Source organism: Halogranum gelatinilyticum (assembly GCF_900103715.1).
GTDB lineage: Archaea > Halobacteriota > Halobacteria > Halobacteriales > Haloferacaceae > Halogranum > Halogranum gelatinilyticum.
Genome location: NZ_FNHL01000002.1, coordinates 662,733 through 773,328 on the forward strand (window position 1 = coordinate 662,733; position 110,596 = coordinate 773,328).

The 110,596-nt window shown below is 66.2% G+C and carries 114 protein-coding genes and 1 tRNA gene (2 of these 115 only partly in view); 59 read left to right on the plus strand and 56 right to left on the minus strand.

Going from position 1 to position 110,596, the window contains the following annotated elements; translation table 11 throughout:
• From BLR57_RS09905 to BLR57_RS09915, 4 genes are all read left to right on the plus strand, one after another.
• Positions 1-1,202 carry the 3' portion of a M20 family metallopeptidase gene (locus BLR57_RS09905; protein ID WP_089697358.1) on the plus strand. It extends 40 nt beyond the left edge of the window, so 1,202 of the gene's 1,242 nt are visible here — the last part of the coding sequence; the start codon falls outside the window, past its left edge; the stop codon is at positions 1,200-1,202.
• 317 nt (positions 1,203-1,519) lie between these two features.
• The gene (locus BLR57_RS09910; protein WP_089697359.1) at positions 1,520-2,590 is read left to right on the plus strand and encodes an archaeosine biosynthesis radical SAM protein RaSEA; all 1,071 of its coding nucleotides are present in this window, start codon (positions 1,520-1,522) and stop codon (positions 2,588-2,590) included.
• A 210-nt stretch (positions 2,591-2,800) separates the two neighbouring features.
• Complete coding sequence (locus BLR57_RS19860) at positions 2,801-2,923, plus strand: hypothetical protein (protein WP_280140448.1); 123 nt, start codon at positions 2,801-2,803, stop codon at positions 2,921-2,923.
• Positions 2,924-3,086: 163 nt separating this feature from the next.
• The gene (locus BLR57_RS09915; protein WP_139173324.1) at positions 3,087-6,806 is read left to right on the plus strand and encodes a tetratricopeptide repeat protein; all 3,720 of its coding nucleotides are present in this window, start codon (positions 3,087-3,089) and stop codon (positions 6,804-6,806) included.
• A 38-nt stretch (positions 6,807-6,844) separates the two neighbouring features.
• On the opposite strand, the gene purQ is transcribed toward BLR57_RS09915, so the two are convergent.
• Together purQ and purS are read right to left on the minus strand one after the other, a co-directional pair.
• Positions 6,845-7,519 carry a phosphoribosylformylglycinamidine synthase I gene (gene purQ / locus BLR57_RS09920; RefSeq protein ID WP_089697652.1) on the minus strand — a complete coding sequence of 225 codons (675 nt, stop codon included), beginning with the start codon at positions 7,517-7,519 and terminating at the stop codon, positions 6,845-6,847.
• A 55-nt stretch (positions 7,520-7,574) separates the two neighbouring features.
• Complete coding sequence (gene purS / locus BLR57_RS09925) at positions 7,575-7,829, minus strand: phosphoribosylformylglycinamidine synthase subunit PurS (protein WP_089697361.1); 255 nt, start codon at positions 7,827-7,829, stop codon at positions 7,575-7,577.
• Between the two features lie 293 nt (positions 7,830-8,122).
• On the opposite strand from purS, the gene BLR57_RS09930 reads away from it, so the two are divergent.
• Both BLR57_RS09930 and BLR57_RS19385 read left to right on the plus strand, forming a co-directional pair.
• Positions 8,123-9,115 (plus strand): formyltetrahydrofolate deformylase, encoded by a 993-nt coding sequence (locus tag BLR57_RS09930; RefSeq protein ID WP_089697362.1) that lies wholly within the window; start codon positions 8,123-8,125, stop codon positions 9,113-9,115.
• Positions 9,116-9,293: 178 nt separating this feature from the next.
• Positions 9,294-9,455: a hypothetical protein gene (locus tag BLR57_RS19385; protein ID WP_170830604.1), complete on the plus strand. Its 162-nt coding sequence runs from the start codon at positions 9,294-9,296 to the stop codon at positions 9,453-9,455.
• A gap of 156 nt (positions 9,456-9,611) precedes the next feature.
• On the opposite strand, the gene BLR57_RS09935 is transcribed toward BLR57_RS19385, so the two are convergent.
• The 3 genes from BLR57_RS09935 to BLR57_RS09945 form a co-directional block, all read right to left on the minus strand.
• Positions 9,612-10,844: an outer membrane protein assembly factor BamB family protein gene (locus tag BLR57_RS09935; protein ID WP_089697363.1), complete on the minus strand. Its 1,233-nt coding sequence runs from the start codon at positions 10,842-10,844 to the stop codon at positions 9,612-9,614.
• A 38-nt stretch (positions 10,845-10,882) separates the two neighbouring features.
• Complete coding sequence (locus tag BLR57_RS09940) at positions 10,883-11,902, minus strand: phosphoribosylaminoimidazolesuccinocarboxamide synthase (RefSeq protein WP_089697364.1); 1,020 nt, start codon at positions 11,900-11,902, stop codon at positions 10,883-10,885.
• 136 nt (positions 11,903-12,038) lie between these two features.
• A complete protein-coding gene (locus tag BLR57_RS09945; protein ID WP_089697365.1) occupies positions 12,039-14,018 on the minus strand; it encodes a bacterio-opsin activator domain-containing protein in 1,980 nt (659 codons plus the stop codon).
• Positions 14,019-14,363: 345 nt separating this feature from the next.
• Here BLR57_RS09945 and BLR57_RS09950 point away from each other — a divergent pair, with 345 nt between their 5' ends.
• The 4 genes from BLR57_RS09950 (at position 14,364) to BLR57_RS09965 (ending at position 18,041) form a co-directional block, all read left to right on the plus strand.
• Positions 14,364-14,633 (plus strand): hypothetical protein, encoded by a 270-nt coding sequence (locus tag BLR57_RS09950; protein WP_089697366.1) that lies wholly within the window; start codon positions 14,364-14,366, stop codon positions 14,631-14,633.
• Positions 14,634-14,730: 97 nt separating this feature from the next.
• On the plus strand, positions 14,731-15,714 hold the full coding sequence (locus BLR57_RS09955; protein ID WP_089697367.1) for an LLM class flavin-dependent oxidoreductase: 984 nt from the start codon (positions 14,731-14,733) through the stop codon (positions 15,712-15,714).
• Positions 15,715-15,797: 83 nt separating this feature from the next.
• A complete protein-coding gene (locus BLR57_RS09960; protein ID WP_089697368.1) occupies positions 15,798-16,526 on the plus strand; it encodes a nucleoside phosphorylase in 729 nt (242 codons plus the stop codon).
• Positions 16,527-18,041 (plus strand): universal stress protein, encoded by a 1,515-nt coding sequence (locus tag BLR57_RS09965; RefSeq protein ID WP_089697369.1) that lies wholly within the window; start codon positions 16,527-16,529, stop codon positions 18,039-18,041. It begins immediately after the preceding gene.
• Here BLR57_RS09965 and BLR57_RS18940 read toward each other — a convergent pair whose 3' ends face one another.
• Together BLR57_RS18940 and BLR57_RS18945 are read right to left on the minus strand one after the other, a co-directional pair.
• The gene (locus BLR57_RS18940; protein WP_139173325.1) at positions 18,042-18,638 is read right to left on the minus strand and encodes a hypothetical protein; all 597 of its coding nucleotides are present in this window, start codon (positions 18,636-18,638) and stop codon (positions 18,042-18,044) included. It abuts the gene before it with no gap.
• A 201-nt stretch (positions 18,639-18,839) separates the two neighbouring features.
• A complete protein-coding gene (locus BLR57_RS18945) occupies positions 18,840-19,292 on the minus strand; it encodes a hypothetical protein (protein WP_139173326.1) in 453 nt (150 codons plus the stop codon).
• Positions 19,293-19,350: 58 nt separating this feature from the next.
• On the opposite strand from BLR57_RS18945, the gene BLR57_RS09970 reads away from it, so the two are divergent.
• On the plus strand, positions 19,351-20,028 hold the full coding sequence (locus BLR57_RS09970; protein ID WP_089697370.1) for an IS6 family transposase: 678 nt from the start codon (positions 19,351-19,353) through the stop codon (positions 20,026-20,028).
• Here BLR57_RS09970 and BLR57_RS18950 read toward each other — a convergent pair.
• Positions 20,021-20,671, minus strand: a complete 651-nt coding sequence (locus BLR57_RS18950; protein ID WP_139173327.1) for a hypothetical protein — start codon at positions 20,669-20,671, stop codon at positions 20,021-20,023. The two genes, BLR57_RS09970 and BLR57_RS18950, sit on opposite strands and share 8 nt — an antisense overlap.
• A gap of 94 nt (positions 20,672-20,765) precedes the next feature.
• On the opposite strand from BLR57_RS18950, the gene BLR57_RS09975 reads away from it, so the two are divergent.
• The gene (locus BLR57_RS09975; protein ID WP_089697371.1) at positions 20,766-21,185 is read left to right on the plus strand and encodes a restriction endonuclease subunit S domain-containing protein; all 420 of its coding nucleotides are present in this window, start codon (positions 20,766-20,768) and stop codon (positions 21,183-21,185) included.
• 98 nt (positions 21,186-21,283) lie between these two features.
• On the opposite strand, the gene BLR57_RS09980 is transcribed toward BLR57_RS09975, so the two are convergent.
• Positions 21,284-22,459 (minus strand): NAD-binding protein, encoded by a 1,176-nt coding sequence (locus BLR57_RS09980; protein ID WP_394327572.1) that lies wholly within the window; start codon positions 22,457-22,459, stop codon positions 21,284-21,286.
• Between the two features lie 139 nt (positions 22,460-22,598).
• Between BLR57_RS09980 and BLR57_RS09985 the strand changes: the two genes are divergently transcribed.
• Genes BLR57_RS09985 through BLR57_RS09995 form a run of 3 tightly spaced genes read left to right on the plus strand, consistent with a single transcriptional unit; the run spans position 22,599 to position 25,277 of the window.
• Positions 22,599-23,819: a potassium channel family protein gene (locus tag BLR57_RS09985; RefSeq protein WP_089697372.1), complete on the plus strand. Its 1,221-nt coding sequence runs from the start codon at positions 22,599-22,601 to the stop codon at positions 23,817-23,819.
• Positions 23,816-24,997, plus strand: a complete 1,182-nt coding sequence (locus BLR57_RS09990; protein ID WP_089697373.1) for a cation:proton antiporter regulatory subunit — start codon at positions 23,816-23,818, stop codon at positions 24,995-24,997. Before BLR57_RS09985 ends, BLR57_RS09990 begins: the two co-directional genes overlap by 4 nt.
• Positions 24,998-25,001: 4 nt before the next feature.
• Complete coding sequence (locus tag BLR57_RS09995) at positions 25,002-25,277, plus strand: ubiquitin-like small modifier protein 1 (protein ID WP_089697374.1); 276 nt, start codon at positions 25,002-25,004, stop codon at positions 25,275-25,277.
• Positions 25,278-25,386: 109 nt separating this feature from the next.
• Here BLR57_RS09995 and BLR57_RS18955 read toward each other — a convergent pair whose 3' ends face one another.
• The 3 genes from BLR57_RS18955 to BLR57_RS10005 are packed head-to-tail and all read right to left on the minus strand — an operon-like array spanning position 25,387 to position 27,124.
• Entirely contained in the window at positions 25,387-25,875 is a 489-nt protein-coding gene (locus BLR57_RS18955; RefSeq protein ID WP_170830605.1) for a hypothetical protein, read from the minus strand.
• Positions 25,876-25,918: 43 nt separating this feature from the next.
• On the minus strand, positions 25,919-26,221 hold the full coding sequence (locus BLR57_RS10000; protein ID WP_089697375.1) for a DUF8113 family protein: 303 nt from the start codon (positions 26,219-26,221) through the stop codon (positions 25,919-25,921).
• Positions 26,222-26,272: 51 nt separating this feature from the next.
• The gene (locus BLR57_RS10005; protein ID WP_089697376.1) at positions 26,273-27,124 is read right to left on the minus strand and encodes a cytochrome B; all 852 of its coding nucleotides are present in this window, start codon (positions 27,122-27,124) and stop codon (positions 26,273-26,275) included.
• A 522-nt stretch (positions 27,125-27,646) separates the two neighbouring features.
• Here BLR57_RS10005 and ppc point away from each other — a divergent pair.
• Complete coding sequence (gene ppc / locus BLR57_RS10010; RefSeq protein ID WP_089697377.1) at positions 27,647-30,340, plus strand: phosphoenolpyruvate carboxylase; 2,694 nt, start codon at positions 27,647-27,649, stop codon at positions 30,338-30,340.
• 62 nt (positions 30,341-30,402) lie between these two features.
• On the opposite strand, the gene BLR57_RS10015 is transcribed toward ppc, so the two are convergent.
• The 3 genes from BLR57_RS10015 to BLR57_RS10025 form a co-directional block, all read right to left on the minus strand.
• Complete coding sequence (locus BLR57_RS10015) at positions 30,403-30,675, minus strand: hypothetical protein (RefSeq protein ID WP_089697378.1); 273 nt, start codon at positions 30,673-30,675, stop codon at positions 30,403-30,405.
• A gap of 368 nt (positions 30,676-31,043) precedes the next feature.
• Positions 31,044-31,793 carry a DUF502 domain-containing protein gene (locus BLR57_RS10020; protein WP_211603212.1) on the minus strand — a complete coding sequence of 250 codons (750 nt, stop codon included), beginning with the start codon at positions 31,791-31,793 and terminating at the stop codon, positions 31,044-31,046.
• Positions 31,794-31,850: 57 nt separating this feature from the next.
• Positions 31,851-32,666 carry an aldo/keto reductase gene (locus BLR57_RS10025; RefSeq protein WP_089697379.1) on the minus strand — a complete coding sequence of 272 codons (816 nt, stop codon included), beginning with the start codon at positions 32,664-32,666 and terminating at the stop codon, positions 31,851-31,853.
• A gap of 123 nt (positions 32,667-32,789) precedes the next feature.
• On the opposite strand from BLR57_RS10025, the gene BLR57_RS10030 reads away from it, so the two are divergent.
• Positions 32,790-33,827 (plus strand): saccharopine dehydrogenase family protein, encoded by a 1,038-nt coding sequence (locus BLR57_RS10030; RefSeq protein WP_089697380.1) that lies wholly within the window; start codon positions 32,790-32,792, stop codon positions 33,825-33,827.
• An 18-nt stretch (positions 33,828-33,845) separates the two neighbouring features.
• Here the strand turns inward: BLR57_RS10030 and BLR57_RS10035 are convergent, their stop codons facing one another.
• Positions 33,846-34,745 carry a PHP domain-containing protein gene (locus tag BLR57_RS10035; RefSeq protein ID WP_342026202.1) on the minus strand — a complete coding sequence of 300 codons (900 nt, stop codon included), beginning with the start codon at positions 34,743-34,745 and terminating at the stop codon, positions 33,846-33,848.
• 99 nt (positions 34,746-34,844) lie between these two features.
• On the opposite strand from BLR57_RS10035, the gene BLR57_RS10040 reads away from it, so the two are divergent.
• The 10 genes from BLR57_RS10040 (at position 34,845) to BLR57_RS10085 (ending at position 42,637) form a co-directional block, all read left to right on the plus strand.
• Positions 34,845-36,491, plus strand: coding sequence for a CTP synthase (locus BLR57_RS10040; RefSeq protein WP_089697381.1), 1,647 nt, complete (start codon positions 34,845-34,847; stop codon positions 36,489-36,491).
• Positions 36,491-37,408, plus strand: a complete 918-nt coding sequence (gene guaA, locus BLR57_RS10045) for a glutamine-hydrolyzing GMP synthase (protein ID WP_089697382.1) — start codon at positions 36,491-36,493, stop codon at positions 37,406-37,408. Before BLR57_RS10040 ends, guaA begins: the two co-directional genes overlap by 1 nt.
• Positions 37,405-37,728: a DUF7126 family protein gene (locus tag BLR57_RS10050; protein ID WP_089697655.1), complete on the plus strand. Its 324-nt coding sequence runs from the start codon at positions 37,405-37,407 to the stop codon at positions 37,726-37,728. Before guaA ends, BLR57_RS10050 begins: the two co-directional genes overlap by 4 nt.
• Positions 37,729-37,782: 54 nt before the next feature.
• Complete coding sequence (locus BLR57_RS10055; protein WP_089697383.1) at positions 37,783-38,100, plus strand: cupin domain-containing protein; 318 nt, start codon at positions 37,783-37,785, stop codon at positions 38,098-38,100.
• A 153-nt stretch (positions 38,101-38,253) separates the two neighbouring features.
• Complete coding sequence (locus BLR57_RS10060; protein WP_089697384.1) at positions 38,254-39,213, plus strand: beta-ribofuranosylaminobenzene 5'-phosphate synthase family protein; 960 nt, start codon at positions 38,254-38,256, stop codon at positions 39,211-39,213.
• A gap of 334 nt (positions 39,214-39,547) precedes the next feature.
• The gene (locus BLR57_RS10065; RefSeq protein WP_089697385.1) at positions 39,548-40,384 is read left to right on the plus strand and encodes an RAD55 family ATPase; all 837 of its coding nucleotides are present in this window, start codon (positions 39,548-39,550) and stop codon (positions 40,382-40,384) included.
• A 72-nt stretch (positions 40,385-40,456) separates the two neighbouring features.
• Positions 40,457-41,326, plus strand: coding sequence for a hypothetical protein (locus tag BLR57_RS10070; protein WP_089697386.1), 870 nt, complete (start codon positions 40,457-40,459; stop codon positions 41,324-41,326).
• Positions 41,319-41,945 carry a DUF8135 domain-containing protein gene (locus tag BLR57_RS10075; RefSeq protein WP_089697387.1) on the plus strand — a complete coding sequence of 209 codons (627 nt, stop codon included), beginning with the start codon at positions 41,319-41,321 and terminating at the stop codon, positions 41,943-41,945. Before BLR57_RS10070 ends, BLR57_RS10075 begins: the two co-directional genes overlap by 8 nt.
• A gap of 49 nt (positions 41,946-41,994) precedes the next feature.
• A complete protein-coding gene (locus tag BLR57_RS10080; protein WP_089697388.1) occupies positions 41,995-42,324 on the plus strand; it encodes a transcription factor S in 330 nt (109 codons plus the stop codon).
• Between the two features lie 118 nt (positions 42,325-42,442).
• Positions 42,443-42,637, plus strand: a complete 195-nt coding sequence (locus tag BLR57_RS10085; RefSeq protein ID WP_089697389.1) for a cold-shock protein — start codon at positions 42,443-42,445, stop codon at positions 42,635-42,637.
• Between the two features lie 87 nt (positions 42,638-42,724).
• Here BLR57_RS10085 and BLR57_RS10090 read toward each other — a convergent pair whose 3' ends face one another.
• Positions 42,725-43,339: an alpha/beta hydrolase gene (locus BLR57_RS10090; protein WP_089697390.1), complete on the minus strand. Its 615-nt coding sequence runs from the start codon at positions 43,337-43,339 to the stop codon at positions 42,725-42,727.
• A 53-nt stretch (positions 43,340-43,392) separates the two neighbouring features.
• Between BLR57_RS10090 and BLR57_RS10095 the strand changes: the two genes are divergently transcribed.
• Positions 43,393-44,235 carry a PspA/IM30 family protein gene (locus BLR57_RS10095; RefSeq protein ID WP_089697391.1) on the plus strand — a complete coding sequence of 281 codons (843 nt, stop codon included), beginning with the start codon at positions 43,393-43,395 and terminating at the stop codon, positions 44,233-44,235.
• A gap of 18 nt (positions 44,236-44,253) precedes the next feature.
• Here the strand turns inward: BLR57_RS10095 and BLR57_RS10100 are convergent, their stop codons facing one another.
• The 7 genes from BLR57_RS10100 to BLR57_RS10130 form a co-directional block, all read right to left on the minus strand.
• Positions 44,254-45,288 carry a dipeptide epimerase gene (locus BLR57_RS10100; protein WP_089697392.1) on the minus strand — a complete coding sequence of 345 codons (1,035 nt, stop codon included), beginning with the start codon at positions 45,286-45,288 and terminating at the stop codon, positions 44,254-44,256.
• A complete protein-coding gene (locus tag BLR57_RS10105) occupies positions 45,288-46,310 on the minus strand; it encodes an N-acetyltransferase DgcN family protein (RefSeq protein WP_089697393.1) in 1,023 nt (340 codons plus the stop codon). The genes BLR57_RS10100 and BLR57_RS10105 overlap by 1 nt, the downstream gene beginning before the upstream one ends.
• 84 nt (positions 46,311-46,394) lie before the next feature.
• A complete protein-coding gene (locus tag BLR57_RS10110) occupies positions 46,395-48,236 on the minus strand; it encodes a PAS domain-containing protein (RefSeq protein ID WP_089697394.1) in 1,842 nt (613 codons plus the stop codon).
• A 15-nt stretch (positions 48,237-48,251) separates the two neighbouring features.
• On the minus strand, positions 48,252-49,718 hold the full coding sequence (locus BLR57_RS10115) for an ATPase domain-containing protein (protein ID WP_089697395.1): 1,467 nt from the start codon (positions 49,716-49,718) through the stop codon (positions 48,252-48,254).
• 87 nt (positions 49,719-49,805) lie between these two features.
• Complete coding sequence (locus BLR57_RS10120; protein WP_089697396.1) at positions 49,806-50,693, minus strand: Vms1/Ankzf1 family peptidyl-tRNA hydrolase; 888 nt, start codon at positions 50,691-50,693, stop codon at positions 49,806-49,808.
• A gap of 61 nt (positions 50,694-50,754) precedes the next feature.
• Entirely contained in the window at positions 50,755-51,111 is a 357-nt protein-coding gene (locus BLR57_RS10125; RefSeq protein WP_089697397.1) for a DUF5802 family protein, read from the minus strand.
• A 120-nt stretch (positions 51,112-51,231) separates the two neighbouring features.
• A complete protein-coding gene (locus BLR57_RS10130) occupies positions 51,232-51,765 on the minus strand; it encodes a peptidylprolyl isomerase (RefSeq protein ID WP_089697398.1) in 534 nt (177 codons plus the stop codon).
• Positions 51,766-51,904: 139 nt separating this feature from the next.
• On the opposite strand from BLR57_RS10130, the gene BLR57_RS10135 reads away from it, so the two are divergent.
• Positions 51,905-52,870, plus strand: a complete 966-nt coding sequence (locus BLR57_RS10135) for a succinylglutamate desuccinylase/aspartoacylase family protein (protein ID WP_089697399.1) — start codon at positions 51,905-51,907, stop codon at positions 52,868-52,870.
• 44 nt (positions 52,871-52,914) lie between these two features.
• On the opposite strand, the gene BLR57_RS10140 is transcribed toward BLR57_RS10135, so the two are convergent.
• Together BLR57_RS10140 and BLR57_RS10145 are read right to left on the minus strand one after the other, a co-directional pair.
• On the minus strand, positions 52,915-53,676 hold the full coding sequence (locus BLR57_RS10140; RefSeq protein WP_089697400.1) for a nucleoside phosphorylase: 762 nt from the start codon (positions 53,674-53,676) through the stop codon (positions 52,915-52,917).
• A gap of 143 nt (positions 53,677-53,819) precedes the next feature.
• Complete coding sequence (locus BLR57_RS10145; protein WP_089697401.1) at positions 53,820-54,887, minus strand: anthranilate phosphoribosyltransferase; 1,068 nt, start codon at positions 54,885-54,887, stop codon at positions 53,820-53,822.
• A 172-nt stretch (positions 54,888-55,059) separates the two neighbouring features.
• Between BLR57_RS10145 and ahbB the strand changes: the two genes are divergently transcribed.
• The 3 genes from ahbB (at position 55,060) to BLR57_RS10160 (ending at position 56,627) form a co-directional block, all read left to right on the plus strand.
• The gene (gene ahbB / locus BLR57_RS10150; RefSeq protein ID WP_089697402.1) at positions 55,060-56,103 is read left to right on the plus strand and encodes a siroheme decarboxylase subunit beta; all 1,044 of its coding nucleotides are present in this window, start codon (positions 55,060-55,062) and stop codon (positions 56,101-56,103) included.
• A 50-nt stretch (positions 56,104-56,153) separates the two neighbouring features.
• Positions 56,154-56,492: a ferredoxin gene (locus BLR57_RS10155; RefSeq protein ID WP_089697403.1), complete on the plus strand. Its 339-nt coding sequence runs from the start codon at positions 56,154-56,156 to the stop codon at positions 56,490-56,492.
• A 50-nt stretch (positions 56,493-56,542) separates the two neighbouring features.
• Positions 56,543-56,627, plus strand: a tRNA-Leu gene (locus BLR57_RS10160).
• A gap of 1,116 nt (positions 56,628-57,743) precedes the next feature.
• On the opposite strand, the gene BLR57_RS10170 is transcribed toward BLR57_RS10160, so the two are convergent.
• Positions 57,744-58,028: a winged helix-turn-helix transcriptional regulator gene (locus tag BLR57_RS10170; RefSeq protein ID WP_089697405.1), complete on the minus strand. Its 285-nt coding sequence runs from the start codon at positions 58,026-58,028 to the stop codon at positions 57,744-57,746.
• A 133-nt stretch (positions 58,029-58,161) separates the two neighbouring features.
• On the opposite strand from BLR57_RS10170, the gene BLR57_RS10175 reads away from it, so the two are divergent.
• Positions 58,162-58,662: a DUF5813 family protein gene (locus BLR57_RS10175; RefSeq protein ID WP_089697406.1), complete on the plus strand. Its 501-nt coding sequence runs from the start codon at positions 58,162-58,164 to the stop codon at positions 58,660-58,662.
• 70 nt (positions 58,663-58,732) lie between these two features.
• Here BLR57_RS10175 and BLR57_RS10180 read toward each other — a convergent pair whose 3' ends face one another.
• Complete coding sequence (locus BLR57_RS10180; protein WP_089697407.1) at positions 58,733-58,963, minus strand: Lrp/AsnC family transcriptional regulator; 231 nt, start codon at positions 58,961-58,963, stop codon at positions 58,733-58,735.
• A complete protein-coding gene (locus BLR57_RS10185) occupies positions 58,963-59,652 on the minus strand; it encodes a potassium channel family protein (protein WP_089697408.1) in 690 nt (229 codons plus the stop codon). The genes BLR57_RS10180 and BLR57_RS10185 overlap by 1 nt, the downstream gene beginning before the upstream one ends.
• Positions 59,653-59,759: 107 nt before the next feature.
• Here BLR57_RS10185 and BLR57_RS10190 point away from each other — a divergent pair, with 107 nt between their 5' ends.
• On the plus strand, positions 59,760-59,993 hold the full coding sequence (locus BLR57_RS10190; RefSeq protein ID WP_089697409.1) for an Lrp/AsnC ligand binding domain-containing protein: 234 nt from the start codon (positions 59,760-59,762) through the stop codon (positions 59,991-59,993).
• A gap of 52 nt (positions 59,994-60,045) precedes the next feature.
• Entirely contained in the window at positions 60,046-60,471 is a 426-nt protein-coding gene (locus BLR57_RS10195) for a hypothetical protein (RefSeq protein WP_089697410.1), read from the plus strand.
• A 48-nt stretch (positions 60,472-60,519) separates the two neighbouring features.
• Here BLR57_RS10195 and pdhA read toward each other — a convergent pair whose 3' ends face one another.
• Positions 60,520-61,569 carry a pyruvate dehydrogenase (acetyl-transferring) E1 component subunit alpha gene (gene pdhA, locus BLR57_RS10200; protein ID WP_089697411.1) on the minus strand — a complete coding sequence of 350 codons (1,050 nt, stop codon included), beginning with the start codon at positions 61,567-61,569 and terminating at the stop codon, positions 60,520-60,522.
• Between the two features lie 144 nt (positions 61,570-61,713).
• Here pdhA and BLR57_RS10205 point away from each other — a divergent pair, with 144 nt between their 5' ends.
• The gene (locus BLR57_RS10205) at positions 61,714-62,031 is read left to right on the plus strand and encodes a DUF7991 family protein (RefSeq protein ID WP_089697412.1); all 318 of its coding nucleotides are present in this window, start codon (positions 61,714-61,716) and stop codon (positions 62,029-62,031) included.
• Positions 62,032-62,048: 17 nt separating this feature from the next.
• Here the strand turns inward: BLR57_RS10205 and BLR57_RS10210 are convergent, their stop codons facing one another.
• The 3 genes from BLR57_RS10210 to tmk form a co-directional block, all read right to left on the minus strand.
• Positions 62,049-63,755: a glycoside hydrolase family 13 protein gene (locus BLR57_RS10210; protein WP_089697413.1), complete on the minus strand. Its 1,707-nt coding sequence runs from the start codon at positions 63,753-63,755 to the stop codon at positions 62,049-62,051.
• 68 nt (positions 63,756-63,823) lie between these two features.
• Positions 63,824-65,041 (minus strand): Cdc6/Cdc18 family protein, encoded by a 1,218-nt coding sequence (locus BLR57_RS10215; protein WP_089697414.1) that lies wholly within the window; start codon positions 65,039-65,041, stop codon positions 63,824-63,826.
• Positions 65,042-66,221: 1,180 nt separating this feature from the next.
• Positions 66,222-66,806, minus strand: coding sequence for a dTMP kinase (tmk, locus tag BLR57_RS10220; RefSeq protein WP_089697415.1), 585 nt, complete (start codon positions 66,804-66,806; stop codon positions 66,222-66,224).
• 216 nt (positions 66,807-67,022) lie between these two features.
• On the opposite strand from tmk, the gene BLR57_RS10225 reads away from it, so the two are divergent.
• The 4 genes from BLR57_RS10225 (at position 67,023) to cofC (ending at position 70,918) form a co-directional block, all read left to right on the plus strand.
• Positions 67,023-67,904: a complex I NDUFA9 subunit family protein gene (locus BLR57_RS10225; protein WP_089697416.1), complete on the plus strand. Its 882-nt coding sequence runs from the start codon at positions 67,023-67,025 to the stop codon at positions 67,902-67,904.
• A gap of 381 nt (positions 67,905-68,285) precedes the next feature.
• The gene (locus BLR57_RS10230; RefSeq protein WP_170830606.1) at positions 68,286-69,467 is read left to right on the plus strand and encodes a tubulin/FtsZ family protein; all 1,182 of its coding nucleotides are present in this window, start codon (positions 68,286-68,288) and stop codon (positions 69,465-69,467) included.
• A 55-nt stretch (positions 69,468-69,522) separates the two neighbouring features.
• The gene (locus BLR57_RS10235; protein ID WP_170830621.1) at positions 69,523-70,230 is read left to right on the plus strand and encodes a hypothetical protein; all 708 of its coding nucleotides are present in this window, start codon (positions 69,523-69,525) and stop codon (positions 70,228-70,230) included.
• Between the two features lie 40 nt (positions 70,231-70,270).
• Positions 70,271-70,918, plus strand: a complete 648-nt coding sequence (gene cofC / locus BLR57_RS10240) for a 2-phospho-L-lactate guanylyltransferase (protein ID WP_089697418.1) — start codon at positions 70,271-70,273, stop codon at positions 70,916-70,918.
• Between the two features lie 21 nt (positions 70,919-70,939).
• Here the strand turns inward: cofC and BLR57_RS10245 are convergent, their stop codons facing one another.
• Entirely contained in the window at positions 70,940-71,260 is a 321-nt protein-coding gene (locus tag BLR57_RS10245) for an EthD family reductase (protein WP_170830607.1), read from the minus strand.
• 127 nt (positions 71,261-71,387) lie between these two features.
• On the opposite strand from BLR57_RS10245, the gene cofG reads away from it, so the two are divergent.
• The gene (gene cofG / locus BLR57_RS10250; protein WP_089697657.1) at positions 71,388-72,497 is read left to right on the plus strand and encodes a 7,8-didemethyl-8-hydroxy-5-deazariboflavin synthase subunit CofG; all 1,110 of its coding nucleotides are present in this window, start codon (positions 71,388-71,390) and stop codon (positions 72,495-72,497) included.
• A gap of 94 nt (positions 72,498-72,591) precedes the next feature.
• Complete coding sequence (locus tag BLR57_RS10255; RefSeq protein WP_089697420.1) at positions 72,592-73,491, plus strand: mechanosensitive ion channel family protein; 900 nt, start codon at positions 72,592-72,594, stop codon at positions 73,489-73,491.
• Positions 73,492-73,553: 62 nt separating this feature from the next.
• On the opposite strand, the gene BLR57_RS10260 is transcribed toward BLR57_RS10255, so the two are convergent.
• The 7 genes from BLR57_RS10260 to BLR57_RS10290 form a co-directional block, all read right to left on the minus strand.
• On the minus strand, positions 73,554-73,961 hold the full coding sequence (locus BLR57_RS10260) for a DUF2391 family protein (protein ID WP_089697421.1): 408 nt from the start codon (positions 73,959-73,961) through the stop codon (positions 73,554-73,556).
• Positions 73,962-74,049: 88 nt separating this feature from the next.
• Positions 74,050-74,598, minus strand: a complete 549-nt coding sequence (locus BLR57_RS10265; RefSeq protein WP_089697422.1) for a hypothetical protein — start codon at positions 74,596-74,598, stop codon at positions 74,050-74,052.
• Positions 74,599-74,647: 49 nt separating this feature from the next.
• A complete protein-coding gene (gene cofH / locus BLR57_RS10270) occupies positions 74,648-76,063 on the minus strand; it encodes a 7,8-didemethyl-8-hydroxy-5-deazariboflavin synthase subunit CofH (RefSeq protein ID WP_089697423.1) in 1,416 nt (471 codons plus the stop codon).
• Between the two features lie 57 nt (positions 76,064-76,120).
• On the minus strand, positions 76,121-77,284 hold the full coding sequence (locus BLR57_RS10275; protein WP_089697424.1) for a PAS domain-containing response regulator: 1,164 nt from the start codon (positions 77,282-77,284) through the stop codon (positions 76,121-76,123).
• 70 nt (positions 77,285-77,354) lie between these two features.
• Positions 77,355-77,876, minus strand: coding sequence for a hypothetical protein (locus BLR57_RS10280; protein WP_089697425.1), 522 nt, complete (start codon positions 77,874-77,876; stop codon positions 77,355-77,357).
• Between the two features lie 174 nt (positions 77,877-78,050).
• Positions 78,051-78,959, minus strand: a complete 909-nt coding sequence (locus BLR57_RS10285; protein ID WP_089697426.1) for an ATP-dependent ribose-1-phosphate kinase — start codon at positions 78,957-78,959, stop codon at positions 78,051-78,053.
• Between the two features lie 94 nt (positions 78,960-79,053).
• Positions 79,054-79,866, minus strand: a complete 813-nt coding sequence (locus BLR57_RS10290) for a DUF63 family protein (protein ID WP_089697427.1) — start codon at positions 79,864-79,866, stop codon at positions 79,054-79,056.
• Between the two features lie 291 nt (positions 79,867-80,157).
• Here BLR57_RS10290 and deoC point away from each other — a divergent pair, with 291 nt between their 5' ends.
• Complete coding sequence (gene deoC, locus BLR57_RS10295) at positions 80,158-80,796, plus strand: deoxyribose-phosphate aldolase (protein WP_089697428.1); 639 nt, start codon at positions 80,158-80,160, stop codon at positions 80,794-80,796.
• A 16-nt stretch (positions 80,797-80,812) separates the two neighbouring features.
• On the opposite strand, the gene BLR57_RS10300 is transcribed toward deoC, so the two are convergent.
• The gene (locus BLR57_RS10300) at positions 80,813-81,988 is read right to left on the minus strand and encodes an outer membrane protein assembly factor BamB family protein (protein WP_089697429.1); all 1,176 of its coding nucleotides are present in this window, start codon (positions 81,986-81,988) and stop codon (positions 80,813-80,815) included.
• Positions 81,989-82,038: 50 nt separating this feature from the next.
• Complete coding sequence (locus BLR57_RS10305) at positions 82,039-83,247, minus strand: outer membrane protein assembly factor BamB family protein (RefSeq protein WP_089697430.1); 1,209 nt, start codon at positions 83,245-83,247, stop codon at positions 82,039-82,041.
• Positions 83,248-83,370: 123 nt separating this feature from the next.
• On the opposite strand from BLR57_RS10305, the gene BLR57_RS10310 reads away from it, so the two are divergent.
• Both BLR57_RS10310 and BLR57_RS10315 read left to right on the plus strand, forming a co-directional pair.
• Positions 83,371-84,621: a tRNA (N(6)-L-threonylcarbamoyladenosine(37)-C(2))-methylthiotransferase gene (locus BLR57_RS10310; RefSeq protein WP_089697431.1), complete on the plus strand. Its 1,251-nt coding sequence runs from the start codon at positions 83,371-83,373 to the stop codon at positions 84,619-84,621.
• Positions 84,622-84,712: 91 nt separating this feature from the next.
• Positions 84,713-85,111: a CBS domain-containing protein gene (locus BLR57_RS10315; RefSeq protein ID WP_089697432.1), complete on the plus strand. Its 399-nt coding sequence runs from the start codon at positions 84,713-84,715 to the stop codon at positions 85,109-85,111.
• Positions 85,112-85,226: 115 nt separating this feature from the next.
• Here BLR57_RS10315 and BLR57_RS10320 read toward each other — a convergent pair whose 3' ends face one another.
• Together BLR57_RS10320 and BLR57_RS10325 are read right to left on the minus strand one after the other, a co-directional pair.
• Positions 85,227-86,189 carry a cation diffusion facilitator family transporter gene (locus tag BLR57_RS10320; RefSeq protein WP_089697433.1) on the minus strand — a complete coding sequence of 321 codons (963 nt, stop codon included), beginning with the start codon at positions 86,187-86,189 and terminating at the stop codon, positions 85,227-85,229.
• Between the two features lie 87 nt (positions 86,190-86,276).
• Positions 86,277-86,825 (minus strand): HIT family protein, encoded by a 549-nt coding sequence (locus BLR57_RS10325; RefSeq protein WP_089697434.1) that lies wholly within the window; start codon positions 86,823-86,825, stop codon positions 86,277-86,279.
• Positions 86,826-87,050: 225 nt separating this feature from the next.
• Here BLR57_RS10325 and BLR57_RS10330 point away from each other — a divergent pair, with 225 nt between their 5' ends.
• A complete protein-coding gene (locus BLR57_RS10330) occupies positions 87,051-87,251 on the plus strand; it encodes a DUF7835 family putative zinc beta-ribbon protein (protein ID WP_089697435.1) in 201 nt (66 codons plus the stop codon).
• A gap of 165 nt (positions 87,252-87,416) precedes the next feature.
• Here the strand turns inward: BLR57_RS10330 and map are convergent, their stop codons facing one another.
• Entirely contained in the window at positions 87,417-88,310 is an 894-nt protein-coding gene (gene map, locus BLR57_RS10335; protein WP_089697436.1) for a type II methionyl aminopeptidase, read from the minus strand.
• 189 nt (positions 88,311-88,499) lie between these two features.
• Between map and BLR57_RS10340 the strand changes: the two genes are divergently transcribed.
• The 4 genes from BLR57_RS10340 to BLR57_RS10355 all read left to right on the plus strand — a co-directional run bounded on the left by BLR57_RS10340 (position 88,500) and on the right by BLR57_RS10355 (position 92,521).
• Positions 88,500-89,207, plus strand: a complete 708-nt coding sequence (locus BLR57_RS10340) for a metallophosphoesterase family protein (RefSeq protein ID WP_089697437.1) — start codon at positions 88,500-88,502, stop codon at positions 89,205-89,207.
• A 20-nt stretch (positions 89,208-89,227) separates the two neighbouring features.
• Positions 89,228-91,528, plus strand: coding sequence for a polyphosphate kinase 1 (ppk1, locus tag BLR57_RS10345; RefSeq protein WP_244509978.1), 2,301 nt, complete (start codon positions 89,228-89,230; stop codon positions 91,526-91,528).
• Between the two features lie 81 nt (positions 91,529-91,609).
• Positions 91,610-92,023 carry a DUF7522 family protein gene (locus BLR57_RS10350; protein WP_089697438.1) on the plus strand — a complete coding sequence of 138 codons (414 nt, stop codon included), beginning with the start codon at positions 91,610-91,612 and terminating at the stop codon, positions 92,021-92,023.
• Between the two features lie 84 nt (positions 92,024-92,107).
• Positions 92,108-92,521, plus strand: coding sequence for a DUF7522 family protein (locus tag BLR57_RS10355; RefSeq protein WP_089697439.1), 414 nt, complete (start codon positions 92,108-92,110; stop codon positions 92,519-92,521).
• Between the two features lie 9 nt (positions 92,522-92,530).
• Here BLR57_RS10355 and BLR57_RS10360 read toward each other — a convergent pair whose 3' ends face one another.
• Entirely contained in the window at positions 92,531-93,454 is a 924-nt protein-coding gene (locus BLR57_RS10360) for an isoaspartyl peptidase/L-asparaginase (RefSeq protein ID WP_089697659.1), read from the minus strand.
• A 138-nt stretch (positions 93,455-93,592) separates the two neighbouring features.
• Between BLR57_RS10360 and icd the strand changes: the two genes are divergently transcribed.
• Entirely contained in the window at positions 93,593-94,852 is a 1,260-nt protein-coding gene (gene icd / locus BLR57_RS10365) for an isocitrate dehydrogenase (NADP(+)) (protein WP_089697440.1), read from the plus strand.
• A gap of 106 nt (positions 94,853-94,958) precedes the next feature.
• On the opposite strand, the gene BLR57_RS10370 is transcribed toward icd, so the two are convergent.
• Both BLR57_RS10370 and BLR57_RS10375 read right to left on the minus strand, forming a co-directional pair.
• Positions 94,959-95,300, minus strand: coding sequence for a cupin domain-containing protein (locus BLR57_RS10370; protein WP_089697441.1), 342 nt, complete (start codon positions 95,298-95,300; stop codon positions 94,959-94,961).
• A gap of 90 nt (positions 95,301-95,390) precedes the next feature.
• Positions 95,391-96,410, minus strand: a complete 1,020-nt coding sequence (locus BLR57_RS10375) for a phosphoribosyltransferase (RefSeq protein WP_089697442.1) — start codon at positions 96,408-96,410, stop codon at positions 95,391-95,393.
• A gap of 247 nt (positions 96,411-96,657) precedes the next feature.
• Here BLR57_RS10375 and BLR57_RS10380 point away from each other — a divergent pair, with 247 nt between their 5' ends.
• On the plus strand, positions 96,658-97,182 hold the full coding sequence (locus BLR57_RS10380) for a DUF5817 family protein (RefSeq protein WP_089697443.1): 525 nt from the start codon (positions 96,658-96,660) through the stop codon (positions 97,180-97,182).
• A 7-nt stretch (positions 97,183-97,189) separates the two neighbouring features.
• On the opposite strand, the gene BLR57_RS19865 is transcribed toward BLR57_RS10380, so the two are convergent.
• From BLR57_RS19865 to BLR57_RS10390, 3 genes are all read right to left on the minus strand, one after another.
• On the minus strand, positions 97,190-97,321 hold the full coding sequence (locus tag BLR57_RS19865) for a hypothetical protein (RefSeq protein WP_280140449.1): 132 nt from the start codon (positions 97,319-97,321) through the stop codon (positions 97,190-97,192).
• A 113-nt stretch (positions 97,322-97,434) separates the two neighbouring features.
• A complete protein-coding gene (hmgA, locus tag BLR57_RS10385; RefSeq protein WP_089697444.1) occupies positions 97,435-98,646 on the minus strand; it encodes a hydroxymethylglutaryl-CoA reductase (NADPH) in 1,212 nt (403 codons plus the stop codon).
• Between the two features lie 125 nt (positions 98,647-98,771).
• A complete protein-coding gene (locus tag BLR57_RS10390) occupies positions 98,772-99,977 on the minus strand; it encodes a DUF7282 domain-containing protein (RefSeq protein WP_139173330.1) in 1,206 nt (401 codons plus the stop codon).
• A 143-nt stretch (positions 99,978-100,120) separates the two neighbouring features.
• Between BLR57_RS10390 and BLR57_RS10395 the strand changes: the two genes are divergently transcribed.
• The 4 genes from BLR57_RS10395 (at position 100,121) to nadC (ending at position 105,364) form a co-directional block, all read left to right on the plus strand.
• Positions 100,121-101,686: an amidohydrolase gene (locus BLR57_RS10395; RefSeq protein WP_089697446.1), complete on the plus strand. Its 1,566-nt coding sequence runs from the start codon at positions 100,121-100,123 to the stop codon at positions 101,684-101,686.
• 210 nt (positions 101,687-101,896) lie between these two features.
• Positions 101,897-103,027, plus strand: coding sequence for a quinolinate synthase NadA (nadA, locus tag BLR57_RS10400; RefSeq protein ID WP_089697447.1), 1,131 nt, complete (start codon positions 101,897-101,899; stop codon positions 103,025-103,027).
• Positions 103,024-104,559 carry an L-aspartate oxidase gene (locus tag BLR57_RS10405; protein WP_089697448.1) on the plus strand — a complete coding sequence of 512 codons (1,536 nt, stop codon included), beginning with the start codon at positions 103,024-103,026 and terminating at the stop codon, positions 104,557-104,559. The genes nadA and BLR57_RS10405 overlap by 4 nt, the downstream gene beginning before the upstream one ends.
• On the plus strand, positions 104,546-105,364 hold the full coding sequence (nadC, locus tag BLR57_RS10410; protein WP_089697449.1) for a carboxylating nicotinate-nucleotide diphosphorylase: 819 nt from the start codon (positions 104,546-104,548) through the stop codon (positions 105,362-105,364). Before BLR57_RS10405 ends, nadC begins: the two co-directional genes overlap by 14 nt.
• Positions 105,365-105,421: 57 nt before the next feature.
• On the opposite strand, the gene BLR57_RS10415 is transcribed toward nadC, so the two are convergent.
• Together BLR57_RS10415 and BLR57_RS10420 are read right to left on the minus strand one after the other, a co-directional pair.
• Positions 105,422-106,318 (minus strand): winged helix-turn-helix domain-containing protein, encoded by an 897-nt coding sequence (locus tag BLR57_RS10415; RefSeq protein WP_089697450.1) that lies wholly within the window; start codon positions 106,316-106,318, stop codon positions 105,422-105,424.
• Positions 106,319-106,468: 150 nt separating this feature from the next.
• Positions 106,469-108,106, minus strand: a complete 1,638-nt coding sequence (locus BLR57_RS10420) for a PAS domain-containing sensor histidine kinase (RefSeq protein WP_139173331.1) — start codon at positions 108,104-108,106, stop codon at positions 106,469-106,471.
• A 201-nt stretch (positions 108,107-108,307) separates the two neighbouring features.
• Between BLR57_RS10420 and pyrF the strand changes: the two genes are divergently transcribed.
• Entirely contained in the window at positions 108,308-109,105 is a 798-nt protein-coding gene (pyrF, locus tag BLR57_RS10425; RefSeq protein WP_089697452.1) for an orotidine-5'-phosphate decarboxylase, read from the plus strand.
• A 103-nt stretch (positions 109,106-109,208) separates the two neighbouring features.
• Here pyrF and BLR57_RS19390 read toward each other — a convergent pair whose 3' ends face one another.
• Both BLR57_RS19390 and BLR57_RS10430 read right to left on the minus strand, forming a co-directional pair.
• Complete coding sequence (locus tag BLR57_RS19390) at positions 109,209-109,349, minus strand: hypothetical protein (protein WP_170830608.1); 141 nt, start codon at positions 109,347-109,349, stop codon at positions 109,209-109,211.
• A gap of 70 nt (positions 109,350-109,419) precedes the next feature.
• The gene (locus BLR57_RS10430) at positions 109,420-109,623 is read right to left on the minus strand and encodes a hypothetical protein (RefSeq protein ID WP_089697453.1); all 204 of its coding nucleotides are present in this window, start codon (positions 109,621-109,623) and stop codon (positions 109,420-109,422) included.
• Between the two features lie 73 nt (positions 109,624-109,696).
• Between BLR57_RS10430 and BLR57_RS10435 the strand changes: the two genes are divergently transcribed.
• Positions 109,697-110,218, plus strand: a complete 522-nt coding sequence (locus tag BLR57_RS10435) for a J domain-containing protein (RefSeq protein ID WP_089697454.1) — start codon at positions 109,697-109,699, stop codon at positions 110,216-110,218.
• A gap of 153 nt (positions 110,219-110,371) precedes the next feature.
• Positions 110,372-110,596, plus strand: partial view of a GTPBP1 family GTP-binding protein gene (locus BLR57_RS10440; RefSeq protein ID WP_089697455.1) — the start only. 1,410 nt of this gene lie beyond the right edge of the window; the window shows 225 of its 1,635 coding nt (coding positions 1-225); its start codon is at positions 110,372-110,374; its stop codon lies off the right edge, out of view.

Sequence of the window (110,596 nt, forward strand, 5' to 3'; positions counted from 1 at the left end):
CGACCGTCGACGCGCCCACGGTCGACGCCGACGAGACGGTCGACCTCTTGCAGGAGATGGTCCGGATTCCGAGTCCGTACTTCGAGGAGGCAGAGGTCATCGAGTACGTCTACGACTGGCTCGACGAGCGCGGCCACGATCCCGAGTACCACCACGTCTCCGAACCCGACATCACGGGCTACGAGGGCGACAACGTCGTCGCCCGCATCGAAGGGTCGGACCCCGACGCGCCGACGCTCCTCCTCAACGGCCACGTCGACACGGTCCAGCTCGTCGAGGACTGGGAGGAGGACCCCTGCTCGGGCCGCATCGAGGACGGCAAGCTCTACGGCCAGGGTGCCTGCGACATGAAGGGCGGCGTCGCCTCGATCATGACCGCCTTCGACGCGCTCGCCGAGTTGGACCTCGCGGGCGACGTGCTCCTCACGGTCGTCGTCGACGAGGAGGGTCCGTACGGGCTCGGCACCGACCGCCTCATCCGCGACGGCGTCGTCGACGACTGCGACGCCGCGGTCGTCACGGAACCCGGGCCGATTCTCGCCCAGGAGGACCTCGACAACCCCGCGCTCCTGCTCGGCGCGCGCGGGCGGTTCCTCTACGACATCGAGATCGAGGGCCGCGCGGCCCACGGCTCACAGCCGGAGACGGGCGTCAACGCCGTCGTCGAGGCCGGGCGGCTGGCCGAGGCACTCGACGGGATGGAGACCGGCGACCACCCCAAACTCGGCAGCGGTTCGGTCTGCCCGCTCTCCATCGAGGGCGGCGGCCAGACGCTCTCGGTCCCCGAACGCGCGAACCTGATGGTCGACCGCCACGTCGTCGTCGGCGAGAGCCAGACCGACGTGCGCGAACAGGCCGAAGCCCTCGTCGACGACCTCGGCTTGGAGAGCGACGTCGATATCGACTTCCGCGAAGCCCCCTCGGACGACATCCTCTACGGACCCTACGTCACCGACGAGGACCATCCGCTCGTGACGTCGCTCGCCGACGCGACGCGCGCCGTCAGCGGCGTCGACCCCGAATACGGCTACTTCTCCAGCGTCGGCGACTTCAACTATCTCGGCGACCGCGCGGACCTCCCGACGGTCATCGTCGGTCCCGACGGCGAGAACATCCACGGTGCGGGCGAGTTCGTCTACACCGACGAGGTGGTCGAGGTGGCCGACATTATCGCCGACGCGGCGGTTCGGTTCCTTCGCTGACGCTCCCCTTCTCGGTTCCTCCACACACAGTCCGGCGCGTTTTTCTCGGTTCGACGGGGAGGAGTAGATGGCCGATGACGATGGCACCGCTCCGAGCCGGACTCGGCACCCGGTCGTGACGAGCCCTATGAGTGCCGAGGCCAGCTTTCTGTGACGAGTACGATACCGCAGTCAGCTCCACAACTGGCTGGCAACGGCACACGTCGCCGTTCCACGTTGGCGACGCGAACCCCCGAGTGAGAGCCGGCCGAGAGACGCATTGCCATCCGAGGAGACAGACGAAGCTGCTTTACCCGCCGACCCGATATCCACGAGCAATGAGCAAACCGAGTCCCGAAGTCTACGAACAGGGGCGCGGGATGGACGCGCACAACAAGGTGATGCGCGACATCCGAGCGAAGAAGAACAAGACGTACGACGCACACGAGCCGACCCGCGTCTGGCTGGACGAGGACAACACGCCGGACGGCGTCTACCAGTCGTTGACCATCATCCTCAACACCGGCGGCTGCCGGTGGGCGCGTGCGGGTGGCTGTACGATGTGCGGCTACGTTTCTGAGTCTGTTGAGGGTGGCAGCGTCACCCACGAGCAGCTGATGGACCAGATTCAGGTCTGTCTCGACCACGAGGCGGAGAACGCCGACGAGAAATCTCCGCTCATCAAGATCTACACCTCGGGGAGCTTCCTCGACGAGCGTGAGGTTTCCGCCGAGTCGCGACGGGCCATCGCCGAGACCTTCGGCGACCGAAAGCGCATCGTCGTCGAGTCGCTGCCGGACTTCGTGGCCGAGGAGAAGCTGGAGGACTTCACGTCCCAGGGCCTCGAAACCGACGTCGCCATCGGCCTGGAGACCGCGACCGACCGCGTCCGGAAGGACTGCGTGAACAAGTATTTCGCCTTCGACGACTTCATCGCCGCGAGCGAGGAGGCCGACGCGGCCGGTGCGGGCATCAAGGCGTATCTCCTGATGAAGCCGCCGTTCCTCTCGGAAGCCGAGGCCGTCGAGGACATGAAGCGGTCGGTTCGGCGGTGTGCCGAGTACGCCCACACGGTCTCGATGAACCCGTGTAACGTCCAGCGGTACACGATGGTCGACGAGCTGTTCTTCCGTGGTGGCTACCGGCCGCCGTGGCTCTGGTCGGTCGCCGAGGTGCTCGAAGACACCGCCGACGTCGACGCAATCGTCGTCTCGGACCCCGTCGGCCACGGCTCCGAGCGCGGCCCGCACAACTGCGGCGAGTGCGACGACCTCGTCCAGAAGGCGATCAAGGACTTCGACCTCCGACAGGACCCCTCTGTCTTCGAGCAGGTCTCCTGCGAGTGCGAGGCGACGTGGAAGTACGTCGTCACCGAGGAGACCAGTTTCGGCGCGCCGCTGACGCGGTAGCCTCGGTTACGCGTCGACTACCACCGCCAACCGCCCTCCGTCACTGGTTCTGGCCGCTCGATACCGAGTGAGTACGCTGTCCGTACCGGATGCGTCCCGCTGGGAAGCACGTCGCGCACGGACGATAGGCGGTGCGTACCTACGGTCCATGCGGCCGTCCGAGGAAGTGGACGCACGTGACGACAGCCGTCGGCCGTGCCCGAGAGAATCATGACGCAGACGACAACCCGGTGTACGGCGATCTACTGCTCGGACGGCTGGCTCGAACTCCGCGAGGAGACGAATCCTGACGGGTGGATGGCGACCGACACGCCGGTAGACATCGACGAGTAGCCAGCACACCCGCGCGGTGGCCGAAACGGCGCGCAGCCGTCAGGCTCCGTGGACGGGGTCCCCGCCGTGCCAGCAACGGCTCCGGCCGGCCGAAATTTTCCGGACAGTGGTACATTCATATAGACCGACATCATTGTGCGTCGGTAGCAAGAGGTGCCACTACGTGCCAACCCCCGAAGCGGACGCGATGGAGACGGCTAAGCTGGTCGCTCGTCGCGCCGACTTCTTACAGTCGCTATCGACGTCGCCACGGGAGAAACGCGACCTCGTCGACGAACTCGACTACTCCCGGTCGACCGTCGACCGAGCGGTCCGCGATCTGGAGATGCACGGTCTCGTCGAGCGGACCAACGCGGGCTACGTGACAACCGTCTCCGGGCGGGTCAGCGTCGAACAGTACCGGCAGTTCGTCGAGACGACGCTCGACACGCTCGAACTGCAGGAGCTCGTCGACCAGTTTCCGCCGGACGTCGAACTCGACGGCCGCATCCTCCGGAACGCGTCGGTCGACCGCGCGGACGACACAGCACCCTACACACCAGCCGAGCGACTCATCGACACCGCCGAGAAGGCAGACCGCCTGCGCGTCCTCGCGGTGTCGCTGCCGGATCCGCGGTTCTTCGACGTCGTGGCCGAGCGGAGCCGAGCGGGCGAACTGTCCGTCGACGCCGTCGTGGCCGAGCCGCTCTGGAAGACGCTCCACGACCAACACGGCGAGATGCTGACAACCATCACGGAGACCGGAATGGAACTCAGCGTCGGCGACGTTCCGGCGTTCGACCTGCTGCTGTTCGACCGCGGCGAGGAGACCACCGTCTGCATCGTCGTCTTCAGCGACGCCGGCTCTATCCTCGGCGTCCTCACCAACGACACCCCCGCGGCGGTCGAGTGGGCCGAGCAACGCTTCGAGCACCACCGCGCCGACGCGGAGTCGGTCGTGGGCGAACTGATGCGTGGGGGCACGTCGGCGGCCCTCGCCGACAGCGACGGCGAGAGTGCAGTCGAAGGCGACACCGACACCACCGCAGCGACGGAGTCGTCGGCGACTGCCACCGCGGACCGCGAGGACGCGCCGACTGCGACCGGGGAGACGGCGGCCTCGGGAGAGACGGCGACCTCGAGAGAGACGACGACGTCCGCAGCGACGACGGACCCGAAAGACCTGACGCTCGAACGCGAGGGGTTCGTGCGGTTGAGCGAGACCTACTTCGACCGACGCGCCGTCGACCCCGTCACCTGCTGGCAAGTCGGGATGGAGCTTACCGAAATCCGGGCGGGATACGCCATCGACCGCGAGTACGTCCGCGACGGCGAACGCCGGTCGCTGACCGACGACCTGCTCGCCGGACTCCGGGCGGGCGCCGACCACGCCCTCCTCGGACCGCCGGGGACGGGCAAGAGCACCGTCTGCAAGCGCGTCGCCTGCCGGTGGTTCGAGAACGGTGACGGGCCCGTCTTCTACCGCGAGAGCGGCGTCGGTGCGAGTTTCCGGAGCGTCACGCATCTGGCCGACCGTCTGCGCCGCACCGACGGCCACGCGCTCGTCGTCGTCGAGGACGTCCCGCGGGCGGAGGCCAACGCGGCCGTCCGACTCCTCCAGGAGTTCGCCGACGCCGACGGCGTGACCTTCCTGTTCGACGCCCGGACGAACGAGTGGGAAGACCCCCCGGCCGCCCTCAGCGCGCGGCTCGACGCCCTCCGTCACGAGGTCGTGACGACGGTGACGGTGCCGCCGCTGGACGAGCGGGAGTGCGACCGGCTGGTCGAGCGGTTCGCTAGCCTCGCAGACCGTGAGGTGGACCTGACGGGCGAGGACCTGCTGTCGGGCATCCGTGGCGACGAGACCGACCCCGAGGAGGCGACGTCGGGTGAACTGCTGTTGGTTCTGCACCGCCTGACACAGACCGCACAGCGCGCTGACTCCGAGAGCGCGACGACAACGACGCTCCTCGAAGACGTTCGCGACACCTACGAGACGCTCCGCGCGGCCGGTGACGACGTCCTCGACGTCGGGGTCCTCGTCAACCTGCTGAACGCGACGGGGGTCGGCGTCCGGCCGGAACTCGTCCACGCGCTGGCCGATGACGGTCGGCGGCCGACCGGCGGGACGAACGGGGCGGGAGACGGAGGCCACCGCGCCGTCGACGACGCGCTCGCCGAGTTGGAGGGGAGCGTGCTGTTCGAGCGCAAACGCGGCGAGGGGTCGCCCTACCGGACGGTCCACGAACTGTGGTCGACGCACTTCCTCGAACATCTCCTCGACGCGGAGGGGACGCGCGACGCCCAGCGACGCGTCGGCCGCGTCGTGACGGCCTTCCTCTCGTTGGCCGACGACGCCGAGGCCCGCGAGCGCATCGACTGGGAGTTTGCGGGCGAGGCACCCGGTCTCCTGCCCGTCGAGCGCGACCCGACCGACTGGGCCGACAGTGCCGTCGAGCGGCTGTTCCAACTCGGGCAGGACCGCCCGACGCTGGCACCGCTGTACGGGTCGAGTGCGTACTCCCGCATCGACCTCCCCGAGGCCTGTTCGACGGCGACACGGCTTCGCGTCGCCGAGTGGCGCGGCCGGATGCTCCACCAGGCGGGCGAGTACGACGACGCCCGCCGGGAGTTCGAACTGCTCGCCGAGCGCGCCGAGACCGCCGACCTCCCGGCGACGCGACGCACCGAGTTCCGCGCGCTGGCGCACAAACACCTCGGGACGGCCGAGAACGACGCCGGGAACTACGAGGCTGCAGCCGACCACTACGAGGAGGGTCTCGCGCACTACCGCGACCTCGGCCAGCCGAAGGGGCAGGCACAGTGTCTCAACAACCTCGGCACCGTCGCCTACGTCCGCGGCGACCGCGCGGGAGCCGAGGACTACTTCGAGCGGAGTCTGGAACAGTACCGCGAACTCGACGCCAAGACGGACGTGGCGAACACGCTGAACAACCTCGGGGTGTTGGCACGGAGTCGGGGTAGTCTCGCGGAGGGCCAGGAGTACCACGAGCGGAGCCTCGCGCTCTACGAGCAGGTCGGGACCCAACAGGACGTCGCCGACGCGCTCGGCAATCTCGGGACCGTCGCGTTGGACCGCGGCGACGTCGACGCGGCCGAACGCTACGCACGCCGCCAGCTGGACGTCGTCCGCGACGTGGGCTATCCGCGCGGGCGGGCGATGGCACTGGAGAACCTCGGGAGTGCTGCCCGCCTGCGTGGCGACCTCGACGACGCGGTCGCGTCGCTGGAGAAGGCACTCGACATCCTCCGTGAGGTCGGCGACCAGTGGACCGAGGGCACCGTCCTCGACGGTCTCGGGCGGGCCTACCGCGACCGTGGCGACCTCGACGACGCGGCCGCCACGTTCCGGCGTCTCAGGGAACTCGCACGCGACATCGAGAGCCCCGAGCGGCTGGGGAGCGCGCTGGTCGGACTCGCGAGCGTCGCCCTCGACCGCGGCGACCTCGACGCTGCGCGGGGCTACGCCGAGTGGTGTCTCGACCGCGGTCTCGGCGAGGAGCACGTCGCGGCGACGGCGGCGGCCCACCGGCTGCTCGCGGCCGTCGCACGGCGGCGCGGGGAGTTCGCGACCGCAGAGGAGCGGCTGACGGCCGCCGCCGACCTGCTTGAAGCGAGCGACGTCGGCCACGAACGGGCTCGCGTCGCGCGCGAACGCGCTGAGGTCTCCGCCGCCCGCGGCGACACCGCCGCTGCACGCGAGCGGTTCCAGGCGGCCGCCGACCGCTTCCGCGAGGCCGGGGCAACGGCTGACGCCGAAGCGACGGCAGCGCGGTTGGGGGAACTTACTGAGCGGACGGCGACGGACGACGGGAACGAGACCTCGACGGACGCGCCGGGGGAATCAGCGGAGTCGGCGGAGCCGAGGGCGGAAGACGACTGAGAAGAAGAAAAGAGAGCGGAGACGCGCGCTGCGGTCGTTTACTCGAAGCCCCGGAGGACGCCCTGGCCGTCGGTGCCGCCGACGTCGGGGAGCGTCGCGCGCTCGGGATGGGGCATCAGAACGGCGACGGTGTCGCGCGCGCCGAGGATACCGGCGACGTTGCCGGTCGAGCCGTTCGGGTTGGCGTCGTCGGTGACGTTGCCATCCGAATCGCAGTAGCGGAAGAGCACGCGGTCCTCGTCGACAAGCCTGTCGTACTTCTCGTCGGTGATCTCGAAGCGGCCCTCGCCGTGGGCGATGGGCACCTCGATGACGTCGCCCTCGTCGTAGGCGCGGGTCCACGGCGTGTCGGCGTTCTCGATGCGGAGGAAGACGTGTTCACACTGGAAGCGGGCGCTCCGGTTCGTGGTGAAGGCACCGTCGGTGAGACCGGACTCGCAGCCGACCTGCGCGCCGTTGCAGACGCCGAGGACCGGGACGCCCTCGTCGGCGGCCTCGCGGACCTCGTTCATGATCGGCGAGCGGGCGGCCATCGCACCGGCGCGGAGATAGTCACCGTAGGAGAAGCCGCCGGGGAGCATGATGCCCGAGACGTCCTCCGGAAGCCCGTCCTCGTGCCAGACGCGCTCGGCGTCGATGCCGAGATGGGCGAGCGCGCGGACGGCGTCGCGGTCGCAGTTCGAGCCACCGAATTGCACAACTGCAACCGTCACGCGAGCCACCCCCGGTGGCGAGTGTGAGCAGCGAACGACGGTGTCGTGAGTGAGGTCATTCTGCTTCCTCGACCTCGACCTCGTAATCGTGGATGGTCGGGTTCGCGAGCAGGCGGTCGGCCATCTCCGCGGCGCGTTCCTCGGCCGCGTCGGCGTCGGCCGCGTCGAGGTCGATCTCGTAGCGGTCGGTCGAGCGCAGGCCGCCGAGTTCGAAGCCGAGCCGTTCGAGCGCGCGCTTCGTCGTCTCCGCCTCGGGGTCGAGGACACCGTGCTTCAGCCGCACGGTCACCGTCGCGGTGTAGGCAGTCATCGGTCGATGGTGCGTAGTCGTGTATTATAGGAGTTGCGGATGTGCGACGTTATGCACGTTCGTGGTGTTTCTCTCCCCACCCGTCGCGTCCAGCGCGTCCGGCGCGTCCGTCGCGTCCGTCGTGCCCGTCACGTCCGGCGCGGGACGCTCCGCTCGCAACGGGTGGGGTTGTCGGCGGCGGCGAGCGGGGGGCGTCACTCGGGGACGCGAATCATGCGAGGAGCGACAGCGGTTTATCCCTCCCTCGTCTCTCACAGAGATATGTCCAGGCTCGAACAGCCGGAGGTGATGGCATGACACGCGAACTAACCGAGATTACGGTCATCGGAGGGGACAAGACCGGAATCGTCGCGGAGGTCACCCGTCGGTTGTTCGAACGCGGGGTCAACATCGAGGACATCGACCAGGCGGTCCGTGAAGGCATCTTCCGGATGACGATGCACGTCGACACCGCCGAGATGGTCTGTACCCAAGAGACCCTGCGCGACGCCCTCTCGAACGTCGCCGACGACCTCGGCGTCGACATCCAGGTCCGGTTCCCCGCCGACCGCGAGACGAAGCAGATTGCGGTGCTCGTGACGAAGGAGTCCCACTGTCTCGAAGCGCTGTTCGAGGCATGGGCCGACGGCGAACTCGGCGCAGACATCGGCGTCGTCATCGGCAACCACGACCATCTCGAACCGCTCGCGGAGCACTACGACGTCCCGTTCCACGACATCGGTGACGAGAAGGGCAGCCCCGACGAGGACCAGCTGCTCGAACTGCTCAGCGAGTACGACGCCGACCTCATCGTCCTCGCGCGCTACATCCGCATCCTCGGCCCGAACGTCGTCTTCCGGTACGAGGACCGCATCATCAACGTCCACCCCTCCCTGCTCCCGTCGTTCCCCGGCGCGGCCGCCTACCGGCAGGCCATCGAGGAGGGCGTCCGCGTCACGGGCGTCACCGCCCACTACGTGACGACCGACCTCGACCAGGGACCGGTCATCACCCAGCGCGCGCTCGACGTGCCCGACGGCATCGAGCGCGACGAGCTGAAACGTCGCGGCCAACCGCTCGAAGCCGAGGCCTTACTCGAAGCCGTCAAGCTCCATCTCAACGACGACGTGACGGTCCACCACGGCCGGACCAGCCTGCGCGACGGCGCGGAAGCAGGCAGATACCAGCTCGGCCTGAGCAAGGAGGCAGAGAAGGCCCAACCGGACCGCCCCATCGACGGCGTTGGCGACGTGATGCAGCGGCTGAAACAGCAGCGCGAGGCGTCGGCGACGGCCGAAGACGACTGAGTCGGCGGCGTTGCGTGCTGCTGAGGCTGCCAAGACAGTCGAGGTGGTCGACTCGATAACTACGACCAAGGCGGCCGACGGGGTGGGCGCGAACGCCACCGACGCCCCGCGGCGAATCAGCCGAAAAACGACGTGTCCACGTGTGAGAGTTTATCTCGTTGCAGAACGTCTTACTGGTATGAATCCGGCAGCGAAGCGTGCTGCCCGGGCAAAACGACTCAACGATGTCGCACTCGCCTTCGTCCTTCTCGTGGGCTTCCTGCTCTTCAGTTGGCTCGTCCTCGGGTATCTCGTCCATCTGGCAACGATGTTCGAGAGCCTTCAGTGGTTTGGGACGTAGTCCGAGAGCCACGCCAGACTCACAGACGCCGTGAGCGGTCGCTGTGAACGACGCCAACGATACCTACGTTTTTATCCAGCACACCGAGATTACTCGAGGTCCCGCCGTCGACGGCGGCACTGCCAACGAGACTGGCGAGACTAACGACACCGGAGGTCACGAGTAGCGGACCACGGAGGCAGTGCTCCCGTCGGTCTCACCGCCCACATAGAGCGCGTCGTCACCCGGAACGGGACCGGTCGTCGGCTGAAACCCGAGCGTGTACGACCACCGAACCTCGCCGGTCGTCGCGTCCAGCGCGACGAGTCTCCCGTTGCCGGCGTTCGCCGTGACGAACACGGTGTCGCCGACGACTGCAGGGGTGTAGTCGACCGTCGGGTCGAGCGACTGTCGCCAGCGCGTCTCGCCGGTGGCCGTGTCGAGCGCGAACAGCGCGTCGCGGTTGTCGCTCGTCAGGTACGCCGTGTCGTCGGTGACGGCGGGTGGGGTGTGCAGCTGCTCGCCGAACGCCCGGTGCCACCGTTCCGTGCCGTCCGCAAGCGAGACGGCACTGAGTCGGCCGCTGGTCTGGGCGGCGTAGGCCGTCTCCCCGCGGACGACCGGCGGCGTGTAGCACTCGCCGACGGCAGGGGCCTCCCACCGGAGCGACCCGTCTGCGGGGTCGAAGGCGTACAGGCCGCCCTCGCCGCCGCTCCCGCTCGTCGCACAGACCACGTCCTCGGTCGCGGCGGTCCCAAAGGTTCCGGCGAGTTCGCGCTCGCTCTCCCACAGCGTCTCGCCGGTCACGGCGTCGAGAGCGACGACGGAGCCGCCCGAGGCGTAGAGTCGGTCGCCGACGACCGTCGGTGACACCTCCGGATAGCCGTAGCCGACGTTCGTGCGCCAGTGGAGGTCGCCGGTCGTCCGGTCGAGTGCTCGCGTCTCGCCGGCACTGGTGGTGAAGACCGTCTCGCCGACGACCGTCGGCGTCGCCATCCCCTGTCGCTCGGCGACGCGCCAGCGTTCGTCGCCCGTCTCGGCGTCGTGGGCGACGAAGCCCGAGAAGGACTCCTCGCGTTCGTCACGTTCGCCGCGGCGGTCGACGCCGAAGTAGACCGTGTCGTCGACGACGGTCGGTGGCATCCGGAAGAACAGGCCCGCCGGTGCCACCCTCTCGACCCGGCCGTCGGCGTCGACGGAGAGTTGGCCGGAACGAACCCCCGACCGTCGGGCGTCGAAGCCGAGTGTCGGCCACGGGTCGCCGTAGCCACCCGAGAGGTCCGCGTCGCTCCGGCGGACGTGCGACTGGAACTGTTCGAGTGCCCGGTCGAGCGTCGTACAGCCGGCGAGCCCGGCGAGACCAACGGCACCAGAGGTCGCGAGAAACGAGCGGCGGGTTGGAGGGGCCATAGTCAACCTCCCAGCGGCGGAGACAAATCCGTTCTGGCTTACAGGTCGCGCACGGCGTCGACGGCGGCGTCGATGTCCGGGGCCTCAAACCACTCGTCGCCGGTGTAGGCGTTCGTGCCCGCGGCGTAGAAGTTCGCGACCGTCTGGAGCACGTGGTCGGGCAGCGGCTTCGGCTCGACCTCGCAGAGTTCGCGCCAGTCGGCGATGTCGCGCTCCGCGACCTCGGCCTTGGCCGCGCTCACGGCGTCGACCCACTCGGGATGTTCGCGCTTGTAGTACTGCCGGACGACCTCTTTCGAGAGCTGTTGGCCGTCGTAGCTGAAGCGGTTCTCGTCGAACGTCCCGAGCACGTCGGCGACCTTGATGGCCCCGTCGTGGTAGAGACACTCGATCTTGCCGTCCTCGTGCGTGAACCCGGCCTGCTCGGCGCGGTCGGTGACGATGTGGTTGACCGCGAGCGCGAGTTCTTCGAGGCGGTCGATAGAGGCCGGTCCCGCGATGGCGTCGGCCTCCGCGCGGGAGAGATAGCGGTCCTGCTCCTCGTACTTCGTGGAGAACTCGACGACCGGCTCCGGCAGGTCGACCGGTTCGTCGGGCCACTCCTCGCGGTCGAGGCCGTAGTCGCTCGGCGTCCCGCGCTTCCGGAGGCTGGAGCCGACGGGGACGGTGTTGCGGAAGACGACTTCGAGGGGAATCAGATAGTTGTTCCCGATATCCTCGTAGTAGGCGTCGTAGTCGTAGTCGCCGTCGACGTAGGGCAGGTCGGGCACCTGCACGAGGTCGATAGCCATCTCGCTGGGAGCCGTCTCGCACTCGCCGAGGTCCTTGACCTCGCCGTCTTCGACAACACCACGATAATGTGTCGGGATGTGGTTGACGTCGAGCAACTCGAAGTTGAACGCGCCCATCGTACAGAGCGACGCGCCCTTGCCCGGAATCTGGTCGGGCATCTGCCCCCAGTCGAACACCGAGTAGTCGTCGGTGAAGACGAAACTGCCGCGGCCGAGGGAGTCTGCGGTCGGTTCCTCCTCGACGCGGAACTCCTTCACGCTGGTCATGGTTCGACTGCCGTAGCGGGGGCCCAAGAACCTTTCACTTCCGTGCGTACACGGGAGTTGATTCGGAGAGAAATATGCAAATCTGTGTGTACCGAGCAGCCCGTCGAGACCGCGAGACTGCGAGACAGCGAGACCGTCAGGTACTCTCGCCATCGAGATAGGCGTCGATGAGTTCGCGTTGTGCCCGCCGGAGATGGTAGTGCAGCGTCGCCGACGTGATGTCCATCGCGGCGGCGACCTCTTCGGCCGTGCTGCCGCGTGGCCAGTCGAAGTAGCCCGCGAGATGGGCGGTCCGCAGTGCCGTCTGTTGTCGCTTCGTCAGCCGCTGTTCGAGTTCGTGGCGGAACGTCTGTGCCGTCCGCGCGGGTCGGTCGTGTTCGCGCTTGCTCACGAGTTTCGCGTCGGGATACACCCGTCTGAACGCCTTGACGACGCCCCGGATGTCCTCGCCCTTGGCGACCTCTGCACGGATGGTCGCGACGCCGTGCTCGGCGACGCCGCTCTGGACGTACGCGCCCGCCTCGACCAGGGCTTGCACCCCGGAGGCGGTGTTGACGACTTCGAGGAGACATTCGTCGCCGTCGCCGGAGACGAGTCGGACCTCTTCGAGCGTCTCGTGCTCGCTCGCGAGCTCGTACACCTGTTCGTGCGGGAGACCGGTGACGCGGACGTACTGAAGCGTCCGCTCGTTCTCCGTGAGCACCTGCCCTTCGAGGAGACACCGGCAGTCGTATTCGCGCGTCACCCCCGAGAAGAAGGCCTCGCGGTCGGCCGTCTGGAACTCGAGTTCGACGATGGCGTCCGAAAAGAGGAGATGCCGGTTTCGGAGTGCGTTGATGGCGAAGCCCAGGACGACTCCGAGCACCTGGAAGGCGGACTGTTCGCGGTCGTCGAAGGCGTCCAGACACGGGCTGTTGACGACGAGTGTCCCGTACAGCGTCTCGCCGAACGCCAGCGGGACGACGATGGACGACCCGACGTCGTATGCCGCCGCGACCTGTCGAACCCCCTCGGGGACGTCTTCGTGACTCGGCAGTCCCGAGAGCGCGACCGGCTCGCCAGCACGGATCATGTCGAGCATCGTCTCGCTGTATCCGAACTCGTGGACCGCGTCCGTGAGCGCGTCGAGCACCCCGTCGTCCCCGGCCGAACAGCGGACGGACAACACGGGCTCGTCGTCCTCGACGTCGCCGATCCACGCCGACTGGTAGAGTTCCGACGCCGCGAGCGCGTCACAGACGGACTGCTCCATCGTCTCCTGGCTCGACTCCGTGACGATGCTCCGCACGGTGGTCTGGATGAGGCGGTTGAGGCGGTCCAACGCGTTCAGCTCGTCGCGCTGTCGCGTGATGAGTTCCTCGTGCTCGTGTCGGTACGTCAGGTCCCGCGTCACCTTCGTGAACCCGCGGAGGGTGCCGTCGTCGTCGTGGATGGCGGTCACGGCGACGTCCGCCCAGAAGCGGCTGCCGTCCTTGCGGACCCGCCACCCTTGGTCTTCAGCACGGCCCACCTCGCGCGCACGGTCGAGAATCTGGTCCGGGACGCCCCGCTCGACCGCCTCGGCCGTGTAGAACACCGAGAAATGCTGGCCGACGATCTCCTCCTCGCAGTATCCCTTGAGTCGGCGCGCGCCGTCGTTCCACGTCAACACCCCGCCGTCGGGGGTCAGAAGGAAGATGGCGTAGTCGGTCACTTCGTCGACGAACGACGCGAACTGCTCGGGACGGGCCGACTGCTCGGCTGGCTTCACGACGCCGACGCGGCCGACGACCGCGCCGCTGTCGTTGCGGAGCGGCCGTTCGGAGAACTCGAAGCGACGCGTGTCGGGACCGTCGCCGGCGGTCCGGAGCGTGTCGTAGTAACTCGACTCCATCCCGGCGAGGACTCGATGGACGTGCTGTACCGGTTCCGTGGAGTCGTCGCTGACGAGGTCGTACCATCTGAGCGAGGCGAACGCGTCGTCGTCGTAGCCGGTCGTCGTTGCGAACGCGTCGCTCCACTGGACGAAGCGACCCGCTCTGTCCACCACGTACACCGCTTCGGGGACGGCTTCGAGAAGCGCGCCAGCCCGAACCCCGAGACGGCTGTACACGCCGCGATTGGCGTCTGGTGGCATATCTCACGGATTGTACGTTGCCGACGGTACTTGTCTCCTACGGTGGTGCCCCCGATAGACGGACAGCCCCGCACAGCCTCGCACAGCCTCGTGAGCGGACCATCGGCTGCGACAGTCAGGACGGACGGACCGTCTGGAACTCTAGTTACCTAGAGCGAGTGTTATTGACCGTCCCTCGCCCAGACTATTCTACCCCCCAACCGGCGCGGAACTGTGGGGGTGAGAGTGATATGTACGACACCACTGTCCGAGACACGGTGCGAGCGCAGTCAGCCACAGGGATGGGACTGACCGACAGTCGACGGCTCCCGGGAGGGGAACCGTCGGTTCGGATGGGGTGTCGTCATGGATGAGACCGACCGTCCCGCTGCGTCGACACGCAGCGAGTTGGTCGACGCGTCGTCCCCGAACCAGCCATCGGGGGGGACGGCCGCAGTCGAGCTGTCGACGTGGGAGTGGCAGCTCGTCTGTCGGGTCTTGCGACAAACCAGCCAGACGATGGCTGCCACGGACGTCGGTGCGCGTATCATCGGTGACCGGCTCGTCACCGTCGAGGACCGCATCTCGACACAGGTCGCCACACACAGAGGCACAGAACGAGAAGACACTGACTGACGTCCCCGCTGACCGGCCCTTACGGAACTGTACTGCGTTCTTCGATCTCTCACCGACCCAGCCGTGGCTATTTACTCGGTCCCGCTGAACACAGCCCATGACACACGGCGTGCTGCTGCCGGGCGTGACGGACGTCGTCGACCCCGACTTCGCGCGCGAACTCGAATCGCTCGGCTACGGCCGGGTCTGGACCGGCGAGCTGTGGGGCACCGACGCCTTCCTCAGTCTCTCGCACGTCGCTCACCACACCGACGACATCGACCTCGGAACCGCCATCGTCAACGTCTTCTCGCGGTCGCCCGCGACGCTCGCGGCCGCCGCGGCGACGCTCAATGCGACGACCGGGCGGGACGTAGTTCTCGGCGTCGGCGCGAGCACACCCAAGGCCGTCGAGGACCTCCACGGCGTCGACTACGACCGCCCCGTCCGGCGAATCCACGAGACGGTCGAACTCGTGAAGGCCTATACGTCCAAGAGTGACGAGCGCGTCGACTACGACGGCGAGCTGTTCGACGTGGCCGACTTCCCGCCGCTCGACGCCGACATCCCGGTCTACGTGGCCGCGCTCGGTCCAGCCAGTCGCCGCGCCACCGGCCGCGTCGCCGACGGCTGGCTCCCGCACAACGTCCCCTTCCCGCGACTCGCCGAGGCCTTCGAGGTCGTCGCCGACGCCGCCCGCGAGGCGGGTCGCGACCCCGACGACATCGCCGTCGCCCCCTACGTTCCCTCGGCCGTCAGCGACGACGCCGACGAGGCCCGGCGGGCAGTGAAGGGCCATCTCGCCTACTACGTCGGCAGCGGCGAGGGCTACCGGAAGGCGGTCGCCCAGTCGTTCCCCGACGCGGCCGAAGCTGTCGCCGAAGCGTGGCGCGCGGGGGACCGCGAGGACGCCCGCGCGGCCGTCACCGACGAGATGGTCGACGCGCTCGGGGTCGCCGGGACGCCAGAGGACGCCCGCGAGCAGTTCCGCGCGGTCGCCGCGCTCGACGCCGTCGACGACCCAATCGTCGTCGTGCCCGCGCAGGCCGACGAGGCGATGACGATGCGGACGGTCAGGGAGTTGTCGCCCGAACGCGCCTGACGCGGGTGTGGGTTTCCGCTGTAACCCGTGGCACGCCTCCGGGCAATCGCGCCATTTTTGCCACCGCCCCGTCATCCGCCAGTATGGCAAAACAGCCCCATCTGCTCGTCGAAGCGGGTGACGTCCACGACATCGCGCTCATCCCCGGCGACCCCGGCCGCGTCGACCGCATCGCAAAGCAGTGCGAGAACGTCGAGGAAGTCGCAGCGAACCGTGAGTACAAGGTCGTCAACGCCGAGTACGAGGGCGTCCCGTTGACCATCTGCTCGACCGGTATCGGCTGTCCCTCCGCCGCCATCGCCATCGAGGAACTCTCGCGCGTCGGCGTCGAGACGTTCATCCGCGTCGGCACCATCGGCGCGCTCCAGGAGCACGTCGAGATCGGCGACATGATCGTCGCGACCGGTGCGGCCAAAGAGGAGGGCACCTCGAAACGCTACGAGTCGCCCGTCTACCCGGCCGTCCCGGACTACGACGTGCTGACCGCGCTCGTCGACTCCGCGGAGGCAAATGGAGAAGACGTCCACGTCGGTCCCATCGTCTCCGACGACGCGTTCTACAACGAGTCCGACGACTACGTTCAGGACTGGAACGAGGCCGGACTGCTCGCCATCGAGATGGAGGCCGCCACGGTCTTCTCGCTGGCCCGCCGGAAGGGACTGCGCGCCGGTGCCATCTGCACCGTCGACGGCAACCTCGTCAAGGGAACCCAGAAAGGTGCCGACAGCGACGACGAACTGCCCGAGAAGGCGAAGAACAACGTCGAGCGCGCCATCGCGCTGACGCTCGACGCCGTGACGACGCTCGCGTAGATGCGCGACCGGGTTCGCGCGCGCCTCGTCGCTCTCGGGCGTCGCCTGCGACGCGTCGAGCGCCGCGAACTCGCGGAGTTCGGCCGCTGGGTCGAGACCACGGACAACCTCATCCATCTCACCGTCCTGCTTCTCGTCCCGCTGCTCATCGCGTTCGTCACCGAACTGACGACGCTGACCGAACTCTCCTTTCTGCTCTTTCCGCCGCTCGCCTCGGGGACCTACACGCTCTTCTCGGACCCCCGCGGCAAGTACGCCTCGCCGCGGCGGTTCGTCGGCGGCCTCGCCGTCGGCGCGCTCTGCGGCTGGGGCGCCCAGCTCGTCACGATGGCAGTGCTCCCCTCAGTCGACCCCGGCACCGTCCACCCGCTCGGCGCGGGACTCTCCATCCTCTTCACGGGCGGCATAACGTGGGCACTCGACGTCGAGGAACCGGCGGCGTTCTCGACGGCACTGCTCGTCCTCGTCGCCGACACGGGCCAGCCGGTGCCGCTGTTCGGCCTCCTCACCGTCTCGCAGTCGGCGGCCTACGTCTTCGGCGTCACCGTCTCGGGCACCATCGTCGCGGCCGTCTTCGCGCTCTGGCGCGACCGCTTCTACGAGGAACGCGCGCGCTATCTCTACGGGTCGGTGCAGGGCGACGACCACGTGCTCGTCCCGATGCGCGGGGAGACCGCGGGGACGACCGCGCTGTTCGGCGCGGCACTGGCCGCCGCCCACGAGGCTGGCAAGGTCGTCCTGCTCGACGTCGTCGACGACGAACGGCTCGCGGCCGCCGAGCACGCCCTGGCCGCCGCCCACGACGAGGACAGCGCGGTCGACGGCGCGGAGCTGGCCGAGCTGGTCGAAGAGACCGCCGACGACCCCGGCGACGAGGCCGCGCGGCTGGCGGCCGCCGAGTCCGTCGCCGACCTCGAACGCCACGCCGAGGCGGTCAGGCGGCGGTTCGACGTCCCGTGTGAGGTCGTCGTCGCCAGCGGCGACCCCGCACAGGTGACCATCGACACCACCCGGACGGCCAACTGCGACCTCGTCGTGACGCCCTACGAGTCCGAGGCGGGGTCGCTCTCGCCGTTCGTCCGGAGCGTCTTTCGCGGCCCGACCGATGCCGTCGCGTTCCGGTCGACGACGGCCGTCGACCGCTGGCGGCGCGTCCTCGTCACCGTCGCCAGACCGGGCGACTCCGCGCACGCGATGATCGACTTCGGGACCCGTCTCGCTGGCGACACGGGCGGCGTCAGCGTCTGTACCTGCATCGACAGCGAGGCCGAACGCCGCCGGGCGGAGACGCAGCTCGCCAATCTGGTGGAGACGGTCGACGGAACCATCGAGACGCGGGTCGCCCGCACGGACATCCAGAGCTTCATCGACGCCAACGCCCGCTCGTACGACCTGGTGATTCTCGGCTCCAGCGGCGACCGGAGCGCGGCCTCGCGGTTCATCTCGCCGCCGACGTTCGAGCGGTTGCAGGACGTGGAGTGTGACGTGGCCGTGGTCGACCGCGGCGACCTGTAGTTAGGGAATCTGGACCGACAGCCGTGTTTTGAATCGGTCCGTCGTCTCGTTATCTTCGCGTACGGAGCCCTCGTCGGTTCGGGTGTAGATGCCTGATGGGCGACAAGCTGTGTTCTCTGGATGATTCAAGAGGTAGTACTCGCGCTGGAAGGAGTCACAGGGCCCGAGTGAAATTGCTTGGAACGAGTCTTGGACCACAGGCAAGTCGGCCGCGGTCCAGCAGCCATCCATCGGTTCGTCTGGAACGATACTGAACTCTCCGTCTTCGTTGTGGTCGACGACTGATACGGAGCTTGGTAAGTTGGGGGGCACGAGAACTATCGACGCGTCGGTGCGCTCGTGGTTGAGTTCGAGTCCCGAGAGTGGGGGAGCACCTCCGAACTGCAGACTAACGCGAGTTGATGTGCGGTTTATGAATTCGAGTGTGAGTATGCCGGGACGACGGTCTGTTGCTGCCTGCGTCACCGCGGCTTGGGTCTCAAACGGCGGTTGAGGGTTTTCAAACACATATCTTGTGGACAAATCAGAGTCGTTGGCTGAGACGAGAGAATCAAATTCCTCGCATGCCTCAGAAGGCTCTGATTCCTGATCGCCCACCGGTTTCGACGTATTAGACGGTAGAGCTTCGGTTTTGTTTTGAGGGCCGACTGGGTTGGACGGTGAAGTAACACACCCACAGCTTATCATTGATGTGCCAAAAGCGAGATTCCGAAGTATTTGCCTTCTTTTCATTTCTTTTTCAAATATATTTTATTAATTGTCATTATATATATATATTTAAACAGAATTAGCATTTAGTCATATTGGGTTCGATTGGTCGAATGTGATATTATGTGTTTTCTTAATTCTGTGTGCGGCACAACCAACGGCCTCGGACCCTGACCCATAATGTGGTGCAATAACAGCGAGAAACTCCTCACCGCCATACGTAAATTTTTTATAATGAGGCCCCCCTGAGTCGCCTGATTTTGTCGCCGCAGTTGACTTGATGAAGTAGTCTGATGGGTATTGATCGTTGCACTCAGCATTGGGTATCGGGTATTCACTGAGAGTCCCCGTTGTGGTACAAGTAGCCCAACCACGATGATATATCGTCTCGTTTGAACCTTTAAGATCTTTCAATCCCTCATAAGTAACTGTCCCTGCAATCTGACCATATTCTCCGGCGATGCTTTCTTCAGTCCCATTAAGACCATCATTATAATCAAGATTGATTGTCGCCCAATCTTGTGCTTCATCATAATCAGACACATATCCAATACGGGCACTGTCTAGTTAAGGAGCGAGCAGGTCGAAGAGCTAGTTTCCTATGCCGCTCAAAGACCTGCTCAGAGAGAGTTTAGACACTGCTACGCTTGAATGTTGGCAGCGGGAGCGGACGGCGACGCCCGTCAGGGCGTTCGCCGTCCGTCTCCATGCTGCCGGATTGTCTCTTAGAGAGACAGAAGCGATTCTTCGTCTCCTTGGCGTAGAACGATCGTTTCAAGCAATCTTTCAGTGGGTACATCGACTTGCTGACAGCCTTCCGAACCCGCCGATGGCGAAGCCGAGGCGGGTCGCGGTCGATGAGACGGCTGTCAAGATTAACGGCAACTGGTCGTGGTTGTATGTCGCAATAGACCTCGACACAAAACTGATTCTCGATGTCGCTCTCTTCGAGCGTCATGGAACCGATCCAGCGGCTACGTTTCTCCACAGCGTCACCGAGAAACACGACTGTTCAGAGGCAGTGTTTCTGTCTGATGCCTTCGGCTATCGGACTGCCTTCTATCGGTTGGGTATCAACGGTCGGGTCGACTATACCGACAGAAACCTCATCGAAAAGTGGTTTCACACGTTCAAAATGAGAGTCGACCGTTTTCACAACTCGTGGGTGGGCAGTCGGCTGAGCGCCCAGCAATGGATTGCAGTTTTTGTTCATTACTATAACGTTCAACGACCGCACCAATCGCTCGACGGACGAACGCCAGCTGAGGAGGTTATCTAGACAGTGCCCCAATACGTTTTTTATCAGTATTGTAATTATACACGTCAGTGTATACAGGAGAAACGTCACACTGTGATTGTACGACGTGAGCGGCAGTCATCAGACGTGTTTCGCCATCTTGAATTACAGTACAGGTCGCGCTCCCAGGACCAGTACTGTCCGGTTCGTCAACAGGATCTCCTCCTTCAATGATATTTACCTCTTTCTTACAGGAGTCTGGTGTGACATTAATTGGTTCTGCCATTCTTATAGGGATACCATCTACTCTGTCCGGTATGACACCACGTTCAATATTTAAACCTCTTTCTGGGTACTTACGAAGCAGTATTTCACTTTTATAACGATCACCAATCATTTCATCTGATTTGCCAATTGATACCATTTGAATACCGCTTGACTGGTCTGGCTGTAACTCCTTAATTAGACGCTGTCTTGCCTTTTCTGCTCTCTTCTCTTGTGCCCACCACTTGGAGCTAACCTCTTTTTTTGCCGGGGGACCCCGTTCTTTCCACGAATAGTAACAATCTCTGTTGTACTGTCTGTTGCTTTTCCGATCGTAGTCGGAAGCGCGGCTGCACCTGTTACCCCAAGGCTCCGGACAAAGCTGCGGCGGTTGAATTTCCCATCCAACATTGTAATTCACACAACAATTTCTTTGGTAATAATATTTGGGTCAACAGATCATTTCGGCTGACTCCGGGATAACCATTATACAGAGGCGACAACATGAGACCGTGATGAGCACCTTCGGAGACCAGCGCGTGCCGCGGCGTCAGGGGTTCGACCCGATACGGGCGATGAGCGCCCTCGACCACGAGCGACGGGCGAACCTCGTCGGGACCATCGTCGGCCATCCGAGCGGAACGCCGAGCCGAAAGGAGCTGAAGTATTACAACCCCAGCATCCCGGAGTCGACCCTGAGCGGCCAGCTCGAAAAGCTAGAGACGGTCGGTGTCGTCGAATCCGCCGAGAAGGACCGAGCGGGGTTGCGACGGGGCGAACCGTACCGCTTCTATCGGCTGACCGACGAGGCCCGCGACCTCTTCGAGCGAAACGACATCTTCGGTGCGGACCCGTACAAGAACCTCTTCGAACAGGTCGAGAAGACCGACGAGATTCGGGCGGCAGAGCAGGCCTCGCGGCCCGCCTTCGAGTGACCCGGACCACGGCCACAAACTGCGTCTGACACCGGAGCGGCGTCGCCCGCGAGCGAGAGGGACCGACACTTCGACACCGGAGCGGCGTCGCCTGCGGGTTAGGGGTTCTCCCCGTCTTCGTGCATGATGCGGTCGGCTTTCTCCTCGGAGTCCTCACTCCCGAGTGCGGACTCCACGAGCAGGTGGCCGCCGATGGTCGCCGGGCTGATGACCGTGTCCGCGCCGGCGCGTTTCATCTTGTTGACGTTCTCGCGGTGGGTCGCGGCGGCGACGATGCGGACTTCGGGGTTGAGTTGGCGGGCCGTGAGGATGGCCAGCGCGTCCTGGGCGTCCTCGTTGGTGGCGACGACGACTGCGCGCGCGAGGTCGACCTTCGCGCGTTCGAGGGTGTCTTCGTCGGCCGGGTCGGCCGTGAGGACGGTGAAGCCGCGGTCCGAGAGGCTTCGGGCGCGGTCGGAGTCCGTCGTGATGATGACGAACTCCGCCTTGCCGCCGAGTTCTTCGAGAATCGGTTCCGTCAGTTCCCCGTAGCCGAGGACGAGGATGTGGTCGTCGAGGAGTTCGAGCTGTGATTCGTTCATTTTTCCGAGTGCTTTCGAGAGGCGGGCTTCGATTGCGGGGGTCAGGAGGACACCGAGTGCGACCGCGAAGGCGGCGACGTTGATAATCAGGACGGAAACACCGAACAGTCTCGCCCGCTGTGTCGCCGGATAGATGTCGCCGTAGCCGACGGTGCTGCCGGTGACGGTGGTGTACCAGAACGCATCCGTCAAGGTTCTGACGGACCCGCTGAATTCGTCACGCAGGGCGTAGGTACCCACCGTACCGTAGACCTGTGCGCCGACGAGCGAGACGATGGCGGCCAACTGGGTCGCCGTCAGGTCGACCTCGCGGGCGAAGTGCTTGCGGTTGAGCAGGACGACCGGGAGTGTGACGCCGGAGACGGCGACGAGCGGGTAGGAGTAGATGCTGGCCTGCAGCAGGCCCTGAGCGGCGGTGACCGGCAGGAGGACCACTGTCGAGGTCCACGCCGCCCGGAGACCGCTTCGGAGACCGAGCGCGCTGGCGATCATCATGAAGCCGGTGAGCGCGCCGGTGAAGCCGACCGTCTGCTGGACGAGTTCGGGGACGTACTGCACGAGCGGGCCACTCGGGGCCGTCGAGATGTTGGCGATACCGGTCGCGACCGAGAGGATGGCGACGACGAGCGTAAACAGGATAGACGCCCGAGCCCCGATCCACTCCCGGTCGATCTGCAGCCCTCCGAGTGCCATGTCCGGTGGGTATCACGCGGTGTATAAAAAGTCTCCCAGCGCGGCCGGCGGCGTTCCCACCGCGGTCGCGGGGTTCGAGCGCGGGTCGTGCCGAGTTCACAGCGGTACAAGTATAGTGCCGGAGTGAGAGACACCGGACATGGCTGCACTCCCGGTCGAGATCCTCTACGGTATCTATCTCGGTGTGCTCGCGGGTATCATCCCCGCGGTCATCGCCGGTGGACTCGGCTTCATCTTCAAATACTTCACCGACGTCACCATCCCCGGGTTCGGTGTCGTCGTCCTCGCACTCGCGATTGCGGGTGTCAACGGCGGCCTGCTCGCGCTGAACGACCAGACGGTCCTCAACTCCGAGCACAACGTCGCCATCGTCGTCGCCATCATCGTCGTCCTGATGATCACGCTCTACGCGCACGCACAGGGTGACAAACTGGGCGCGGCACTACCGAAACGGCTCACGCTCAAGAAGATCACCGAACGGACCCTCTCGACGGACGTCGTCGACATCGTCGGCGGCCGCGGGCAGGTCCGCGTCACCGCCACCGGCGAGGTCGCCGACATCGAGGGCTATCCGCCGATGCCCGCGGAACTCCGCGCCGAACTGCAGGACGGCGAGTGGACCTTCCCGGCCGACGTCCCGCTGACCGAACTGGAGACCCGACTCGCCGACCGGCTGAAGACGGACCACGACCTCGCGGAGGTCTCCGTCCGCCTCGACGAGCGGGCGCGGGCGACCATCGCCGCCGCTCCGCCGGTCGGTGGGCTCTCGAAACGCGTCCCGACCGGCAAGCGCGCCGTCTCGGTCGGCGCGCTCGTGCCGACGGGGCTGGCCCGCGGCGACGTCGTCGACCTCGTCACGCCCGACGGCGTCGTCTCGGGGACGGTCCTCAGCGCGAAGTCGACCGAGAAGGCCGAGAAGAAGGAGAAGGCAGCCGCGACCGACGGCGGCACCGACTCGGCGACCGTCGAGCCGCCCACACCGACGTCGGTGACGGCGGGTGGTGAGGGGCGGGTGACCGTCGCCGTCGACCGCACCGCCGCGGCGACGCTCCTGGCCACCTCCTCGGCACAGGTCGTCGTGCAGGCCCGCGGGACGCTCCGGGAGTTCGAACTCACGTCGCTGCTCCGGCGTGCCGGGCGGCGGTTCCGCCGCGTGTCCGTCAAGGCCGGCGGCCCGCTCGACGGGACGACCATCGGCGAGGCGAGCGTCCGCGACACCTACGAGGTGGGTATCCTCGCGGTCAGACACGACGGCTGGCAGTTCGCCCCGCGCGGGTCGACCGCGCTGTCGGCCGGAGACGAACTGTACGTCGTCGGGACGCGCGACGCGCTCGACCGGTTCGCGGAGGTGGCGGTATGAGCCTCCTTCAGACCGCCGTCCCCATCGCGCAGGTCGTCGGCTCCGCGCTCGGCGTCGTCGGCGTGCTCCTCGGCTACGCGCTCGCCGCCGCGGTGGCCGCCGGGATCGTCTCGCTCGTCTTCCGCTGGTACTTCAAGGAACCCGCCTCCAAGGGCGTCGCCGCGCTCATCGGCGTGGCGGTCGTCGTCGCCGCGCTGAACTTCTCGGAGCTCAGCAGCGTCATCGCGGGCACCGAGGCGACCATCTTCGAGTTGGAGACCGTCCTCACGAACGTCGCCGCCATCGGCGTCGCTATCGGTGCCTCGCTCGTCGGCCAGCGCGTCGGCGACGCCGCCGCCACGAACGTCTTCGCCATCACCGGCGTGAAGGAACTCGAAGGCGAGGTCAGCAAGGTCGTCCGGTCGGTCGGCCGCGTCTCGGCCGTCACGCTCCCCGACGAGATCGACGACATGGACGAACACGACACCGTCTCCGTCGAGAAGAAAGACGAGATGGCGGGCAAGACGCTGCTGTTCCCGCGGAAGCTGACCGTCGACGAACTCCGCGACAGACTCACCACGCGGCTCAAAGACGACTACAGCGTCGGCTACGTCGACGTCGAACTCGACGCCGACGGCGAGGTAACGTATCTCGCCGTCGGCAGCCGGATGGCCGGTATCGGGCCGACGCTCACCCCCGGCGGGGCCGCCGTCGCCGTCAAGGCGGACCCGGCCAACAGCGCGAGTCCGGGCGACGTCGTGCAGGTGTGGACCGACGCGGAGACACCGGAACGGGTCCTCACCGCCGAGTTGCGGGCGACCGCTGGCGACGTGGCCACGCTCGCGGTCGACGCGGCCGACGCCGCGAAACTCGACCCCACGAAGACCTACCGACTGGTGACACTCCCCGCCGAACCGCAGACCGACCGCGAGTTCGCCTCGCTGCTCCGGGCCGCCGAGGAGACGATGGGCGTCGTGACCGTCCGCGAGGGCAGTCCGCTCGTCGGCAAGACGCTCGGCGACGTGAAACAGACCGTCGCCGCGGTGCGGTCCGACGGCAAGACCGTCGAAGCGATGCCCCCGCGGAGTCGCGAACTCGCCGCGGGCGACACGCTCTACGTCGTCGCCCGGCCGGAAGGGCTCCGCAAACTCGAAGCCGAGGCACAGGCGCAACCCTCTTCAGCCGCGGTGGGGGAGTGACCGTATGGAGTGGAAGCTGTTTGCGGACCTCGCAGAACTCGCGGGCGACCGCCACGTCGCCGTCGATGTCGACGCCGGCGACACCGTCGGCGACGCCCTCGACGCACTGCTCGCGGACCACCCGGCGCTCGAAGAGCGCGTCCTCGACGACGACGGCGAACTCCGAGACCACATCAACGTCCTCTGTAACGGCGAGAACGTCTTCATCGAAGACGGACTGGCGACGGTGCTCGAAGCCGGTGACGAACTCGCGCTGTTCCCGCCGGTGAGCGGCGGTTGAGTGGCTTTTAATTGAATTGTTTCGCATCTCAGGCAAACACCGTTCTTCCAGTGTCGTCCACGACCGAACAGGCGTCAGCGGAACGGTCAGTTGTTTGTCGCCACTCGGGTCAATACGAATGACAGAGCCCGTTATCCCCTATACCGACGACTTCCCACCAGAAGTTCCCATCATCACTTACAGACACTTCCACAAATGAGCCTGAATTACAGTCGCCGACTGAGTTTGACGGATTATACGCCATTCTGGGATCAGCTCGGACTGGTTCGTTGTCGTCCATTTCGAACTGGATCGCATACCAAACTGGCTCTGTGAAAACGTCAGAGTACGTCTTGGTTTCGCCGGGAGGGAGTACGACAGTCAAGCTTAGATTTCGCTGGGCTGCGACCACGTTTACACTGCCTGCCACTTCTCCGGGGGCATTTCCTTGACGGGAGCCGACGTCGACCACTTGCAGTGAAATCTCGTGCGGAACCACTTGATCGTTGACAAGCCTGATGCTACCTTGGTCTGGAGTTTCATCGAATGCTGAGCATCCAGCAAGACCGGCGATGGACCCGAGACTAATTGACGACATAAACGCTCGTCGGGAGGGCATACTACAAGAAGAAACTCACACTACTAATATACAACTGAATGGGCTACTCGTCTTCTGCGTCGGCCGTGCGACCGGCTTCCTCGACCTGCTGGGCCAGTGTGACCGCGTCGGCCGCGACCGTCTCGTAGTCGAGACCGGCTTCGCTGGCGACGAGGCGGAGATGGGTCGCGAGCAACGACAGGGCCTGAAAGCCCTCCTGTTGGCTGTCGGCGTCGTCGGTGCGGTAGGAGTAGGTGGTGTCGACCTCCGCGCCGTCGCGGACGACCCCGACGTGGAAGGCGGTGATGCTGTCGTCGTCGAGGAGGTCGCGGGCGGCGTCGAGCTCTGTCTGGAAGGCGTCGTCCATGGCCGCGGCTACGGAGCGGGTTCGTGAAAAGACACCGGGTGTCGGAGGCGATTACTCGGCCGGACGCGGGCGGGCGACGAACAGCGTCTCGACGATGCTGAACGGGTCGTAGACCGACTGGTGGCACTGGCAGTAGACCCCGTTCTCCGCGCCGAACCGGGCGGCGTCGGAGGCCTGCTTGTAGCCGGGGACACAGCAGAAGTGCGTACACTTGTTCAGCCAGGCGATGAAGCCCTGGTCGGTCGAGGCCTGGAGCCACGGGTCGTCCTGTGCGGCCTCTTCGATGCGCTCGCTGCGGACGACCTGGATCGGGATGACGTCGTCGGCGTCCTGCGACCGCCAGGTGCCCGTCGCGGGCTTCCCGACGCCTGCGTCGCCGATGCCGTTACCCCACTCGCGGTAGTCCGAGAAGTCGTCGACGTGGAGGCGGTCACCCTCGCTGTAGGTGTCCTGCTGCCAGGTGTAGGCCGGGTTCGCGCCCGAGCGGAAGTAGTTCTCGCTCTCGTAGTCGGGCTGGATGCCCGCGTAGGACTCGACCCCGCAGTACTGGAACCACTCCGAGGAGTAGGTGACGCCGCTGCCGCCGTAGTCGGGCGTCTCGGCGATCTGGATGGTCACACCGGCCTCCGTCTGCTCGCCGACCTCGGGCCAGACGCCCTTGATGTAGCCCTCGGAGTCGATCTCGATGGGGATCTGGGGCATCCCGCGCGGCGCGGGACCGGCGGTGTTCTCGATGGCCATCGCCTGGGTGGACCCGCCACCGGCACCGGAGGACGTGGTCGCGAGGTTGATGCCAGCAGCGCCGGTCGTGCCGACACCAGCAAGCGCCGCCCCCCCGACGACGCCCTTGACGAACCGCCGCCGACCGGACTCGGTCGGGTACTTGTCGTCGTTGTCGCTCATAGCTGACCCTTGGTGTGGCTGGTAAAAAGAGTGACGAAGTGTGCGGTGGCGTCCCGCGGGAGACTCGGCGGAAGCGACGCGCTCACGCCGGGTTTCTCCCGCTTCGACGGCTGTCCGCCGCCGCGTCTCCCCCAAACGCTGCCAGCGGGGTCGTCCCGTCGCGACCCACTCTCGAACTCGGTGGTGCTACGCGACCGTCCGGACCGGTATATATCCCACTTAGCGAGATACTTCCCCGAGGCTCGTGTCGACTCCAACGGCGTCAGCGGTCCGCGACCGCCCGCGGCCGCCGTGCCACCACTGTCATCCCGACTATCGTGTGTCGTCTCGGGCCGCGGTGTCACCCCCCTTCACCGCGGCCACTCTCTCCGCCGACGAGCGACGGCGACGGCGCGGAACGACGTGTGACGTCAACGGGATGAGGCGACGACGAGGAACGTTCGTGACGAATTTACTCACTTCAGAGGCAATTTTTCGGATTGTAGCGTGTGCTTTTATCACACGTGACGAGTAGACATGGGTATGAGCCTCCACAACCGGACGGTCAGACAAGACGTCCGCGAGCTGGGCGCGCTACTGGGGAACGTGCTCGAAGCGCAGACGTCGACCGACGCCTTCGAGACTGTCGAGGAACTGCGGACGGCCGCCATCGCCTACCGCGATGGCTCCGAGCCGTCACGACAGCCGTTACACGACATCTACGACGAACTCGACCCCGAGAGCGAGAGTGTCGTTGCACGCGCGTTCACCACGTATTTCGAACTCATCAACCTCGCCGAGGAACGTGAGCGTGTCCGGGCAGTCCGGAAAGGCTCGCAAGAGGGTGAACTCGAAGACAGCCTCGACGAGACCATCGCCACCCTGTCGTCGGGTGACGCCGACAGCGAGACAGTCCAGCAGGTGCTCGACGACGTGCTCATCGAGCCGACCTTCACCGCGCATCCGACTGAGGCACGCCGCAAGACGGTCAAAGCCAAGCTCCGCTCTATCGCCGACGACCTCGAAGCGCTCGACGAGCGGCGGACGACCGAACAGGAGGCCGACCAGCTGTGGGACCGCGTCGACGCCGAGGTCACGAGCCTCTGGCAGACGCCGCAGGTCCGCAACCGACGGCCCGAGCCGACCGACGAGGCGCGCAACGTCCAGTGGTATCTGGAGAACACACTGTTCGACGTCGTCGGCGAGGTCTACAGCGAACTGGAAGAGACCGTCTCGGAGGCCTATCCGGACGTCGACGTGCCGAAGCTGTTCGAGTTCCGCTCGTGGGCCGGCAGCGACCGCGACGGCAACCCCTTCGTCACGCCCGAGGTGACGACCGAGACGCTCGAACGACAGCGGTCGGTCGTCCTCGCCAAGTACCGCACCGCCCTCAAGCGACTCTCGGGCGTCCTGAGCCAGGACGGCAACCGTATCGACGTCGGCGAGGCGTTCGAGGAGTCGCTGGCGGCGGACCGCGAGCGGCTCCCCGTCGTCGCCGACGAGACCGAGGAACGCTACCCCGACGAGCCGTACCGCCAGAAGCTGAAGCTGATGCGCGAACGGCTCGACCGCGTCGAGGACGTCCGCCCCGGCGGCTACGAGAACCACGATGAACTCATCGACGACCTCGAAGCCATCGCGACGAGCCTCGAACGCAACGGCGCGGGCAAGGTCGTCGAGACCTTCGTCCAGCCGCTGCTTCGACAGGTCGACACCTTCGGCTTCTCGCTTGCCAGCCTCGACCTCCGCGACCACCGCGAGATGCACACCGGCGCGATTCACGAGGCACTCGAAGCCGAGGGCTTCGACTACCAGGCCATGGACGAAGACGAGCGCGTCGAACTGCTGACGGACGCCATCCTGCAGGACGAGCCGGTGCTCGACCTGAGCGAACCGGGCGACGTCTCCGACGACGCCGAGCGCGTCCTGCGACGGTTCGACAAGCTCGCCGACTGGCAGCGCGAGTACGGCGTCGGTGCCATCGACACCTACGCCATCTCGATGACCGAGGAGCCGAGTCACGTCCTCGAAGTCCTGTTCCTCGCGGACCAGGCGGGCGTCATCTCGCTCCCGGACCACTGCGGACTCGACATCGTCCCGCTCTTGGAGACCGAATCCGCCCTCAACGGCGCGCGGCGCATCATGGGCACGCTGTTCGAGAACGAGGCCTACGAGCAGGCACTCGCCGCCCGCAACGACGTCCAGGAGATCATGCTCGGCTACTCCGACTCCAACAAGGAGAACGGGGTGCTCGCGGCCAACTGGGACCTCTACAAGAACCAGCGTAGATTGGCGGACATCACCGACGACTTCGACGTGACGATGCGGCTGTTCCACGGCCGCGGCGGCTCCATCTCCCGCGGTGGCGGGCCGATGAACCAGGCGATGCTCGCGCTGCCGAACGAGACGGTCACGGGCCAGATCAAGTTCACCGAGCAGGGTGAGGCCATCGCCGAGAAGTACGCCAACCGACGCATCGCCGAGCGCAACCTCGAACAGATGCTCGACGCGCAGATCCGCTCGCGGCACAACGCCATGCTCGAACCCGAAGAGGACGTGCCCGAGGAGTGGGTCGACGCGATGGACCTCATGTGCGACGCCGCGCGGGCGGAGTATCGCGACCTGCTCAACACCGACGGCTTCGTCTCCTACTTCGAGCAGGCGACGCCCATCACGGTCATCGAGGACCTCAACCTCGGCTCGCGGCCCGCCTCCCGAAGCGGCGAACGGACCGTCGAAGACCTCCGTGCCATCCCGTGGGTGTTCTCGTGGACCCAGTCGCGGTGTATCCTCCCCGGCTGGTACTCGCTGGCCTCGGGGCTGCAGGATTACCTCGACGACGGCGGCGACCGCGAGACGCTGAAGGAGATGTACGAGTCGTGGCCGTTCTTCCGGACGACGCTCGACAACGCGGCACTGTCGCTGGCGCGGACGGACCTCGAGATCGCCGCGGAGTACGCCGACCTCGCCGAGGCGGACCTCCGCGAGCAGTTCTTCCCGCGCGTCACCGACGAGTACCAGAACGGCGTCGACCTCGTGCTCGACATCTCCGAGCGCGACAAGCTCCTGAAGCGCGAGTGGCTCGGTGAGAGTCTCAAGCGTCGCAACCCCTACGTCGACCCGCTGAACTTCCTGCAGACGCATCTCCTGAAGCAGACCCACCGCACGCCCGAGGAGGAGAAGACCCTCCGTCTGACGGTGAAGGGGATCGCGGCCGGGATGAAGAACACCGGATAGTCCGAGAATCGCGGGACTGAAGCGTCGAATAGAGCGGAAACCCGCTCTGACTTCCTCCCCTCTCAGTCGTTTCGACTCTTGCTGTTTCGACTCCCCGAGCGACGGCGTCGTCGGTCACGGGCGATAGCGAAGAGAAAGCCCGAGAGAAACAGCAGTTCGTTCCCGGCGTAGATGTCGAGGACGGGCGCGATGAGGTCGAAGACGGACGCTGGCGCGGCGAGTCCCAGTATCGCCAAGACGAGTGCGGCGATGGCGGCGAGACCGGCGACCCACCGGGTCACGGCACCGCTGACGTAGCCGACGATGAAGACGAATACCGATTCGAGGAGTGTCATCAGTGGAGTGTGGGTTGCGATTTACCGACGGAGGCTGGACGTCGACCGAGGATGGAGGACATGGTTGTTCTATCGTCGTGACGAGGGATAAGACCGCTGGCGGGGGGCGAGGAGTATTCGGAGTGGTCGGTGACGAGTGTTCGGAGTAGTCGGTGTGGAGTGCTCGGAGTAATCGGCGAGCGTTCAGAGTTGTCGAGGAGTAGCCGAAACACACCGAGAGACCGCACGGCACTGCACGGCACCGCATAGCCACGTCCTCCCCAGCCGATTCGCTCACTCGCTTCCGCTCGTTCGCTCATCCCTCGCGCGTCGGTCGCGCTCACGCAGGAGCGCGACGCCGCGCGCCGGATGCGAAACTGTGCCCTCGACTATCCCGGCCGGTCCGGGTCGTCAGCGTCGAACGTCTCGTCGACGGGGTCCATGTTCATCTCGCCGAGTTCGTCCATCGACATCGGCCGGTCGCGGTCGCGGCCGGCGACTTCGACCGACACGCCGCTCGTGACGAGTGCCTGGATAGCCTCCTCGACGGTCATGTCGACGTCGTAGATCTGCTCAGTCGAGAAGTGGACGAGAAAGCCGCCCATGACGGGGTTGGGCGCGAGCGGGACGAACAGCGTCTGCATATCCATTTCGCCGACGGCGTCGTGAATCGTCCCCGGCGTGTCGGCCGTGACGAACGCCAGCGAATACGACCCCTCGTGGGGGAACTCGACGAGCTTGACTTCTTGGAAGGTCTCGGTCTCGTCGTCGAGAACGACGTCGCTCATCCGGCGGAAACTCCGGTACAGTTCGCCGACGCCGGGGACCGCCTCGACCGCGGTGTGAAAGGTCTGGGCGTGGTTCGTTTCGGTCACATCGGCGGTCAGCCCGACGCCGAGGATGATGACGAGCAAGAACAGAAACATCACCGCTTCGATGAGGATACCTTCGACGATGGGCGAGACGCCGGGAAGATACCGGACCAGCCAGACGGTCGGGTCCAACGCGTTCGAGAGAAAGTTCAGCGCGATGCCGAGGATGAAGAGCGTCACGATGAGTGGGACCGTCAGCGCGAGCCCGGTGACGAGCCAGTGACGGAGGTTACCCGTGAGCCCCCGACCGGCCGGTGTCTTTGCCATGCAATCCATCCGAACCGAGACCGCAAAAAACCACTTGTGACGGAACGTCTCGCTCCGTTAGACCTGGTTCCAGGGTGCTTCGTCGAAGTCGACGAGGCGGTTCCGGTCGTCGATGGCGTCGATGGCCGCGAGGTCCTCGTCGGACAGTTCGAGCGCCAGTGCCTCGAAGTTGTCGCGGATGTGGGCCTCGCTCGTGGCCTTCGGGATGGCGGCGACGTTGTCCTTCGAGAGCAGCCACGCGAGGCTCACCTGGTACGGCGAGGCGTCGTGGGCGTCGGCGATGTCGGCGATGGTCTCGTTGTCGGCGACTTCGCCGCGGGCGACGGGCGAGTAGGCGACGAGCGTGTGGTCGTGTTCCTGCGCGTAGCTGACGAGTTCCTCCTGCGGGAGCAGCGGATGCATCTCGACCTGGTGGGCGAACAGCGGCGCGTCCAGAATCTCGCGCGCCTCGTCGAGCTGGTCGGGGCGGAAGTTCGAGAGGCCGATGTGGTCGACGAGTCCTTCGTCGACGACCTCGTCGAGCGCGGGCAGCGTCTCCTCGGCGTCGTAGGCGTCCAGCGGCCAGTGGACGTACATGAGGTCGACGGAGTCCAGCCCGAGGCGGTCGAGGCTCTCCTTCGTCGTCTCGACGACGTCGTCGTAGCCCGTGTTGTCGGTGTCGAGTTTCGTTGCGACGAAGAGGTCCTCGCGGTCGCCGTCCATCTCGTCGAGCGCGCGGGCGATTCCCTCGCCGACGTACGCCTCGTTGTCGTACATCTGGGCCGTGTCGATGTTGCGGTAGCCCATCTCGATGGCCGTCCGGACGCTCTCGATACACTGCTCGCGGTCGGTGTTCTGGTACGTCCCGAGACCGAGTCGTGGCATCTGTTCCATGGCCGGCTGTTCGGCCGCCGAGTCACTGAAACCCTGCGGTTCCGGCAGCCGCGACGGCACGCTCGTCGGCTCTCCGAACCAGCAGTGTTTAGCGAACTGACACCGAAGTCTTCGACAACGACGATGGCTGAGGTCCTCATCTACGGCTCGTACGGCTACACCGGCGAGCACATCGCACGGACGGCGGTCGACCGCGGCTGGACGCCGGTGCTCGCGGGGCGCACGGAGGCGAAGGTGACCGAACTGGCCGACGAACTCGGCCTGCGAAGCCGCGTGTTCGACGTCGAGGACGCTGCCGACCAGCTCCGAGACGTCGACGTCCTGCTCAACTGTGCCGGGCCGTTCGCCCGGACGGCCGAGCCGCTGGCACGCGCGTGCATCGAGACCGGGACCGACTATCTCGACATCACGGGTGAGATCGGCGTCTTCGAGCGACTGCACCGGATGAACGACGCGGCAGCCGAGGCCGGGGTGACGCTCATGCCCGGCGTCGGCTTCGACGTCGTCCCGACCGACTGTCTCGCCGCGCATCTCCACGACAGACTGCCGGAGGCGACGTCGCTCGCGCTCGGTTTCGACGCCGTCGGCTCCTTCTCGCCGGGGACGCTGAAGACGGCCATCGAGGGACTCGGCGAGGGTGGCGTGGTCCGGCGAGAGGGGCGGCTCAAGCAGGTCCCCGCGGCGTGGAAATCCCGAAACGTCGACTTCGGCCGCGGCCGGAAGACGGCGACGACGGTCCCGTGGGGCGACGTCGCGACGGCCTACTACACGACCGGCATCCCGACCGTGGAGGTCTACACGCCGCTCCCGCGGGCAGCGCGGCTCCTCCTCCGGGCCGACCGCGTGCTGGGCGGGCTGCTCGAACGCGACGCCGTCCAGTCGGTGCTCAAACGGCTGGTCGACAAGCGCGTCGAGGGGCCCGACGACGAAGAGTTGGAGGAGGGCTTCGTCTGGGTCTGGGGCGAGGCGACCGACGGCCGCGACACGGTCACCAGCCGCCTGCGGACGCCGCACACCTACAAGCTGACCGTCGAGACGGCCCTGCTCACGACCGAGCGCGTCGGCGACGGCGACGCCCCGGTCGGCTACCAGACGCCAGCGGGTGCGTTCGGCCCGGAGCTGATTCTCGACGTCCCGGGCGTCCAGCGTCTCGACGACTGAGTTCCGGGTTCGCTTGACTCACTCGACGATTCGGACGGGATCGCGGCCGCTCTCCTCGAAGAACTCTCTGAGCACCGGCGTCACTTCTCGGAGCGTCTCGGGCTCGTGGGAGTCCGAGCCGACGGTGAAGGGAACGTCGTGAGCGTCGAGCACCTCGCGGAACGACGGCGCGGGATGGTACTCCGCGTAGTCCCGCAGGATACGGCCGCCGTTGATCTCGGGGATCGTCCGCGAGTTCTGGAAGGCCTTCGCGACGCGCTCGTAGTGCTCCTCGGTCGCGTACCCTCGGAGGACGGGGTTGCGTTCGAGCAGATCGACGTGGGCGGCGATGTCGAACAGCTCCGACTCGACGAGCGCGACGAGTTTGTCGTAGTAGTCGTCGGCCAGCGCGCGCCGTTCGTCCTCGTCTTTCTTCGCGAAATAGCCCTGAAAGTGGACGTTGACGTCTTCGAGATGGTGGACGCTTCCAATCGAATAGTCGAAGTCGGCCTCGTCGAGGAACGCGGCGATCTCGGCTTCGTCCTGCGGGTCGTAGTCCATCTCGACGGCGTCGTAGAGCGTCACGTCGAACCGCTCGTTGAGATTGTCGAGTGCCTGTCGGCGTCGCTCGTATGTCTGATCGAGGTTGAATCCGAGATGGCGTTTCGTCTCCTGCATCTCCTCGCGTGCGGAGACGTTGCAGTGGTCGGCGAAGCCGATGCCGTCCAGCCCGGCCTTCTCGGCCGCGCGAGCCATCTGGAAGAGGAACCGACCGTCCGAGTAGTTCGAGTGGACGTGGTAGTCGTGGCTGTGGGTCACTGCCGGAGGTTCGCCGGGGAGGAGGTAGAAGCTGTCGCCGGTGTGGTTCGGCGTGTCGCCCCGAGACGGGGGCGGAGTCTCGTCCGGCAACCGACGCCGGAGAATTTCACGCCCGTCCATTAGACAGCTAGAACATCCTAACATCCATGAATTTGCGCCGCTCTCCCACGGCGTTGACGGGTCCGAAACCGTTTTCAGCGACCCTCGCACACACTCGGTATGCCGACGGAACCTGACACAGGTTACGACCCCGATTTGGGGAGGAAGTTCATTTTCGTGACGGGGGGTGTGATGTCCGGACTGGGGAAGGGTATCACGGCCGCCAGTACCGGCCGACTGCTCTCGAACGCTGGGTTCGACGTGACGGCCGTCAAGGTCGACCCGTATCTCAACGTCGACGCCGGGACCATGAACCCGTACGAGCACGGCGAGGTCTACGTGCTCAAGGACGGGGGCGAGGTCGACCTCGACCTGGGGAACTACGAGCGGTTCCTCGGAGTCGACATGACCTCCGACCACAACATCACCACGGGCAAGACGTACCAGCACGTCATCGAGCGCGAGCGCGCCGGTGACTATCTGGGCAAGACGGTCCAGATCATCCCGCACGTCACCGACGATATCAAACGGCGCATCCGCGAGGCCGCCGACGGCTCGGACGTCTGTATCGTCGAGATCGGCGGGACCGTGGGCGACATCGAGTCGATGCCGTTTCTCGAAGCCCTCCGGCAGTTCGCCCACGAAGAGGACGAGGGCGACTTCCTCCTGACGCACGTCACGCTCGTTCCCAACTCGAAGAACGGCGAGCAGAAGACGAAGCCGACCCAGCACAGCGTGAAGGAACTGCGCTCTATCGGTCTCCAGCCCGACGTCCTCGTCGGCCGCAACGAGGAGCATCTCGAGCAGGCGACGAAGGCCAAGATCGCCCAGTTCTGTGACGTCCCCACCGAGGCCGTCTTCTCGAACCCCGACGTCGAGGACATCTACCACGTTCCCCTGATGGTCGAGGACGAAGGTCTCGACGAGTTCGTGATGGAACGGCTCGACCTCACCGGCGAGGCACTGCCGAAGGCCGAGCGCGACAACAGCTGGCGCGAACTCGTCACCCGCGAGCGCGAGGGTTCCGTCGACATCGCGCTCGTCGGCAAATACGCCTTGGAAGACGCCTACATGTCCATCCACGAGGCCCTGAAACACGCGGGTCTCGAACTGGGTGTCGACGTCAACGTGCTGTGGGTTGACTCCGACAAGATGCACGACCACCACGCCGAACGCCTCCGCGAGGCCGACGGCATCGTCGTCCCCGGCGGCTTCGGCTCCCGCGGGACGCAGGGCAAGATCGAGGCCGTCCGCTACGCCCGCGAGAACGATATCCCCTTCTTGGGACTGTGTCTCGGCTTCCAGATGGCCGTCGTCGAACACGCCCGAAACGTCCTCGGCTGGGAGGGCGCGCACTCCGCGGAGATCGACGAGGACACCCCCTATCCCGTCATCGACCTGCTGCCCGAGCAGTACGACCTGCAGGACCTCGGCGGCACGATGCGTCTCGGTGCCCACGAGACGGACATCGACCCGGACTCGCTGGCGGCGTCGGTCTACGGCGCGGACGCCTGTACCGAACGGCACCGCCACCGCTACGAGGTCAATCCCGAGTATATCGACGAACTGGAGGCCGATGCGATGGTTTTCTCCGGGAAGGCCGGCAACCGGATGGAGATTCTCGAACGGACGGACCATCCGTACTTCCTCGGCACGCAGTTCCACCCCGAGTACCGCTCGCGACCCGACCGAGCGAGTCCGCCGTTCGTCGGACTCGTCGACGCCGTGGTCGAGCGAACTGAAGAGAAGACGGAGATTCAGGCATAATGGTCGACGTAGACAGTTTCATCGACGAGGCGAAAGCAGAGATTCGAGAACAGGTCGGCGACAAACACGCCATCATCGCCCTCTCGGGCGGGGTGGACTCCTCGGTCGCCGCCGCGCTGGCCTACGAGGCCATCGGCGACCAGCTTACCCCGGTCTACGTGGACACGGGGCTGATGCGGAAGGGTGAGACGGAGCAGATCCGCGAGACGTTCGCCTTCATGGAGAGCCTCCGCGTCATCGAGGCCCAAGAGCGGTTCTTCGACGCGCTCTCGGGCGTCACCGACCCCGAAGAGAAGCGGAAGGTCATCGGCGAGCAGTTCATCCGCGAGTTCGAGCGCGAGGCGCGCGACACCGACGCCGACTACCTCGTGCAGGGGACCATCTACCCCGACCGCATCGAGTCCGAGGGCAACATCAAATCCCACCACAACGTCGGCGGCCTGCCGGACGTGGTGGACTTCGACGGTCTCGTCGAACCCGTCCGGGACCTCTACAAGGACGAGGTTCGGGAGGTCGCGCGCGCGCTGGACCTCGAAGAGGTCGTCGCCGAGCGGATGCCGTTCCCCGGCCCGGGACTCGCCGTGCGCGTCATCGGCGAGGTCACCCCCGAGAAGGTCGCGGTCGCCCGCGACGCGTGTCACGTCGTCGAGGAGGAGACCGAGAAGCACGAGCCGTGGCAGGCCTTTGCGGCCGTCGTCGGCAAGGCGACGGGTGTCAAGGGCGACAACCGCGTCCACGGCTGGATCGTCTCCGTACGCTCCGTCGAGTCGCGTGACGGCATGACCGCCCGCGCCCAGGAGCTACCGTGGGAGACGCTCCAGCGTATCCAGTCGCGCATCACCGGCCAGAACGACAACGTCGCCCGCGTCGTCTACGACGTGACCCACAAGCCACCGGCGACCATCGAGTACGAATAATGAGGGCACTCGTCGCTGGCGACGACGCCGACGGGTTGGGGAGCGCGCTCGAAGCCGAGGGCGTCGAGACGACGTACATCGACACCCCCGTCAACGCCGAGGGACTGGAAGCCGCCGGACTGGCCGACGTCGACCTGTTCGTCCTGACGGACCTCGACGACGCGACGGCCATCCCGGTCGCGAAGGACCTCCATCCCGACGTGAAGATCGTCGTCTACGCCCACGACACGCTGCCGGAGTTCGCGAAGGGCCAGGCCGACCTCGCCGTCGACCCGAACCTGCTCGGGCCGGAAACGGTCGCCGAAGAACTCGTCGCGTAGCCCGTCCCCCGTTTTCGCGTCACGCTTAACCCGTCGGCGAGCGACGGCTCTGCCATGACACTCGACCGACTCACCGACCTCCAGCCCGACGCGGGCGAGGTCGAGACCGCGGAACTGGCCGTGACCGACGACGTGCTCGTCAAATGCTTCGCGCTCGGCCCCGATGCGGAGCTTTCGCCGCACGAACACGGCGACAGCACGAACGTCTTTCACGTCCTGCAGGGCACCGTGACCGTGATTCAAGACGACGAGGAAGAGGCCGTCGACGCACCCGGCGTCGTCCTCCACGAGCGCGGCGTCGTCCACGGCGCGCGCAACGACACCGACGAGGTCGTCGTCTTTACCGCGAGTCTCTGCCCGCTGCCGTCGTAGTCGAAATCAGGCGACAGCCGGGTACTCGTTCTTCACCAACGTCGTCGCGAGCGACGTCAGTTCTTCGCGCTCGAACCTCGCCCAACGACCCGAACACAGGATGTCGTTGCCACCGCCGAAACCGGCTTACTCCGGTGGAGGGAAGTGGGAGCTATGGTTCGCGTCGCCAGCGGTGGCCGACTCCACTTCGGGTTCGGCAACCTCAGTCTCTCCCACGAGCGTCTCTACGGCGCGCTCGGCGTCGGTCTCGACCGGCCCGAAACCGTCGTCGAGGCGACACCCGCCGAGACGGTGAGCTGTGCCGACGCGACAGTTCGGGACTACGCCGCCCGCGCGACCGACCTCCTCGACGTTTCTGGCGCGGACGTCACGGTCCACGAGCGGCTGCCGCGACACGCCGGACTCGGCAGCGGGACGCAGCTCGCGTTGGCGACGCTCGCGGCCGTCGCCGAGGCACACGGCCGGGCGTACGACGTCCGCGAACTCGCGCCCCAACTCGGCCGCGGCGGCCGCTCGGGCGTCGGCGTCGCCACCTTCGAGTCGGGAGGGTTCGTCCTCGACGCCGGACATCCGACGACGCGCTTTACGACCGACCGCCCCGTCGACGGCGATTGGGCTGTCCCGCCCGTCGCGGCGCGCCACGCGGTCCCCGACGACTGGCGGTTTCTGGTCTGTATCCCCGACGTCGACCCCGGCCGGGACGGCGACGAGGAGGACGAGAGTATGCGTTCGGTCGTCGAACGCGCCGACCCGGCCATCGCCGACCGCATCGCCGGTATCCTCACCCGGCGGCTGCTGCCCGCCATCGCGACCGGCTCCGCCGAACGCTTCGGCGAGGCGGTCGCCGAGGTAGGTCGGCTCAACGGCGCGTGGTACGCCGACGAGCAGGGCGGTGTCTACCGACCGCCGGTCGGCGCGCTCGTCGAACGGCTCGCAGAGACGCCCGCGGTCTACGGCGCGGGGCAGTCCTCGTGGGGACCGGCGGTCTACGGCGTGACCGACGTCGCCCACGCCGACGCCGCGCTCGAAGCCGGTGAGGAGGCACTCGACGCCGTTGGCGGTGGGCGGGTTTTCGTCGCCCGCGGCCGGAACCGCGGCGCGCGAGTGGAGTGAGGTCAAGCGTTTCTGGTGGCTTCTCCTGACGGCGACAGCGGCGGCTTTCGACAGACGACGACTACCGGGACATTCACCGAGCGACGACTGCAAAGACAACCCACGGGTGGGACTGGAAGGGGACGTGCTCTGGACGAAGGAGGGCGACGAAAGCACCGCAGTGGAGTGAGCGAAGCGAACGGAGCGAGGAGCGCGGCGAGCCCCCCGAGTCCAGAGCGCGTGGGCTTCCGATGTGTTCCAGTTCCCGCACGCAGTCGTGCTGGGAGGAATCACAAAGTCAGCAACAACCACGAGCGGCGGAATCACTATAGGCTCACCCCGACCAGACAGTGTCATGGCTAATCTCCCCTTCGGCGTCTCTCGGCTGGACCGTATCATCGGGGGTGGCGTCCCCCCCGGCAACGTGGTACTGCTCGTCGGCGAATCGGGCGCGGGTGCCCGCGAGTTCCTCTACACGAGCGCGGCGATGAACGCCCTTGGCCACGCCGACGACGATCTGTTCGACCTCCACTACGGCGGCTTGGAGGGAGACACCAGCCTGCCCGACGAGGTCCACTACATCTCGTTCACCGCGGGCGCGGGGAGCATCGAGCGGGAGATGACCTACACGATGGCCGACGAGATCGTCGAGGCGGCGGTCAGCGAGATCACGTTCAAGGACTTCTCGCCGGAGTATTTCCAGTTGAGTCCCATCCCGCGGGACTGGTACATGGGCGAGATGACGACGTTACAGGACCTCGGCGAGCAACACAACCGCGACGGCGTCATGTCGGCGTTGGGTGACTATCTGACCGCCAACGCCGCGGGCAATCTTGTGCTCATCGACTCCATCACGGACCTCGTCGGTGCCGTCAACGACGAACTCGCGTGGAACGAGATCGCGATGCTGATGCGCGGGCTGATGAAGGCCTCCCACCAGTGGGGCGGACTCATCGTCGTCCTCGCGAACCAGGAGACGCTGGCACCGACGGAGCTGGGCCATCTGATGGACGCCGCGAGCGGGACGCTCCAGTTCGAGTGGGAGTCCGGCGGCTCACAGCGCGCACGGACGATGGTCGTCCGGGCGTTCCGCGGCGTGCTCGCCCGCCTGGAGTCCGAAAACATCGTCCGCTTCGAGACGGAGATCCACGAGGGCGGGCTGGACGTGAGCGACGTGCGGAAGATCCGGTGAGTCAGATCCGATTCTCGAATAGTCTGGCGACGCGGACAATACTTAAGCCGTGGGCCGCATAGGTCCTGACAGATGTCGGGAGAGCAGGCCGAGTCGTTGCCCGAGGAGCTTCAAACCTGGCTCGACGAGCGGGCCACCGAGGCCGACGTCGAGACCGACGAGCTGTTGACGCGGGCGGTCGTCGCCTACCGGCTGGTCGAAGAGGAGGACGGTCTCCTTGACGAATCCGGGGTGAACAGTGGCGTGACCGACGAACTCGACCGCCTCGACGAGCGCGTCGACGGCCTCCAGTCGGAACTCGACGAGAAGATAGACGACGTGCGGACCCGCGTCGTCCAAGTCAAACGCGAGGCCGACGCGAAGGCACCGGCGGACCACGGCCATCCGGACCTCGAAGAGCGGGTCAACACCGCGGGGACGGCCGCCACAGAGGCCCACGAGCAGCTGGACCAGCTCGGCGAGCGGCTGGACCGCGGCTTCGAGAACTACGAGGAGATCCTGACGTATCTCCGGGATACGACCGACGACCTCGACGACAAGCTGACACGGCTCGCGCGGGCGGTCGTCTCGCTCCGCAGCCGGACGGCGCGGATGGAGGCGACGGTCGCACAGTGGCGCGGCGTCGACGACCTCAAGACCGAGGCCAACCGTCACGGCGTCACCTCCGCGAAATGCGGCGGATGCGACTCGGTCGTCCACGTCGGTCTACTCGCGAAAGCGCGCTGTCCACACTGCGAACAGCCCTTCACGGACGTCGAACCCGCCCGCGGCTTCTTCGGGTCGGCGACGCTCGCCGTCGGCGACCGGCCCGCACTCGCCGGACAGACCGCCGACGAGACAGTGCCGACGCCGACGGAGCTGTTGAACGAGGAGGTCGACGGAGAGGATGCCGACCCCGCGCCGTCCCCCGGGGATATCGGGGAGGAGACACGACATGAGTGACGACGAGCGCGTCGACCCGCCGAGCGAGGACCCCTCCGACGGGGATCGGCTGGGTGATGACGTTCAGGGTGTCGGCGACGGGAGCGACGTGCAGGACGTCGAGGATGTCGGCGATGTTGGTGACGGCGACGATACCGAGGACCGGGCCGACGCCGCACAGGCGAGCGAGGGAAGCGCGGACTCGATGCCGCTCGAAGACCTCGCGCGAGAACTCGGCGAGCGTCGTCAAGCGGAGTCCGAGGAGGACCTCGACGAGGCGTTCGAGCCGGTCGACGTCGACGAGGTCGACACCGACGACCTCTGGAACGAGGTGTTCGGGGACGGTCCGGGGGACGACGTCGGCGGCGCGGTCGGCGCGGGCGAGCCGTCAGTGAGCACCCGAACCGCCGGAACCAGCGCCAGCGAGCTGACCAACGGGTCGGCACCGTCGGCCGCGGCCGGCGACTGGGCGGCGACGGCGGCGGACGAAACCGTCTCGAAGCGCGACTACTGCCAGAAGTGTCCGCACTTCAGCGAGCCGCCCGAGGCGACTTGTACCCACGAGGGGACGGAGATCGTCGAGGTCGTCACGGTCGAGCAGTTCCGCGTGCGGAACTGTCCGATGGTCGACGACGAGTAGCCGGAACCGAAGACGACTGGTCTTTGTGCGTGGAGCCGAACGTCCAGCCATGCAGTTCTGTGACGACTGTGGGTCCATGATGGTCTCACAGGACGGCGAGATGGTCTGTACGAGCGACGACTGCGGCGGCACCAGCGACCGCGACGAGGACCTCGCCGCGCAGTTCGTCTCGACCGAGGAACAGTCCGGCGACGAACTCATCGAGACCGAGGAGGGCGCAGATTTCGAAGGCAAGCCGACCGCCAACGACGTCGTCTGCGACGAATGTGGCCACGACAAGGCGTGGTACACGATCAAGCAGACCGGCTCGGCCGACGAACCGCCGACGCGATTCTTCAAGTGCCAAGAATGTGGAAAGCGGTGGCGCGGGTACAACTGAGCCGGTTCTGCGTCGCCAGCGACACTCACTGCCGTTTTCCGTGCCCCGTGGCAACCCTTCTCGCTGGCGCGACCCCTTCGGAAGGGTTATCCGACGCGAGCAGATGTGTTCAAGAGCAATGGCAAAAGGCGAAGTTGATTTCTTCAACGACACTGGCGGCTACGGTTTCATCTCGACGGACGACGCGGACGACGACGTGTTCTTCCACATGGAAGACATCGGCGGCCCGGACCTCGAAGAAGGGCAGGAAGTCGAATTCGAGATCGAGCAGGCCCCGAAGGGCCCGCGCGCAAAGAACCTGACCCGCCTGTAACTCCGGCGTTTTAGCGGTTCTCTAACGGTATCGTTCTCTGACTGTTCACATTCATAAGCGACGGCGCTCGGTCGCGTCGTCCAGTATTTACTCGACGAGGTACGGCTCCAGAAAGTCGGCGACGAGCCGCGCGACTTTCGCTTCCTGGCCGATGAAGAAGTGGTCAGCACTGCGTTCGACCGTCGTCATCCCGAGTTCTCGTGCGCGGTCAACGATACCCTCCCACTCGGCGGTGTCGTCGCGGACGCCGTAGACGATCTGTGTCGGCACGTCGACGTAGTCCAACGCCCAGACAGCGTCGTGGCCGTCGACAGCGAGCTGGCCCGCGGGGGCGAGCGCGCTGACCGCCGCGAGGTCGCCGGGACCGGCGTCGGCCGCGGTCAGGAGGGCGATAGCCCCGCCGAAGCTGAAGCCGAACAGGCCGACGCGGTCGTAGCGGTCGTAGGCCCAGCGGAGGGCGTTCTGGGCGTCGGCGCGTTCGCCGCGGCCCTCGTCCCACGGCCCGTAGTCGAAGCGCAGGCAGTCGACCCCGCGTTCGGTCACGGCGTCGGCGACGGCGACGAGGCGTTGGTCGCCGCGGTGGCCGCGCTGTTGGGGATGTGGCGGGCAGGCGACGACGACGGCGTTCGAGTCGCTTCCGTCGCTCGTATCGAGGCTGGCTTTCGCCTCACGGAGACCCGGTAGGAGGATGGTCTCGGACACAGAGAGCGCTTTCTCGCGTGAGGTTTTAAGGTCAGCGTGCACAAGTGAGGGGTATGGGAATCCTCTCGCGTACCTCCTACGTCATTCGCTCGAAAATCAACGCCCTCCTCAACCGCGCGGAGGACCCGACGGAGACGTTGGATTACTCCTACGAGAAGATGCGCGACGAGCTCCAGCAGGTCAAACAGGGCATCGCCGACCTGACGACCCAGAAGAAGCGACTGGAGATCCAGAAGCGACGCCTGGAGGAGAACGTCGAGAAGCACAACGAACAGGCCCGTGAGGCCGTCCGACAGGACAGAGAAGACCTCGCGCGACAGGCCTTAGAGAAGAAGAAGTCGAAGATGAACCAGATCGAGGAGCTGGAGGGTCAGATCGCCCAGCTACAGTCCACACAGGACGACCTCGTCGAGAAGAAGAACGAACTCCAGAGCCGCATCGAGGAGTTCCGCACGAAGAAGGAGACGATGAAGGCCCGCTACGAGGCCGCCGAGGCCTCGACGCGCGTCTCCGAGGCGATGAGCGGCGTCGGCGACGAGATGTCCGACACCGCCCGCGCCATCGAGCGCGCCGAAGAGCGGACCGACGAGATGGAGGCTCGTTCGGCCGCGATGGACGAACTGCAGGACACCGGCGCGTTCGACGACGCGCTCTCGGACAAGGACTCCATCGACCGCGAACTCGAAGCCGGGCGTAGCTCCAGCGAGATCGACTCCGAGTTGGAGACGCTGAAGGCCGAGATGGGCAAAGGCTCGGCACCGGAGACCGACGAGACGGAGGCCGACACGGCAGACGTCGACGTCGAGGAAGACCTGGACGTCGAGACGGACGTGAACGACGAAGAGGTCGAAGCCGAACTGGAAGAGCTACAGGAAGAAGAGAAGAGCGCCGAGTAAGTTCTCAGTTTTCAGTCCCTATTTCGCGCCCGTTCCGCTTCTGTCGAGGTCCCCGAGCCGTATCTCCCCGTCCGTGAGATCGACGCCCTCGTACTCGTCGTCGGCGAGGAGCAGCGAGCCGTCGAGGTCGGCGTAGTCGAGCAGCGGCGCGAGATGGCAGGCCGCGGCGATGGCGGCGTTCGTCTCGATCATACAGCCGAGCATGACTTCCAGCCCGTGGGCCCGCGCGGTGTGTACCATCCGGGTCGCCTCCCGCAGACTCCCGCATTTCATCAGTTTCAGGTTCACGATGTCCACCCTGTCGGCGACGGCGGGGACGTCCTCCAGCGTCACGCAGGACTCGTCGGCCGCGATGGGCAGCGGCGAGCGTTCGTAGACGAACGCCAGTCCCTCCGGGTCTTCGGCGGGCACGGGCTGTTCGACGAACTCGACGTCGTACTCGGCGAGCAGCTCACATTTCCGGACGGCCTCACGCGGCGTCCACCCCTCGTTGGCGTCGACGCGGAGCGTCGTGTCGGGGGCAGCGTCGCGAACAGCTTCCAGTAGCTCCTCGTCGCGGTCGGTTCCGAGTTTGATCTTGAGGATCGGATAGCCCGCCTCGACGGCTTCTTTGGTCTTCTCGCGGACGCGCTCGGTCGTGTCGAGACCGATGGTGAAGGAGGTCTTCGGCGACTCGTCGGGGTCGAGTCCCCACAGCTTGTAGAGCGGGACGCCGAGCCGTTTGGCGGCGAGGTCGTGCAGCGCGATGCTGACGGCGGCGCGCGCCGCCGGATTGTCGTGGACGGTCTTGCGCAGGCGACGTTCGATGCGGTCCAGCGCGTGGGGGTCGCCGACTTCCTCGACGACGGCGAGCAGTTCGGGGAGGACAGCCTCGACGGTATCGGCCGTCTCGCCGTAGTGTCGCGAGGGAGCCGCCGCGCCGACGCCGGTCATCCCCGCGCTGTCGGAGACCCGGACGACGACGTTCTCGGCGACCGACTGGCTGCCACGGGAGATGGTGAACTCGTCGGCGAGCGGCAGTTCGACCCGCTCGAACTCGGTCGTGAGCACCATCAGTAGCCCAACGCCTCCAGAATCTCGTCGGTCCCGAAGCGAATCGGGTCGGTCGCGGGGACGCCGAGTGCGTCGCTGTAGTCGTCGACCGCCGTTTCGGCCTCCGCGTCGCCGTCGACTCCGGACGTGTTGAGCGCGCCCGCAACGACGTCGGTCTCGTGGACCGGCGCGGCGAGGCCCTCGTAGAGGTCGACGTAGTCGGCGAGCGGCGGAATCGGAGTGTCCTCGTAGCCGTGGATGGCCTCGCGGCCAGCGACGTGACAGAGGACGAGTTTGTCGGGCATCGCGCCGTGGAGAATCCCGCAGGTCACTGCTGAATAAGCCGGATGGACGATGCTTCCCTGTCCCTCGACGAAGAGCACGTCGTGCTCGTCGCCCTTCTCCAGAATCATCTCCTCGACGGCACCGGCGGTGAAGTCCGAGACGACGCGGTCGATGGGGTTGCCCCACCCCGCGATCATGATGCCGGTCTGGCCGGTCGGGATGAACTCGGCGTCGACGCCGCGCTCGCGGGCGGCGTGCATCAGTTCGAGCGAGACGGTCATCTTGCCGACCGAGCAGTCCGTGCCGACCGTGAGCACGACGTCGGCGTCGACCTCGTCGGCGATACCTTGGCTCACCGTGAGGTCCTCGCACGGCTTGCGCACGTCGACGAGGTCCGCGCCGTGTTTCTCGGCGAGTTCGACGAACTCCGCGTCGTCGTTCAGGAAGTAGTGGAGGCCCGCGACGACGTCGACACCGCGTTCCAGTGCGGCGCGGACGTCCGGCCGCCAGGAGTCGTCGAAGCCGCCGCCGATGGGGGCGATGCCGACGACGAGCGCGTCGACGTCTCCCACTTCCTCGAACGACTCGACGACCGGCGCGTCGGGGACGCCCGAGAGATGGTCCGAAATTCGGCTCCCTGCCTGGTCGCGGTCGAGGACGGCGACGATCTTGTCGTCGCTGTAGCGGATGATACCCGTCGCGGTCTTCGCACGCTCGGGGAACTTCTCGTGGGCGAGAATCGCGATTCGGCGCGTCATATCCGGGGTAACGCGAGGCGGGGATAAAAACCGGACTGAACGGACGCGGCGCGTCGGCGGTGCGGGCGGCCCGGCGACCGGCGGTCAGTCGCGGCCGTCCGACTCGGACGGTGGGTTGCTCGGCCGGTTGAAGCCGAGGACGACCGTCGTCCCCCGCGGTTCGTTGTCGGTGAACGAGAACGTCCCGCCGCTGCTCATGACGGCCCACTTGACGAGCCACAGGCCGATACCCTGCGTGTGCTGGAGCGGCGACTCCGACCCGCGGACGAACGCCAGTCGCTCAGCCTCAGGGATGCCCGGGCCGTCGTCGCTGACGCGGAGTTCGACGGAGTCGTCGTCCCCGTCGGTGTCATCGTCGACGGTGATGACGATGCGGGGGTCCTCGCGGTCGTGGTGTGCGACGGCGTTCTCGACGAGGTGAGCCAGACACAGCGTGATGGTCTTCGGGCAGTTCGCCCAGGCCGTCTCGGGGGCGTTGACCTCGATGGTCGCCTGCGGGAACCGACTCCGGAGGCCGCGGGCACTCCGGCGGGCCACGTCCGCGAGGTCGGCCACTTGGGTGTTGTCGGCCTCCGGGTCGATGCTCTGGTTGAACTGCCGGGCGGCCTCGCTGAGGTCGAGCAGTTCCATGGCCGCCATCTCGATGCGTGACGACGCCTCGGCGAGGCTTTCGGAGTCGGACTCCCTCGCGCGGTCTCTCACCTCGTCCGCGTAGGCGAGGACGACGTTGAGTTTGTTGCGGATGTTGTGTCTGAGGACACGGTCGAGGACGGAGAGCCGGTTTTGGTGCTGGCGAATCGAGGTCACCTCCTGTGTGATGACGACGGTTCGGGTCGCGGGAGCGTTCAGGAGCGACTCCTGTTGGAAGTGGAACTGGAAGGCACGCTCCCGGCCCGGCCGGTCGACGACGGTCAACTCGCACATCTGGGTGTCGCCGGTCGCGTCGAGCGCGCTCAACGCCGCCCGACACGACCTCGCCTGTCGCTCGTCGAAGAGCACCGTGAGTGGTTCGCCCTCGATGGCGTCGGGGGTGACACCGAATGCACGTTCGAGCGCGCTGTTGGCGTAGAGCACCCGGTCGTGCTCGTCGAGGACGAAGACGGGATTGCCGACCGACTGGGCGATGCGCTCGTGTTGTGCCAACAACATTTCTTGCTTCTTCTGCTCGGTGATGTCCCGCTGGAAGCCCAGAAAGTGGGTCACGTTCCCCGCCTCGTCCCTGACGGGCGCGATCTCCAGTGCGTTCCAGAAGAGTTCGCCCGACTTCCGGTAGTTGCGGATGTCGACCGAGACGGTCGTCTCCGCCCGGATGGCCTCGCGGATGCGGTCGACGGTCGCGGGGTCGGTGTCTTCGCCCTGGAGATACCGGCAGTTGCGGCCAATCGCTTCCTCGATCGGGTAGCCGGTTATCTCACAGAACTCGTCGTTGGCGTACACGAGCGGGAGTTCGGGGTCCGTCGCGTCGGCGATGGTGATACCGACGGTCGCACCGTCCATCGCCCGCTCGTACAGTTCGAGCTGTTCGAGACGCTCCTGGGCCGTCAGGGCGTACTGTCGGCTCCGGAGCAGCCCCTCGACCCGCGAGCGGATCGCCCGTTTCGGGGCCGGAATCGACTGGATGGCGTCGACTCGCTCGCCGAGCGCGCCGTCGTGCTGAGACCACGCTGCCTCGGTGTTCCGCGCCTCGGTGAGCAACAGGACCGGTGCGTACGTCGGCTGCTCGCGACGTTTCCACTCGGTGAGCGCGCCGCGGTCGCTGTCGAGTCCTCCCTCGTCGACGATGCAGAGGTCGACGCCGTCGGGGACCGACTCCGTCACGTCTACCGGGTCGTACTCGGCGAGGAGTTCGGCGAGCAGTTCGCGGTTGCGCGGGCGAGCCACGCAGAGCGCGACACGGCTCCGGTCGACGGCCGACTCGTCACTCATCGGTCGGGTCGTAAGTCACTGGCTGTCTCTCCGAGAGACGAACTCGGGTGTACCGGTGAGGACGCCCCGCAGGCCGGTCAACTGTTCGCCGACGTCGACGCCGCCGGTCGTGATCGACAGCTTTCGGAGGGTCGGCTCGAACTCCCCGAACCGCTTTTTCAGGACGCCGATGGCCTTCTGAATCTCCCCATCGACTTCGAGATACCGGAGGAAGACGATGTTGTCCGCGAGATAGCTGATCCGTTCGCTGGTCGCCGTGAACTCGCCCGTGACGTTCTGGACCTCCTCGACGAGGATGACGGTGACACCCATCCGCTTGAGATACCGACAGAGCGCGTGCAGTTCCCGCGTCAGGGAGTTCTGGGAGTCCCCGCCCTGCAAGCCGAGCCGGTAGCCAGCCGTCCCGTCGAGCAACACGACGTCCGCGCCGTCGACTTCGACGGCCTGCCGGACGCTGTGAGCGAACTCGTCGGGACTCTGCGTTAACGACTCGATCTCCTCGACGACGAGCGAGCCGTCGTCGACGAACTCGCGCACGTCGATACCGAGTTCGGCAGCGCGGTAGAGATAGTCGCCGCGGAGTTCCTCGAAGAGGAACGCGGCCGACTGCTGGCCGCGGTTCGCCGCGGCGCGCAGGAAGGCCGTCCCGACGGTCGTCTTGCCGACGCCCGAGGGTCCCGAGACGACCGTCACGGAGCCCTGTTCGACACCGCCGCCGAGCAGCGCGTCCAGTTCGTCGATACCCGAGGAGAGCTGTTCGCGGCTGCTCTCGCGGTGGTGGTCGCCGGGGACGAGCTTCGGATAGACGTGGCCGCCGGTCCCCGACCGAATCCGGTAGGTGTGTCGCCCCGACGCCGAGGCGGAGCCGCGGAACTTCGTCACCTCCAGCGTCCGGTGTTTCGTCGACCGCCGGATTTCGATGGTGACGTCGCCGAGGAACTGGAGATCGACGTTGGTGTGGTCGTCGGCGTACTGGGTGGTACACAGCGTCGTCGTCTCACGCTCCCTGAGTTCGTTGATGAGCGATGAGATGTTGCGACGGAACTGGTAGCCGTCGGGCAACAGCGACCGCAGCTCCGACAACGGGTCGATGACCAGCCGCGTCGGGTCGTGGCTGTCGATGGCCTCAGCGATGGTGTCGAGGAGGTCCTCCCCCTCGACCTCGTCGGTGGGGAAGACGCTGTAGGACTCTTCGGCGAAGAACCGGTCGCCGTCGGCACTGAGGTCGACGACGGTCGTGTTCGAGAGGTCGATGCCGAGAGCCTCCGCGTTCCGTCGGAGGTCGGCCTCACGTTCCTCGAAACAGATGTAGAGGCTGGAGTCGTCGCCAGCGGCGAGGAACTGCGAGGCCAGCACCGTCTTGCCGGTCCCGGGACCGCCGCTGACGATGACCGTCTGTCCTGGGAGGAACCCTCCGGTCAATACGTCGTCCAGCCCGGGCGTTCCCGAGTCGAGGCGTTCTCGGCCACCGGCAGCAGTCATTGCCCAATGTAGTGTGAACGAACTTATCACTCTTGCCGTCGGTCGAGTGTCGTCGCCGAAAACGCCGACATCCGCGCTTGCGACGGCTCAGAGTCGGTACAGCCGCGTCGTCCAGAACTCACGGAAGGCGTCTTCCAACGCCTCGTCGGGATCGCCGCTGGCGTCGACGGCCGCCGTCCGGTCGGCGCGGTCGCGGAACCGTGAGAGCACCGTCCGCTCGCCGACGACGACGAGACTGTCGACGTCGTGGTCGGCGATGATCTCCTCCGCTTTGTCGAGATGGTCGTCGACCTGCTGGTCGCGACGACGCTCGAAGCGGGCCTGCGAGAAGCCGCCCTTCGAGTGTTTGTTCATCACGTCCGTCTCGAAGGTCTCGGCACTCTGTAACTCGCTGCCGTCGTAGACGCCGAGCGCGAAGAGATCCGAGCGGACGAGCGCGAAGCCGAAGGTCCCGGTCGGTCGGAACCACGATTCGTCGACGCGAAAGCCGTCGGCCCACTCGCAGAAGGCGTCGGGGGCGAGCGGCGGAGTGAGCGCGGCACTGACGAGACCGGCGTCGTCGGTGTAGACGAGACAGGGAGCCGCACGGCCGACGAGTGGCGCGTGGTCGCCGAGCGCGTCGCGGACGGCGTCGGGAACGTCGTCGTCGACCATCGCCGTCAGCGCGCCTTCGGGTGCGGTCTCGACGCTGTCGAGGCGGGCGAGGACGTCGTCGAGGCGCGCACCACCGAGGGTCTCGACGCCGCGGAACTCGACCTCGGCCTCGTCGCCTTCGAGTCGCGAGACCTTGTCCTGCAGGGCTTCGATGCGGTCTTCGAGGCGGTTGACGCGCTCTTCGGCGTCCTGTCGGGCACTGGCCGCGTCGGCGCGGCGTTCCTCCTCTGCGTCGACGCGGCGCTGGAGATGGTGTTTCTCCTCCTCTAACTCCTCGATTCGGGCCTTCAACTCCGCGCGGCCGAGCAGCTCGTCGAGCATAGTCGACGCTCACACGGGAGGGCCTTAGCTTCCGGCCATCCGGTCGGCACGGAGGCTGCGGTCAGGCCGCGTCACGGGAGTCGCCGACTCGGTAGCCCGCATAGCGGAGGAGTTCGGAGGCACGCTCGGCTCGTGCGAGGAAGACCTCGCGGGAGGTCGGCAGCCCGTCGGCCGGAGCCACGGTACGCGGGACGACGAGTGTCCCGGCGGGAATCCCGTCGTCGCCGAGGACGGGAAAGTGGGTCCGGTCGAGTTTCATCACCAGCGGCGTGTCGAGCGGTTCGACCCCCTCACCACTGGTGTAGAGCTGTCTGTTCACCTGTTCGTGCTCCGGGCGGGCCATCAGGGCATGGTCGCCGTCGTGTGGTTCGACGAACATCTCGCCGAGATAGTAACTGCTTGAGAACCGTTCGAACATCTATGCGTGTGACTCTCTGCCACGCCCGAATATAAGCCTTGTCGCGGTTCTTTATGTCGAACCGCAATTCGACCGGTCTGTCGGCCGTCCGAAAGAATGACTGCGTTAGGAGTGAGCGGCTTACCGTTCGATGTCGATGGACTCGATGACGATGTCCTTCATCGGCTTGTCGTTGCGGTCGGTCGGGACCGAGCCGATCTCCTCGACGACGTCCATGCCGTCGATGACCTTGCCGAAGACCGAGTGGCGGCCGTCGAGATGCGGCGTCGCACCGAGAGTGATGAAGAACTGCGAGCCGTTGGTGTTCGGCCCGGAGTTGGCCATCGAGAGGGTGCCCGCGCTGTCGTGGTTGAGGTCGGCGTGGAACTCGTCGTCGAACTGGTAGCCCGGACCGCCGCGGCCGGTGCCGGTCGGGTCCCCGCCCTGAATCATGAAGTCGTCGATGACGCGGTGGAAGATGACGTCGTCGTAGAGGGGCTGGTCCTCGACCTTCTCGTTCGTCTCGGGGTCGGTCCAGGACTTCTCGCCCGTCGCGAGACCGATGAAGTTCTCGACCGTGCGCGGCGCGCGCTCCTCGTAGAGTTCGATGCTGATGTCGCCTTTGTTGGTGTGAACGACCGCTGTCGGGTTGTCGGGGTTCTCTTTGTCTGCCATGTTCCAGTCGTCGAGATGGAGGGTGAAAACCTTGCTGACGTCGGGACGCGAGGGGGACGTTGTCGCGGCGTCGGCGTTGGCGGGGCAGCCCCTCGCTGGCGGGAACACGTACAAGTCGCCGCCACTCGACCACTCACCCATGCACACCGCCGAACGCGTCACGCTGGCGCGGCTGCCCTCCGGCATCGCCGTCGAGACGACGGTCCACAGCTACGAGGGCAGCGAGCCGGGACCGACGCTCTACGTCCAGGCCGCCCAGCACGGCCGCGAGATAAACGGGACGGAGGTCCTCCGCCGCTTCCACGAGCGCGTCGACCACGACGAGCTCGCGGGCCGCGTCGTCGCCGTTCCCGTCGCCGACCCCCTGACGTTCGACCGGGTCTCCTACACGACGCCGGAGTCGCTCGACGCAGCCCACTCGAACATGAACCGCGTCTGGCCCGGCGACGAGACGGGGACGCTCCACGAGCGCATGGCTGCCCGGCTGTGGGAGTTCGCGGGCGACGCCGACGCCATCGTCGACCTCCACACCGGCAGCCCGGAGATGCTGACCCACACCGTCTATCTCGACGGCGACGAGGCGTGTCGCCGACTCGCCGAGGCGTTCGGGACCGACCTGCTGCTCGCCGAGCGCGCGGGCGACGACGCCGACGTCGAGTGGGAAGAACGGGACTTCGGCGGAAAGCTCCGCGTCGCCGCGACGCGGGAGGGCATCCCCTCGATCACGCCCGAGTTGGCGCACAACAAGCAGCTCGTCGAACCGGCCATCGAGACCGGGCTACAGGGGCTGTACAACGTCCTCCGTGAGCTGGGGATGCTCCCTGGCGACCCTGAAGTCCCGAGCGAACAGACGACCGCCCGGAACCATCTCGGCCGAGTGAAGGCCGCCCAGTCGGGGCTGTTTCATCCCTCCGCGGACGCCGAACTCGGCCGACGGATAGAGCCGGGCGACCATCTCGGCCGCGTCTACGACCCCGCAACCTACGAGGTCCTACAGGAGGTCGAGGCCGACCGTGCGGGGATTCTCTACTCCGTCACGCGCGAGGCGACGGTGACGGCGGGACAGTCGCTCGTCGGCGTGGCGATGCTCGTCGACGAGGAGTGAACGGTGAGAAGTCCCACGAGATGAGGACGGGCGAGTCGTGAGACTCAGCCGAACGTCGCGGCGACGAGGTCGAACAGGTCGGCCAACTGGTCGTCGGTATCCGCGAAGTGCGGTTCCCAGCCGTCGGGTGTGAGGTGGTCACTGACGGTGAACAGCGCGCCCGCCTCGATGTCGCGGGCTTGGGCGACGGCGAAGACGGCTGCGGCCTCCATATCGACCGTGAGGACGCCCGCGTCTCGATAGTGTTCGATTTCGAGTGCCGTCTCCCGGTAGAGTGCGTCCGTCGTCCACGTCGGCCCGACGTGGGCTGTCCGGCCGTCGGACTCGACTGCGTCGGTCAGTCGGTCGCGGACGGCCGGTGTCGCCCGCGCTTCTGCGTCGTCGGGAAGATAGTGGTAGGAGGTTCCCTCGTCGCGGATGGCCGCGTCGGCGACGACGGTTGCACCGACACGGACGTCCGGTTGGAGACTGCCGGACTCGCCGACGATGACGAACCGCCTCGTTCCCTGAGCGACGAGTCGTTCCATCACGGTGGCGGTCATCGGCGCGCCGATACCGAAGCCTTCGGCGACGGCGACACGGCCGCCAGTCTCGTCGAGTGCATGGAGGTTCCACGACGACCCGGCGTGCGGGAGCGTCGTCGTCTCGTGGGCCGTCCGAACGTGGTCGGCCAACGCGCGCTGATAGGAGAGAACGACCGTCTCGGGTGCGGCGTCGAGGTTCCGTTTCCCCCTGTAGTCGGTGACAGTAGCTGGTGACGTGACAGAAGGGTGTTCGAGTTTCTCGGGGACGTTCGGAACGGGCATCGGTCGAGAGTTCGCAGGACGGCGAAAATAGCTTCGGTCGCCGTGTGGGTCCCTCACAAGGCTGGCCGGATGATGAGCGGGGACGCCCGGTTCCGCGTGGTGTTGGGACTGTGAGCGAACCGTCCCCGAACTGAGGAGTCGCGTTAGAACGCCTGCAGGTCTTCGAGGACGGCCTCGGCACTGCCGTCGGCGATGACCTCACGCGCTTTTTCCAGGCCGGTTTCGAGGTCGTCGACGTCTTCGCGGGCGTAGATACGGAACGCCGCGTTGAGCGCGATGGCGTCGGCGAACTGGTCCTCGCGGTCGCCCGCAAGCACTTCTCTCGTGATCGCCGCCGAGTCGCCAGCGACGTCGTCAGGGTTCACTTCGAGGTCCTCGTTTTCGAAGTCCATGCCGTAGTTCGGCGTCTCGATCTCGTAGTCGGTGAACTCGCTGTCCGTCCATTCCGCGACCTTGGTGTAGCCCGGCCGGATGTCGTCGTAGCCCTCCATGCCCTGGAACATGATGACGCGGTGGAGGTCGTGGTGCTCGGAGGCGGTGAAGGTGTCCGTGACCTTCTTCGCGAACGCGAGATGGTAGAACGAGCCGAGATGGACGTCGGCGTTGGCGGGGTTCGCCAGCGTCTCGATAGTGTTGACGAAGGTGCGGACGCCCATCATGTCGCGGCGTTCCCAGAGGTCGTGGATGACGGGGTTGAACGCGGGCTGATAGTAGAAGCCGAAGCCAGTCTCGTCGACCATGTCGGCTGAGTCCGACGGCGTCAGTTCCGTGGCGATCCCGAGTTCGTCGAGGACGTGCTTGTAGGAGTCCTGTTTCTGCGTCGGCACGCGGTCGCCGGAGTGGACGACGACCGGCGTGCCGGCCGCGGCGGCGACGATGCCCGCGGCCGCGCCGAGGATGGCCGTGTCACCCTTGCCGTCGTAGTTGGCACCGCAGTCGACGGGGTCGGCGTCGGGTTCGGCGTACTCGACGTGTTCGCACATCACGTCGGTGTAGGCGGCGAGCTCCTCGGCGTTGTTGTGCTTCCAGCGGTTGGCGAGCCAGAAGGCACCGAGCGTCGTCTGGTCGGGTTCGCCCGCGAGGATGCGGCGCATCGCCTCCGTCGCCTGCTCGTGGGAGAGGTCTTCGGCGGATTTCGGGCCGGTCCCGCAGACTTCCGTCATCAGCCGCTTCAGGGGCCACTCTCCGAACTCGTCGCTCGTGTTAGACATACTCGGCCGTTGGGTTGGACGGCCCAAAAGCGTCCCGTTTGCGGGGGCGCGAGTCGTGTCGCGGCAGCGGGGAGAGCGACGGTCGGGTGGTATTTCGACAGCCGCAGGATGACATCGACAGCCTCGAACCGCGTCCGAAACAGGTACGTTCACCGACTCCTAAGCCCGGACAATGAGCGCGTTGGACGACGACTGGCGAGCGGGTCTCGACGACGTGGACGCCACACTCATCGACGAGTACCAGAGCGGCTTCCCCGTCGTCGAACGGCCGTTCCAGGTCGTCGGCGAGGCGTTAGGTATCGACGAGGCGGAGGCGTTGGAACGCGTCCGTGAACTCCGCGAGCGGGGTATCTTCCGGCGGTTCGGCGCGGTGTTGAACCCGCCGGTCATCGGCAGTTCGACGCTCGCGGCGGTGCAGGCACCCGAGGACCGCTTCGAGGAGGTCACCGAGATCATCAACGGCTACCGGCAGGTCAACCACAACTACCGCCGCGAGCACGAGTGGAACATGTGGTTCGTCGTCACCGCCGGGTCCCGAGAGACGCGCGACCGCATCCTCGACGAAATCGAGGAACGGACGGGCTGTGCGGTGCTCGACCTCCCGATGCTGACGGACTACTACATCGACCTTGAGTTCCCCGTCGTCAACCAAGACCGGTTCGCCCGCGAGAGCCTGAGCCACACCGAGGTCAGCGCGACGCGCATCAGCGAGGACGCGAAGGGCAACCTCTCGGAGCTGGAGGCCGCGCTGCTCGTCGAGATACAGGACGGCTTCCCGCTGTCGGCGACACCCTACAGCGACGTCGCCGACGCCATCGGTGCCGAGGTCGACGAGGTGCTCGCGGCCGTCGAACGGCTGCTCGCCGACGGCTGTATCAAGCGGATCGGCTGCGTCGTCAACCACGTCGTCACCGGCTTCCAGAACAACTGCATGGTCGTCTGGAACGTCCCGGACGACGAACTCGACGAGCGCGGCATCGAGGTCGGCCAACTGCCCTACGTGACGCTCTGTTATCACCGGCCGCGTCGGCCCGACCAGGACTGGGAGTACAACCTCTTCACGATGATTCACGGCCGGGAGGCCGACGCCGTCGACGAGAAGATCGACGAGTTGGCCGCCGACTACCTCCCCTTCGAGCACGAGCGGCTCTACTCGACGGAGACGCTGAAACAGACCGGCGCGCAGTACGAGGAACTCGTCGCGAGCGACGAGTAGCCCTCGCCGAGACCGACAGACGAAAGTTCTCGCGCGTCCGAGCACCGACAATGAGCGACGACGGCGTCAAGAAACCGAGCGACTTCGGCTCCGCGGACGCCCCGCCGGTCGAGGAGAAGCCGTACAAGATCATCTTCGAGGCGAACAAATGCTTCGGCGCGGGCAAGTGCGCCGAGGTCGCCGACAACTGGGAGATGGACCTCGCGAGCGGCCTCGCAAAGCCCAAGAGCTACTTCTTCGGCGAAGACGAGTTGGAGGAGAACATCCGCGCCGCCGAGGTCTGCCCGGCGAAGAAGGACCGCGGCGTCATTCACGTCATCGACCGCCGAACCGACACGGAGATCGCGCCGGATCCCCACGGTGACGGCACGCTGAGCGTCGACTGGTAGCCCGGTACCGAAAGTCCCTTCATTCGGTGCGGGGAACGGTCGATTGCAGCGCGAGGGTGGCTGAGCTAGGCCAAAAGCGGCGGGCTTAAGACCCGCTTCCGTAGGGATTCGAGGGTTCAAATCCCTTCCCTCGCACTTCTCCGACGAACGACAGTGAGGAGTGAGAAGTGCAGACTGAAGGGATTTGAAGCAGGGAGCGACTGGAAGGAGCGACCGTGGTTCAAATCCCGTCCCTCGCGGTTCGACGAAGACCGCCCGTCCAGAGACGCCATCCGGTAGTCTCCGACAACGACGCGTCACGAAAACTTGACTTCGTCGTCGAAAGGAGGAGGGTCCATACGGAGCTCATCCATCCCTCCTGCCCACGCCCACCGGATGGTAGGCATGAGCAATGGTTTTCTGTCGTCGCAAAAGCGTTACGAACTATCGAGTGTCACGGTGACGACACGGGCGGTGGAAGCCTGTCCATTACTTAGCCCGTAGTCGGCGAACTCCGTGGCAGCATGAACGGACGTTCGAGCGAGTCCCCACCGTCGACGACAGCGCGTGAGTTGATCAGATTCGAGTGTGTCGCCTGCGCTGTCAGCGTCTCGTGGCCTGCCGACGCAGACCGCGAACCGACCTGTCTGCGGTGTCGGGTGCAGATGTGTCGCGTCGGCGGCGCGTGAGCGGTGTCAGAGACGAGGGCCAGTCGTGACGCTGCCACAAGCTACACAAGGCAGGCGTAATTAGATGTCATTAGCCAGAATGACGACACCGCTTCCGGCAGTACCGACTCGGTTCGATCTGATTCTCTTCGTCATCGGAGCGACGCTTGTCGGGGGTGTCGTGGCCGGGGTTGTCTCGACGATTCCGATCTATCTGTCCAGCGGGCTGAGTTCGCTCGTTGCTTCGGTCGCGCTGTTCGACGGACTGGTTCGCCATCCGCCGACCAGCACTGAGTGAGCGGCACCACCGCTCTTCGGTATCGTGCTCGATAGAGAGACAGCACCGTCGCTCTCGGATATTGAGTGCGGAAAGGGATGGGCAGATGCGTCGGAAAGAGAGTCGGCATCTGCCGCCCTGAATTGGTCCCCGCTGACGCTTCGGCCCTCCAAAGCGAAGCGTCGATTACTGACAGACGCCAAGGATACTTAAGAATGCCGTCAGCGGCAGCGTTCGTCATCGTCGGCGAGTCGGCCGCGCGGCTGTGTCGCCGACGCGACGCTCTGCGGTCGGGTCGAGAGAACTGGCAGCCGGGCGACAGTCGGATTACGCCGTGTAGCGTCGGACCGCTTTCGCGAACTGCGGATGGAGAACGGGGTTGTCCTCGTCGTTCCGCGAGAGGAGCGTCCCGCCGTGTACCTTGTCTTCGAGCGTGCCGAGACGCTTCGTGACGGTTCGGTCGGTGTAGCCGGTCGCCTCGACCAGTTCGTCGATGGTGAGCGGGCCGTCGGCGTCGGCGAGTGCGGTCAGGATCTCCCACTCTGACTGGATCAGGCGATCGTTGAGGAGTTCGACCAGTCGGTCGACACTGCTCTCTGTAGACTGTGACATGGTTCCGAAAAGTACGGACGGCGATAAATGCGTTCCGTGTCCGGGACGTCACCTCTCGCATCCGCGTCGCCAGCGAGTGGGACGTCCGACCGAACACAACGTGCTTTTGCCGTCCGAAGCCCTCACTTCGCACATGTCCGAGCTACCCGACCGCGTCCGTCGCGCCTTCCGCGACCACAACGCGTTCGAGGAGACCGAACCGGGACGGTACGAGTCGGTCGTGACGGCGTTCGACGGCGTCGTCGACGTCCGACCCGGCGAGAGCGGAGACGTCGAGTACCACGTCACGGTTCGCGTCCCGATGTTGAACGGCGTGACCGAAGACCACGTCGCCGAAATCGTCGAAGAGGGCTGGTACGAGACCTTCGCGCTCCGCGTCGAGGACATCGGCGGCCTCACCGCCGGAGGACACGACCTCGACCCCGATGTCGAACGCGAGGGGACCGAGGCAGTCGTCCGCGTCTCGTTCGCCGACATCAACGAACGTCGCGGCGTCGACGACGCGGGTGCGGTCGTCGACTACGTCGAAGGCACCTACGTCCAGGGAATCATCCCCGGCTACGAGTATACCTCGCCCGTGACGTCGCTCATCGACGCCGCCCGTCAGTCCGGCGGCAGCCAGTCGGGACTGTAAGACCGAGCAGCTCCGAAAATCAGTGCCGTCGACGGCGCGAAACGGGTCTCTCGCTCGTCCGTTCCCGTGTTCAGTCCATCGAGATGTAGGTCTGGGTGTCCTCGACGCCGTCGATGGCCTGGATGTGGTCGGCGACGATGTTCTTCACCTGAGCCGGCGTGTCGACGTTGACCTTCACGATGAAGTCGACGTCGCCCGCGACGATGTGTGCGGAGTCGACACCCTCAATCTCTTCCATCTCGGCTTTCAGCCGGTCGGCCTCGCCGGTGTTGGCCTTGACCATGATGTATGCGGTCACCATCAGTGTCCACCCTCCATTGCGACCGCGGCGGACTCGTCGCCGACGAGCAGTTGCCGGACCTCCTCTAAGACGGAGAAGTCCGCGAGGACGGCGACGCGGTCACCCGTCTCCAGGGAGTCGTCGGGGAGGGGAATCCCCATCGAGTCGCCGTCTTTGCCGAACGCGAGGACGCGTGCCTGTGCGGGGAGCGCGACTTCGCTGATGGTGTAGCCGTTCATCGGAGACTCGTCGGTGATGGTGAAGAGGACGACCTGGAGATGTTGGGCGATGTCGGCGATTGCTCTGACGGAACCGCCAAGGAGTGCGTTCTTCGCGCCGATGGCACCGAGCCGTTCGGGATAGACGATCTCGTCGACCTCGTCGGCGTACTTCTGGTAGATCTCCTCGCGGTAGTCCTCGTCGATGCGCATCACGGTCCGACAGTCGTGGTGCTTGGCGATCATGCACGCCGCGAAGTTGACGTTCAAGTCGGCCGTCAGCGCGCCGACCGCGTCGGCTTCGTCGACGCCAGCCTCCTCTAAGAGCGCTTCGTGGGCGCCGTCGCCTTGGAAGACCTCGAAGCCCGCCGTCCGCGCCCGTTCGGCGATATCCGTGTCCAACTCGATGAGCGTTACCTCGTGGCCTTCCTCACGTAAGACACGTGCCGTGCGGAGGCCAACCCGTCCTGCACCTATGATAACGAACCGCATGGCACACCGTACGACAGCGGACATGAATAACCTTGCCCCGGTGAGGGGTTCACCGGAGTCCGAAACCGGAGTAAGGCTTTTGCCATGTGGGTCACTATCACACCCGTATGGTTCACGCGTTTATCATGGTGAAGACGGCCGCTGGCGAGTCCGAGGGACTGCTCGACTCGATCCGCGGACTCGGCGAGATCGCGGAGGCACACATCGTTGCCGGTAACTGGGACATCATCGCCGAACTCGACACCGAGGAGGTCTACGACGTACTCAAGACCTCCTCCAGCGAGATTCAGGGACTCAAAGGCGTCAACGACGCGAAGACCTACATCTCTCTGGACGACTGAGAACGAGAACGACCAGACGGCTTTTTGTGAGCGTAGAGTGACGTATCGAACGATGCCCTCCCCACGGTCGTCACCGCCAGAGACGTCGGCGGCGTCACCCGACACGCCGTCGCCGAACACGCCCGGACAGTCGTCGGTGAGGCTCGAACTCCTGTTCTACCTCGGGGGACTGGTCCTCCTCGGAGCGCTCACGCCACACCTCCTCGGGGACTCGTCCCCATTCACCGTGGCCGGTCTCCTCGCGTTCGGTCTCGGGTCGGCGGCGGGCGTCGTCGGGATGTGGGCCGACGGACTCAACAATGTCAGAGGGCGGGCGACACCGACAGGGAAGCAGATTGCACTCGTCTTCGGTCTCTGTGTGCTGGGACAGGGGTTGCTTCAGCTGGTTCCCGGCGGCGTGTTGGCCGCGAGCATCGGATTCATCGGGTCGCTCGCGACGGTGCGGATGGTACAGGTCGCGACCGGCCAGTATCCCTGAGACAAGAGAACTTCGTTCGGGGCGACTGTTCTCGACGACTATCGGCCGCTAACTCAGGTCCAACTCGTGTGGGTCGTGACGTGTGAGGAAGTCCTGTAGCTCCGCTTTCTGGTCTTCGAGTTGGGGTGGGAGGTCCGCGAAGACGAAGTCGAAGATGTCCTCGGGGTCGGGGTCCTCGACGGACTCGGCTTCCTTCACCGCGGCGGCGAGTTCTTCGTCGGCCTCGTCGTACACTGACTCGACGAACTCGTCGTCGACGACGCCCTGTTCTCGCAGATATTCCTCGTAGCGTTCCAGCGGGTCGCGTTTGCGCCACTCCGGGATGTCGGGGTCCTCGTCGCGGTAGCGACTCGGGTCGTCGGCGGTCGTGTGCGCGCCCTGTCGGTAGGTCAGACTCTCGACGAGCACCGGGTCGCCCTCGCGGGCACTCCGCAGACAGTCCCGAACCATCTCGTAGACGGCGAGGGGGTCGTTGCCGTCGACCTGCACGCCCTCCATCCCGTACGCCTCGGCCTTGACGGCGATAGACTCGCTCGCAGTCTGTCGTTCCTGGGGGAGCGAGATGGCCCAGCCGTTGTTCTCACAGAAGAAGACGACCGGCGCGTCGAAGACGCCCGCGAAGTTCATCCCCTCGTGGAAGTCGCCCTCGCTGGTCGCGCCGTCGCCGAAACAGACGAGCATGGCTTCGTCGTTGCCGCTGTAGTTCCGGGCCATCCCCGCGCCCGCGGCGTGGGGAATCTGCGTCGCGATGGGGACGGCCTGGGGAAAGACGGGGACGTCGTGCTCGGAGTGGTACTCGGCGTGGCCACGGCGGAAGAGGAAGATGTCGGAGGGCGGGACGCCGCGGGCGAGCTGGAGGGCGTTCGAGCGGTAGGTCGGGAAGAGCCAGTCGTCCTCGGCCATCGCGTGGGCCGCGCCGACCTGCGAGGCCTCCTGCCCCTTGAACGGCGGATAGCCGCTCATCCACCCGCGACGCTGGAGGGCGAGCGACCGCTCGTCGAACCGACGGGTCCGGACCATGTCCCGGTAGAGCGCGCGAGCCTCCTCGGCCGAGACGTCGGTCTCGTCGAAGGCCCGTTCGCCGATACATCGATGCATGACCGGTGGGTCACGGTCGACGGTGATAAATGGGGCGGAAGGCACGACGGCGGCGACGCCGCGAGGGCGAGGCTCATCGCCCGTGTTCCCGCCCTGGCGTGCTGGTTCCGACAGGGCAAAGTCGCCTGCCGCCCTACCTCGGCTATGGTCTCGGTCATCAACCTCGTCCTCCTCGGGGTCGTCATCGTCCTGCACACGCTGATTGCCGCCGTGATGACCCGCTTCTTCCGCATCCGGCTGAAGACGCAGTGGGGGTCAGTGCTCTACGCGATTCTCCTCATCCCGGTCGTTCTCTTCGTCACGACGCTCGTCTTCTCGGGCGTCCTCGGTATCGGCGTCGACCTCGGCAGTCCGGCCGCCGCGCTCGGCATAATGATCGGAATGCCGCTCGCACTCGGATTCACCATCGACGTGCTCTACATCCCCTCGCCCGATGAGTACGACCTGCCGGACACGCGGTGACGTGCCCTTAGATACAGTCAGAGCCGATAGACGACCGCTTCGTATGGCCGGAACTCCTGTCCAGACGGCACTGCCGGGGCGTCGTCGTAGTTGCTCCGGAGCACCGCTGTGGGACTCTCTTCGACGAGGTCGGCGTCGACGGCCACGGACTCGCCGGACCAGTTGAGGACGACGAGAACCGTCTCGTCGTCGAGTGTCCGGGTGTACGCGTAGAGCTGTTCGTGGTCGGGGAGGAGGAGTTCGTACTCTCCGTAGACGAGGACCTCCTCGTCGTGTCGGAGGTCGATGAGCCGTCGGTAGTAGTTCCAGACCGAATCCTCGTCGGCTCGGGCCGCCTCGACGTTGATCTCCGGATAGTTCTCGTTGAGCGCGAGCCACGGCTCGCCGGTGGTGAAGCCCGCGTTCGCCGCGTCCGACCACTGCATCGGCGTCCGCGCGTGGTCGCGGCTCACGTAGTTCACGAACGCACGCAGGTCTTCGTAGGAGTCGGCCCGTCCGGCGTCGATGAGGTCTTCGATGGCACCCACCGTCATCGGGTCGTCGAGGTCCTCCAGTCGCTCGAAGTCGTCGTTCGTCATCCCGATCTCCTCGCCCTGGTAGACGAACGGCGTGCCGCGGACGGTCATGAGGAACGTCGCGAGCAGTTTCGCGCTCTCGACTCGGTACTCTTCGTCGTCGCCGAACCGCGAGACGATGCGTGGCTGGTCGTGGTTGCCCAGATACTGCGCGTTCCAAGCATCCTCTCCAAGTTCCGTCTGCCAGCGGGTCATGATCTCCTTGAACTCGGGGAGACTCCACTCGCCCCAGCCGTCGGGGTCGAACCGCCCCCGGGGGCTGATGTCGACGTCCATATGCTCGAAGTGGAAGATCATGTCCAGCCCGTCGCCGTCCTCGCCGAGATAGTCGCCGGCCATGTCGACCGTCGTGTCCGACATCTCGGCGACGGTCAGCACGTCGTAGTTCGCGAAGGTTCGGTCGTACAGCTCGCGGAGATAGTCGTGGATACGAGGGCCGTGGCTGAAGACTTCGACACCCTTCGGCTCTCGGTCGGCAGTCCCGTCCGGAAGTCCCTCGGGCTTCGAGATGTAGTTGATGGCGTCGATGCGGAAGCCGTCGATGCCCTTCTCCAACCACCACTCGACGAGCGACGCGACCTCGTCGCGGACGTCCGGATTTCGCCAGTTCAGGTCGGGCTGTTTCTCGTCGAAGAGGTGGAGATACCACTGTTCGCGCAGTTCGTCGTAGGTCCACGCCGAGCCACCCATGAACGACCCCCAGTTGTTCGGGGGGACCGGCTCGCCGTCCTCGTCGACGTCGCCGTCGCGCCAGTAGTAGTAGTCCTCGTAGCCGTCCTCGCGTCGCCGCGACCGCTGGAACCACTCGTGCTCGTCGGAGGTGTGGTTGACGACGAGGTCCATGAGCAGTCGGATGTCGTGGGCGTGCAGTTCCGCGAGGAGTGCCTCCCAGTCGGCCATCGTCCCGAACTCCGGCATGATGGAGCGGTAGTCGCCGATGTCGTAGCCGTTGTCGGCGTTCGGCGAATCGTAGACCGGACACAGCCAGATGACGTCGACGCCGAGGTCCGCGAGATACTCGACTCGCTCGGTGATGCCCTGCAAGTCGCCGACTCCGTCGCCGTCGCTATCGTTGAAGCTGCGCGGATAGATCTGGTAGACGACCGCCTCCTTCCACCACTGATGGTCCGGACTCCCGTCAGTATTCATGACAGTACCACTCTGCGGCGACGTGAGAAGCGTTTCCCCTGAATCGGGGGGTTCGTCTCCCAGCCGACTCAGGACGCCTCGGACTCGATGGCGTCGCAGGCGTCGATGACGACTTCCGGCGCGTCGAGCAGATGCGTCTCCATGTAGCCGCCCTCGCCGCGACCCGCGCCCTTCCGCTTGCGCTCGATGATTTCGAGGAACTCCAGTTCGTGCAGGAGGTCGCGCACGCGACGCCACGAGAGCGGGTCCGAACTGTACTGCTCGGTACAGATCTGTCGGTAGAGCTGGTTGACGTCGCTGGACTTGACCGCCTTGTCGTCGGCCATCCGCTGGTCGAGGAGGGCGACAGACTTCAGGACGTACCGTGAGTGTGGCGGCTGTTCGGTCAGGACTTCGATGAGATGGTCGCGTTCGGTCTGGACCTGTGCGGCGTCGACGTGGCGTTCGTAGACCGTCTCGGCCTGCTCCTCTTGGGCCATCTCGCCAGCAGTACGAAGAATGTCGATGGCCTTCCGGGCGTCACCGTGTTCGCGCGCGGCGAGCGCGGCCGCACGGGGGATGACACCCGCTTCGAGGACGCCGTCTTTGAACGCGCCGTCGCGAGCTTCCAGAATCTTCTCGATCTGGTTGGCGTCGTAGGGCGGGAAGACGAAGTCGCGCTGGCAGAGACTGGAGCGGGCGCGCTCGTTGAGGCGGTCTTTGAACCGCGGCTTGTTGCTGATGCCGATGATGCCGAGTTTGCAGGACTGAATCTTCTCGGCCTCAGCAGCCCGAGAAAGGTTCATCAGCGCGGAGTTGGGGTCGTCCATCTTGTCGAGTTCGTCGAGGACGACGACGACGACGTCGTAGAGTTCGTCCATCACGCGCCAGGCGCGCTTGTAGCACTCAGAGGTGGAGACGCCGCTGGCAGGGAACGTCTCGCCCGTCACCTCCTGGTCGTTGATGGTCGAGCCGAGCGCGCGGATGACCTGCGACTCCGTGGAGTCCTGGAAACAGTCGACGTAGGCGACGCCGACAGAGACGTCGTTCTCCGAGGCGGCGGAGACGAGTTGGCGGGCCATGAACTTCGAACAGAGCGACTTCCCCGTCCCAGTCTTGCCGTAGATGAGGACGTTGTTGGGTTTCTGCCCCTCGACGGCCGGCTGGAGCCCCGTTGCGAGCGCGTTCAGCTGACTCTCGCGGCCGATGATGAGGCGTTCGTTGTCGGGGACGTGGTCGATCTGCAGGAGGTCCTTGTTGCGGAAGACCGTGGTGACCCCCTCGAAGTAGTTGGAGATGTCGCCCATCGTCTCTGTCTGACCGAGGCGACTGTCTTGAGTGTTTGGATGCACGCTTCCGCTGTAAGCACACGGTTCTCTCGGCCAGTATTCGCCGACTACGGGCGTTAGGGCGGAAGCCCGCGCACTCGGCCGACCGATGTTTCCGCTGTAACCGTCTCCGCGTGGTTCAACGACGGAAGGCTGCTCACAACGAGCCTCGACTGAGAGGGCGTGCGCGGGTTTCCGCTGTAACAACAGAGTGGGAGTCTGACGCTCGTCGGCGACGAGAGACGGAGTGTGGACGTGCGGATTTCCGCTGTAACGTCCGACCACGGCCGGTCGGTCTTTCGGACGATATGGAGTGTGGATGCGCGGGTTTCCGCTGTAACGAGTGAGTGACTGTGGGGAGTCGTTCGAGAGTCGAACGCCGTCGGTCGCGAGTGGTGGGAACAGTCGCCGGCAAGAAGGTCACTTTCGGTTCTCTCCACGACTGCTACTCGGTAAACCCGATCTTAGACGGCTGGACCGACCTGTCTCGGCGGTATCAGACGAACCTCACGTTCCGGTTTCATCTATCTCTGTCTAGTCTAGTCTCAACTCTAGTCATAATGTAGAATATGAATCTTACGGTTGTAGTGGCACAGCAATCGTAGAACAGTCGTTGCAGGTCCCACAGACACCGTTTTACAACGGAAACGTGCACCTCCGTCTTATGTTTATATACTCTTTCCAGAACCACCGAGAAGTACCCAGCACCCTCGCCGTACCTTCACCGTTTACAGCGGAAACACGCACTTACACTCTCCGAGTGGACTGTCCACGCGGTCACCGAGCGTTGGCCCGGAGAATCGACACCGACGTCTGTTCGTGACGGTTCTCCGAGTGTCGGTAGCCAGTGAGACGCACTCCATGACACGTCCGTGGTCGTCGCTGAAGACGCCCACCGAACCGATCACCCCGTCCAGTCAGTTGGTTTACAGCGGAAACCCGCACTCGCGCACTCTCGGTCTCCGTTCTCGAATCGACGACCGCCACAGATTCGAGCGTTACAGCGGAAACCCGCACTGACACTCTCCGTCGGGTCCACACGCTTCCGAGAATGGGTATTCGACGGCGACGTCGACAGCATCAACAGCCTGACAGCGGCGACGACGACGCCCAGACCGACACTGAGACCGACGACGATGACAACGACACCGACGACGACTTAGTCGAGCAGGTCGTCGATGGCGGCTTCGACTGCATCGAGCACTTCTTCGGGCGACTGGGTGGCGTCGACGCGGACGAACCGGTCCGGTTCGGCGTCGATGAGTCGTTCGTAGTTCGCACGGACCTGCGCGAGATAGCCCGCCTGTTCGAACTTGTTGGTCGCGCCGCTCCGCTCCGCTCCAGTCTCGGGGTCGACGTCGAGATAGATGGTCGCGTCGGGCGTCCGCGAGAAAGCCGCGTGAATCCCTTTGATGTACTCCAGCGGTCGCTTCAGTTCCGAGTCCGCCAGACTCGCTGCCTGGTAGGCGAACCGTGAGTCGGAGTAGCGGTCGGAGATGACGACCTCGCCGTCGTCGAGTGCGGGACGGACGACACGCGAGAGATGGTCGGCGTGGTCGGCAGTGAAGAGAAAGAGCGTCGCCAGCGGGTCGGCGTCGTCGTCACCGATGGCGCGGTTGACCGCGTCGCCGTACCACGACTCGGTCGGCTCGCGGGTGAAGACGACGTCCGGATAGGTGTCGTGCAGCGCCTCCCAGACGGTCGACTTGCCGCTGCCGTCGAGTCCTTCGAGCGTGATGAGCATGGCCGAGGAGAGTCGGTGTCGCGGGTTAAATGTTCATAGCTTCGGTCCTCCACTCACCGCCCGATTCACTGCCCGATTCACCGTGGGACGCACCGCCTGATGCACCACCTGACGCACCGCGTTCACGACACCCGAAGCGAGCCGCCCGTCGAAACCGGCAGACACGGCCGCCACCCGCGCGGTAGCTTTACGTCTGTTCCGCGATAATTCTGGACTATGCACGTACTGGTCGTCGGCGGGAGCGGCTTCATCGGCACGAACCTGAGCACAGAACTCGTCGACCGCGGTCACGAGGTGACCGTCCTCTCGCGGAATCCCGGAGACGACGAGCTTCCGGCGGGCGTCGAGACGGTCGCGGGCGACGTGACCGACTACGACAGCATCGAGGGGGCCTTCGAGGGCAAGGACGCGGTCGTCTACCTCGTCGCCCTCTCGCCGCTGTTCAAGCCGAAAGGCGGCGACGACAAACATCTCGAGATCCACCTCGGCGGGACCGAGAACTGCGTCAAGGCCGCCGAAGCCCACGGCGTCAAGCGGTTCGTCCAGATGAGCGCGCTCGGTGCCGACCCCGAGGGGCCGACGGCCTACATCCGCGCGAAGGGGAAGGCCGAAGACATCGTGGAGGCCTCGGACCTGGAGTGGACGACCTTCCGTCCCTCGGTCGTCTTCGGCGACGGCGGGGAGTTCGTCTCCTTCACGAAGAAGCTCGCACCGCCGTACATCACGCCGCTGCCCGGCGGCGGCAAGACGCGGTTCCAGCCTATCTGGGTCGGCGACCTCGTCCCGATGCTCGCGGACGCGCTCGAAGACGACGAGCACGTCGGCAAGACCTACGAGGTCGGCGGTCCGGAGAAACTCACCCTCGCCGAGGTCGCGAAACTCGCCCACGGCGCGGAGGGACGCTCCGTGACGGTCGTCCCCGTCCCGATGGGACTCGCCGGAATCGGTCTCTCGATCGGCGGTGCCATCCCCGGCTTCCCGATGGGGGCCGACCAGTACCGCTCGCTGAAGTTCGACAACACCACCGCCGACAACGACGTCGGCGCGTTCGGGACGGATGAGTCCGAGCTGACGACGCTGTCGGCGTATCTGGGCTGAGACGGGACCCCCCACCGTCTGGGTCGTGGCGACGTCGACCGAGCCGCTCGGTCCAGGCGACCGCCGACAACGACTCCACAGGATTCCACGGGCACCACCGCCCGTTCCGAGATATTCTGTCGGCGTGTCAACGACCATATCTCTCGGACAAACAGCATATTTTCAGCGCGATCTCTGTCGTCATCTATCGGGCTTTTTGATGCGGCGTTCCACAGCGTCCCCAGTGGCAGACGGACGTCAGACGATCGGCCAACTGGCCGACAGAGGCCCGCTAGTTCGTGATTAGGGTCGAAAGAGTCTCGCAGCTCGGACTTTCAGCCATCACAAAATTTATCCCTCCTATCCACTTGGGATTCAGGCAATGAAGAGGGGAACGCACGAATGAAGCTGGCCATGATCGGATTCGGGCAAGCCGGTGGTAAAATAGTCGACAAGTTCGTGGAGTACGACAAGCGACACAACTCGGGCATCGTGAAGGCGGCCGTCGCCGTCAACACGGCGAAGGCCGACCTGATGGGACTCAAGCACATCCCTAAGGAGAAGCGCGTCCTCATCGGGCAGTCGCGTGTCAAGGGCCACGGTGTCGGTGCCGACAACGAACTCGGCGCGGAGATCGCCGAAGAGGACGTCGACGAGGTCCAGAGTGCCATCGACTCGGTCCCCGTCCACGAGGTCGACGCTTTCCTGGTCGTCTCCGGACTCGGCGGCGGGACCGGGAGCGGTGGCGCGCCCGTTCTCGCGAAGCATCTGAAGCGCATCTACACCGAACCCGTCTACGGACTCGGCGTGCTTCCGGGCAGCGACGAGGGTGGCATCTACACGCTCAACGCCGCACGCTCCTTCCAGACGTTCGTCCGCGAGGTCGACAACCTGCTCGTCTTCGACAACGACGCCTGGCGGAAGACCGGCGAATCGGTCCAGGGCGGCTACGACGAGATCAACGAGGAGATCGTCAAGCGCTTCGGCATCCTGTTCGGTGCCGGTGAGGTCACCGGCGGCGAGGTCGCAGAGAGCGTCGTCGACTCCAGTGAGATTATCAACACCCTCGCGGGCGGCGGCGTCTCCACCGTCGGCTACGCCCGCGAAGAGGTCGAAGAGAAACAGAACTCCGGCGGCCTGCTCTCGCGGCTGACCGGCGGTAACGACGAGGACGACGGCCTCGACACCGCGCGCACGACGAACCGTATCACGAGCCTCGTGCGCAAGGCCGCGCTCGGCCGCCTCACGCTCCCGTGTGAGATCGAAGGTGCCGAACGTGCCCTGCTCGTCTTGGCCGGGCCGCCCGCCTACCTCAACCGGAAAGGTATCGAGCGCGGGCGGAAGTGGCTCGAGGAGCAGACCGGCAGCATGGAGGTCCGCGGTGGCGACTACCCGGTCACGGGTAGCGGCTTCGTCGCCAGCGTCATCCTGCTCTCGGGCGTGACGAACGTCCCGCGCATCAAGGAGCTCCAGCAGGTCGCCATCGAGGCCCAGGAGAACATCGACGAGATCAACCAGGAGAGCGAATCCAACCTCGAAAGCCTCGTAAACGACGATGAGGACGAGCTTGAATCGCTCTTCTAAGCTCCTCGTCGCCTGCCTCGTCCTCCTCGCGGCGGTGGCAGCCCCAGCGGCTGCCGTGTCGCTCGCGGACTCGGACGTCCCGAGCGAAGCAGAGGTCGGCACGCAGGTCAGTGCGACGGTGACGCTGGACGAACTCTACCAGAACCCACAGCTGGAGGCGTGGACCCTGCAGGGCCAGACGAACCTGACCGACGTCACCTGGACCGTCAGCTACTACGACCAGACCGGCTCGCAGGTCGACCAGGAGTCGACCGACGGTCAGAACATGACGGCTGACATCGCCGCCGCGGACGACGTGAGCGAGGTCCACGTGCGAGTCACCGGGACGGTTCCGGAAGTGACCAACTACAGCTACGACCCCGACCAGACGTTCCTGTTCGCGTCGCTGACGCAGGCACGCGACGGTGGCTCTAGCAACGCCATCGAGTCGTGGCAGGTCCACCACTATACCGAGGAGAGTCAGCCCGCCCGCGAGGCCATCGACGAGGCCGCCGCGGCGGTCGACTCCTCGGGCAGTGACGAGGCCGAACGGACCCTGAACAACGCGATCCGTGCCTACAACAACGCGAACGGTCCCAAAGGCTTCGAGCTGGCGACCGAACTCGCAAACGAGGCACAGTCGCAGGCCGAATCCGCCGAGCAGTCCGCCCAGACGACGCAGCTCGCCCTCTACGCGGTGGGCGGTCTCGTCGTCGTCGGTCTCATTGTCGGCGGCGTCTTCTGGTACCGCTCCCAGCAGGACAGCTACGACAAGCTGGGCTGAAGCCAGAAACTCCTTATCACTCTCTCTCCGTAGCGCCGGTATGCGCGTCGTCGTCCCGTTCGCCGTCGACCAGCCGAAGACGAGACTGTCGGCCACCCTCAGTGCCGACGAACGCCGGGTGTTCGCCCGCGCGATGCTCGCGGACGTGTTGGCCGCCGTCGACGCCACCGGCCACGAGCCGACGGTGTTGGCGACGGCCGAACTCGATGCCGACGCTTCCGCCGCGCTCCCCGACGACAGCGACGTCGTCGTCGACGACAGCCCGCTCTCGACGGCGGTCAACGACGTGCTCGCGACGGCCGAGGACCCGGTCGCCGTCCTCATGAGCGACCTGCCGCTGGTGAAGCCCGAGACCGTCCGGCGGCTGGTCGCGAAGTCGGGCGACGTCGTCGTCGCGCCCGGCCGCGGCGGCGGCACGAACGCGCTCGTCGTCCGCGACGCCGACTTCCGCGTCGATTACCACGGCGCGTCGTATCTGGACCACCGAGCGGCCGCTCGCGACGTCGGCGCGTCGCTCGGGACAGTCGACTCCTTCCGGCTCGCGACCGACGTCGACGAGCCGTCGGACCTCACCGAGGTCCTGATTCACGGCGACGGCGCGGCGGCCGACTGGCTCGTCGACGCGGGCTTTCAGCTCTCGGTCGACGAGGGGCGCGTCGGCGTCGTGCGGGAAGAAGAGCGGTCGTGAGTGCGGTCAGTCGCGCGACGATTACGTCCGGTCGACCTGCACCAGTTCCTCGGTCGCCATGTTGAATCCGGCATCCGGCTCGGCGAAGTTCGGGATGTCCTCCAGCGCGGCGTTGGCCGCCTCGGACTCCATACCCTCTCGGAGGTCGCCGGGGCTGTCGAAGTAGAGTTCGGCGACGGCGTCGTACTCGGCGCGGTCGGGGCTGAGCGCGAAGGCGACGGTGTACTTCCGGAGGTTCGTGATGTCCTCCGCGATGGGGACGTGTTCGTCCAGATAGTATTCCTTGAACTCCTCGAAGCTCGTGCCCTCCTTGCGGGTGAGGGTGATGACGAGTTTGATCATCCGTCCGCGTTTCGGCCGCCGGGAGTATAACCGTGCCGCGGCGAGTCGGGTGTGGGTCACGTTGCTGTCAAGACGGGGGCTGTCCATGACAGGAGGCCTTTTCACACTCCGGGTCCGAGCGGTGTCCATGTTCCCCGCGGCCGAGGAGTACGGAATCGACATCGAGGTTTCGGACGCCGCCGTCGAGCGATTGCTGTCCGTGACGCCCGCCGACGTCGAGGCCGCACCCGCGCTCACCTACTCGCGGAACGTCTTTCTGCCGTTGACGACCGCCTGCCGGTACACCTGCACCTACTGCACCTACTACGACGTGCCCGGAGAGGCGACGCTGATGTCGCCCGAGGAGATCCGCACCCAGTTGCGGATGGGTGCTGACGCCGGCTGTACGGAGGCACTGTTCACCTTCGGCGACAAGCCCGACGAGCGGTACACAGAGATCCACGACCAACTGGCCGAGTGGGGCCACGACTCTATCGTCGACTATCTCTACGAGGCCTGCGAGATGGCACTCGACGAGGGGCTGCTCCCGCACAGCAACCCCGGCGACTTGACCGAGAAAGAGTTCGAGCGACTCCGCGAGGTCAACGCCTCGATGGGCGTGATGCTGGAGACGACGGCCGACGTCGACGCTCACTCGGGCGGCCGACGGAAGACGCCGGGGCAACGGCTCAACACGATTCGCGCCGCCGGTCGTACGGACGTCCCGTTCACGACGGGCGTTCTCGTCGGCATCGGCGAGAGCTGGCGCGACCGCGCGGAGAGCCTACTCGCCATCAGGGAGTTGCACGAACGGCACGGCCATATCCAAGAGGTGATCGTCCAGAACGTCGTGCCGAACGAGCGGTCGGACTTCGAGGGACCGTCGCTGGAGACGCTGCGGCGGGTCGTCGCGATGGCGCGCGTCTGTCTGCCCGAGGAGGTCTCGGTGCAGGTGCCGCCGAACCTCGCGCCCGCCCGCGACCTGCTGGACTGCGGCATCGACGACCTCGGCGGCGTCTCGCCGGTCACGGACGACTACATCAACCCCGACTACTCCTGGCCCGCGCTGCAGGAACTCCACGACATCGCCGACGCCGGTGGCGTGCCGTTGTCGGAACGGCTGCCCGTCTACGAGCGGTTCCTCCCCGAGTCACTGGACGCCGCCGCCGACTGGCCGTGGACCGCCGAGCGCGTCCGCGAGGCACTGCTCGCCGCCGACGACGCGGGCCGTCGGTACCGGTCGCTCCTCGGCGAGTGACGGCCGACCACTTCTCCTCGGGAGCGTTCGCGCCGTACAGAACCGCCGTTGGCCGGTGCATTGATGGCTCTGCCGCCGTAACGCCGGGATAGACATGTTGCTGGACACCGCACTGACGGCCACGGTACCGTTGCAGACACTCCCGACAGGAGCCGAACTCGTCGACACGTTCGTCATCCCTGCGTTGACGTTCCTCGTCGGCTTCCTCGCCATCTACTTCCTCGGGAAGACGGTCCTCACGCCGGTCGTCAGACGCGTCCTCGACAGCAAGGGCTTCGACTCGTCCGTGAAGAGTCTCGCCGACAGCATCATGGGCGTCGTCGTCTGGGTGCTCGCACTCACCGTCGCGCTCACGCTCGCCGGATTCGGCGGCTTCATCGCCGCGCTCGGCGTCTTCGGCGGGGCCGTCGCGCTCGCCGTCGGTTTCGCCGCACAGGACCTGCTCGGTAACTTCGTCGCCGGGATCTTCATCCTGAAGGACAAGCCGTTCCAGGTCGGCGACTGGATCGAGGTCAACGACATCTCCGGCCGCGTGCAGGACATCGACCTCCGGGTCACGCGGGTCAAAACGTTCGACAACGAGCTCGTCACCGTCCCGAACGGCGACCTCGCGAACAACGCCTTGACCAACCCGGTCGCCTTCGACAAGCTCCGCCAGAAGTTCGTCTTCGGAATCGGCTACGACGACGACATCGAGCAGGCCAAAGACGCCATCCTGCAGGAGGCGAACGACCACGAGGAGATCCTCGCCGACCCCGCACCCGACATCCGCGTGACGGAACTCGGCGACTCCGCGGTCGGCCTCCAGACGCGCTTCTGGATCGACGAGCCGAGCCGCGGTGACTTCGTCCGCGTCCGCTCGGACCTCGTGCAGGCCGTGAAGGAACGCTTCGACGCCGAGGGCATCGATATGCCGTATCCGCACACGCAGCTCACGGGCGGTATCGATGTCGAAGGAATCCAGACCGCCTCCGCGACGCCGTCGGACGACTGAGCGCGCGTTGTCGACCTGCGATTTCTCCCGTTTTTTACCAGTGAGCGACGGCTCTCGCCGAGTCAGAACACGCTGTCTGCGGTCGCCGCGCCGACGACGCTGAACACCGAGCCGATGCTGACGGCCTTGAACGTCGTCGTCGCGGGCGAGGCCGCGGTGAACACGTCCGAGGCGGCGAACGCGAAGGCGAGGAGCGCGACCGAGAGATAGGAGACGGCGACGAGCGAGAGGAACCGGGTCGGAATCCCGGCGAGTTCGCCCTCCTCGTTGGCGTCGCGGTCCTCGTCGGCGCGGTAGAGCGTCCCGTAGCCGACGACGAGGACGAGACAGACCGTGACAGCCGCGTGATACCAGCCCATCGCCCGCGCGAGGTTCCAGACCTCCTCGGTCACGACGAACGGCCCGGCGAAGAGGAAGCCACCGACGACCTGCTGGGCCAGGTCGTCGATGCTGAAGTTGCCACGGAACACGCAGGCAGGTTCACGACGCACGGGAAAACCGCTGGTGGTTCGACTCCGCCGGAACCGACCGCGGCGTTCACGCAGAGGGCAGCGAGACTCAGATGTCGACGTAGTCGGGGACCCGTTTCCGGACGGCCGTGTAGACGACGCCGACGACCAGTCCCGCGACGGTGAGCGTCCGGACCGAGCCGCCGAAGTAGAGCAGCCCCGGCACCGACAGCAGGCCGGTCAACACCAGATCCTCGGGCGCGCCGTCGTAGCGAACCCACCGTTTCGGGACGAGCCACTGCCCGCGGGGGTGGAGGAACACCGCCTGGTCGGAGGGCTCGGCCCACGGCCGGGGTTCGGGACCCGCGCCGAACCAGTCGACGACGGAGTGGACCGCCGCAGACAGCGAGAAGAGCGCGAATGCCACCGTCGCCGCCGACGGCGACAGGGCGGCGAGGAGGGTCGCCGGGAGCGCGAAGAGCCAGTAGTAGACCGGAAAGTGGAGCGTCTTGCGGTGCTCGCCGACGAAGAGATCGAGGTCCGGGAAGATACCGCCCGCGATACCCGCGAGCGCGCCGACGGCGGCGAACTCCGGGGCGACGGCGAGAAGCGGGGTCGCGAGCACCACGCCCGTCGCGGTGTGGGTCGGACTCATCATGTCGTCATCGTCTCCCTCTCGGCACGCGACGGGTTTGGCTCTTACTTCCTCAGTCGTCGGCAGGAGCCTGTCCGCCGTCGTCGTTGCCACCGCTTCCGCCGTGTCGGCGGTGGCCCGCCCCGAGCATCGGTGAGCCGTCGGCGCGCGGGCCGAGCGTCGGGCCGTGTGGGCCGTCGTCCGGGTCGATGCGGCGACGCTGGCGGTAGTCGGTCGACCGTTCGACCGCGGGGCGGCCGATGGCCGAGATCATGTCGACGTACTCGTCGAAGGTGCGGTACTCGCCGTACTGGCCGCCCGCGCGCTTCGTGATCTCCTCGGAGAGGATGGTGCCCATGAAGTCGTCCGCGCCGCAGTTGAGCAGCTTCAGTCCTTTCGCGTTGCCGTATTTGACCCACGAGGACTGGATGTGGTCGACGTTGTCGAGGAAGAGCCGCGCGACGGCGATCATCAGCTCGTCCTCCGCGTCGGAGGCCCCGCCGTCGACGACGCCGTGTTCGTAGAGCGGCGTGTTCTGGTGGACGAAGGAGAGCGGGACGAACTCGGTGATGCCGCCCGTGCGGTCCTGCAGGTCGCGGACGACCTTCAGATGTTTCACGCGGTGCATCTCGTTTTCGACGTGGCCGTACATGATGGTCGCCGTCGTGTCCAGCCCCGCGGCCATCGCACCCTCCATCGCGTCGACCCAGTCGTCGGTCCGAATCTTGCCGGGGCAGATGACGTCGCGCACCTCGTCGACGAGAATCTCCGCGGCCGTGCCGGGCGCGCTGGCGAGTCCGGCCTGCTTCAGTTCGCGGTAGACGGACTCGTAGGGCCAGTCGGTGCCGCGCTTGGCGTGGTAGGCCTCCTCGGGCGTCATCGAGTGGAGATGGACGCCGTCTATGCTCATGGCCTCCATCTGCTCAACGTAGGTACCGGGGTCGGTGGTGTAGTCCGCGGGCGGCTTGTAGTTGACGTCCTTGTTCCCTTCCGCGACCGCGTTCCGGAGCATCTCGTGGTGTTCCTCGTTCAGCGCGAAGGCTGGATGCAGCCCCGACACCGAACAGACCTCGTAGATACCGAGGTCGAGCGCGTCGTCGACGATTTTGCGGGACTCCTCCGGGGTCTTGGTGAAGCCCGCGTGCTCCTCCTGATAACTCGTCTCGAACTGGTGGGCGGTGTCCTTGAAGTTACAGAAGAGACAGCCGACGTTGCAGGCGGTGGTGACGTTGTTGTTCAGGTTGGCGACGAAGGTCACCTCGTCGCCGACGACGTCGGCCCGGCGGCGGTCGGCGGCTTCGAGGACCCGCTCTTTCCGGACGGGGTCGATGCCGTCGACGTCGGTGCCGGTCGTCAGCAGCTCGACGCCGTCGTCGACCGTCAGCCGGTCGCCGTCTCGGGCCTTGGCGAGGGCGTTCTCGAACGCCTGGTCCGTCTCCGGCACGTGCGCGAAGTCGAGGTCGAGGTCGGATACTGACGGCCCAGTCATGGCCCGATGTGAGACACCAAGCCGACAAAAGTGGGTCGGTTACCGGAAACGCGCGTTTCAGCCGTCGCTGGCGGCCGACGGCGGACGCTTCGTCACGTCGGTGTGGGCGGCGACGACGTGCGTCACGGTCCCGCCGTCGTCTCTGATGGGCGTCAGCTCGACCTGCACGCGGAACTGTCCCGTCGAGGCCGTCGCCAGCACCGGTTCGGCGACGACCGACTCGCCGTTCTCCATCGCCGACGCCATCCGGTCGACCTGTTCGCCGTCGTCGTAGCGCGTCCGCCAGTTCGTCCCGACGAGGTCGTCCGCGCTCGCCTCGGCCATCGTCCGGAAAGCGTCGTTGACGTAGACGATCGGTTCGTCGTCCGCGCTCGTATCGACGATGTGGACGCCGACGGCCACGACGTCCAGTGCCCGGCTCTCCAGTTGGCGGCCAGCCGTCGCCGCCCCCTCGGCCGTGAGGTCGCGGACGATACAGACGTGGCCGCCGTCGTCCATCTGTGTCAACACCAACTGCTCGGGAATCATCCGTCCGTCCTTCGCGATACCGGTCGAGATGCCCCGCCACGTCCCCTCCTCGACCAGTTCGGGGAGAATCTCCTCTTCGAAGCGGCGGGCTTCCGACTCGGGATACAACACCCCCCAGTGCGAGCCGACGAGGTCCGCGCGGTCACGGCCGTAGACGGACGCGTACGCCTCGTTCATATATCGGTAGACGCCGTTCTCGTCGAGAATTCCGATGCCTTCCTGTGCCGATTCGATGGCGAGGAAGCTCCGCCGGACCTGCTTCTCCGCCCGGTGTTTCTCGACGAGGTTCGCCACCTGCTTCGCGAGGACGGGATACTCCTCGGTCCCGCCCTTCTGGAGATATTCGTCGACGCCCGCCGAGATGGCCTTGCTCGCGATTTCCTCGCTGCCCTTGCCGGTGAAGAGGACGAACGGGATGGACACGTCCGCCTCGCGTAGGCACTCCAACAGTCCCAGTCCGTCGAGGTCGGGCATATCGTAGTCGCTGACGAGGCAGTCGTACTCGCGGTCGGCGAGTTCGTCGAGCACCGCGGTCGGGTCCGTCAGAGCCGTCGCTTCGAGCGCGTCGAGTTCGCGCTCCAGAAACGTTGCCGACAGGTCGGCCATCGCCTCGTCGTCGTCGACAACGAGGACGCGTATCGCTCGCTCGTCGTCACCGAAAGGAGCGATGTCACCTGACTGCCACGGATGCATACGTGCTATCCGTGGAGTGGGCTTATAACACTGTGTCGTTTCAGCAGAGTATCCGAGAGACCGTGGCTGCTCAGCCGACGACCGAAACGAGTGCCGGGCCGACGACGACAAGAACCGCGCCGAAGACGAGCGACGAGCGGAGCCACTGGCCGCGGACGGCGGTCGCCTGCTCCTCGTAGATGCGGCGGCCCGCCCGCGGCAACACGAGATGCGCGAAGAACGCGTAGATGAAGAGCACGACGACGACCACCGAGAGGATGTGTGGTACCAGCTCGACGCCGTCGACCGCGACGAGTTCCGGGAAGGCCGCGCTCAGGAGTGCCAGACAGCCCGCGTAGAGCACACCGGCGACGATTCCCGCGCCGTAGTGGGCGACGTTGGCGTCGCGGAAGCGGACCTCGTCGGGCGTCGTCCGGCGGAGCACCGACGCGGCGACGTACGCCGGGGTGAACCCCTCCGGTTGGCGACTCATGGGAAGAAGCATGGCGACGGCGGCGATCAACCCAGCCACTGCACCCGCAGCCAACGTTCCCAAGAGCGTCAGCTGTGGCAGGGCGAGCTGTGTCACCACCTGGAGGCTACCCGGAGCCATCATCACCGAACAGTCGGTGTGAGGCTATAAGCCTACGGGACTCTCCGCGGAGACGGAGTGTCAGGTCCCGTGACGTCGCCGGAACGCCGTGACGTCGCCCGGAACGCGGCGTTCGGCGTGCGACGCACGGTGTCCGGCGTGGAACACACAGCGTGCGACGTGCGACACGCGTCCTCAGCCGTCGACGAGGTCCGCAACCGCGTTCCACGAGATGGCCGTCCGCGCACCGGCGGCGCGGGCGGCGAGTGCCCCACAGGCGTTGGCGACGGCGAGTGCCGTCGAATCGTCGTCGCCGCGGAGCCGACTGGCGAGAAAGCCCGCGGCGAAGGCGTCGCCCGCGCCGGTCGTGTCCACCGGGTCGACGGCGAAACCGGGGTGGGAGACGACCGCGTCGTCGCCGCGGCGGTTTTGGTCGTCGCTACTGACGTCGTCGCCACGGCGGACCTCGCCGCCACGCGCCCCGTGTTTCAGCACGACCGTCGTCGTCCCGTCGGGTCCCGCGTCCCACTGGTCGAGCGCGGTCGTCGCCTCGCGGTCGTTGAGGAAGACGAGGTCCGCGCGCTCGAGCGTCGCCGAGTAGTCGCGTTCGCCGAGGCGACGGCCGGGGTCGAAGCTGACGAGGAGACCGGCGTCTGCCGCCCGCTCGGCCAGTGCTGCGGCCGTCTTCGGCCGTTGGCTCGTCAGATGGAGAACGTCGGCGTCGGCGAGCAGCGTCTCCGAGAGATCGTCCGCGCGGAACGCTTCGTTGACGCCCGAGCAGCCGAGGACGAACACCTCGCCGTCGGCGTCGACGACGAGATACTTGACCGCCGTCTCGCCCGCAGCGGTCCGAACCGGATCGCAGTCGACGCCGCTCTCGGCGAGTTCCTTGGTGGTCGCGCGGCCGTGGTCGTCGTCGCCGACGCTGCCGAGCAGCGAGACGGGCACGTCGAGACCGGCCAGCCCGGCGGCGACGTTGGCCGCGCTCCCGCCGCCCGCGCCGGTCTGCGCCCGGATGGACGCCTCGCCGTCCGGCTCCGGCAGCCGATCGACGCGGAGCGTGATGTCCCAGTTGACGTGGCCCGCACAGATGACGCGCGACATATCTACCCAGAGACGCGCTGTCGCCCTAAAACCCACCGACGACGGACGGCCGCGTCGGTGCCGGCCGAGTGCGCCGCCAGCCGTCCGTCGACGGTCAGGCGATGGAGAAGAGCACGAGGTTGTGCGCGCCGGGACCGAGACCGACGGCGGCGACGAGTCCCAAGAGGAGATAGCCCTCGCCCGGCTCCTCGCGGACGTAGTCGGCCATGAGGACCACGACGAACGCGGCGACGAACAGTTTTACCAGGACGAACAGCCACGTCCCGCCGACGTATGGCGCGGTCGGCAGTGCCTGCCCGAATTCGATGATGATTCGCGAGAGCGGCGTCCGCTCGCTGAAGCCCAGCAGTTCGAGACCGACGGCGGTCGACACGCCGTCGAGGACGTGGCCGAAGAGCGCGAGGACGCCGACCGCGCCGGTGACCCGTGCCCCGGGTCGGACCCGGACGAGCACCACCCAGCCGGCTGCGGCGAGAACGGCCGCCCCGACGAGTGCGAGTCCGGGCCACGTCACGGCCAAGGAGCCGCGGTCGAGACCGACGCCGAGCGCGGCAGCAAGTGCCGGGAGGAGGACGAGTGTCCCCGTCGCGGCGAGGACGGTAGGCACCGTCTCCTCGTCGACGGCGGCGTCGCCCGCCAGCCAGACCGCGCCGACGAGGATACCCACGGAGATGTAGACGCTCGGCGTGCCCGCGAGCGGGTCCAAGAGAGCCGGTAACGCGCCGACGACGTGCAGGACGTGCAGGACCGAGCCGAGAACCATCCACGGCGCGAGCCCGAGGACGTGCCGACCGGTCACGGCGGGTCGGCGGGCACGGACGCCCGCGACGACACCGACCCCGGCGACGGCGAGGACGAGCAGGTAGGGCAGCGGCGGCAGCGCGAACCCCTCCGGGAGGATTTGCATGGGAGAACCCGCGTCACGTCGCGGTGAAAGCCTTACGGGATAGGCGTTGCTCGCTCGAAGAACAACTGTGGCGCGTGGCTTCGCGCCGTTTTATCGGCGCGTGACACTCGTGCGAGGGATGAGGAGCGCAGGGAGCGAAGCGACCGAGCACCGCAGTCGGTTGGGGAGGGCGTGGCTGTGGCGGGTGTCTTCGTGAGCGCAGCGAACGAGGGCTTGGAAGAGCTTGCAACCACACAGACCAACACGAATCGGACCGGGGAGTCTTTCACGGCTCACCACGACGCCCCGCGTATGAACAAGAGCGACTTCGCCGCCAGCATCGACCACACCGTCCTCGGGCCGGAGACGACCTTCGCCGACGTCACGGAGGTCCTCGACGAGGCCGACGAGTACGGGATGAACGCTTGCATCCCGCCGTGCTACGTCGCTGAAGCCGCGGAGTACGCCCCGGACGTCACACTCGCGACGGTCATCGGCTTCCCGCACGGGCAGAACACACCCGAGACGAAGCGCGAGGAGTCCGTCGACGCCTGGAACGAGGGGGCCGACGAACTCGACGTCGTCATCAACATCGGCCGACTGAAAGCCGGTGACGACGACGCCGTCGCCGCGGAACTGGCCGAAATCGTCGCGGCCGTCCCCGTCCCGGTGAAGGTCATCATCGAGACGGCCCTCTTGACCGACGACGAGAAGCACCGCGCCTGCGCCGCCGCCGAGGAAGCCGACGCCGCGATGGTCAAGACCTCGACGGGGTTCGCCGACGGCGGCGCGACGATCGAAGACGTCGAGCTGATGGCCGAGTATCTGCCCGTGAAGGCCAGCGGCGGCGTCGGCAGCTACGAGGAGGCGATGGCGATGTTCGACGTCGGCGCGGTCCGCATCGGCGCGTCGAGCGGCGTCGAGATCGTCGACGGGTTCCCCGAGGAGTAGTCAAGTCACTCGGTTCTCACTCGAAGCCGACGACGTAGTGGTCGTCCTGATTTTCGCTGACGCCCGCGACGAGGAGTCCGTCGCCCGCGGCGACGTGGCCGACGCCGCCATCGAACGGCTCGCCGAAGCGTCGCTCACCGACGCGGAGGAGGTCGACGCCGATTCCGCCGTCGACGGCGAAGCCGTAGAGTTTGTCGCCAGCGACGTAGACCGTGTCGCCGACGACGACGGGTGTCGCCGAGCCGTTCACGTCCGCTCGACTCCGCCAGAGCCGTCGGCCGCCCTCGGCGTCGACGGCGGTCAGGCCGATGCCGTCGGCCGCGAACACCCGGCCGTCGGCGACGGCGACACCACCGCGGGCGAAGCCGCCGACTGCCGTCGACCACGCGATTGTTCCGTCCGAATCGATGGCGTAGAGCTTTCCGTCGTCACAGCCGACGTAGGCGCGGCCGTCGACGACGGCGGGGGTCCCACTGGCGGTGTTCGGCAGGCCGGTCTGCCAGTACCCCCGACCACCGGTCCCGAACGTGTAGACGTCGCCCCCGCTCGTGACCGCGTAGATGAGCGGCGGGTCGGAGGCAAGCGTCGACTCGATACGGCCGAAGACCGACGTTTTCCACACTGCCTCTCCCGTCTCGGGGTCGAGCGTGTAGACCGTCCCGCCAGCGGTCCCGACGGTCAGGCCACGAATCGTCACCGTCGGGGTGCTGTAGATTCCCTCGAACGGCTCGCCGCCGAAGGTCCGCTGCCACAGCACCTCGCCCGTCTCGGCGTCGAAGGCGCGGAGCCGTTCGTCGCCGTCGCCGAGGTAGACCACGCCCTCGTGGACGGTCGGCGGTGCCCAGTAGATCGCGCCGCGGTTGTCGGGGTCCGCAGACCACTTCACGTCGCCCGACTCGGCGTCGATGGCCAGGACGTCCGCGCCGACCGGCGCGTAGACGGTGCCGTCGGCAAGGACCGGTTGGGCGGAGATTTGGAAGCTCTCGACGCGCCAGCGTTCCGTCGGCGACGCGGTCGGTGCCGACCCCTGCGGGTTGTAGTTCGTGTTCCGAGTGTCGTGGCCGAAGGTTGGCCAGTCGGTCGCGTCACCCGCGGCGTCGGCAGCATCGTCGGAGTCGGAGCCGAGACAGCCCGCGATGCCGCCGGTCCCGCCAGTGGCGAGACCGGCGAGAAACTGGCGTCTGGAGGGCATTTTACACCACTTTCGACGGCCGTGTAATCAGTCTTCAGGTCCGCGTCGGGCTACTCCAACACGCGGAGCCGACTCGGACTGCCCTGCCCACCGTCGTCGACGGCGAACAGCGCGTCGCCCGCGACGGTGACCCCGGCGGCGACGTGTCCCTCGAAGGGGTAGTGCCAGCGTTTCCCACCGAACCGAAGACTGTCGACGCCGACACCGCCGTCGAGGGCGTAGGCCGTGATTCCCGTGTCGCCACCGAGATAGAGCGTGTCGCTGGCGGCCGCGGGCGGGACGCCGTAGGTGCCATCGACGGACCACTCCGTCTCGCCGCTCCGTTCGTTCAGGACGTCGGCGGTCGAGAGGTCGGTGCCGACGACCCTGCCACCGGCGACGACGAACGCTCCGTGCGCGACGGGACCTCGCTCGGCGTGCCATCGCGTTCGGCCCGCGTGGGCGTTGTCGCGGAGACGGAACACGCCGCCACCGAACGTGCTGGCGACGACCTCGCCGGAGGTCCCGAGCGCGGCGAGCGCGGTAATCTTCCCGGGGAGCTTCCGTCGCCACCCCCCAACACCGTCGTAGAGCGAGTAGACCTCGCCGCCGTGGGTGCCGACGTAGACGACGCCGCCACGTGTCGCGACGCGCGACACCCGACCGTAGACCTCGAACGTCCAGCGTGGCTCGCGCTCGTCGAGGTCGAGGAGGTGAACCGTCCCGCGACCGTCGCTGACGACGAGCGACGACCAGCCGTCGTCGCTGACGTAGCCGGGAACCGGTGGGACGTCCATCCCGGCTCGCTCGCCCTCGAAACTGTACCGCCACCGTTCCTCGCCCGTCTCGGCGTCGAGCGCGAGCAGCCCGGCACTGCTGTCGACGCCGACGTAGACCGTGTCGCCGTCGACGGCCGGTGCGGTGTACTGCGGTCTGTCGTCGTCTCCGAGCGCGCCGACGCGCCACAGTTCGTCTCCGCTGTCGACGTCGAAGGCGGTGAGATGGCCCACGGAGGACGCGTAGACGGTCCCGTCGGCGACGACGGGCCTGCCACCGAGCCAGTTGACCTCGGCGTTCCACCGCTCTGTCGGCTGCCCCGTGGGACCGTCGGCGTGCCGATTGTAACTCTGTCCCATCTGATCGAAGTTCGCCATCGGCCAGTCGGTCGTGCCGTCGTCGTCGTCGGACTGCGCATCCGTCTCGTCGTCACCGAGACAGCCGGCGACGCTTCCGGCCGAGAGCGTGCCGACGGTCGCGAGGACCTGTCGTCTGGAGGGCATTTCCTCTCGCTACCGACGGCCCGAATAAATCTCTTGTCACCCGCTGGCGTGCGCGAACCACCCGCAGGAGACGACACAGACCGTCGTGCTTTTGGCCACGGGTCCGAAATTCAGGGTAACTGAATGGCCCGATACCACATCGAGACCTACGGCTGTACGTCGAACCGGGGTGAGAGCCGTCACATCGAGCAGGCCCTCCGCGACGGCGGTCACCATCCCGCCGACGGGCCGGAGGACGCCGACGTGGCCATCCTCAACACCTGCACGGTCGTCGAGAAGACCGAGCGGAACATGCTGACCCGCGCGAAGGAGTTGGAGGCGGAGACGGCGGACCTCATCATCACCGGCTGCATGGCACTGGCACAGGGCGACGAGTTCCGCGAGGCTGGCGTCGACGCCGACGTCCTCCACTGGGACGAAGTGCCCCAGGCGGCGATGAACGGCGAATGTCCGACGGTCACGCCCGACACCGACCCCGTGCTCGACGGCACTGTCGGCATCCTCCCCATCGCCCGCGGCTGTATGTCGAACTGCTCGTACTGCATCACCAAGTTCGCGACCGGCCGCATCGACTCGCCGCCCGTCGAGGACAACGTCCGGAAGGCCCGCGCGCTCGTCCACGCCGGCGCGAAGGAGATCCGGATCACGGGACAGGACACCGGTGTCTACGGCTGGGACACAGGTGATAGAAAACTGCCCGAGCTGCTGGACCGCATCTGCGACATCGAGGGCGACTTCCGTGTTCGCGTCGGCATGGCCAACCCCGGCGGCATCCACGGGATTCAGGAGGAACTGGTCGACGTCTTCGCCCGCAACGACAAGCTCTACAACTTCATCCATCTCCCAGTACAGTCCGGCAGCGACGACGTCCTCGAAGATATGCGTCGCCAACACCGCGTCGACAAGTTCGTCGACATCGTCGAGACCTTCGACGAGCGACTGGACTACTGGACCCTCTCGACGGACTTCATCGTCGGCTTCCCCACCGAGACGGACGAGGACCACGCCATGTCGATGGCACTCATGAAGGAGGTCCGCCCCGAGAAGATCAACGTCACGCGCTTCTCGAAGCGACCCGGCACCGACGCCGCCGACATGAAGGGGCTCGGTGGCACGCTCAAGAAAGAGCGCTCGAAGGAGATGAGTTCAGCCAAGATGGACATCGTCGCCGACGCCTACGAGCAGATGGTCGGCAGTGTCCAGGAGGTGCTCGTCGTCGAGGAGGGCACCGGCGACTCCGTGAAATGTCGCGACAGCGCGTACCGCCAGATCATCGTCCAGAACGCGAGCGAGCACGGTCTCGAACCCGGCGACTTCGCCGAGGTCGAGGTCACGAGCCACCAGACTGTCTACGCCTTCGCGACGCCGGTCTGAATCGAGGCGCGCGCCGGACGGTCGGGGCGGCTTCGCACCAGCGGACGACCGACAGGACAATCCTTATGTTCGTCACAATAGTCCGTTGCGTATGGACATTTTCGTCGGTCGTCTCATGTCGTCTCCCGTTCAGACCGTCTCCCGCGACACACCCATCCAAGCGGCTGCGGATCTGATGTTGCAACACGGTATCGGCTCCGTCGTCGTCGTCGACGAGGTCGGCCATCTCGAAGGGATTCTCACGGCGACGGACTTCGTCACCCTCGCCGCCGACGGCCAGCCGGCCGAAGACACCGAGGTCTACGAGTATATGACGACCGACGTGGTGACGACCACCGCCAACGACACCATCACCGACGTCGCCGACGTCATGCTCTCTCGCGGCTTCCACCACGTCCCGGTCGTCGACGAGACCGAGGGCGTCGTCGGCATCATCACGACGACCGACTTCACCGCCTACCTCTCGGAGTCGGCCGTCAGCGACGAGTAGCACCCACCGCGGCGGTTGCGGCGGCTGTGCCCCCGCGACCCCGGCCGACCTTCTCGGCAGATTCGACAGGACGAGCGGCGGCTGAGCGCGCGCCGCCCACAGCGGCGGACGTCGCTCACTCCTCGTCGGGGTCGGCCGCGCGCCACTTGCCGGCTGCCTCCTCCGCGAGCAGGCCGACCAGCCGGTCGGTCTCTTCGTCCTCCTTCCACTCGCCGAGTTCCTTCGGGTCGACGTGGACGAACACGTCGTCGACGGCGTCGAGTTCGGAGATAGACTGGACGATGTCGGACTCGATGCGGTGGGCCTCGAACAGGGTATGGTTGCCCTCGACCTCGATGTGGAGGCTGACGTCGATCTCGGGGCCGACGTAGTGGGCGATGACGTCGTGGGCTCCCTTGACGTCGGGATGGTCGAGCGCGCGCCGGAGAATCTCCGCGCGGAGTTCTTCGGGCGGGGCCGCGCCGACGAGATAGTTGACGTTGTCGCGGACGATCTCGACACCGGTGTAGAGGATGCCGAGGGAGACGACGCCCGCAGCCAGCGGGTCGAGGACGGGGAAGCCGAGTGCCGCGCCGACGACGCCGACGAGCGCGGCGGTCGCGGTCAGAATGTCGTTGCGGTTGTCGACGGCCGTCGCGACGAGCGCGGGCGAGTGTTGGTCCTCGCCGACGCTGAGGCAGTACCGGTACAGGAGATACTTCGACACCCCACCGAAGACGAGCACGCCGGCGGCGAGCGGGCTGCCACCACCGCCGTAGGAACCGGCGAGGACGGTCGTCGCCGACTGCCAGAGCACCGCGAAACCGGCCGCGAAGATACCGAGCGCGATGAAAAGCGAGACGAACGGCTCGATACGTTCGTGGCCGTGCGGATGTTCGAAGTCCGGCGGCTGGGTGGTGAGATACAGCCCGGCGACGATGACGAGGCTGTAGAGCGTGTCGGCGAGGCTGTTGACGGCCTCCGACTGGACGGCGAGGCTCCCCGTCGCGAGCCACGCGGCCGCCTTGATGCCGACGAGGAGAGCGTTGATCGCGAGGACGACGAGACCCACCCGCCGAACCGCCCGCTTTCGGTCCATTAGCGGCGGATTCGACACCCGGAGGGAAAGACGCTTCGGGCCGCCGCCGTCGCCGTCGCCGACCTGGTCGGTACGGCCGTCGTCGGCTCAGGCGTCGAGGTCGAGGACGACCGCGCCCGTCTCGTCGGAAACGGTCGCGCCCGCTTGCTCGGCGAACGCCTCGTGGAGCCGGTCGTAGGTGTCCTCCAGTGCCTCGACGATGACCTTCGTGTCCGAAATGACGGGCATGAAGTTGGTGTCGCCGTCCCACCGCGGGACGACGTGGGTGTGGAGATGGTCGCCGATGGAGCCGCCCGCGGCGTCGCCCCCGAGATTCTCGCCCGCGTTGCAGCCAGCGGGACCGAGCGCGGCGTCAAGCGCGTCGAGCGTCCGCCGCTTGAGCTTCGCGTGGTCGAGGAGTTCCGCATCCGAGAGGTCGCCGAAGTCGCCGGTGTGGCGGTTCGGGATGACCATCGCGTGGCCCGGATTGTACGGATAGTTGTTGAGCAGGACGAAGCTGTGTTCGCTGCGGGCGACGATGCGGGACTCCCGGTCGTCGTCGCGCTCGGGGAGGACGCAGAACGGACAGCCGTCGATGTCGCCCGCGTCGTCGCGCTCGATCCACTCGATTCGCCACGGGGCGAAAATCTGCTCCATACGGGGGTGAAATCCCTGTGAGTGGTTAGCTCTGTCCATCCCGAAGGTGCCGGAAAATATGTCTGGTATCACCTGCTTGAACAGTTTACAGCGGCCGATGAACGTTCTCGTCGCCTCTGTGGGCACGAAACCGGAAAACCCGACGCCGTCTTGCGATGAACGGACGAAAAACGGCCGGAACTGCGCTCGCCCTTTATTATCGAGCCGCGAGTGGCTCTCAATACTATGGCAACGCAACCATCCGACCTCGACGGAGTGACAGAACTGTGTGCGGACTGTGACAACGAGACGCTACACGAGGTAAGGGTGGAACTCCGGACGGAGAGTTCCAAAGAAGAGAACGCCGAGTTCTCGCGTGAGCCGTACCGCGTGACGACCTGTCAGGAGTGCGAACGCGAGGACATCCAGCGGATGAACAACGCCTGAAAACTGGTTCTCTGCTTCTCGCCCGACTACGAACCGCCGAGCGGCCGCGTCATCGACTGGAGCCGGCGAGCGGCCGCGTCATCGAATAACACCGTCAAGCGACCGCATCATCGACCGAAGCCGCAGAGCCGACCGGAACCGCCGAGCGACGGCACCGTGGGCCGTCTACTCGGTCGTGATCTCACAGCCGTCTTCGGTGACGATGACGGTGTGTTCGGCCTGGCTGATGAGCCGACCGTCTTCCTCTTTCAGGACCGGATAGCCGCGGATGACATCGGCCTGCTTCAGCCGCCGCAGTGCCATGTTGGCGCGCGGGGAGTCGACCCACCGGCCCGCGAAGGGGAGGTTGTCGAACTCGGAGGTGATCTGGTCGAGCACCTGCCGGGCCTGCCGGTTCCGGACCGACCGCTCGGCTTGCAGTTCGTAGATCTCCTCGTCGGCACCCTCTGTCACCTTGCCACGGCCGTCGGTCGCGAACGGTTCGATGGCGACGACGTCGCCGACTTGGAGTTCGACGCCGCGGTCGACGCCGCGGTTCGGGATGTTCGGTCCGGTGTGGGCGTCGTACCGCTGGACGCCGTGTCCCGAGAGGTTGAGGACGGGCGTGTAGCCGTAGCCGCGGATGACGTCCTCGATCTCCGCACCGACGACACCGGTATCGACGCCCGCTTCGACGACGTCTAGCGCGGCCTCCAGGGCCTGTTCGGACGCCTCGACGAGTTCGTCGTTGCCGGTGAAGTCGATGGTCGTCGCCGCGTCGGCGATGTAGCCGTCGACGTGGACGCCGAGGTCGAGACAGACCATGTCGTCTTCGGTGAACACCGTCTCGTCGTCGGCACTGGGCGTGGCGTGGGAGGCCTCCTCGTTGATGGAGATGTTGGCGGGGAAGGCACAGCCGTCGGCCAACTCCTCGATGCGGGACTCGGCGTACTCGGCCACTTCGAGGTGAGTGACGCCGGGTTCGACCATCTCGGCGGCCTCGTCCATCACGGTGCGGAGGACCTCGCCTGCCTCGCGGTGCTTGTCGACCGTCTCGTCGTCGAGTGGTCCGATGCTCATAGCCCCCTGTTCCGCCGAAGCGGCCAAAGAGGTTCCGGCATGGCGTCTCCTCGGTCGCCGGGTTTTCCCGACGTGACGGCTCGTGCAAGGCCGTCTCATAGTTCCCACTCGGCTGACTATATAGCACACATGAGTTAACTTAGCAACTGTTTATCGGCTTGAGACACGTCCTAGAGACAGAACAGCCGCATGACCCGGACACCCCGATTCAGTGAGTCTATCGAGGCACAGCACCAGCGCGTGGACGCGGACGACTGGGACGACATCTACGTCGTCGGCGACGTCCACGGCTGCCTGTCGGAGCTGGAGACGCTGCTCGACCAGCTCGACCCCAGCGACGACGACCTCGTCGTCTTCGTCGGCGACCTCGTCCGGAAGGGTCCGGACAACCACGGCGTCGTCGACCTCGTGCGCTCGTCACCGAACATGCTCTCGGTCCGCGGCAACAACGAAGAGAAGATCCTCCGCGGGGAGAAGGACCCCGACGACCTGACCGACGAGGACGTCGAGTGGATCCGCGACCTGCCGGTCGTCATCTCGTGGGAGGGTGCGACGGTCGTCCACGGCGGCATCGACCCCCGGATGTCCCGCGAGGAACACACCGTCGACGACCTCCAGAACACCCGCTCGCTCGTCCCCGGCGGCAGCTACGACCCGCCGTTCTGGTGGGAGGAGTTCGAGGGTCCCGAGACGGTCTTCTTCGGTCACACCGTCCTCGAAGCACCCGCCCTCGCCGACTACGCCGTCGGGCTCGACACCGGCTGCGTCTACGGCGGTGAACTGACCGCGTACGACTGGCACGCGAAGGAACTCGTCACGCTCGACGTGGGACGCACCGTCGAAGAGCGGAAGGACTCGAAGTTCATCGACCCTCGGTCCCCGGTGTTGGCGAAATAGTAAGGACGACGAGACACCACATGAGCCACGAGGAGACGATGGGCGAGCCGGAGCCGGAGCAGCCGACCGACGAAACGAACCAAGGCGACGCTGTCGCCGACGAGCAGCGGCCAACGGCCGACGAGGCCACGAGCGACGAAAACGTCGCCAGCGTCGACCTCGACGACCCCGCACTCTATCTCAACCGCGAACTGAGCGAGTTGGCCTTCCAGCGGCGCGTCCTCCACGAGGCGGTCGACGACCGCAACCCCCTCTTGGAGCGCGTGAAGTTCCTCGCCATCTTCACGCAGAACATGGACGAGTTCTTCATGAAGCGGGTCGGTGGGCTGAAACAGCAGATGGACGCCGGGGTGACCGAACTCACGCCCGACGGCCGGACGCCCGAAGAGCAGTGGCGCGAGATCCTCGACACCGCCCACGAACTGTTCGAATCGCAGAACGAGTGTTACCACGAGGACATCAAGCCCGCCCTCGACGAGGCGGGCATCCACGTCCGCGACCACGCCGACCTCACGAGTGACGCGCAGTCCGAACTCCGCGACTACTTCGAGAGCTCCGTGTTACCGACGCTGACGCCGCTGACGTTCGACCCGGCGCACCCCTTCCCCTTCATCTCGAATCTCAGTCTCTCGCTCGCGGTCGTCACCCGCGACGACGAGGACGCCGACCTGAAGTTCTCGCGGGTGAAGATTCCGCGCAACCGACCCCGGTTCGTCCGCGTCGACGGCGACGGGGCGGCGACCGACGGCGAGGTCGTCTACGTGCCGCTCGAACAGGTCGTCGAGGCCAACCTCGACCTGCTGTTTCCGAACGTCGAAGTGGTCGACACCTCGTTGTTCCGCGTCACCCGCAACGCCGAGGTGCGGCGGAACGAGGAGGTCGCCGAGGGGCTCATCGAGGTCATCGAGGACGTCCTCCGGCAGCGACGGTTCGCGACGGTCGTCCGTCTGGAAGTCGCCTCGGATATGCCGCCGGAGGCCCGCGAACTGCTCGTCGAACAGCTCGACGTCGACGAGCGCGAGGTGTTCGAACTCGACGGCCATCTCGACTACCGGGACTTCTTCGACCTGATGTCGCTGGAGCGGCCGGAGCTGAAACTCGACCCGTGGACGCCGCAGGTCCATCCGCGCTTCGCCGACATCGACCCCGAGGACTCCGCGGACCTCTTCTCGGAGATCCGCCGCGACGACGTGCTCGTCCACCACCCCTACCACTCCTTCGACGACACGGTTCACCGCTTCCTCGACGCTGCTGCCAACGACCCCGACGTGCTGGCCATCAAGGCCGCCATCTACCGGACGGCGTCGGACTCGCAGGTCATCGAGAGCCTCATCGACGCCGCGAAGAACGGCAAGCAGGTCGCGGTGATGGTCGAGTTGAAGGCCCGCTTCGACGAGGAGAACAACCTCCGGTGGGTCAAACGACTGGAGGAGGAGGGCATCCACGTCGCCTACGGCACTATCGGACTGAAGACCCACTCGAAGACGGCACTCGTCGTCCGCGAGGAGGACGACGGCGTCCAGCTCTACTCACACATCGCGACGGGCAACTACCACTCGGAGACAGCGAAGACCTACGCCGACCTCGGGCTGCTCACGACCGACCGCGACATCGGCCAGGACCTCGTGAAGCTGTTCAACTTCTTCACAGGCCACTCGCTGCACGAACAGTACCGAAAGCTGCTCGTCGCCCCCGAGAACATGCGCGAAGAGTTCGTGCGGCTCATCCGCCGGGAGGCCGAGCACGCCCGCGACGGCAAGGACGCCCGTATCGTCGCCAAGATGAACTCCTTGGAGGACCCCGACATGGTCCGAGAACTCTACGAGGCGTCGATGGCCGGTGTCGACATCGACCTCGTCGTCCGCGGCATCTGTCGGCTCCGCCCCGGTCTGGAGGGCGTGAGCGAGAACGTCGACGTCTACAGCGTCGTCGGCCGCTTCCTCGAACATTCGCGTATCTTCCGCTTCCACAACGCGGGCGACCCGGACTACTACATCGGCTCGGCCGACTGGATGACCCGGAACCTCGACCGCCGGGTCGAGGCCGTCGCGCCCGTCGAGGACCCCGACATCCGCTCGGAACTCGATACCGTCCTCGACATCATGCTCACGGACAACCGCAAACGGTGGGAGATGGACGCCGAAGGCGACTACGAACAGCTCCGGCCCGCCGACGGCGAGGCGGTCCGAAACACCCACCAGCGGCTGATGCACCGCGCCAAGGAGTCGGTCCCCGAAGAGGAGACGAAGCCGCTGCCGGGCGAACGACAGCGGGAATCGGGCGTCGACCTCCGCGACACGTTCACCGACGGCCAGCCCTAACCATCAATTTACAAACTGAATATTTTTGATTGTTTCTTTGGTTCACCAAAGACATTTTGTTACGGAGACAAACGGGCGGCTATGAAGGGATTCGGTGATGAAGGGCTGGTAACGTTTCTGAAAGATAGTGCGGGCGAGCAGCTCCGGTGTGTCGCTCGGTACGACGACGATACCTACGAGATGCTCTACGCTCGTGACGACGTCTCGAGTGGGTACGCCGTCGATGAGTTCGCCGAAGTCGTCGACGATCTCCGCGACGTGGAGAACATGGAAGAGGAGCACACTTCGCGGCTCAAAGCCGGAAACCACCACGTCACGCTGCGGCTGTACGACCGGGCGGCCATCCTCCACTTCGGGCAGGGCGAAACCTTCGGGACGGTCGTCAGTCTCGATTCGGACGCCGCCGAGGACTTCGCCAGCTTCGTTGGTGCCTGTCTCAAGCATCTGTATCAGGACTCGCCGCAGAGCATCGAAAACGCGCCGAGCTGGGTATAAAACGGCCGTCCGACGGCTATACTGTACTTGTCGTCGGTTCACACGACACGCGGACTTTTGTGTCGTGCGCGCAGAGGAACAGTGATGAGTTTGTTGCAAGACGAAAATCTAGTCGAATTTCTGAAACAGGAGGCGAGCGAGCATCTCCGAAGTGTGATTCGGTACGACGACGACGAGTACGACTTCCTCTACATCCGTGAAGACATCACCAGTGGATACGAGTTCGACGAGTTTGCGCGAGTCGTCGACGACCTGCGAACCGTCGAACAGTTCGAGGTCGACCATACCTCACGGCTCAAGGCTGGCAACCACCACGTCACGATGCGGCTGTACGACCGGGCGGCCATCCTCCACTTCGGGCAGGGCGAAACCTTCGGAACGGTCGTCAGTCTGGACTCCGACGCGGCCGAGAACTTCGCTGGCTTCGTCGGCGCCTGTCTCAAACATCTCTACCGCGACTCGCCGCAGAGCATCGAAAACGCGCCGAGATGGGTGTGACCGCCCCGGCTACCGTCGCGCGACGCTCGTCTGCATCCCGTCGCTGTTGAACGCGCTCCCTGCTTCTCCGTCGGAATCGAGGAGGATAACGCCCGCCGAAGAGCCGGTCAGCTCGCCGAACTCGGCGATGGCCGTCTCGGCCGCCTGCTGGGCACTCAAGCCGTCTTCGAGATGTCGGACCGCCCGCCGCGAGAGTGTCACCTTCGCGATATCCTCGCCCGCGCCCGTCGCCGACGCGGCCCCGGCGGGGGCAGCGTAGAAGCCCGAACCGAGTTGGGGGACGTCGCCGACACGGCCAGCCAGCGCGAACCACCGGCCACCCGTGGAGGTCGCAGTGGCGAAGGACTCGCCGTCGAACGCGACCGCTCCGACGGTGTCGTGGTCGCTGAAATCCCCACGCTCGGTTACCGTCCCCTCCTTCTCGTCACTGTCCGCCGTCGGGTCGCTCGTCGACCCGCCGAACCGTGAGTCGAGCCACGCCAGATGCTCCTTCGGCGACCCCTGCGGCGGGTCGGCGTCGGCCCAGCGGGCTCGCGTCTCGTCGGTGAAGAGGTCGACGTCGGTGGCGACGCCGAAGTCGTCGGCGAGGTCGACGGCGTGGTCGCCAGCGACGAAGACGTGGGGTGTCTCCTCGGCGACGACGCGGGCGACCGAGACCGCGTGTTCGACGCCGGCCATCCCGGCGGCCGCACCGGCTTCACGGTCGGAGGTCATGACCCCCGCGTCGGTGCGGACGACGCCGTCGGACTGGACCGCGCCGCCGACGCCGGCGTTGAACCGGACGTCCGATTCGAGGACTCGAACCGCGGCGTCGACCGCGTCGAGCGGGGTCGCTTCGGCCGTGCCTGCGGCGGCCGCCTCGTCGAGGACCGCCTGTCGGGGCTGGGGGTCGTCGGGGACGCCGCCCGCGCCGCCGTGAACGATGACGTGCATGGTTCCGGAGTCGCCCGTCTCCGCCATGGACGTGTCGGTTTGGGAGCCGTGCCAACACGGCCGGAACGCGTCAATTGTTGCCTGTCGCGCGGCAGAACGGCAGGCCTTTTACACCGCGCCGAAAACCCCCGATTGTTCATGAGCCACGAGTACGACAAGGTCGAGGTCCCCGAAGAGGGCCAGCAGATCACGGTCGACGACAACGACGAACTCGACGTCCCCGAGAATCCGATTATCCCGATCATTCACGGTGACGGGATCGGAACCGACGTCGGTCCGGCCGCACAGAAGGTCCTCGAAGCCGCCGCCGAGGCCACCGGTCGCTCCATCTCCTGGATGCGCATCTACGCCGGGCAGTCCGCCCGCGACAAGTACGACGAGAACCTCCCGGACGACACCGTCGAGGCCATCAAGGAGTTCAACGTCGCCATCAAGGGTCCGCTCACGACGCCCGTCGGTGCCGGGTTCCGCTCGCTCAACGTCGCGCTTCGCCAGAAGCTCGACATGTACGCGAACGTCCGCCCGACCTACCACATCGACGGCGTCCCGTCGCCCGTCAAGAACCCCGAGAAGATGGACATGATCACCTTCCGTGAGAACACGGAAGACGTCTACGCCGGCATCGAGTGGGAAGCCGGTACCGACGAAGTCCAGCAGGTCAAGGAGTTCGTCGAAGACGAGATGGGGCAGGACGACGTCATGCACGACGGTCCCATCGGCATCGGCATCAAGCCGATTACGGAGTTCGGCACGAAGCGGCTCGTCCGCGAGGCCATCGACTACGCCATCGAGAACGACCGCCCGTCGGTCACCCTCGTCCACAAGGGCAACATCATGAAGTTCACCGAGGGTGCCTTCCGTGACTGGGGCTACGAGGTCGCAGAGGACGAGTACGACGAGACCATCACCGAGGACGAACTCTGGGAGGAGTACGACGGTGAGGTGCCGGAAGACAAGATCGTCGTCAAGGACCGCATCGCCGACAACATGCTCCAGCAGCTCCTGACGCGGACCGACGAGTACGACGTCATCGCGACGATGAACCTCAACGGCGACTACATGTCCGACGCCGCCGGTGCGCAGATCGGTGGGCTCGGCATCGCCCCCGGTGCCAACTTCGGGACCGCCCGCTGTCTCGCAGAGCCGGTCCACGGCTCGGCTCCGAAGTACGCCGGTCAGGACAAGGTCAACCCGACCGCGATGATCCTCTCGGGCCGCATCATGCTCGAATACATGGGCTGGAAGGACGCCGGCGAACTCGTCCGCGACGCCGTCGAGGAGACCATCTCCTCCGGAAACGTCACCTACGACCTCGAACGCCAGATCGAGGGCGGCACGAAGCTCGCGACGAGCGAGTTCGCCGACAAGGTCGTCGAGAATATCGAAAAGCTGTCGTAGACAGCTTTTCGAACCTTCACGGCAGAGCCGCGAAGGCCTCTCAAAATCCTCTCCCTGTCTTTCTCTCTCTTCACCTCGCCGAGTCACGACACCGTCGCCAGCGTCGCTACTCCTCCCAGGGTGCGTTCGTCCGTGGCGGGCTGAAGATGTCGACGCCGACGACCGTCTCGTCGCCGCGGTTCTCCGCCGCGTGCGGCTCCTCGCCGGGGATGACGTAGGAGTCACCGGGACCGACGACGATCTCTTCCTCGCCGTCGACGACGAAGGTCAAGGTTCCCTCGACGATGTAGCCGGTCTGTTCGTGCGGGTGGTCGTGTTTTTCGACGGCCGCGCCGGGGTCGATGACGAACTCTTGGACGCTCATCTTCTCGCCCGCTGCCATCTGTGTCAGGTGGACGCCTTCGATTGCTGCTACGGTGTCGACGTCGTCGTGGGTGACGCGCTCCATGAGGGCGTCTTCCCGACTCTCTGTATTCAACGTATCCCCCGTCGGCATCGGCGTCGGCGTCGACGCTGGTCCCAGTGTCCGACCATCCACCTACCGTAGCTCTTCGGCGAACAGCGCGACCCGACTCCGTACCGTCGTCGTGAGATGCTGCACCGTGAGCCGGGCGAAGCCGACCGGGTTCCGCGAGAACCGTCCGAGATAGTGGCCGACCCGCTGTTCGATGGAGTAGTACGTCTCCACGGACACGCTGCTGTACTCGGTGTCGGCGTCGACCATGCTGTTGGACTCGATACAGTAGACGGGTTTGCCGGTCAGCTGTGCGATTTCGGTCGCTTGTTTCAGCGAACTCTCGACGAACAGCTCCGCGCCGGTGTCCTCGTAGATGGCCGCTTTGTATTCGCCTCGGTTGTCCAACTCGCGTCGGGTCTGTTTGTCCGGCAGATCCATCATCACCAGCTGGTCGTACTCGACACTGTGTGTCCGAAGCCACGTCTCAGTCTCCTCGCGATACTTCTCCAAGCGACACGTCACCAGCCAGCCGACTTTCTTCGTCGGGACGTACGCCGGTTCGACCGTCTCGAGGAACCGCCGGTACCGCCGCCCGTCGTCGTTCTCCTCGGGAAACGGGTCTCGGCAGAGCACCCCGTCGATGTCGACACAGGCGTTCCGAAGTCGCGGATGATGGAGGACGTTCCACTCGAAGACGCGCGGCATCTCGACGACTTCCCACCAGTGGTCGACGAGCTGTGTCCCTTTCGGCGTGACGAAGATTGCCGCGTAGTCGACGGCGACGTCGCCGAGGTCCAACTCCTCGATTCGCGCTCTGGTCGCCGTCAGCTGATTGCCCGAGTTGACGCTGTCGTCGACGACGAGCACACGGCGCACACCGTCGAAGTCGGTCTCGCCCTCGTACCGCTCTCCGGACCCCATGATTCGCCGCTCTGCCAACCCCTCGACGTCGGAGACCGGAAGGTCGAGATACAGCGACAGCAACGTCGCTGGCGGCATCCCGCTCCGGGGAATGCCGACGATAAGATCGTACTGCCCGCACAGCTCTCGCGCCAGACCCCGACAGCCATCGTTCATCTCAGCCTGGCTACGGTATCTCATTCGGTTGCTATCCAAACGTCCTTGGAACACATAAGCATATAGACAATAAATGCAACATATCAGTACGCCAGAATTGGCAAATACACAGTGATACCGCTGATTTCCCGAACTGTCCCACAACACACCGAGAGGGACGTCGTTTTCTCCCGCTTGGAACTCGGCTGTCTCGAAGGCAGCGGCTGTCGTGCCTGTCGGGTCCAACGCCGGGGGCCGGAAGTTCAAAAGCATCGCCGACGAAGGATGCGGTATGTATGCGGTGGTCGGTTGTAACAACTGCAGCAACCTCTGGCTCCTCTCGGATGCGGACACCAAGCAGACGGCGAACTGTTCGCGGTGCGGGAAGACCCACCAGATCAAGAAGCTCAAACGCTTCTTCGAGTCCGAGAACCACGCCGAAGCGCGGCAGGCGCGGGCTGCCATCCTCGCTGGCAAGCAGGGCCAAAACGAGGCGTTCCAGAAGGTCGGCCACGTCGCCGACCTCGAACGGGAGGTAGAGAACGCTGGCATCGACGACCGTGAGTATCTCGAACGGTCGGGACTCGACGCCAACGCGGTCGAAGCCGCGGGCGACGTCGACACCGGCAGTTCCTCGCGGAGTCGTCAGGAGGTCGTGACCGACGCGTTGCGCGAGCGGGACCGGCCGACCGAAGACGAGGTGGTCGACTACGCGACGGAGCACGGCGTGCCCGCCGAGGCCGCCCGCGACCTCCTGGAGAAGCTGACGCGACGCGGCGAGGTCAGCGAGAGCCGGGGTCGGTATCGGCTGCTCTGAGGGGTGATCAGACCAGGCCGAGCAGTTTCAATAGTGTTAGGAGCGAGACGAGGACGCCGAGCAGCAGCTTCAGGACCCGGAGCCACTGATAGGCGGGCGAGTCCGTCACGTCGTCGGGAGCGAGTAGTTCGGAGGACATGGTGGAGACGCTCGCCGGTGCTCACCGTGCGAGCGCGTCTTCCACTTCTGGACACTGCGAAGTAAGCGCGACCCAGACGCGGCGAGTGAAAGTGGACGCGAAACCGAATCTCGTTACCGACCGAGACTCTCGTGGGCGCTGGAGAGATGTCGCGAGCCGAGTGCCGCGAGTAGGGAGAGCTCGCCGCCGAGCGCGCCGACCGCGATGGCCTCCGCGAGCGCGTCCGCGTTCGCCCCGGCGGGGTCGCCGCTGCCGCGGACGCCGAGGACGTCCAGCCCCTCGGCCTGCGTCGGGAGCTTCGTCCCGCCGCCGACGGTGCCGACTTCGAGACTAGCCAGAGAGACGGAGAAGTAGAGGTCGCCCTCCTTGACCTCCGCCGTCGTGATGGCGTTGGAGCCTTCGACGACCTGCGCGGCGTCCTGGCCCGTCGCGAGGAACATCGCGGCGACGACGTTGGCGACGTGGGCGTTGAAGCCGAGACTCCCCGCTTTCGCGCTGCCGACGAGGTTCTTCCGGGTGTTGATCTCCGCGATGGCCTCCGGTGTCGTGTGGAGTTTCTCCTCGACGACTGCACGGGGAATCAGGACGTCGGCCGTGACGCTCCGGCCGCGGCCCTCGACGGCGTTGATGGCGGCGGGCTTCTTGTCCGTACAGAGGTTGCCCGAGAGCGCGACGAGGCTGGCCGTGGTCTCTTCCTCGACGACGTCCGCGGCGGCGCGGGTGGCGATGGTGGCCATGTTCATCCCCATCGCGTCTTTGGTGTCGTAGCGGAACCGAAGAAAGACGTTGTCGCCGACGACGTACGGGGTCACGTCGAGCAGTTCGCCGTGGCTCGTCGTCTCCTCGGCAGCCTCCTTCAGTACCTGCTCGTTGTCGCGGACCCACGACACGAGGGCCTCGGCCTCGGCGACGTCAGCGACGCGGAAGACGGGCGCGCGGGTCATACCGGACTTCGTGACGCGGGCGGTCGCGCCGCCCGCGCCGTCGATGACCGAACAGCCGCGGTTGACGGAGGCGAGCAGCGCGCCCTCGGTCGTCGCCAGCGGGAGGTAGGTGTCGCCCGAGACCGCCGCGCCGTCGATACTGACCGGGCCGACGACGCCCATCGGAATCTGGGCCGCGCCGATCATGTTCTCGATGGCCGAGTCGGCCACCTCCGCCGGGAAGCCGTAGTCGCCGACGGCGTCGAGGTCGGCACCCGATTGCTCCTCGACGAGGAGGCGTCGGGCCGCCGCCGCCGTGTCCGCGTCGGCGTGTTCTTCGAGTTCGTGGAAGCGAAGCTCGCCGCTCTCGACCTTCGCTGCGAGATCTGCCGGGTCGCTCATGACTCACTCTCCTCGTGGCGGTCGCTAAGGACTGTCGGTTGCGGGTGAAAAGAGTGCCACGACGACGCGTGGCGATGGGAGACTCAGACTCCCTGCGGCGTCAGCGAGACTGCTGCCGCGCTGCGTCAGTTGGTCCGTCGCGTAGCGAAGGCTGCGGCCGCGAGGACTGCCAGGGCAGTGACGACGACACCGAAGCCGGGCGAGGTGGTCTCCGTCGTCTCACCGTCGGAGCCGTCCGAACCGTCCGAGCTACCGCCGTCCTCGGCGTCCTCGGACATCTCGGTCGTCGAGTCCGAGCTGTCGGAGCTATCCGAACTATCCGAGTCGCTCGAACTGTCCGAGTCGTCCGAGCTGTCGGAATCATCCATGTCGCTGGCCGTGGTCGTGGTGTCCGTCGGCGTCGCAGTCGTCGTATCCGTCGACTGCGTCGAGCCGATGGTCAGGTAGGCCGTGTCCGAGCCGATGGGGTTGCCGTCGGCGTTCAGGTAGAGACCGTCCTCCTCCCCACCACTGTCGACGTAGTTGTAGCGGAGGTCACCGTCGGTGTCCATGTAGGACTGGACGACGACCGACTGATTCTCCTCCAGGGACTCGTCGAGTTCGACCGTCACGTCCGAGTGCTGACCGGCTTCGAGATAGCCCGACGTGCCGACGACGCTACCGGGGTTCGCACCCGACTGCGTCTGGACGGCGACGAAGCCGCCCTCCGAGAGGTTGACGGAGTCGACCGTCACCGTCTCACCGCTCGTCGTCTGGTTGGTGACAGACGCCATGGCGTCGTGCGCCTCGTAGCTCACCGTCGCGTTGGCCGTGTCGGCCGCGCTCTGGCTGTTGATGGTCGTGGTGACCGTCGCGCTCCCCGCGTTCTGCGGGTTCTGGACCGGGGTCAGGACGAGCACGACCTCGTCACCTTCTTCGAGCGTGAGGTTGCCAGCGAGCGACACCTGCACGGCGGCACCGTTCTTCATGCCGGTGACGCTCGAGATGGTCGCGTTCTCGTCGATACGCGTCCCCATGTTGTCGCCACCGCGGTCGACGCCGACGCGTTCGATGGTGTCGGCACCGACGTTACTGACGCCCGCGGTGGGCTGGTCGACGCTGTAGTCGACGACGACGTCGTTCAGCTGCTGCCCGGTGCTCCCTGCGTCTGCTCCCAGTTCGACCACGACGGTGTGGGTCGACTCGGAGTTGTTCGGACCGGACGGTGTGGCGTCGATAGTCGCAGTCGCCCCTGCGGCCGCCACGGGGGTCGCGGCGGCAGCACTACCGAGCACCGTCATCAGTACGAGTAATCCAGCAACGAATCCGTCTCTGCTGCCATCTGGCAACATACAGAGTTTAATCCGGACCGAAGCTGGTAATGATTTGTGGCCGAAATCGTGGTAACGTGCCACGTTGCGGCGTCTATTGCCGGATTTCGCCACCTTCACTGTGTTCCCGAACCTCTTTGCCGCTCGCCGCGCCTTCCACGCGTATGACCCAGGCCGCCGACCTCCTCCTCACGAACGCCGAGGTCCACACCCTCACCGACCCCGACGAGACCCACGAGGCCGTCGCCGTCCGCGACGGCCGAATCGTCCGCGTCGGCAACAGCTACGAACTCCGGTTTCTCGACGGCGTCGACACCGACGTCGTCGACCTCGACGGCCGGGTGCTGCTGCCCGGCTTCATCGACGCCCACACCCATCTGACGGCGACGGGCCGGTATCTCGTCCACGCCGACCTCTCGGGTGCCACGGGACCGGCCGAGGCCGTCGAGCGGTTGCAGACGCGAGCGGACGAGACCGCTGGCGAGAGCGATGCCGACGACGAAGACAGTCGAGACGAGTGGGTGCTCGGCTTCGGCTACGACGAGAGCACGTGGGACGAGAAACGCTATCTCACCCGCGAGGACCTCGACGCCGTCAGCGATTCGCGGCCCGTCGCCGCCTTCCGCGAGGATATGCACGTCGCCTCGCTGAACTCCGTCGCGCTCGACCGTCTACTCTCTGAGATGCCTAGCGAGGACGTCCACCGCGAGGGCGGCGAGCCGACCGGCGTCGTCGTCGAGGAGGCCGTCGACCCGGTCTACGCGACCATCGAACCCGACGCCGAGGGCACCGAGCGGCTGGTCCGCGCGGCGCAGTCGTACGCCAACAAGCGCGGCGTCACGGCCATCCACGACATGGTCCGGAAGTCCCGCGCGCCGGAGGTCTACCGCGCGCTCGACCTCGCCGACGACCTCACGGTCCGCGTCCGAATCAACTACTGGGCGGACCATCTGGATGCACTGATCGAGACTGGCGAGCGGACGAACTACGGCAGCGACTTCGTGCAGACGGGTGCCATCAAGAGCTACACCGACGGCAGCTTCGGCGGCCGGACGGCCAAGCTCTCGGAACCCTATTCGGACGCGCCCGATGAGACCGGGCAGTGGGTCGTCGGTCCCGACGAGCTGGCCGAGTACGTCGCCCGCGCCGACGAGGCGGGCTTCCAGTTCACCGCCCACGCCATCGGCGACGAGGCCATCGATGCCGTCCTCGACGCCTACGAGAACTGCGAGGACCCCGGCGAGTCACGCCACCGAATCGAACACGTCGAACTCGCTTCCGAGGAGGCCATCGAGCGGTTCGGCGACCTCGGTGTGGTCGCCTCGGTCCAGCCCAACTTCCTGAAGTGGGCGGGCGAGACCGGTCTCTACGCCGACCGCCTCGGCGACCGCCGGACCGCGACGAACCGCTACCCCGCCCTGCTCGATGCGGGCGCGCGGCTCGCCTTCGGCAGCGACTGTATGCCGCTGGACCCCCTGCTCGGGATTCACCACGCGGTCAACGCCCCGGCCGACTCCCAGCGACTCGGCGTGACCGAGGCACTCCGCGCTTACACGCTCGGTGCGGCCTACGCCGGATTCGATGAAGACGAGTCGGGGACCGTCGAAGTCGGCAAACGCGCCGACCTCGTCGCACTGGACGGCTCGCCGTGGGAGACGCCCGACGCGATTCGAGACGTCGACGTCGCGCTGACCGTCGTCGACGGCGACGTCGTCTACGACGGTCGGTAGCCGCGGACCACCCAGAGCACCACTCCCAACGGTTTTACTCACACCAACACCCCGTTAGCAGTGCAATTCTCGTGTCTAAGGCACTAATGAGCGACGAATTGCACTCTGATCAGCTATTCGTGAGTAGTAACTACTGGCAATTAGCTTATTGAAGACAAAATCTTTTCAATACGCGCTCCTTCGGACTAGATCACTCACAGGTGACAGCCAGTGCCAAAGTTAGAGACAGTCGACCTCGACACAGACCTGAGCCTCTTCAAGTACGGCAATCTCGCGCAGCTGCCGGAGGCGTACCGCGATCTGACCGAAACGGAGCGAACGGAGCGTCTCGCGGCCGCGCGTGACGAACTCGGCGAGGACGTCGTCGTCCTCGCACACAACTACCAGCGTCGCGAACTCGTTGACGCCGCCGACTTCGTCGGTGACTCCTACGAACTATCGAAACGTGCCGCCGAATCGAGCGCGGAGTACGTCGTCTTCGCCGGGGTGACGTTCATGGCCGAGAGTGCCGACATCATCACCGACGACGACCAGACCGTCCTCCTGCCGTCGATGGAGGCCTCCTGCCCGATGGCCGGGATGGCCGAGGCCCTCCAGGTCGACGCGGCGTGGGCGGAACTCACGGAGGCCGCGGGCGACCGTGACATCGTCCCCGTGACGTACATGAACTCCTACGCCGACCTGAAGGCCTTCTGCGCCGAGCAGGGCGGGTTGGTCTGCACCTCCTCGAACGCCCACCGCGCCTTCGAGTGGGCCTTCGAACGCGGGGACGCGGTGCTCTTTCTCCCCGACAAACATCTCGGAGAGAACACCGCCCACCGACTCGGACTCGAAGACAGCACGGTCGAGTGGGACCCGTGGGACGCCGAGGGCCGCGCCGCAACCCACGTCGCCGACGCCGACGTGATCCTCTGGGACGGCTACTGCCAGGTCCACGAACGGTTCCGCGTCGAGCACGTCGAGCAGGCGCGACGCGACCACGACGCGAACGTCATCGTCCACCCCGAGTGCCGTCGCGAAGTCGTCGAGGCGGCCGACCGCGCTGGCTCGACGAGCGAGATCTGCGACACTGTCGCCGAGGCCGACCCCGGCGAGACGTGGGCGATTGGGACCGAAATCCATCTCGTGAAACATCTCCAGCGGTGGCATCCCGAGGTCGACGTCGTCCCGCTGTGTGGCGACGCCTGCATGGACTGCAACGCGATGCGGCAGATCGACCCGAACTACCTCACGTGGATTCTGGAGGAACTGGCCGCAGGCCGTCCGCAGAACGCCGTCGAGGTCGCACCGCGCGAGAAAGAACTCGCCGCCGTGGCGATGGAACGGATGTTGGAGCTATGACGGACGAGAAGCCTGACGTCCTCGTCGTCGGCAGCGGGATCGCCGGCTGTGCGGCCGCGCTCGGTGCGGCCCGCGAGGGCGCAGATGTCCTCGTCGCGACGAAAGCCACGAAGCCAGAGGACGCCACCTCGGACTGGGCGCAGGGCGGTATCGCCGTCACGCGCGACGACCCGGCGTCGTTCGCCGCGGATATCCGCGCCGCCAGCGACGGCGAGGCCGACCCCGAATCGGTCGATACGCTCGTCGCGAATGCGCGCGAGGCCGTCGACGACGTGCTGCTCGACACGCTGGGCGTCGAGTTCGACGGCGACGGCGACGGCTACGACTTCGGCCGGGAGGCGGCCCACTCGGCCCGCCGTATCCTCCACGTCGACGCCAGCACCGGCCGACACGTTCTCCGGCCGTTCCTCGCACACTTGCAGGCCCACGACCGTGTGACGGTTCTCGAAGACACGGCCGCCCTGGACCTAATCACCCACGAGGGCCGGGTTCACGGCGCGTATCTGGACCGCGGTGATGGAATCGACGGGGAGGCGGCCGTCGAGTCGGTCTTCGCCGGGGCGACCGTGCTCGCGACGGGCGGTATCGGTGCCTGTTACGGCCGGTCGACCAACCCCGAGGGCGCGACGGGCGATGGGGTCGCGATGGCCGCCCTCGCCGGAGCGGAGACGGCCGATATGCAGTACGTGCAGTTCCATCCGACCGCTTACGTCGGTAGCGACGGCGAGAGCGACGAGCCGTTCCTCGTCAGCGAGGCCGTCCGTGGCGAGGGTGGGGTTCTCGTCAACGCCGACGGCGAGCGGTTCATGCCCGGGGTCCATCCGGACGCCGAGTTGGCTCCGCGCGACGTCGTCGCCCGCGCCGTCGCCCGCGAACGCGAGCGGACCGGCGAGGTGCGACTCGACGTCTCGAAGCTCGACTTCGCCGCGGAGTTTCCGGACCTCGCGGCACTCTGTGCGGACCGCGGCGTCGACCCGGCCGAGGGCATCCCGGTTGCCCCGAGCGAACACTTCCTCTGTGGCGGCGTCGCCGTCGACGGCCGCGGCCGGACGAGCCTCGACCGCCTCTTTGCGGCTGGCGAGTGTGCCCGGACGGGCGTCCACGGAGCGAACCGCCTCGCCTCGACGAGCCTGCTCGAAGGGCTCGTCTGGGGGCTTCGGGCGGGCGAGGCGGCCACTGGCCACGAGGTCGAGCGAGTCGAGGCACCGCTGCCCCGAGACAGCGACCCGGCACTGCCCCCGTCCTTCGCGGAGACGAAGTTCCGACGGCTGCAGACGCTCATGGACGAGTACGTCGGGCTCGAGCGCGACTCGGCGGACTTACAGCGGGCGACCGCCGCGCTCATGCGACTGAAGGGCGAGGTCGACGCCTACACCCGGACACGCACGTCGCGCGGGCTGTACGAGCTTCGGAACGCCTGCGTCACGGCGTTGCTCGTCGCGCGGGCGGCCAGCGAGTCGCCGTCGGCGGGCTGTCACCGGCTCGTCGACGGCGAGGGAGACACACAGGAGGAGCCACGTGCGCGTCCCTGACTCGACGGTCGAGCGGTGGCTGGAGGAGGACCTCGGCCACCACGACGTGACGAACCACGTCCCCGGCGAGACCGCGGGCCGACTGGTCGCGAAAGAGTCGGGCGTCGCAGCCGGACTCGACGAGGCGGTCGCCGTCTTCGACTACTTCGACCTCGACGCGGAGCCGACGGTCGACGTCGGTGAGGCGGTCGAACCGGGCGACGTCGTCCTGACCGTCTCGGGCCGCGCTCGCGACGTGCTCCGCGGCGAGCGGGTCGCGGTCAACGTCGCTGGCCACGCCTCGGGTATCGCGACGGCGACGCGCCGCGCCGTCGACGCCGCCCGCGAGGGCAGCGACTCGGTTCGGGTGGCGGCGACGCGCAAGACCACCCCCGGCCTGCGCGGCGTCGAGAAACGCGCCGTCGTCGCTGGCGGCGGCGACACCCACCGGCTGGACCTCTCGGGGCTGGTGATGGTCAAGGACAACCACGTCGCCGAGATGGGGCTCGAAGAAGCGATTGACCACTTCGCGGCGCGCAAGTCGTTCGTCACGAAGCTGGAAGTCGAAGTCGAGAACCCGGAGGACGGCGCGCGGGCCGCCGCGGCCGGGGCGGACATCGTCCTCTTCGACAATATGGCTCCTGCCGAGGTCGCCCGCGGGGTCGACGCGTTGCCCGAGGAGACGCTCGCGGAGGCCAGCGGCGGCATCACCGTCGCCGACGTGCCAGCCTACGCCGAGACGGGCGTCGACGTGATCTCGATGGGGTCGCTCACCCACAGCGCGCCCAGTCTGGACTACTCGTTTCGGACTGGCGGTGGAGAGTAGCGGAGAAGCGACACCGAGCGAGACGTGCGCTCAGGTATGAGACGTGGTGGATTCGGGTCAGGAACGGTCGACGTCAAGCACACTCAGCGTCTCGTCGAGCGTCACGCTGAGGACGTCACCGTCGCAGGGGATGTCGAGGCGGACCTCCAGAGGGTCTTCCGAGAGGACCGTCGTCCGCTGGTCGCTGACGCACCAGTCGAACGTCCAGAAGGGGCGAGTGCTGAGGTCGACGCCACGGTCGGCGTGGAAGGTCAGCACGTCGGCGTTGTCCAGCAGATTGACCCCCACGGCAGAGTAGAGGTGGGTCTGACACCGTTGACAGACGTGGTCGACGCGGACGTCGAGACCGGGCAGGTCGTCGTCGTGCGACAGCGTCGTCGACATCTTGCCCATACATTCGGGGCAGACGCCGTCGGCGGCGAGACAGTAGTGGTGTCGGACGTGGTGGTGGAAGGCGTCGAGCAGTTCCTCGGGCGTGCGGTCCTCCAGTCCGCCCGGCGGGAACGAGTAGCTCAGATGGGTCCGGCCGCAGTCGACGCATTCGATGGTCAGATACTCGTCGGCGTACCACGCCTGCAGGTCGCCGCCGCAGTCGTAGCAGTCCCCCGGTGCTGCGAAGGGGTCGAGTTCGGCGTGGTCGGTGAACGTCCCGGCGAAGACCGCGCGGACGACCTTCCGGCCGGGATACTGGAAGAGATAGCCCTCGTCGGTCTTGCGGACGAAGTGGTCGGTCAGTTTCTTCAGATGGTAGTTGAAGTGCGCGCTGTCGTCGATGTCGACGCGGGCGTAGAGATCCGAGAAGGCGACGGGCGTGTCGTCGCCACCGGCGTCGAGCAGACCCTGGAGGATCTCGATGCGCGTGTCGTTGCCGAGGAGGGCGAAGGCCTCGGCGGGCGCGAGGTTCGAGCGGCCGGAGGGGGGACTCGGCGGCTCGCTCTCGGCTGGTTGGCTCATTGGCCCTGAGTTTCCCCGCGACGCACAAAACGGTTGCCCCCCTCGGAGCCGTGACTCGGAGCCGCCTCGGGATGGCGGTTCCACGCTCGGCCGATGGCGGCTACGAGTGGGTCGGGACAGCGTGTCAGCCACTCGGGGACGGCGTGTCGGTCACTCGGGACGTGGCGTCACCGTGTCCGGAGCCGCGTCGTACCGGAACTCGAACCGCGCACCCGTCTCGGCGTGTTCGGCGTCGGTCACGTCGACGGCCCAGCCGTGGGCTTCGGCGATGCGGCGTACGATGGGCAGGCCGAAACCGGTCCCCTCCTTGCGACTCGTCACTCCCGGCTCGAACACGCGGCTGTGCTCGCCTTCGGGGATGCCCGGCCCGTCGTCCTCAACGTAGAACCCGGCGTCGTCGTCCAGCAGGCCGACCGTGATACGGACGTCCGTCTCCGGTTCGTTGTCGGCCGTTGCCGTCCCGTGTTTCGTGCTGTCGTCGGGCCATGCCCGGGTACGCGTGGAACCGCGTTCCACGCTATCCTCGGCCTGTGGCCGACTGCTCGTGGAGCCGTGCTCGACCGAATTCCGAAACAGGTTCTCGAGCAGTTCGCGGAGGCGGCTCTCGTCGGCTCGGGCCGTCCCGAGCGGGCTAGCGACGTCGAGCGTCGCGCCCGGCTCGCAACAGATCTCCCAGGCGTCGGCGACGACGGACGCCAGGTCGACGTCGGTGCAGTCGGCGACGTCGGTGCCCGTCCGCGCCAGCGTGAGGACGTCGGCGATGAGCTCTTCCATCCGCTTGTGGGCGTCAGCGACACGGTCGAAATACTCGTCGTCGCCCGTCTCGCGGGCGAGTTCGAGATAGCCCTGTGCGGTGTTGAGCGGGTTCCGCAGGTCGTGGGTGACGACGCTCGCGAACTCGCTCAGCCGCTCGTTCTGTCGTTCGAGCAGCCGCCGGTAGGCCTCCTGCTGGCTCACGTCGACCGTCACGCCGATGAGTCCGGCGACGGTACCGTCGGCGTCGTACCACGGCACCTTCGAGGTGAGAACCCACCCCTCGTGGCCGTCTTCTAGGGTGTCGGCGTCGTCAAGCAAGTCGCTGTCGAGCAACGTCTCGTCGCCAAAGGGGTCGTCGCTGTAGTGGTCTCGGAGTCCGGTGGCGTCGAACCGCCCCTCGTCGTCGTGGATGAGCGGTTCGCGTTTGTGGAGGATGGGCTCGTTTTCGGTGATGACCCGCATATCGTCCGCGTGGGCGTTCCCGCTGTTCGCGTTGTCGTACAGTTCGACGTCGGTCTTGCCGACGAACTGCTCGGGGTCGTCCGTGTACGCGCTGCTGACGCGGAGATGTCTGCCTTCGGTGTCCTTGACGTACAGATGGAGGGGAATCCGTTCGAAGAGCGCGTCGAGCAGGTTCGTCGTCTCCACGTGTTCGCGCTCGCGCCGACGGTTCTCGACGGCTGCCTCGACGCGGGCGACGAGCAGCCGCGTCGCGTCGGCCACGTCGGCAGGGACGACGTCCGTCGCTCCGGCGTCGAGTGCCGCACCGGGTGTCACGGCCGTCGTCGGCCGAAAGACGACGATGGGCACGTCGGTGTCGACCTCGCGAACCGCCTCGACGACCGTCGAGACGGGAGTCTCCCCCGGCGCGACGACGACGCAGTCAACCGTCTCTATCGAGCACGCCGTTGTGACGTCGGCCGCTTCCTCGACTTCGATCCCGTCAAGCGCGTCTGTGAGTGCCGAGACGGCCGGCTCCGTCGACTCACCGACTACGAGCACGCTCCTGTTGGCCGTCTCGAGTATAGACACTTCTTGATTCAATGGGTCGGAGGGTAGTCATTAACGTTTCGTAATACCACTCGCTTCTGTCAGTTACTGCCCCTCCTCGCGGGCTGGCGGCCGCCATGCACCGCCGACCATCTCGAACGGTGGACCGTGACGGCCGCCGGTCACGGACCAGTGTCCGACGAAAGGAGAACACTTAGTCTCCCGGCCCGAGAGCCACCGCCAATGAGCGAGCAGTTCTTCGACCGACTCGAAGATCGCATCGAACGTGCCGACAGCGTCGTCTCGGTCGGTCTCGACACCGACCCGAAACGGATTCCCGAGCAGCTGCAGGACAAGGACCTACCACAGTGGGCGTTCAACCGCCGCATCATCGACGCGACCCACGAACACGCCGCCTGCTACAAGCCGAACGCGGCGTTCTACGAGGGTGCCGACGGCTGGCGGTCGCTGCGCGAGACGGTCGCCTACGCCCACGGTAAGGACGTCCCCGTGCTCTTGGACGCCAAACGCGCTGACATCGGCAACACGACCCGGCAGTACGCCAACCTGCTCGACCACGTCGACGCCATCACGGTCAACCCCTACATGGGTCGGGACTCGCTGCAGCCGTTCCTCGACCGCGCCGACAAAGGCGTCTTCGTCCTCTGTCGCACCTCGAACCCCGGCGGCGCGGACCTCCAGGACCTCGAACTCGCTTCGGGCGAGACCGTCTACGAGCGGGTCGCCGCGCTCGCGGACCTCTGGAACGAACACGGCAACGTCGGGCTCGTCGTCGGCGCGACGGCACCCGAGGAACTCGAATCCATCCGCGAGCAGGTCCCGGACCTGCCGTTCCTCGTGCCCGGCGTCGGCGCGCAGGGCGGCGACGCCGAGGCGGCCGTCGAACACGGCCTCGCCGACGGGGTCGGTCTCGTCAACTCCTCGCGCGGCATCATCTTCGCGAGCGAGGGCGAGAACTTCGACAAGGCCGCGGGCAACGCGGCTCGGCGGCTGAAGCGGCGGCTCAACGAGTTCCGGTAGCCTGTACGAGTTCCGATAGTCTGTACGAGTTCCGGTAGCCAGTACGCGTTCCGGTAGCCAGTACGCGTTCCGGTGGTGTGTCTCTATCTCTCCACGCGCGGAATCAGTAGACCAGACCGACCGAGTTGACGTGGTCGGCGAGTGCCTCGGGCGTGCGAAACAGTTTCCCGCAGGCGTCACAGCGGTACCGCGGCTCCACCGTCCCGCTCGCCGTTTCGGTTGTCGTCGTCACATCTGTCGTCATCACGTGGAGACGACGCGCCGTGGGGAGTTAGCCTTCGCCGTCGGCCACGTCACCAGCACCGACGGAGGGGTCACCGCATCCCCGTCGGCCCGGAACCGGAGCGACCGGGACCGCCGTCGTCCCCGTCGTCACCGTCGCCGAACACCGACGCACACCGGCTACAGACGCCGTGGGTCCGGTCGAAGTGTTTCTCGCAGACGTTCGTCCCACACTGCCGACAGCCGCGGGTCGCCGTCGCCGACTCACACACCTGACAGAGACCGGTGACGCTCATGACACGGGCTTCGGCGGCCAGCCACTTGACTCCGGGGCGAGAGCCTTACAACCGTCGACTCCATAGTGCGCTCGTGGACCGCGACCAGCTCGTGATGGCGCTCGCCTCGGTGTTCGCAGGGCTGACCGTCCTCGTGGCGGTGCTCGGCTTCGTCTTCCAGCCGTTCCTCCTCATCGTGGCCCTGCCGTTCGGAGCGACCGCCTACTTCATGTGGTTCCAGGCCAGCGGCCGCCTCGACGACCGGACCCGCCGCCGCGTCGGCCAAGGCCGCGACCGGGAGCCACGGGGCGGCTTCGGGGCCGGTGCCCGTCGGGAGAACGTCCGCGACAACTACCGCCGGGCGACAAACGGTGCTCGGGGTGCGCGAGGTGCGCGGGGCGCGCGCGCTGGCGGGACCCGCGGCGCGCCGAGTGCCCGACAGGGACCGTCGCGTGCGGAGGCCTACCGGGCACTCGGTCTCGACAGCGACGCCAGCGACGAGGACGTGAAGCGTGCCTACCGCTCGAAGGTGAAGGAAGTCCATCCCGACACCGAAGACGGCAGCGAGGAGGCGTTCAAACGGGTCAACCGAGCCTACGAGACCCTGACTGACTAACGCAGTAGACTGCTCGAGGCTGATTTTCACCGCGACGACGGCCGAGAAGCGCGCTGAAGGCTCCGTACGGTTGGGTTCGGACCCGAGGCCTATTGTGGTATGGGTACTCACAACACGAAAAGGGCTTTATCAGGTGGTTGCCTAATCCCGTCCATGAGCGCGGACCGGGCCGTTCTGAACGAGGCCCTCGAGCGCGGCGAAGAAGAGGGTGGCTCCATCGAATTCAAAGAGCGACTCTCGCGTGACCTCCACCTTGCCGACGGCAGAATGGAGAGCCTCGCCGCCCAACTGCGACACCGTGTACTGTCCGGCGACGGCGAAGCCATGTACGTGGTCGGCGTCACCGACGACGGCGGCATCGCCGGAATCTCCCCCGCT

Excerpts from the sequence above, each read along its gene's own strand:
- BLR57_RS10000 (WP_089697375.1), bottom strand. The coding sequence starts at position 26,221 with ATGGACGACGCCTTCCAGACAGAGCTCGACGCCGCCCGCGACCTCCTC.
- pdhA (WP_089697411.1), bottom strand. The coding sequence starts at position 61,569 with ATGCATCGATGTATCGGCGAACGGGCCTTCGACGAGACCGACGTCTCG.
- ppk1 (WP_244509978.1), top strand. The coding sequence starts at position 89,228 with ATGAGCCACGAGGAGACGATGGGCGAGCCGGAGCCGGAGCAGCCGACC.
- BLR57_RS09985 (WP_089697372.1), top strand. The coding sequence starts at position 22,599 with ATGGCTGCACTCCCGGTCGAGATCCTCTACGGTATCTATCTCGGTGTG.
- BLR57_RS10005 (WP_089697376.1), bottom strand. The coding sequence starts at position 27,124 with ATGAGCGACAACGACGACAAGTACCCGACCGAGTCCGGTCGGCGGCGG.
- BLR57_RS10205 (WP_089697412.1), top strand. The coding sequence starts at position 61,714 with ATGGTCTCGGTCATCAACCTCGTCCTCCTCGGGGTCGTCATCGTCCTG.
- BLR57_RS10360 (WP_089697659.1), bottom strand. The coding sequence starts at position 93,454 with ATGCACGTCATCGTTCACGGCGGCGCGGGCGGCGTCCCCGACGACCCC.
- BLR57_RS10305 (WP_089697430.1), bottom strand. The coding sequence starts at position 83,247 with ATGCCCTCCAGACGACAGGTCCTCGCGACCGTCGGCACGCTCTCGGCC.
- BLR57_RS10030 (WP_089697380.1), top strand. The coding sequence starts at position 32,790 with ATGGCTGAGGTCCTCATCTACGGCTCGTACGGCTACACCGGCGAGCAC.
- BLR57_RS10085 (WP_089697389.1), top strand. The coding sequence starts at position 42,443 with ATGGCAAAAGGCGAAGTTGATTTCTTCAACGACACTGGCGGCTACGGT.
- BLR57_RS19385 (WP_170830604.1), top strand. The coding sequence starts at position 9,294 with ATGAATCCGGCAGCGAAGCGTGCTGCCCGGGCAAAACGACTCAACGAT.
- BLR57_RS10215 (WP_089697414.1), bottom strand. The coding sequence starts at position 65,041 with ATGGGCGACATCTCCAACTACTTCGAGGGGGTCACCACGGTCTTCCGC.
- BLR57_RS10195 (WP_089697410.1), top strand. The coding sequence starts at position 60,046 with ATGCCCTCCCCACGGTCGTCACCGCCAGAGACGTCGGCGGCGTCACCC.
- BLR57_RS10035 (WP_342026202.1), bottom strand. The coding sequence starts at position 34,745 with ATGGACGGGCGTGAAATTCTCCGGCGTCGGTTGCCGGACGAGACTCCG.
- purS (WP_089697361.1), bottom strand. The coding sequence starts at position 7,829 with ATGACTGCCTACACCGCGACGGTGACCGTGCGGCTGAAGCACGGTGTC.
- BLR57_RS10310 (WP_089697431.1), top strand. The coding sequence starts at position 83,371 with ATGGCCCGATACCACATCGAGACCTACGGCTGTACGTCGAACCGGGGT.
- BLR57_RS10060 (WP_089697384.1), top strand. The coding sequence starts at position 38,254 with ATGGTTCGCGTCGCCAGCGGTGGCCGACTCCACTTCGGGTTCGGCAAC.
- BLR57_RS09970 (WP_089697370.1), top strand. The coding sequence starts at position 19,351 with ATGCCGCTCAAAGACCTGCTCAGAGAGAGTTTAGACACTGCTACGCTT.
- BLR57_RS10110 (WP_089697394.1), bottom strand. The coding sequence starts at position 48,236 with ATGAGTGACGAGTCGGCCGTCGACCGGAGCCGTGTCGCGCTCTGCGTG.
- BLR57_RS10225 (WP_089697416.1), top strand. The coding sequence starts at position 67,023 with ATGCACGTACTGGTCGTCGGCGGGAGCGGCTTCATCGGCACGAACCTG.
- BLR57_RS10430 (WP_089697453.1), bottom strand. The coding sequence starts at position 109,623 with ATGAGCGTCACCGGTCTCTGTCAGGTGTGTGAGTCGGCGACGGCGACC.
- BLR57_RS09950 (WP_089697366.1), top strand. The coding sequence starts at position 14,364 with ATGGATGAGACCGACCGTCCCGCTGCGTCGACACGCAGCGAGTTGGTC.
- BLR57_RS10350 (WP_089697438.1), top strand. The coding sequence starts at position 91,610 with ATGAAGGGATTCGGTGATGAAGGGCTGGTAACGTTTCTGAAAGATAGT.
- map (WP_089697436.1), bottom strand. The coding sequence starts at position 88,310 with ATGAGCATCGGACCACTCGACGACGAGACGGTCGACAAGCACCGCGAG.
- BLR57_RS10330 (WP_089697435.1), top strand. The coding sequence starts at position 87,051 with ATGGCAACGCAACCATCCGACCTCGACGGAGTGACAGAACTGTGTGCG.
- BLR57_RS10415 (WP_089697450.1), bottom strand. The coding sequence starts at position 106,318 with ATGAGCCAACCAGCCGAGAGCGAGCCGCCGAGTCCCCCCTCCGGCCGC.
- BLR57_RS10020 (WP_211603212.1), bottom strand. The coding sequence starts at position 31,793 with ATGGCAAAGACACCGGCCGGTCGGGGGCTCACGGGTAACCTCCGTCAC.
- BLR57_RS10315 (WP_089697432.1), top strand. The coding sequence starts at position 84,713 with ATGGACATTTTCGTCGGTCGTCTCATGTCGTCTCCCGTTCAGACCGTC.
- BLR57_RS10070 (WP_089697386.1), top strand. The coding sequence starts at position 40,457 with ATGTCGGGAGAGCAGGCCGAGTCGTTGCCCGAGGAGCTTCAAACCTGG.
- BLR57_RS09940 (WP_089697364.1), bottom strand. The coding sequence starts at position 11,902 with ATGACCAGCGTGAAGGAGTTCCGCGTCGAGGAGGAACCGACCGCAGAC.
- BLR57_RS10140 (WP_089697400.1), bottom strand. The coding sequence starts at position 53,676 with ATGCCCGTTCCGAACGTCCCCGAGAAACTCGAACACCCTTCTGTCACG.
- BLR57_RS09910 (WP_089697359.1), top strand. The coding sequence starts at position 1,520 with ATGAGCAAACCGAGTCCCGAAGTCTACGAACAGGGGCGCGGGATGGAC.
- BLR57_RS10265 (WP_089697422.1), bottom strand. The coding sequence starts at position 74,598 with ATGATGAGTCCGACCCACACCGCGACGGGCGTGGTGCTCGCGACCCCG.
- hmgA (WP_089697444.1), bottom strand. The coding sequence starts at position 98,646 with ATGAGCGACCCGGCAGATCTCGCAGCGAAGGTCGAGAGCGGCGAGCTT.
- BLR57_RS09990 (WP_089697373.1), top strand. The coding sequence starts at position 23,816 with ATGAGCCTCCTTCAGACCGCCGTCCCCATCGCGCAGGTCGTCGGCTCC.
- ppc (WP_089697377.1), top strand. The coding sequence starts at position 27,647 with ATGAGCCTCCACAACCGGACGGTCAGACAAGACGTCCGCGAGCTGGGC.
- BLR57_RS10170 (WP_089697405.1), bottom strand. The coding sequence starts at position 58,028 with ATGTCACAGTCTACAGAGAGCAGTGTCGACCGACTGGTCGAACTCCTC.
- cofC (WP_089697418.1), top strand. The coding sequence starts at position 70,271 with ATGCGCGTCGTCGTCCCGTTCGCCGTCGACCAGCCGAAGACGAGACTG.
- BLR57_RS18955 (WP_170830605.1), bottom strand. The coding sequence starts at position 25,875 with ATGCCCTCCCGACGAGCGTTTATGTCGTCAATTAGTCTCGGGTCCATC.
- pyrF (WP_089697452.1), top strand. The coding sequence starts at position 108,308 with ATGAGCGAGCAGTTCTTCGACCGACTCGAAGATCGCATCGAACGTGCC.
- BLR57_RS10155 (WP_089697403.1), top strand. The coding sequence starts at position 56,154 with ATGAGCGACGACGGCGTCAAGAAACCGAGCGACTTCGGCTCCGCGGAC.
- BLR57_RS09955 (WP_089697367.1), top strand. The coding sequence starts at position 14,731 with ATGACACACGGCGTGCTGCTGCCGGGCGTGACGGACGTCGTCGACCCC.
- cofG (WP_089697657.1), top strand. The coding sequence starts at position 71,388 with ATGTTCCCCGCGGCCGAGGAGTACGGAATCGACATCGAGGTTTCGGAC.
- BLR57_RS19860 (WP_280140448.1), top strand. The coding sequence starts at position 2,801 with ATGACGCAGACGACAACCCGGTGTACGGCGATCTACTGCTCGGACGGC.
- BLR57_RS10190 (WP_089697409.1), top strand. The coding sequence starts at position 59,760 with ATGGTTCACGCGTTTATCATGGTGAAGACGGCCGCTGGCGAGTCCGAG.
- BLR57_RS10255 (WP_089697420.1), top strand. The coding sequence starts at position 72,592 with ATGTTGCTGGACACCGCACTGACGGCCACGGTACCGTTGCAGACACTC.
- icd (WP_089697440.1), top strand. The coding sequence starts at position 93,593 with ATGAGCCACGAGTACGACAAGGTCGAGGTCCCCGAAGAGGGCCAGCAG.
- BLR57_RS10380 (WP_089697443.1), top strand. The coding sequence starts at position 96,658 with ATGTATGCGGTGGTCGGTTGTAACAACTGCAGCAACCTCTGGCTCCTC.
- BLR57_RS10355 (WP_089697439.1), top strand. The coding sequence starts at position 92,108 with ATGAGTTTGTTGCAAGACGAAAATCTAGTCGAATTTCTGAAACAGGAG.
- BLR57_RS09965 (WP_089697369.1), top strand. The coding sequence starts at position 16,527 with ATGCGCGACCGGGTTCGCGCGCGCCTCGTCGCTCTCGGGCGTCGCCTG.
- guaA (WP_089697382.1), top strand. The coding sequence starts at position 36,491 with ATGGTCGACGTAGACAGTTTCATCGACGAGGCGAAAGCAGAGATTCGA.
- BLR57_RS10285 (WP_089697426.1), bottom strand. The coding sequence starts at position 78,959 with ATGTCGCGCGTCATCTGTGCGGGCCACGTCAACTGGGACATCACGCTC.
- BLR57_RS10040 (WP_089697381.1), top strand. The coding sequence starts at position 34,845 with ATGCCGACGGAACCTGACACAGGTTACGACCCCGATTTGGGGAGGAAG.
- BLR57_RS10300 (WP_089697429.1), bottom strand. The coding sequence starts at position 81,988 with ATGCCCTCCAGACGCCAGTTTCTCGCCGGTCTCGCCACTGGCGGGACC.
- cofH (WP_089697423.1), bottom strand. The coding sequence starts at position 76,063 with ATGACTGGGCCGTCAGTATCCGACCTCGACCTCGACTTCGCGCACGTG.
- BLR57_RS10390 (WP_139173330.1), bottom strand. The coding sequence starts at position 99,977 with ATGTTGCCAGATGGCAGCAGAGACGGATTCGTTGCTGGATTACTCGTA.
- tmk (WP_089697415.1), bottom strand. The coding sequence starts at position 66,806 with ATGCTCATCACGCTCGAAGGACTCGACGGCAGCGGCAAGTCGACCGTC.
- BLR57_RS09930 (WP_089697362.1), top strand. The coding sequence starts at position 8,123 with ATGACACGCGAACTAACCGAGATTACGGTCATCGGAGGGGACAAGACC.
- BLR57_RS10130 (WP_089697398.1), bottom strand. The coding sequence starts at position 51,765 with ATGGCAGACAAAGAGAACCCCGACAACCCGACAGCGGTCGTTCACACC.
- BLR57_RS10290 (WP_089697427.1), bottom strand. The coding sequence starts at position 79,866 with ATGCAAATCCTCCCGGAGGGGTTCGCGCTGCCGCCGCTGCCCTACCTG.
- BLR57_RS10135 (WP_089697399.1), top strand. The coding sequence starts at position 51,905 with ATGCACACCGCCGAACGCGTCACGCTGGCGCGGCTGCCCTCCGGCATC.
- BLR57_RS10405 (WP_089697448.1), top strand. The coding sequence starts at position 103,024 with ATGACGGACGAGAAGCCTGACGTCCTCGTCGTCGGCAGCGGGATCGCC.
- BLR57_RS10120 (WP_089697396.1), bottom strand. The coding sequence starts at position 50,693 with ATGCTCGACGAGCTGCTCGGCCGCGCGGAGTTGAAGGCCCGAATCGAG.
- BLR57_RS10095 (WP_089697391.1), top strand. The coding sequence starts at position 43,393 with ATGGGAATCCTCTCGCGTACCTCCTACGTCATTCGCTCGAAAATCAAC.
- BLR57_RS10340 (WP_089697437.1), top strand. The coding sequence starts at position 88,500 with ATGACCCGGACACCCCGATTCAGTGAGTCTATCGAGGCACAGCACCAG.
- BLR57_RS10185 (WP_089697408.1), bottom strand. The coding sequence starts at position 59,652 with ATGCGGTTCGTTATCATAGGTGCAGGACGGGTTGGCCTCCGCACGGCA.
- BLR57_RS10395 (WP_089697446.1), top strand. The coding sequence starts at position 100,121 with ATGACCCAGGCCGCCGACCTCCTCCTCACGAACGCCGAGGTCCACACC.
- BLR57_RS10105 (WP_089697393.1), bottom strand. The coding sequence starts at position 46,310 with ATGACGCGCCGAATCGCGATTCTCGCCCACGAGAAGTTCCCCGAGCGT.
- BLR57_RS10180 (WP_089697407.1), bottom strand. The coding sequence starts at position 58,963 with ATGGTGACCGCATACATCATGGTCAAGGCCAACACCGGCGAGGCCGAC.
- BLR57_RS10175 (WP_089697406.1), top strand. The coding sequence starts at position 58,162 with ATGTCCGAGCTACCCGACCGCGTCCGTCGCGCCTTCCGCGACCACAAC.
- BLR57_RS09935 (WP_089697363.1), bottom strand. The coding sequence starts at position 10,844 with ATGGCCCCTCCAACCCGCCGCTCGTTTCTCGCGACCTCTGGTGCCGTT.
- BLR57_RS09945 (WP_089697365.1), bottom strand. The coding sequence starts at position 14,018 with ATGCCACCAGACGCCAATCGCGGCGTGTACAGCCGTCTCGGGGTTCGG.
- BLR57_RS10230 (WP_170830606.1), top strand. The coding sequence starts at position 68,286 with ATGAAGCTGGCCATGATCGGATTCGGGCAAGCCGGTGGTAAAATAGTC.
- BLR57_RS10075 (WP_089697387.1), top strand. The coding sequence starts at position 41,319 with ATGAGTGACGACGAGCGCGTCGACCCGCCGAGCGAGGACCCCTCCGAC.
- BLR57_RS10210 (WP_089697413.1), bottom strand. The coding sequence starts at position 63,755 with ATGAATACTGACGGGAGTCCGGACCATCAGTGGTGGAAGGAGGCGGTC.
- deoC (WP_089697428.1), top strand. The coding sequence starts at position 80,158 with ATGAACAAGAGCGACTTCGCCGCCAGCATCGACCACACCGTCCTCGGG.
- BLR57_RS10015 (WP_089697378.1), bottom strand. The coding sequence starts at position 30,675 with ATGACACTCCTCGAATCGGTATTCGTCTTCATCGTCGGCTACGTCAGC.
- BLR57_RS10065 (WP_089697385.1), top strand. The coding sequence starts at position 39,548 with ATGGCTAATCTCCCCTTCGGCGTCTCTCGGCTGGACCGTATCATCGGG.
- BLR57_RS10115 (WP_089697395.1), bottom strand. The coding sequence starts at position 49,718 with ATGACTGCTGCCGGTGGCCGAGAACGCCTCGACTCGGGAACGCCCGGG.
- BLR57_RS19865 (WP_280140449.1), bottom strand. The coding sequence starts at position 97,321 with ATGTCCTCCGAACTACTCGCTCCCGACGACGTGACGGACTCGCCCGCC.
- BLR57_RS10145 (WP_089697401.1), bottom strand. The coding sequence starts at position 54,887 with ATGTCTAACACGAGCGACGAGTTCGGAGAGTGGCCCCTGAAGCGGCTG.
- ahbB (WP_089697402.1), top strand. The coding sequence starts at position 55,060 with ATGAGCGCGTTGGACGACGACTGGCGAGCGGGTCTCGACGACGTGGAC.
- BLR57_RS10325 (WP_089697434.1), bottom strand. The coding sequence starts at position 86,825 with ATGGAGCAGATTTTCGCCCCGTGGCGAATCGAGTGGATCGAGCGCGAC.
- BLR57_RS09975 (WP_089697371.1), top strand. The coding sequence starts at position 20,766 with ATGAGCACCTTCGGAGACCAGCGCGTGCCGCGGCGTCAGGGGTTCGAC.
- BLR57_RS09995 (WP_089697374.1), top strand. The coding sequence starts at position 25,002 with ATGGAGTGGAAGCTGTTTGCGGACCTCGCAGAACTCGCGGGCGACCGC.
- BLR57_RS09960 (WP_089697368.1), top strand. The coding sequence starts at position 15,798 with ATGGCAAAACAGCCCCATCTGCTCGTCGAAGCGGGTGACGTCCACGAC.
- BLR57_RS10100 (WP_089697392.1), bottom strand. The coding sequence starts at position 45,288 with ATGGTGCTCACGACCGAGTTCGAGCGGGTCGAACTGCCGCTCGCCGAC.
- BLR57_RS10275 (WP_089697424.1), bottom strand. The coding sequence starts at position 77,284 with ATGCATCCGTGGCAGTCAGGTGACATCGCTCCTTTCGGTGACGACGAG.
- BLR57_RS10080 (WP_089697388.1), top strand. The coding sequence starts at position 41,995 with ATGCAGTTCTGTGACGACTGTGGGTCCATGATGGTCTCACAGGACGGC.
- BLR57_RS10370 (WP_089697441.1), bottom strand. The coding sequence starts at position 95,300 with ATGGAGCGCGTCACCCACGACGACGTCGACACCGTAGCAGCAATCGAA.
- BLR57_RS10245 (WP_170830607.1), bottom strand. The coding sequence starts at position 71,260 with ATGATCAAACTCGTCATCACCCTCACCCGCAAGGAGGGCACGAGCTTC.
- BLR57_RS10320 (WP_089697433.1), bottom strand. The coding sequence starts at position 86,189 with ATGGACCGAAAGCGGGCGGTTCGGCGGGTGGGTCTCGTCGTCCTCGCG.
- BLR57_RS19390 (WP_170830608.1), bottom strand. The coding sequence starts at position 109,349 with ATGACGACAGATGTGACGACGACAACCGAAACGGCGAGCGGGACGGTG.
- BLR57_RS10280 (WP_089697425.1), bottom strand. The coding sequence starts at position 77,876 with ATGGCTCCGGGTAGCCTCCAGGTGGTGACACAGCTCGCCCTGCCACAG.
- BLR57_RS10025 (WP_089697379.1), bottom strand. The coding sequence starts at position 32,666 with ATGGAACAGATGCCACGACTCGGTCTCGGGACGTACCAGAACACCGAC.
- BLR57_RS10055 (WP_089697383.1), top strand. The coding sequence starts at position 37,783 with ATGACACTCGACCGACTCACCGACCTCCAGCCCGACGCGGGCGAGGTC.
- BLR57_RS10125 (WP_089697397.1), bottom strand. The coding sequence starts at position 51,111 with ATGTTCGAACGGTTCTCAAGCAGTTACTATCTCGGCGAGATGTTCGTC.
- BLR57_RS09980 (WP_394327572.1), bottom strand. The coding sequence starts at position 22,459 with ATGGCACTCGGAGGGCTGCAGATCGACCGGGAGTGGATCGGGGCTCGG.
- BLR57_RS10375 (WP_089697442.1), bottom strand. The coding sequence starts at position 96,410 with ATGAGATACCGTAGCCAGGCTGAGATGAACGATGGCTGTCGGGGTCTG.